General features: G+C 68.4%; 108 protein-coding genes, 1 tRNA gene and 1 pseudogene (2 of these 110 only partly in view). 45 read left to right on the top strand and 65 right to left on the bottom strand.

The features are described 5' to 3' along the window. Window positions 1-635 carry the 5' portion of a nucleotide exchange factor GrpE gene (gene grpE, locus OG817_RS39555; RefSeq protein WP_406050082.1) on the bottom strand. Its footprint begins 73 nt before the window's first position, so only the first 635 of its 708 coding nucleotides appear in the window; it begins with the start codon at window positions 633-635; its stop codon lies off the left edge, out of view. Then, window positions 632-2500: a molecular chaperone DnaK gene (gene dnaK, locus OG817_RS39550; RefSeq protein ID WP_406050081.1), complete on the bottom strand. Its 1869-nt coding sequence runs from the start codon at window positions 2498-2500 to the stop codon at window positions 632-634. Before dnaK ends, grpE begins: the two co-directional genes overlap by 4 nt. Before the next feature lie 282 nt (window positions 2501-2782). Between dnaK and OG817_RS39545 the strand changes: the two genes are divergently transcribed. Beyond that, complete coding sequence (locus OG817_RS39545; protein ID WP_131363682.1) at window positions 2783-3247, top strand: GNAT family N-acetyltransferase; 465 nt, start codon at window positions 2783-2785, stop codon at window positions 3245-3247. On the opposite strand, the gene OG817_RS39540 is transcribed toward OG817_RS39545, so the two are convergent. Continuing rightward, entirely contained in the window at window positions 3248-3640 is a 393-nt protein-coding gene (locus OG817_RS39540; RefSeq protein WP_406050079.1) for a phosphoribosyltransferase family protein, read from the bottom strand. It abuts the gene before it with no gap. Window positions 3641-3985: 345 nt separating this feature from the next. Between OG817_RS39540 and OG817_RS39535 the strand changes: the two genes are divergently transcribed. Further along, window positions 3986-4861, top strand: a complete 876-nt coding sequence (locus OG817_RS39535) for a DUF559 domain-containing protein (RefSeq protein WP_406050078.1) — start codon at window positions 3986-3988, stop codon at window positions 4859-4861. A gap of 61 nt (window positions 4862-4922) precedes the next feature. Here OG817_RS39535 and hutI read toward each other — a convergent pair whose 3' ends face one another. From hutI to hutH, 9 genes are all read right to left on the bottom strand, one after another. Continuing rightward, entirely contained in the window at window positions 4923-6086 is a 1164-nt protein-coding gene (hutI, locus tag OG817_RS39530; protein WP_406050077.1) for an imidazolonepropionase, read from the bottom strand. Next, entirely contained in the window at window positions 6083-7393 is a 1311-nt protein-coding gene (locus OG817_RS39525; RefSeq protein WP_406050075.1) for a formimidoylglutamate deiminase, read from the bottom strand. The genes hutI and OG817_RS39525 overlap by 4 nt, the downstream gene beginning before the upstream one ends. Beyond that, a complete protein-coding gene (locus tag OG817_RS39520) occupies window positions 7390-8583 on the bottom strand; it encodes an allantoate amidohydrolase (RefSeq protein WP_406057615.1) in 1194 nt (397 codons plus the stop codon). The genes OG817_RS39525 and OG817_RS39520 overlap by 4 nt, the downstream gene beginning before the upstream one ends. After that, the gene (locus OG817_RS39515; protein WP_406050074.1) at window positions 8580-9509 is read right to left on the bottom strand and encodes an ABC transporter substrate-binding protein; all 930 of its coding nucleotides are present in this window, start codon (window positions 9507-9509) and stop codon (window positions 8580-8582) included. Before OG817_RS39515 ends, OG817_RS39520 begins: the two co-directional genes overlap by 4 nt. Window positions 9510-9608: 99 nt before the next feature. After that, window positions 9609-10259 carry an ABC transporter permease gene (locus OG817_RS39510; RefSeq protein WP_396392941.1) on the bottom strand — a complete coding sequence of 217 codons (651 nt, stop codon included), beginning with the start codon at window positions 10257-10259 and terminating at the stop codon, window positions 9609-9611. A gap of 1 nt (window position 10260) precedes the next feature. After that, window positions 10261-10917 carry an ABC transporter permease gene (locus tag OG817_RS39505; protein WP_396392942.1) on the bottom strand — a complete coding sequence of 219 codons (657 nt, stop codon included), beginning with the start codon at window positions 10915-10917 and terminating at the stop codon, window positions 10261-10263. Beyond that, window positions 10914-11918 (bottom strand): ABC transporter ATP-binding protein, encoded by a 1005-nt coding sequence (locus tag OG817_RS39500; protein ID WP_406050073.1) that lies wholly within the window; start codon window positions 11916-11918, stop codon window positions 10914-10916. The genes OG817_RS39505 and OG817_RS39500 overlap by 4 nt, the downstream gene beginning before the upstream one ends. Window positions 11919-12067: 149 nt before the next feature. After that, window positions 12068-13723, bottom strand: a complete 1656-nt coding sequence (hutU, locus tag OG817_RS39495; protein WP_396392944.1) for a urocanate hydratase — start codon at window positions 13721-13723, stop codon at window positions 12068-12070. 16 nt (window positions 13724-13739) lie between these two features. Then, the gene (gene hutH, locus OG817_RS39490) at window positions 13740-15287 is read right to left on the bottom strand and encodes a histidine ammonia-lyase (RefSeq protein WP_406050072.1); all 1548 of its coding nucleotides are present in this window, start codon (window positions 15285-15287) and stop codon (window positions 13740-13742) included. 113 nt (window positions 15288-15400) lie between these two features. On the opposite strand from hutH, the gene OG817_RS39485 reads away from it, so the two are divergent. The 5 genes from OG817_RS39485 (at window position 15401) to OG817_RS39465 (ending at window position 18413) form a co-directional block, all read left to right on the top strand. Then, complete coding sequence (locus OG817_RS39485) at window positions 15401-16297, top strand: GNAT family N-acetyltransferase (protein WP_406050070.1); 897 nt, start codon at window positions 15401-15403, stop codon at window positions 16295-16297. Then, window positions 16294-16488: a hypothetical protein gene (locus tag OG817_RS39480; RefSeq protein WP_396392947.1), complete on the top strand. Its 195-nt coding sequence runs from the start codon at window positions 16294-16296 to the stop codon at window positions 16486-16488. Before OG817_RS39485 ends, OG817_RS39480 begins: the two co-directional genes overlap by 4 nt. 24 nt (window positions 16489-16512) lie before the next feature. Then, complete coding sequence (locus OG817_RS39475; RefSeq protein ID WP_406050068.1) at window positions 16513-17271, top strand: IclR family transcriptional regulator; 759 nt, start codon at window positions 16513-16515, stop codon at window positions 17269-17271. A gap of 117 nt (window positions 17272-17388) precedes the next feature. After that, window positions 17389-18156 (top strand): hypothetical protein, encoded by a 768-nt coding sequence (locus tag OG817_RS39470; RefSeq protein WP_406050067.1) that lies wholly within the window; start codon window positions 17389-17391, stop codon window positions 18154-18156. Then, a complete protein-coding gene (locus OG817_RS39465) occupies window positions 18153-18413 on the top strand; it encodes an SGNH/GDSL hydrolase family protein (RefSeq protein WP_406057613.1) in 261 nt (86 codons plus the stop codon). Before OG817_RS39470 ends, OG817_RS39465 begins: the two co-directional genes overlap by 4 nt. Here OG817_RS39465 and OG817_RS39460 read toward each other — a convergent pair. From OG817_RS39460 to OG817_RS39450, 3 genes are all read right to left on the bottom strand, one after another. Then, window positions 18410-19831 (bottom strand): aromatic amino acid lyase, encoded by a 1422-nt coding sequence (locus OG817_RS39460; RefSeq protein ID WP_406050066.1) that lies wholly within the window; start codon window positions 19829-19831, stop codon window positions 18410-18412. The two genes, OG817_RS39465 and OG817_RS39460, sit on opposite strands and share 4 nt — an antisense overlap. A gap of 117 nt (window positions 19832-19948) precedes the next feature. Beyond that, entirely contained in the window at window positions 19949-20197 is a 249-nt protein-coding gene (locus tag OG817_RS39455; protein WP_360449994.1) for a type B 50S ribosomal protein L31, read from the bottom strand. Continuing rightward, window positions 20194-21297, bottom strand: coding sequence for a CobW family GTP-binding protein (locus tag OG817_RS39450; RefSeq protein WP_406050065.1), 1104 nt, complete (start codon window positions 21295-21297; stop codon window positions 20194-20196). The genes OG817_RS39455 and OG817_RS39450 overlap by 4 nt, the downstream gene beginning before the upstream one ends. A gap of 74 nt (window positions 21298-21371) precedes the next feature. Here OG817_RS39450 and rpmG point away from each other — a divergent pair, with 74 nt between their 5' ends. After that, a complete protein-coding gene (gene rpmG / locus OG817_RS39445; RefSeq protein WP_131363661.1) occupies window positions 21372-21539 on the top strand; it encodes a 50S ribosomal protein L33 in 168 nt (55 codons plus the stop codon). A gap of 63 nt (window positions 21540-21602) precedes the next feature. On the opposite strand, the gene OG817_RS39440 is transcribed toward rpmG, so the two are convergent. The 7 genes from OG817_RS39440 to kdpF all read right to left on the bottom strand — a co-directional run bounded on the left by OG817_RS39440 (window position 21603) and on the right by kdpF (window position 30281). Continuing rightward, the gene (locus tag OG817_RS39440) at window positions 21603-22445 is read right to left on the bottom strand and encodes a hypothetical protein (RefSeq protein ID WP_406050063.1); all 843 of its coding nucleotides are present in this window, start codon (window positions 22443-22445) and stop codon (window positions 21603-21605) included. A gap of 84 nt (window positions 22446-22529) precedes the next feature. Next, window positions 22530-23207: a response regulator gene (locus tag OG817_RS39435; RefSeq protein WP_396392952.1), complete on the bottom strand. Its 678-nt coding sequence runs from the start codon at window positions 23205-23207 to the stop codon at window positions 22530-22532. Then, window positions 23204-25777 carry a DUF4118 domain-containing protein gene (locus OG817_RS39430; RefSeq protein WP_406050062.1) on the bottom strand — a complete coding sequence of 858 codons (2574 nt, stop codon included), beginning with the start codon at window positions 25775-25777 and terminating at the stop codon, window positions 23204-23206. Before OG817_RS39430 ends, OG817_RS39435 begins: the two co-directional genes overlap by 4 nt. 17 nt (window positions 25778-25794) lie before the next feature. Then, on the bottom strand, window positions 25795-26442 hold the full coding sequence (gene kdpC, locus OG817_RS39425) for a K(+)-transporting ATPase subunit C (protein WP_396392954.1): 648 nt from the start codon (window positions 26440-26442) through the stop codon (window positions 25795-25797). Window positions 26443-26455: 13 nt separating this feature from the next. After that, on the bottom strand, window positions 26456-28453 hold the full coding sequence (gene kdpB / locus OG817_RS39420; RefSeq protein ID WP_396393013.1) for a potassium-transporting ATPase subunit KdpB: 1998 nt from the start codon (window positions 28451-28453) through the stop codon (window positions 26456-26458). Window positions 28454-28530: 77 nt separating this feature from the next. Continuing rightward, window positions 28531-30192 carry a potassium-transporting ATPase subunit KdpA gene (gene kdpA, locus OG817_RS39415; RefSeq protein WP_396392955.1) on the bottom strand — a complete coding sequence of 554 codons (1662 nt, stop codon included), beginning with the start codon at window positions 30190-30192 and terminating at the stop codon, window positions 28531-28533. Further along, entirely contained in the window at window positions 30192-30281 is a 90-nt protein-coding gene (gene kdpF / locus OG817_RS39410) for a K(+)-transporting ATPase subunit F (protein WP_130442715.1), read from the bottom strand. The genes kdpA and kdpF overlap by 1 nt, the downstream gene beginning before the upstream one ends. A 310-nt stretch (window positions 30282-30591) precedes the next feature. On the opposite strand from kdpF, the gene OG817_RS39405 reads away from it, so the two are divergent. Continuing rightward, window positions 30592-31215 (top strand): hypothetical protein, encoded by a 624-nt coding sequence (locus OG817_RS39405; RefSeq protein ID WP_406050059.1) that lies wholly within the window; start codon window positions 30592-30594, stop codon window positions 31213-31215. 45 nt (window positions 31216-31260) lie between these two features. Here OG817_RS39405 and OG817_RS39400 read toward each other — a convergent pair whose 3' ends face one another. Next, window positions 31261-31656 carry a RidA family protein gene (locus OG817_RS39400; protein WP_238164468.1) on the bottom strand — a complete coding sequence of 132 codons (396 nt, stop codon included), beginning with the start codon at window positions 31654-31656 and terminating at the stop codon, window positions 31261-31263. A gap of 118 nt (window positions 31657-31774) precedes the next feature. Here OG817_RS39400 and OG817_RS39395 point away from each other — a divergent pair, with 118 nt between their 5' ends. Further along, on the top strand, window positions 31775-32887 hold the full coding sequence (locus tag OG817_RS39395) for a TIGR03118 family protein (RefSeq protein ID WP_406050058.1): 1113 nt from the start codon (window positions 31775-31777) through the stop codon (window positions 32885-32887). A 41-nt stretch (window positions 32888-32928) separates the two neighbouring features. On the opposite strand, the gene OG817_RS39390 is transcribed toward OG817_RS39395, so the two are convergent. The 3 genes from OG817_RS39390 to OG817_RS39380 are packed head-to-tail and all read right to left on the bottom strand — an operon-like array spanning window position 32929 to window position 35313. Next, the gene (locus OG817_RS39390) at window positions 32929-33807 is read right to left on the bottom strand and encodes a GNAT family N-acetyltransferase (protein ID WP_406050057.1); all 879 of its coding nucleotides are present in this window, start codon (window positions 33805-33807) and stop codon (window positions 32929-32931) included. 28 nt (window positions 33808-33835) lie between these two features. Continuing rightward, entirely contained in the window at window positions 33836-34399 is a 564-nt protein-coding gene (locus OG817_RS39385) for a cysteine dioxygenase (protein ID WP_393385213.1), read from the bottom strand. Further along, window positions 34396-35313, bottom strand: coding sequence for an amidohydrolase family protein (locus tag OG817_RS39380; protein ID WP_406050056.1), 918 nt, complete (start codon window positions 35311-35313; stop codon window positions 34396-34398). Before OG817_RS39380 ends, OG817_RS39385 begins: the two co-directional genes overlap by 4 nt. A 116-nt stretch (window positions 35314-35429) precedes the next feature. Here OG817_RS39380 and OG817_RS39375 point away from each other — a divergent pair, with 116 nt between their 5' ends. Beyond that, window positions 35430-36437, top strand: a complete 1008-nt coding sequence (locus OG817_RS39375) for a LacI family DNA-binding transcriptional regulator (protein WP_406050054.1) — start codon at window positions 35430-35432, stop codon at window positions 36435-36437. A 69-nt stretch (window positions 36438-36506) separates the two neighbouring features. Here OG817_RS39375 and OG817_RS39370 read toward each other — a convergent pair whose 3' ends face one another. Then, the gene (locus tag OG817_RS39370) at window positions 36507-37337 is read right to left on the bottom strand and encodes an SDR family NAD(P)-dependent oxidoreductase (RefSeq protein WP_406050053.1); all 831 of its coding nucleotides are present in this window, start codon (window positions 37335-37337) and stop codon (window positions 36507-36509) included. Beyond that, on the bottom strand, window positions 37334-38164 hold the full coding sequence (locus tag OG817_RS39365; protein ID WP_406050052.1) for an SDR family NAD(P)-dependent oxidoreductase: 831 nt from the start codon (window positions 38162-38164) through the stop codon (window positions 37334-37336). The genes OG817_RS39370 and OG817_RS39365 overlap by 4 nt, the downstream gene beginning before the upstream one ends. Window positions 38165-38280: 116 nt before the next feature. On the opposite strand from OG817_RS39365, the gene OG817_RS39360 reads away from it, so the two are divergent. After that, window positions 38281-38823, top strand: a complete 543-nt coding sequence (locus OG817_RS39360) for a helix-turn-helix transcriptional regulator (protein ID WP_406050051.1) — start codon at window positions 38281-38283, stop codon at window positions 38821-38823. Window positions 38824-38880: 57 nt separating this feature from the next. Here the strand turns inward: OG817_RS39360 and OG817_RS39355 are convergent, their stop codons facing one another. The 3 genes from OG817_RS39355 to OG817_RS39345 form a co-directional block, all read right to left on the bottom strand. Further along, complete coding sequence (locus OG817_RS39355) at window positions 38881-41742, bottom strand: M36 family metallopeptidase (RefSeq protein ID WP_406050050.1); 2862 nt, start codon at window positions 41740-41742, stop codon at window positions 38881-38883. A 162-nt stretch (window positions 41743-41904) separates the two neighbouring features. Continuing rightward, window positions 41905-42627: a hypothetical protein gene (locus OG817_RS39350; RefSeq protein ID WP_406050048.1), complete on the bottom strand. Its 723-nt coding sequence runs from the start codon at window positions 42625-42627 to the stop codon at window positions 41905-41907. 37 nt (window positions 42628-42664) lie between these two features. Next, window positions 42665-43864 (bottom strand): hypothetical protein, encoded by a 1200-nt coding sequence (locus OG817_RS39345; RefSeq protein WP_406050046.1) that lies wholly within the window; start codon window positions 43862-43864, stop codon window positions 42665-42667. 302 nt (window positions 43865-44166) lie between these two features. Between OG817_RS39345 and OG817_RS39340 the strand changes: the two genes are divergently transcribed. After that, complete coding sequence (locus tag OG817_RS39340) at window positions 44167-45462, top strand: ABC transporter substrate-binding protein (RefSeq protein WP_406050045.1); 1296 nt, start codon at window positions 44167-44169, stop codon at window positions 45460-45462. A gap of 28 nt (window positions 45463-45490) precedes the next feature. Here OG817_RS39340 and OG817_RS39335 read toward each other — a convergent pair whose 3' ends face one another. Next, window positions 45491-45712, bottom strand: coding sequence for a hypothetical protein (locus OG817_RS39335; RefSeq protein WP_406050044.1), 222 nt, complete (start codon window positions 45710-45712; stop codon window positions 45491-45493). Between the two features lie 41 nt (window positions 45713-45753). Here OG817_RS39335 and OG817_RS39330 point away from each other — a divergent pair, with 41 nt between their 5' ends. The 7 genes from OG817_RS39330 (at window position 45754) to OG817_RS39300 (ending at window position 55506) form a co-directional block, all read left to right on the top strand. After that, window positions 45754-46257: a carbohydrate ABC transporter permease gene (locus OG817_RS39330; RefSeq protein WP_406050043.1), complete on the top strand. Its 504-nt coding sequence runs from the start codon at window positions 45754-45756 to the stop codon at window positions 46255-46257. Then, a complete protein-coding gene (locus OG817_RS39325) occupies window positions 46242-47066 on the top strand; it encodes a carbohydrate ABC transporter permease (protein WP_406050042.1) in 825 nt (274 codons plus the stop codon). Before OG817_RS39330 ends, OG817_RS39325 begins: the two co-directional genes overlap by 16 nt. After that, the gene (locus OG817_RS39320; RefSeq protein ID WP_406050041.1) at window positions 47063-47695 is read left to right on the top strand and encodes a hypothetical protein; all 633 of its coding nucleotides are present in this window, start codon (window positions 47063-47065) and stop codon (window positions 47693-47695) included. Before OG817_RS39325 ends, OG817_RS39320 begins: the two co-directional genes overlap by 4 nt. After that, a complete protein-coding gene (locus OG817_RS39315) occupies window positions 47679-50162 on the top strand; it encodes a GH116 family glycosyl-hydrolase (protein ID WP_406050039.1) in 2484 nt (827 codons plus the stop codon). Before OG817_RS39320 ends, OG817_RS39315 begins: the two co-directional genes overlap by 17 nt. A gap of 201 nt (window positions 50163-50363) precedes the next feature. Next, the gene (locus tag OG817_RS39310) at window positions 50364-50849 is read left to right on the top strand and encodes a hypothetical protein (RefSeq protein WP_406050037.1); all 486 of its coding nucleotides are present in this window, start codon (window positions 50364-50366) and stop codon (window positions 50847-50849) included. A gap of 275 nt (window positions 50850-51124) precedes the next feature. Beyond that, a complete protein-coding gene (locus OG817_RS39305; RefSeq protein WP_406050036.1) occupies window positions 51125-54274 on the top strand; it encodes an AAA family ATPase in 3150 nt (1049 codons plus the stop codon). Then, window positions 54274-55506, top strand: coding sequence for an McrC family protein (locus OG817_RS39300; RefSeq protein WP_406050034.1), 1233 nt, complete (start codon window positions 54274-54276; stop codon window positions 55504-55506). The genes OG817_RS39305 and OG817_RS39300 overlap by 1 nt, the downstream gene beginning before the upstream one ends. A gap of 45 nt (window positions 55507-55551) precedes the next feature. Here the strand turns inward: OG817_RS39300 and OG817_RS39295 are convergent, their stop codons facing one another. Next, window positions 55552-55647 carry a DUF779 domain-containing protein gene (locus OG817_RS39295; protein WP_406050033.1) on the bottom strand — a complete coding sequence of 32 codons (96 nt, stop codon included), beginning with the start codon at window positions 55645-55647 and terminating at the stop codon, window positions 55552-55554. Between the two features lie 18 nt (window positions 55648-55665). Between OG817_RS39295 and OG817_RS39290 the strand changes: the two genes are divergently transcribed. From OG817_RS39290 to OG817_RS39270, 5 genes are all read left to right on the top strand, one after another. After that, on the top strand, window positions 55666-55815 hold the full coding sequence (locus OG817_RS39290; RefSeq protein WP_406050032.1) for a hypothetical protein: 150 nt from the start codon (window positions 55666-55668) through the stop codon (window positions 55813-55815). A gap of 103 nt (window positions 55816-55918) precedes the next feature. Then, window positions 55919-58066, top strand: coding sequence for a (Fe-S)-binding protein (locus OG817_RS39285; RefSeq protein ID WP_406050030.1), 2148 nt, complete (start codon window positions 55919-55921; stop codon window positions 58064-58066). 86 nt (window positions 58067-58152) lie between these two features. Beyond that, window positions 58153-58953 carry an LppX_LprAFG lipoprotein gene (locus OG817_RS39280; RefSeq protein WP_406050028.1) on the top strand — a complete coding sequence of 267 codons (801 nt, stop codon included), beginning with the start codon at window positions 58153-58155 and terminating at the stop codon, window positions 58951-58953. 120 nt (window positions 58954-59073) lie between these two features. Continuing rightward, window positions 59074-60657 carry an alkaline phosphatase D family protein gene (locus OG817_RS39275; RefSeq protein ID WP_406050026.1) on the top strand — a complete coding sequence of 528 codons (1584 nt, stop codon included), beginning with the start codon at window positions 59074-59076 and terminating at the stop codon, window positions 60655-60657. Further along, the gene (locus tag OG817_RS39270; protein ID WP_406050025.1) at window positions 60654-61508 is read left to right on the top strand and encodes a discoidin domain-containing protein; all 855 of its coding nucleotides are present in this window, start codon (window positions 60654-60656) and stop codon (window positions 61506-61508) included. The genes OG817_RS39275 and OG817_RS39270 overlap by 4 nt, the downstream gene beginning before the upstream one ends. Here the strand turns inward: OG817_RS39270 and OG817_RS39265 are convergent. Further along, window positions 61505-62299, bottom strand: coding sequence for an SDR family NAD(P)-dependent oxidoreductase (locus OG817_RS39265; protein ID WP_406050024.1), 795 nt, complete (start codon window positions 62297-62299; stop codon window positions 61505-61507). The genes OG817_RS39270 and OG817_RS39265 overlap by 4 nt on opposite strands. A gap of 111 nt (window positions 62300-62410) precedes the next feature. Here OG817_RS39265 and OG817_RS39260 point away from each other — a divergent pair, with 111 nt between their 5' ends. From OG817_RS39260 to OG817_RS39245, 4 genes are all read left to right on the top strand, one after another. Next, entirely contained in the window at window positions 62411-63157 is a 747-nt protein-coding gene (locus OG817_RS39260) for a hypothetical protein (RefSeq protein ID WP_396392978.1), read from the top strand. Beyond that, the gene (locus OG817_RS39255; protein WP_406050023.1) at window positions 63154-63984 is read left to right on the top strand and encodes a DUF4097 family beta strand repeat-containing protein; all 831 of its coding nucleotides are present in this window, start codon (window positions 63154-63156) and stop codon (window positions 63982-63984) included. Before OG817_RS39260 ends, OG817_RS39255 begins: the two co-directional genes overlap by 4 nt. Before the next feature lie 88 nt (window positions 63985-64072). Beyond that, a complete protein-coding gene (locus OG817_RS39250) occupies window positions 64073-64315 on the top strand; it encodes a hypothetical protein (RefSeq protein WP_406050021.1) in 243 nt (80 codons plus the stop codon). 138 nt (window positions 64316-64453) lie between these two features. Then, window positions 64454-65959, top strand: coding sequence for a hypothetical protein (locus tag OG817_RS39245; RefSeq protein ID WP_406050020.1), 1506 nt, complete (start codon window positions 64454-64456; stop codon window positions 65957-65959). A 49-nt stretch (window positions 65960-66008) separates the two neighbouring features. Here the strand turns inward: OG817_RS39245 and dcd are convergent, their stop codons facing one another. Beyond that, entirely contained in the window at window positions 66009-66584 is a 576-nt protein-coding gene (gene dcd, locus OG817_RS39240) for a dCTP deaminase (protein ID WP_406050019.1), read from the bottom strand. A gap of 173 nt (window positions 66585-66757) precedes the next feature. Beyond that, window positions 66758-67201 carry a MarR family winged helix-turn-helix transcriptional regulator gene (locus OG817_RS39235; protein WP_238164462.1) on the bottom strand — a complete coding sequence of 148 codons (444 nt, stop codon included), beginning with the start codon at window positions 67199-67201 and terminating at the stop codon, window positions 66758-66760. A 331-nt stretch (window positions 67202-67532) separates the two neighbouring features. Between OG817_RS39235 and OG817_RS39230 the strand changes: the two genes are divergently transcribed. Continuing rightward, window positions 67533-67606, top strand: a tRNA-Gly gene (locus tag OG817_RS39230). Between the two features lie 79 nt (window positions 67607-67685). Here OG817_RS39230 and OG817_RS39225 read toward each other — a convergent pair. Further along, window positions 67686-67982, bottom strand: coding sequence for a tyrosine-type recombinase/integrase (locus OG817_RS39225; protein ID WP_406050018.1), 297 nt, complete (start codon window positions 67980-67982; stop codon window positions 67686-67688). Further along, window positions 67925-68617, bottom strand: coding sequence for a tyrosine-type recombinase/integrase (locus tag OG817_RS39220; RefSeq protein ID WP_406050017.1), 693 nt, complete (start codon window positions 68615-68617; stop codon window positions 67925-67927). Before OG817_RS39220 ends, OG817_RS39225 begins: the two co-directional genes overlap by 58 nt. A gap of 357 nt (window positions 68618-68974) precedes the next feature. Between OG817_RS39220 and OG817_RS39215 the strand changes: the two are divergent. Both OG817_RS39215 and OG817_RS39210 read left to right on the top strand, forming a co-directional pair. Next, window positions 68975-69247: pseudogene (locus OG817_RS39215) on the top strand (isochorismatase family protein); the annotation flags it as partial. A 67-nt stretch (window positions 69248-69314) separates the two neighbouring features. Continuing rightward, the gene (locus OG817_RS39210; protein ID WP_406050015.1) at window positions 69315-69998 is read left to right on the top strand and encodes a hypothetical protein; all 684 of its coding nucleotides are present in this window, start codon (window positions 69315-69317) and stop codon (window positions 69996-69998) included. A gap of 480 nt (window positions 69999-70478) precedes the next feature. Here the strand turns inward: OG817_RS39210 and OG817_RS39205 are convergent, their stop codons facing one another. From OG817_RS39205 to OG817_RS39195, 3 genes are all read right to left on the bottom strand, one after another. Then, a complete protein-coding gene (locus tag OG817_RS39205) occupies window positions 70479-71078 on the bottom strand; it encodes a TMEM175 family protein (protein ID WP_406050014.1) in 600 nt (199 codons plus the stop codon). Window positions 71079-71600: 522 nt separating this feature from the next. Further along, complete coding sequence (locus tag OG817_RS39200) at window positions 71601-72353, bottom strand: CPBP family intramembrane glutamic endopeptidase (protein ID WP_406050012.1); 753 nt, start codon at window positions 72351-72353, stop codon at window positions 71601-71603. A gap of 2 nt (window positions 72354-72355) precedes the next feature. Next, window positions 72356-72946 (bottom strand): TetR/AcrR family transcriptional regulator, encoded by a 591-nt coding sequence (locus tag OG817_RS39195; RefSeq protein ID WP_396396978.1) that lies wholly within the window; start codon window positions 72944-72946, stop codon window positions 72356-72358. A 182-nt stretch (window positions 72947-73128) separates the two neighbouring features. On the opposite strand from OG817_RS39195, the gene OG817_RS39190 reads away from it, so the two are divergent. Further along, complete coding sequence (locus OG817_RS39190) at window positions 73129-75210, top strand: hypothetical protein (RefSeq protein ID WP_406050011.1); 2082 nt, start codon at window positions 73129-73131, stop codon at window positions 75208-75210. A 98-nt stretch (window positions 75211-75308) separates the two neighbouring features. Then, window positions 75309-77828 carry a polysaccharide lyase family 8 super-sandwich domain-containing protein gene (locus OG817_RS39185; RefSeq protein WP_406050010.1) on the top strand — a complete coding sequence of 840 codons (2520 nt, stop codon included), beginning with the start codon at window positions 75309-75311 and terminating at the stop codon, window positions 77826-77828. On the opposite strand, the gene OG817_RS39180 is transcribed toward OG817_RS39185, so the two are convergent. The 8 genes from OG817_RS39180 to OG817_RS39145 all read right to left on the bottom strand — a co-directional run bounded on the left by OG817_RS39180 (window position 77806) and on the right by OG817_RS39145 (window position 83928). Further along, window positions 77806-78282 carry a MarR family transcriptional regulator gene (locus tag OG817_RS39180; RefSeq protein ID WP_360455319.1) on the bottom strand — a complete coding sequence of 159 codons (477 nt, stop codon included), beginning with the start codon at window positions 78280-78282 and terminating at the stop codon, window positions 77806-77808. The genes OG817_RS39185 and OG817_RS39180 overlap by 23 nt on opposite strands. After that, window positions 78279-78878, bottom strand: a complete 600-nt coding sequence (locus OG817_RS39175) for a DJ-1/PfpI family protein (RefSeq protein WP_406050009.1) — start codon at window positions 78876-78878, stop codon at window positions 78279-78281. Before OG817_RS39175 ends, OG817_RS39180 begins: the two co-directional genes overlap by 4 nt. Before the next feature lie 117 nt (window positions 78879-78995). Further along, window positions 78996-79523, bottom strand: a complete 528-nt coding sequence (locus OG817_RS39170) for an AAA family ATPase (protein ID WP_406050008.1) — start codon at window positions 79521-79523, stop codon at window positions 78996-78998. Beyond that, window positions 79520-80695: an MFS transporter gene (locus OG817_RS39165; RefSeq protein ID WP_406050007.1), complete on the bottom strand. Its 1176-nt coding sequence runs from the start codon at window positions 80693-80695 to the stop codon at window positions 79520-79522. The genes OG817_RS39170 and OG817_RS39165 overlap by 4 nt, the downstream gene beginning before the upstream one ends. Beyond that, the gene (locus tag OG817_RS39160; RefSeq protein ID WP_406050005.1) at window positions 80692-81747 is read right to left on the bottom strand and encodes a MerR family transcriptional regulator; all 1056 of its coding nucleotides are present in this window, start codon (window positions 81745-81747) and stop codon (window positions 80692-80694) included. The genes OG817_RS39165 and OG817_RS39160 overlap by 4 nt, the downstream gene beginning before the upstream one ends. A gap of 33 nt (window positions 81748-81780) precedes the next feature. Next, window positions 81781-82299, bottom strand: a complete 519-nt coding sequence (locus tag OG817_RS39155) for an AAA family ATPase (RefSeq protein ID WP_360455336.1) — start codon at window positions 82297-82299, stop codon at window positions 81781-81783. 15 nt (window positions 82300-82314) lie between these two features. Then, the gene (locus OG817_RS39150; protein ID WP_406050004.1) at window positions 82315-83475 is read right to left on the bottom strand and encodes an anhydro-N-acetylmuramic acid kinase; all 1161 of its coding nucleotides are present in this window, start codon (window positions 83473-83475) and stop codon (window positions 82315-82317) included. Window positions 83476-83610: 135 nt separating this feature from the next. Further along, complete coding sequence (locus OG817_RS39145) at window positions 83611-83928, bottom strand: MFS transporter (RefSeq protein ID WP_406050003.1); 318 nt, start codon at window positions 83926-83928, stop codon at window positions 83611-83613. Between the two features lie 303 nt (window positions 83929-84231). Here OG817_RS39145 and OG817_RS39140 point away from each other — a divergent pair, with 303 nt between their 5' ends. After that, entirely contained in the window at window positions 84232-85146 is a 915-nt protein-coding gene (locus OG817_RS39140; RefSeq protein ID WP_406050002.1) for an endo-beta-N-acetylglucosaminidase H, read from the top strand. Between the two features lies 1 nt (window position 85147). Here OG817_RS39140 and OG817_RS39135 read toward each other — a convergent pair whose 3' ends face one another. Then, a complete protein-coding gene (locus tag OG817_RS39135) occupies window positions 85148-85669 on the bottom strand; it encodes a histidine phosphatase family protein (protein WP_406050001.1) in 522 nt (173 codons plus the stop codon). A gap of 93 nt (window positions 85670-85762) precedes the next feature. Here OG817_RS39135 and OG817_RS39130 point away from each other — a divergent pair, with 93 nt between their 5' ends. From OG817_RS39130 to OG817_RS39120, 3 genes are all read left to right on the top strand, one after another. After that, the gene (locus OG817_RS39130; RefSeq protein WP_406049999.1) at window positions 85763-87622 is read left to right on the top strand and encodes an acyl-CoA dehydrogenase; all 1860 of its coding nucleotides are present in this window, start codon (window positions 85763-85765) and stop codon (window positions 87620-87622) included. Window positions 87623-87940: 318 nt separating this feature from the next. Further along, entirely contained in the window at window positions 87941-88711 is a 771-nt protein-coding gene (locus tag OG817_RS39125) for a DUF4097 family beta strand repeat-containing protein (RefSeq protein ID WP_406049998.1), read from the top strand. A gap of 203 nt (window positions 88712-88914) precedes the next feature. Beyond that, complete coding sequence (locus OG817_RS39120) at window positions 88915-89163, top strand: DUF6458 family protein (RefSeq protein ID WP_360455356.1); 249 nt, start codon at window positions 88915-88917, stop codon at window positions 89161-89163. A gap of 3 nt (window positions 89164-89166) precedes the next feature. Here OG817_RS39120 and OG817_RS39115 read toward each other — a convergent pair whose 3' ends face one another. The 9 genes from OG817_RS39115 to paaN form a co-directional block, all read right to left on the bottom strand. Further along, window positions 89167-90948, bottom strand: coding sequence for an NHL domain-containing thioredoxin family protein (locus tag OG817_RS39115; RefSeq protein ID WP_406049996.1), 1782 nt, complete (start codon window positions 90946-90948; stop codon window positions 89167-89169). A 385-nt stretch (window positions 90949-91333) separates the two neighbouring features. Beyond that, a complete protein-coding gene (locus tag OG817_RS39110; RefSeq protein WP_406049995.1) occupies window positions 91334-92968 on the bottom strand; it encodes a hypothetical protein in 1635 nt (544 codons plus the stop codon). Between the two features lie 142 nt (window positions 92969-93110). Then, window positions 93111-93944, bottom strand: coding sequence for a carbohydrate ABC transporter permease (locus OG817_RS39105; protein WP_396397175.1), 834 nt, complete (start codon window positions 93942-93944; stop codon window positions 93111-93113). A 65-nt stretch (window positions 93945-94009) separates the two neighbouring features. Beyond that, window positions 94010-94909: a carbohydrate ABC transporter permease gene (locus tag OG817_RS39100; protein WP_396397004.1), complete on the bottom strand. Its 900-nt coding sequence runs from the start codon at window positions 94907-94909 to the stop codon at window positions 94010-94012. Window positions 94910-94952: 43 nt separating this feature from the next. Then, complete coding sequence (locus tag OG817_RS39095; protein WP_406049994.1) at window positions 94953-96230, bottom strand: ABC transporter substrate-binding protein; 1278 nt, start codon at window positions 96228-96230, stop codon at window positions 94953-94955. A 205-nt stretch (window positions 96231-96435) separates the two neighbouring features. After that, complete coding sequence (locus OG817_RS39090) at window positions 96436-97467, bottom strand: zinc-dependent alcohol dehydrogenase family protein (RefSeq protein ID WP_360455374.1); 1032 nt, start codon at window positions 97465-97467, stop codon at window positions 96436-96438. A gap of 5 nt (window positions 97468-97472) precedes the next feature. Beyond that, window positions 97473-98000, bottom strand: coding sequence for a flavin reductase family protein (locus OG817_RS39085; RefSeq protein ID WP_396397008.1), 528 nt, complete (start codon window positions 97998-98000; stop codon window positions 97473-97475). Window positions 98001-98013: 13 nt separating this feature from the next. After that, window positions 98014-99399, bottom strand: a complete 1386-nt coding sequence (locus OG817_RS39080; protein ID WP_406049991.1) for a serine hydrolase — start codon at window positions 99397-99399, stop codon at window positions 98014-98016. Further along, window positions 99392-101071: a phenylacetic acid degradation protein PaaN gene (gene paaN / locus OG817_RS39075; protein WP_406049990.1), complete on the bottom strand. Its 1680-nt coding sequence runs from the start codon at window positions 101069-101071 to the stop codon at window positions 99392-99394. Before paaN ends, OG817_RS39080 begins: the two co-directional genes overlap by 8 nt. Window positions 101072-101144: 73 nt before the next feature. Here paaN and paaI point away from each other — a divergent pair, with 73 nt between their 5' ends. From paaI to paaK, 3 genes are read left to right on the top strand one after another with little or no spacing between them, the layout of a single operon-like run. Continuing rightward, window positions 101145-101576: a hydroxyphenylacetyl-CoA thioesterase PaaI gene (paaI, locus tag OG817_RS39070; RefSeq protein ID WP_406049989.1), complete on the top strand. Its 432-nt coding sequence runs from the start codon at window positions 101145-101147 to the stop codon at window positions 101574-101576. Continuing rightward, the gene (gene pcaF / locus OG817_RS39065) at window positions 101573-102778 is read left to right on the top strand and encodes a 3-oxoadipyl-CoA thiolase (protein ID WP_406049988.1); all 1206 of its coding nucleotides are present in this window, start codon (window positions 101573-101575) and stop codon (window positions 102776-102778) included. The genes paaI and pcaF overlap by 4 nt, the downstream gene beginning before the upstream one ends. Before the next feature lie 15 nt (window positions 102779-102793). Further along, entirely contained in the window at window positions 102794-104089 is a 1296-nt protein-coding gene (paaK, locus tag OG817_RS39060; protein ID WP_406049987.1) for a phenylacetate--CoA ligase PaaK, read from the top strand. 16 nt (window positions 104090-104105) lie between these two features. Here the strand turns inward: paaK and OG817_RS39055 are convergent, their stop codons facing one another. Then, on the bottom strand, window positions 104106-104795 hold the full coding sequence (locus OG817_RS39055; RefSeq protein WP_406049986.1) for a DUF433 domain-containing protein: 690 nt from the start codon (window positions 104793-104795) through the stop codon (window positions 104106-104108). 223 nt (window positions 104796-105018) lie between these two features. Here OG817_RS39055 and OG817_RS39050 point away from each other — a divergent pair, with 223 nt between their 5' ends. The 3 genes from OG817_RS39050 (at window position 105019) to OG817_RS39040 (ending at window position 106817) form a co-directional block, all read left to right on the top strand. Next, on the top strand, window positions 105019-105558 hold the full coding sequence (locus tag OG817_RS39050) for a DinB family protein (protein ID WP_406049984.1): 540 nt from the start codon (window positions 105019-105021) through the stop codon (window positions 105556-105558). Then, entirely contained in the window at window positions 105555-106067 is a 513-nt protein-coding gene (locus tag OG817_RS39045) for a DinB family protein (protein ID WP_406049983.1), read from the top strand. Before OG817_RS39050 ends, OG817_RS39045 begins: the two co-directional genes overlap by 4 nt. 123 nt (window positions 106068-106190) lie before the next feature. Beyond that, on the top strand, window positions 106191-106817 hold the full coding sequence (locus tag OG817_RS39040) for a TetR/AcrR family transcriptional regulator (RefSeq protein WP_406049982.1): 627 nt from the start codon (window positions 106191-106193) through the stop codon (window positions 106815-106817). On the opposite strand, the gene OG817_RS39035 is transcribed toward OG817_RS39040, so the two are convergent. After that, window positions 106804-110043 (bottom strand): BTAD domain-containing putative transcriptional regulator, encoded by a 3240-nt coding sequence (locus OG817_RS39035; protein WP_406049981.1) that lies wholly within the window; start codon window positions 110041-110043, stop codon window positions 106804-106806. The genes OG817_RS39040 and OG817_RS39035 overlap by 14 nt on opposite strands. An 86-nt stretch (window positions 110044-110129) precedes the next feature. Here OG817_RS39035 and OG817_RS39030 point away from each other — a divergent pair, with 86 nt between their 5' ends. After that, window positions 110130-111482 (top strand): serine hydrolase domain-containing protein, encoded by a 1353-nt coding sequence (locus tag OG817_RS39030; protein WP_406049980.1) that lies wholly within the window; start codon window positions 110130-110132, stop codon window positions 111480-111482. Window positions 111483-111591: 109 nt separating this feature from the next. Here the strand turns inward: OG817_RS39030 and OG817_RS39025 are convergent, their stop codons facing one another. The 4 genes from OG817_RS39025 to OG817_RS39010 form a co-directional block, all read right to left on the bottom strand. Beyond that, window positions 111592-112407 (bottom strand): ABC transporter permease, encoded by an 816-nt coding sequence (locus OG817_RS39025; RefSeq protein WP_396397023.1) that lies wholly within the window; start codon window positions 112405-112407, stop codon window positions 111592-111594. Continuing rightward, the gene (locus OG817_RS39020; protein ID WP_406049979.1) at window positions 112404-113393 is read right to left on the bottom strand and encodes an ATP-binding cassette domain-containing protein; all 990 of its coding nucleotides are present in this window, start codon (window positions 113391-113393) and stop codon (window positions 112404-112406) included. The genes OG817_RS39025 and OG817_RS39020 overlap by 4 nt, the downstream gene beginning before the upstream one ends. A 139-nt stretch (window positions 113394-113532) precedes the next feature. After that, entirely contained in the window at window positions 113533-114849 is a 1317-nt protein-coding gene (locus OG817_RS39015) for a nitrate/nitrite transporter (protein ID WP_406049978.1), read from the bottom strand. Then, on the bottom strand, window positions 114846-115343 hold the 3' portion of the coding sequence (locus tag OG817_RS39010) for a GntR family transcriptional regulator (protein ID WP_406049977.1). It continues 219 nt past the right edge of the window; only the last 498 of its 717 coding nucleotides appear in the window; the start codon falls outside the window, past its right edge; it ends in the stop codon at window positions 114846-114848. The genes OG817_RS39015 and OG817_RS39010 overlap by 4 nt, the downstream gene beginning before the upstream one ends.

Genomic DNA, 115343 nt, shown 5'->3' with positions numbered 1-115343 from the left:
CCAGGTAGTTGCTCGGTCGGTTCCGAGACGGCCACCCGGGCCGCCCGCAGGACCCGCTCCCCGAGGCGGTAACCCGGCTGCATGACCATCGTCGCGGTCGGGCCGTCCACCTCGTCGGAGTAGTTGTGCAGCAGGGCCTCGTGGATGCGCGGGTCGAAGGTGTCACCCTTCTCGCCGAACCGCACCAGGCCGAGCTTCTCGGTGACCCGCTCCAGCGACTCCGAGACCGCTTTGAACGCGCCCTCGAGTTCGCCGGCCTCGCGGGCCCGGCCGATGTCGTCCAGGATCCCGAGCAGCTCGGTCAGCACCGTGCCGATGACGAGCTCGCGGCTCGCCTCCCGGTCCCGGTCCACCCGGCGTTTGTAGTTCACGTACTCGGCCTGCAGTCGCTGCAGGTCCGCCGTACGCTCGGCGAGCGCCTCGGTCAACAGAGCCTCCTGGGCAGACGGGCCGATCAAGTCCGAGGGATCCCGCGGCGGCTGTGCGCCCGGGGTGCCCGGCATACCCGGCTGGGGGCCCGGTGCGGGAGCCTCGGAAGGCTCCCGCAGCGCGCCGGTGTCCGGGTCGATCCGGCGCTTGTCCCGGACGACGGGCTCGCCGTCGCCGAACTCGCTGCCAGTCGGTCGATCCGTCACTTGTCCTCCGTCTTGTCCTGCGGCCGGTCCTCGTCCACGATCTCGGCGTCGACGACGTCGTCGTCGTTGCTGCTGCTGTTCGCCGAGTCGTCCGCCGTCGCGCTCTCCTCGGAGCTGCCGCCGGCAGCCTGGGCGTTCGCGTACATCGCGGCACCCATCTTCTGGCTGGACTGGGCGAGCTTCTCCGACGCGGCCTTGATCGCGTCGGCGTCCTCACCCTCGAGGGCCTTCTTCAGCTCGGCGACGCCGTCCTTGACCTCGGTCTTGACGTCGTCGGGGACCTTGTCCTCGTTCTCGGACAGGAACTTCTCGGTCTGGTAGACCAGACCCTCGGCCTGGTTACGGCTCTCCACCGCCTCGCGGCGCTGGCGGTCCTCCTCGGCGTACTGCTCGGCGTCGCGGACCATCTTGTCGATGTCGTCCTTCGGCAGCGCGGAACCGCCGGTGACGGTCATCCGCTGCTCCTTGCCGGTGGCCAGGTCCTTGGCGTTGACGTGCACGATGCCGTTCGCGTCGATGTCGAAGGTGACCTCGATCTGCGGCACGTTGCGCGGCGCCGGCGGCAGGCCGGTCAGCTCGAAGTTGCCGAGCGACTTGTTGTCGCGCGCCATCTCCCGCTCGCCCTGGTAGACCTGGATCATCACCGACGGCTGGTTGTCCTCGGCCGTGGTGAAGATCTCCGAGCCCTTGGTCGGGATCGTGGTGTTGCGCTCGATGATCTTGGTGAACACGCCACCCTTGGTCTCGATACCCAGGCTCAGCGGGGTCACGTCGAGCAGCAGGACGTCCTTGACCTCACCCTTCAGCACACCGGCCTGCAGGGAGGCGCCGACGGCCACGACCTCGTCCGGGTTCACACCCTTGTTCGGGTCCTTGCCACCGGTCAGCTCCTTGACCAGGTCGGCCACCGCGGGCATCCGGGTCGAACCGCCGACCAGGATCACGTGGTCGATCTTCGACACGTCGATGCCGGCGTCCTTGATGACGGCCTTGAACGGGGCGCGGGCGCGCTCCAGCAGGTCGTTGCTCATCTTCTGGAACTCGGCCCGGGAGAGCTTCTCCTCCAGGTGCAGCGGGCCCGACTCGGTCAGGCTCAGGTACGGCAGGTGGATGGTGGTCTCGGCCGCGGCGGACAGCTCGATCTTGGCCTTCTCGGCGGCCTCGGTGAGGCGCTGCATGGCCATCTTGTCGCCGGACAGGTCGGTGCCGTTCTTGTTCTTGAACTGGGTCACCAGCCACTGGACGATGCGGGCGTCCCAGTCGTCACCACCGAGGTGGTTGTCACCGCTGGTCGCCTTCACCTCGAAGACGCCGTCGCCGATCTCCAGCAGCGACACGTCGAACGTGCCACCACCGAGGTCGAAGACCAGGATGGTCTGCTCGGTGCCCTTGTCGAGGCCGTAGGCCAGCGCGGCCGCGGTCGGCTCGTTGACGATCCGGTGCACCTTCAGACCGGCGATCTCGCCGGCCTCCTTGGTCGCCTGGCGCTGCGCGTCGGAGAAGTACGCCGGCACGGTGATGACCGCGTCGGTGACCTGCTCCCCGAGGTACGCCTCGGCGTCCCGCTTCAGCTTCTGCAGCACGAACGCGCTGATCTGCTGCGGGGTGAACTTCTTGCCGTCGATGTTCACGCTCCAGTCCTCGCCCATGTGGCGCTTGACGGAGCGGATGGTGCGGTCGACGTTCGTGGTGGCCTGGCGCTTCGCCACCTCGCCGACCAGGACCTCGCCGTTCTTGGCGAAAGCCACCACCGAGGGCGTCGTGCGCGCTCCCTCGGCGTTGGGGATGACGGTGGGCTCGCCACCTTCCAGTACGGCGATGACGGAGTTCGTCGTACCGAGATCGATACCGACCGCGCGGGCCATGTGCTTACCTCCACACTGAGTGAGTCCGGGGGACGACCCCCGCAACCCCCGGAAACTTGAGTGATGCAGACTCAATGTTGCCGTTCGACCGCCTCGGATTCAAATCCGTGACTGAACAAACTTGAGTACACCTGGCTCAACATTGCACAACCCGTGGGTCATTCCCAAGATGGGCCCCGATTTTCCGGGTCACGGCCAGGGACGGGCCAGGGTGGACCCGAACTGACCCCTGCCGTGGACAAGGCTTTCCGTGGGAGGGTGTTCACCGTGAAGCTCCGCCCGATGACAACCGCTGACGACGCCGCGGTGCTTGCTTTGAATGCCACCGCGGAAGGGTTGGTCGAGCCGCTCGGACCTGCCCGGCTGGACTGGCTCCGCCTGATCGCCGCTCATGCTGTCGTGGTCGAGGAGGACAGCCGCCCGGTCGGCTTCGTCCTCACCTTCACGCCGGGGTCCGCGTACGACGGTCTCGAGTTCGAGTGGTTCGCCGCGACGTACGCGGACCGGTTCCTGCTGGTCGAGCGGATCGTGGTCGCCGAGGAGCGCCGCCGCCGCGGGATCGGTACGGCGGTCTACCGCGCGATCGAGCGGGCAGCGAAGCCGTTCGACCGGGTTGTCGCCCGCGTCCGCTCCGACCCACCCGACCCGGCCGGCCTCGGCTTCCACGCCTCGCGTGGGTACACCGAGGTGGGCAAGCAGCGCCTGCCCACCGGTGCCACCATGGCGCTCATGGCCAAAGACCTCTGATCACAGCGCCCGGACGTTGAGCAGCGCCCGCAGTGGAAGGTCGTGGCGCAACCTGGCATCGGTGAGGCCATCGACGATGCAGGCCGCACCGATCCACTGCGCGCCGCTGTCCTCCACCAACTGGCGGGCAGTGACCGCGGTTGCCCCCGTATCCGCCCAGTCGTCGACCAGAAGCACTCGGTCACCAGCCCGGACCAAGTCCCGCCGGAAGCCGAACACGACGTGGCGGTCGCGGTAGTCCGGTGCCGTCGTCCGCTGCACCCATCGATCGCTGTCGGTCGCCGGCGCAGCGTTCTTCCGCATCTCCACGAACCCGACCCCAAGAGCCGCCGCCGTCAACGCGCCAACCAATGCACCACGCGAAACCGGCCCCACCACGACCGTTGGCGTCACGTCGTACAGGCTCCCCAACGCAGGCCCAAGCTCCCGCAACAACCCGGCATCCCGCCACCACCCAGTGACGTCTGCGTAGCTACTTCACACGCCCCGATCCGTCTGCCACCGGAACGCCGACCGCAACCGCAACCCCAGCTCCCTGTCCATCCCCCCAGGGTGACGGCTGCCGCTTTGGCGCGCATCTGATTTGCGGACCGCCACCACTCAGTAAGTCGGCCGACGCGTCCAGTTGTACGCTCAGCGCTGGCGGGATCAGGCAATATAGGGCGCCTTGGTGAGTGTGGGCGGTCCGCCTGTGGACAACCCAGGCCTCCGCGCGCCGCAGCCCACCATCATGGAGTCGTGGCAGATGTGGCCGAGGTGCTCGGCAGACGCGGTGGGAGTTCGACCTTCGCCGATCTACGCGCCCTCGTGTCCGCACGGGCCATCCGGGATGCGTTGGCTGCAGGACAGATCCGCCGCGTCGCGAAAGCTGTCTACGCTCTGCCGGAGGCGCCACCCGCCTTGACGGCCGCACGCAGCCACGGAGGCGTCGTGTCTCATCTGAGTGCGGCGGAGTACTGGGGCTTCGGGGTGATCAACTTGCCACCACTGCCGCATGTCACCCTGCCTCCGGGCCGGGTCCGACGTCGGACAGGACTCCCGTGCATCTTGCATTGGGCAGACGTAGCTGCCTTGGACGACACGACGACTCCCGTCCGGACCGTTCTCGACTGCATCCGCGCCTTGCCGCTGGCCGAGGCACTCGCGGTAGCAGACTCTGCCCTACGTGCCGGCGGCGTCGACCAGGACGAGATCCTGGATGCGGCGGCGAAGCTCCGCGGACCACATCGGTGCCGGGTCCAGCAGGTCGTCGCTCTCGCCGACGGGCGTGCGGAGTCTGTGCTGGAGTCAGCGCTACGCGCCTTGCTGATCCAAGCTGGGATTGACGGCTTCGTCCCCCAACTGGTGGTTCAGGACGATGAGTTCTCGGCGCGGCTCGACCTCGCGCATCCCGGTCTGCGGATCGGCCTGGAGGCCGACGGGTTCGAACATCACGGCACTCGCCGGGCGCTGGTCAGGGATTGCCGCAGGCACGTGAACCTGGCCGTCCGAGGTTGGCGGATCCTTCGCTTCAGCTGGGAGGACGTGATGTACGACGGCGAATGGGTGGTGGGCGCCGTCGAGCGGGCGAGCGGACACCCGCCACTCACCAAGCGCGGACTCCGCGCAGCTTGAACGCGGATCCGAGCGTGCCGCCTCTGTCGCCGGAGCAGTTGGTGAGTGGGGGCGGTCCGGCTCAGACCGGCCGGCCAGCCGCGAAGGTGCGTGATACGAGGGGGACGGCGGGGCGGTAGGAGAGGTGTAGGTGGGTGGGGGCGTCGAGGACGGTGAGGTCGGCTTGGGCGCCTGGGGTGAGGTGGCCTATGTCGGTGCGGCGGAGGGACGCGGCGCCGCCGGCGGTGGCGGACCAGAGGGCTTCTTCGGGAGTCATCTGCATCTCGCGGACCGCGAGGGCGATGCAGAAGGGCATCGAAGAGGAGTAGCCCGAGCCTGGGTTGCAGTCGGTCGCGAGGGCGACGGTGACTCCGGCGTCGATGAGGCGGCGGGCATTCGGGTACGGCGACCGCGTGGAGAACTCGATCGCGGGGAGGAGCCCGGCGACGACACCACTGGACGCGAGGGCGTCGACGTCCGCGTCGGTGAGGTAGGTGCAGTGGTCAGCCGCGGCAGCGCCGACCGAGCAGGCCAGCTGGACACCGGGGCCCTCGCCGAGCTGATTCGCATGCACTCGGGCTCCCAGACCGCGAGCCAGGCCGGCCTCGAGGATCGCCCGGCCCTGGTCCTCGTCGAACGCGCCGCGCTCCACGAACACATCGATCCATCTGGCATGTCCGGCGGCCGCCTCGAGCATCGGCCCGGTCACCAGCGAGACATAGCCCGCCGGGTCGTCGGCGTACTCGGCCGGTACGACGTGCGCGCCCAGGTACGTCGTCTCGTCCGTGAACTGGCCCGCGATCTCCAGCGCCCGCGCCTCGTCCGCGACGGTCAGCCCGTACCCGGACTTGATCTCGACCGTCGTGGTCCCCTGCCGCCGCATCTCGGCGACCAGCCGGGCGACGTTCGCCGTCAGCTGCTCATCGGTCGCCTGCCGGGTCGCCGCGACCGTCGTCCGGATCCCGCCGGCGGAGTACGGCGTACCTGTCATGCGGGCGGCGAACTCCTCGGCCCGGTCACCGGCGAACACCAGATGCGCATGCGAGTCGACGAACCCCGGGATCACCGCGCGCCCGCCAACGTCGATCGCGCCGTCCGCGGCCGGCGCCTCCCGCCGCGACCCGACCCACGCGATCGTGCTGCCCTCGATCACCAGCGCGGCATCCCGGACCTCGCCGAGCAAGCCACCCCGGGCAGGATCGTTGGTCACCAACGAACCGATGCCCGTCAGCAGCAGCGAGGTCATTCCGTCACCGCCGCGATCGAGGTGGTCAGCTCGGCCGCCACGTCGATCGTCATGTGCTTGCCTCCAACAACTACACGCCGGCCGCCGGTGATCACGTCGGTCACGTCCGCGGCCGAGGCCGCGAAGACCGCCGTCTCCACGGTCCCTCCGGTGCCCGCCGTACGGGCGCTGTCCAGCCGTACGGCGACCAGGTCGGCGCGCGCACCCACCTCGATCACGCCGGCGTCGGCGAACCCGAGTGACCGGTGACCATCGGTCGTCGCGGCCTTCAGCAGCTCCGACGCGGACCAATGGCCGCGCTCCCGGGAGGCGAGCCGTTCGTCGAGCTCCACCGCGCGCATCTCCTCGAACAGATCGATCACCGCATGGCTGTCCGACCCGAGCGTCAACGGCGACCCGGCATCGCGCAGTGCCACAGACGGGCCGATGCCGTCGGCCAGGTCCCGCTCGGTGGTCGGGCAGAAGCAGGAGTACGTCGCCGAGCTGCCGAGCAGGCCGACGTCGACATCAGTCAGGTGCGTCGCATGGACAGCACTCGTCCGCCCACTGAGGAACCCGGCTTCGTCGAGCACCTGCGCCGGCGTCCGGCCGTACGCGTCCAGGCAGGCGGCGTTCTCCCCCACCTGCTCGGACAGATGAATATGGAGTGGTACGTCGGGGAACGCCGAGGCGACCGCGCCGAGTTGCTCCTGCGGCACACCACGGACGGAGTGGGCGGCCGCGCCGATCACGACGTCGTCGGATCCGGCGAGTAACGAGACGCGGGCAGCCCAGCTCGCGGCGTCGCCGTCGCTGAAGCGCTCCTGGACCGAGTTCAGCGGCTGGTCGATCCCACCGGCGATGTAGCACGTGTCCAGCAGGGTGATGCGCATGCCGACGTCGCGGGCCGCCGCGATCAGCGCCGTACCCATAGCGTTCAGATCGTCGTACCGGCGGCCGCCAGGGGCGTGGTGCAGGTAATGGAACTCGCCGACGGCGGTGATGCCGGCGAGCAGCATCTCGCCGTACACGGCGCGGGCGAGGGCGTAGTACGACTCCGGGGTCAGCATCGACGCGACGGCGTACATCTGCTCGCGCCACGTCCAGAACGTCCCGCGCTCGGTTTGCGTCCGGCCGCGCAGCGCACGGTGGAAGGCGTGGCTGTGGCAGTTCGCGAGGCCTGGTAGGACGAGGCCGTCGAGCCTGGTCGCGTCGCCCGGGTCCGCGCCGGCCTCGACCGACGAGAAGCGTCCGTCGGCGATGGTCACCAGCACCTTGTCGGCGATGCCGCCCGGGAGCAACGCGCGTGCGCACCAGTACGACGTCACTTCGCGAGGTCCCTCAGTACGGCGGCCAGGGCCTCGACGCCGGCCAGACAGTCGTCCTCTTCCGCGTACTCGGCCGGGGAGTGCGAGATGCCGGTCGGGTTCCGCACGAACAGCATCGCGGTCGGGATCCCGGCGGCCGAGAACACGCCGGCGTCGTGGCCGGCGCCGGTTGGGAGCACGGGCGCTCCGTTCAGTACGTCGACCAGGCGGTCGCGGAGGCCGGCTGGGAAGTCCACGATGGGTGAGACGGACTCGGGTGTGACGGTGAGCGTCGTACCATCCCGCTCCGCGCGTTCGGTAGCCTGCTTGGTGATTGCTGCGAGCAACGAGTTCAGGGTTGCGTCGTCTGCTGCGCGGGCGTCGAGCCAGGCGGTCACCTGGGACGGTACGGCGTTCGTGCCGTTGGGCTCGACGGAGACCCGGCCGAAGGTGGCGCGGGCACCGGCGAGGCGGGCCTGCTTGTTCGCGGCGAGCGCGGTCATGGCGTAGGTGAGCATCGGGTCGTGCCGGTCCTGCATCAGCGTCGTACCGGCATGGTTGGCCTCGCCGCTGAACGTGAACCGGTAGCGGCCGTGCGGCCAGATCGAGCTGGCTACACCGACCGGCGCGGTCAGTCCGCGGCCCTGCTCGACGTGCAGCTCGATGAACGTGCCCATCCGGTCGAGGAACGCCGATGGTCCGACCCCAGCCGGATCCGTCCCCGCCGCCTCCAATGCCTGCGCGAGAGTCACGCCGCTGCGGTCCTTCAGTCCCAGCGCCTTCTCGGCAGGCAACACCCCAGCCGCTACCCGAGACCCCAGACAAGGCATCCCGAACCGCGACCCCTCCTCCTCGACGAACGCCCCCACCCCGATCGGCACCGACGGCGTGAACCCGTCCTTCCTCAACAGATCCACAGCCGCCAGCGCCGACACCACCCCCAAAGGCCCATCGAAGGCCCCACCATCAATCACCGAATCCAAGTGGCTCCCGGTCACGATGCCTGGCTGGCCGGAAGGACCCCACCAGGCGATGAGGTTGCCTACGCCGTCGGATTCGAGGGTGAGGTTGCGGGCGGCGCACTGGTCCCGGAACCAGTGCGTCGCCGTGCGTTCGGTGGGGGTCCAGCCGCCTCGGTGGTACCCGCCCGTGGACGGGTCCTTGCCGATGGCGGCCAGCGCCGCCCACATCTGTTCGAAGCTCAAGGTCAGGTCAGCGGGTTCTGCGCCAGCCAGTCCTTCGCGACCGCGTCCGCGCTCTCCTTGCCGACGTCGATCCGCTTGACCAGTTCGGTCAGGGAGTCGGTGGTGAGCTTGGCCGAGACCGCGTTCAGCGTGGCCGCGACGTCGTCGGACTTGTGGTCGGTCCGGATCAGCGGAACGACGTTGTTCGGCGGCAGGATGTTCTCCGGGTCCTCGAGCTGGACCAGTCCCTTCTCCTTGATCACCGACTGCGTGGTGAACAGGTTGGTCAGCTGGATCTTGTTGTCCAGCAGCGCCTTCTGGCTCAGCGGGCCACCGGCGTCCAGCGGCAGGTACTGCTTGAACTCGACGCCGTACTTCTCCTTCAGGCCCTTCAGACCCGCGTCACGGACCTTGAACTCCGAGCTACCGCCCGCGACCATCTCCTTGCCGACCGGCTTCAGGTCGGCCAGCGACTTCAGGGAGTACTTGTCCGCGGTCGCCTTGGTGACCACGATGGTGTCCTCGTCGGTGGCCGGGGACTTGTCCAGCACCTCCAGACCCGGGGTGACCGCCTTCTTGAGCGCGTCGTACGCCCCGTCCTCGGTGGTCTCGGTGGAGTTCTTGTCGAAGTACGCCAGCGCGGCGCCGGTGTACTCCGGCACCAGGTCGACGGAACCGTCCTTGATCGCGGCCATGTAGGTCTCGCGGTTGCCGATGTTCGGCTTCTTCTTGACCTCGATGCCCTTGGCGGCCAGCGCCTGGCCGTAGATCTCGGCCAGCAGCTGGCTCTCGGAGAAGTCGGCGGAGCCGACGGTGATGCTGCTCACCTTGGACGGCGCGGGCGAGGACCCCGCGTCGTTGTCGCCGAGCTGGTCGCCCCCACCCCCACAACCGGCCAGGCCAAGCACCGCCACCCCGGCGATCGCAGTACGGATGAGTGTGGATCTCAACACGAGAGCCTCCAGTGTCTCGTCAGCCACCGGCAGGTGCCGGTGGATGTTTCGATGGGGCGGTTCATCAGATTCGTCCAGTTCATCAGATACGTCGGACAGTCAGTCGGCCTTGAGGCCGTCGGACACGGCGACCCGGCCGATCAGTGCGAAGAGCGCGTCGATGGCGATGGCGAGCAGGGCCACCAGCAGCGCACCGGTGAACATCTGCGGGAAGTCGCGGAGCTTCAGCCCGTCGACCACGTAGCGGCCGAGACCGCCGAGCGCCACCAGCGCGGCGATCGTGGCCGTGGACACGATCTGCAGGGCGGCGCCGCGCAGACCGGAGATGATCAGCGGCATCGCGATCGGGATCTCCACCTTGGTCAGGATCTCGCGACCGGTCATACCCATCCCCCGGGCGGCGTCGATCGTGGCCGGATCGACACCGGACAGACCGGCGTACGTCGAGGCCAGGATCGGCGGTACGCCGAGCGCCACCAGGGCGATCAGCACCGGCACGAAGCCGATCTGGTCGGTGATCAGGACCGCGAGCATCAGCAGGCCGAGGCTCGGCAGCGCGCGGGCGGCGTTGCCGAGGTTGATCGCGAGGAACGCGCCCCTGCGAGTGTGCCCGATCCGCAGCCCGATCGGTAACGCGATCACCGCGGAGATCCCGAGCGCAGCAAAGGTGTACCAGAGGTGCTCCAGAATCCGCGCCCATATACCTTCGTTCCCGGACCAGTTGTAGGCGTCGGTCAGGTAGTCCCACATGTCAGCCCACCTCCACCGGAGTGGCGGTGATGTGTGCCCACGGCGTCAGCAGCCGTTGCGAGGTGACCAGAACCACATCGGCCACCAGGGCCAGCAGCAGCGAGAGGACCACGCCGACGACGACCGGGGTCAGGAAGTCCTTCTGGAACCCCAGGGTGAACAGCTCACCCAGGCCACCGATGCCGATCACCGCACCGATGCTGACCATCGAGATGTTCGCGACGGTGACGACGCGCAGCCCGGCGAAGATCACCGGTACGGCGATCGGCAGGTCGATCGCCATCAGCCGGTGCAGCGGGCTGTACCCGACCGCGACCGCCGACTGTCTGACCTCGACCGGCACGGAGCGGAGTCCGTCGATCACGTTCCGGATCAGCAGTGAGACCGTGTAGATGGTCAGCGCGATGATGATGTTGACCGTGGACAGCACCTTGGTCCCGAGGATCGCCGGGATCACGATGAACAGCGCGATCGACGGCAGTGAGTACAACACGCCGCCGAAGGCGATGAGCGGGTTCGCCAGCCAGTTGAACCGGACCGCGATGTAGCCCAGCGGCACCGAGATCAGCAGCCCGAGGATCACCGGGACGATCGACAGGTAGATGTGCTCGCGCAACTGTTCCCAGATCAGCCCGAGGTTGTCGCCGATCCAGGTCATGGGCGTAGGGCCTCTGCGACGATCGCCTGGTCGACGACACCGATCGCGCGGCCGGCGTCGTCCACGCAGACGCCGTAGCCCGACGGCGAGGTGAGGACGGCGTCGAGGGCCGCGCGCAGCGAGTCACCGCGGGTGAACACGGCACCGAGCGGCTGCATCTCGTCCGCGGTCTCGATCCGCCAGCCGACCGGCACGTCGTCGTCGTCCAGGATCAGGTCGGACGGCACCGGCTTCAGCGGCAGGTCGTCAGGGTGCACGAAGGTCAGGGCGCGGTAACCACGGTCCTGCCCGACGAATCCCCGGACGAAGTCGTCGACCGGGTTGGCCAGCAACTCGGCCGGCGGCGCGAACTGGGCGAGCTTGCCGCCGGTGCGCAGTACCGCGACGTTGTCGCCGAGCTTGATCGCCTCGTCGATGTCGTGGGTGACGAACACGATGGTCTTACCGATGTCGCGTTGCAGCCGGAGCAGTTCCTCCTGCAGCTGGTTGCGCACGATCGGGTCGACGGCGCTGAACGGCTCGTCCATCAGCATGATCGCCGGGTCGGCCGCGAGTGCGCGGGCAACGCCGACTCGTTGCTGCTGGCCACCGGACAGCTGGCTCGGATACCGCTCGGCCAGCTTGAGGTCGAGGCCGACGCGCTCCAGCAACTCCATCGCGGTGGCGCGGGTCTTGCGTTTGTCCCAGCCGAGCAGCTTCGGCACGGTGGCGACGTTGTCCACCACCGTCTTGTGCGGGAACAGTCCGGCGTGCTGGATCACGTAACCGATGCCGCGCCGCAGTGTTACGGCGTCCTTGCTGTTGATGTCCTCACCGTCGATCGAGATGCGCCCACCGGTGCGCTCGATCGTGCGGTTGATCATCCGCAACGACGTGGTCTTGCCGCAGCCCGAAGGCCCGACGAACACGGTGATCTGACCGCTCGGGATCCGCAGGGACAGGTTGTCGACGGCCACGGTGCCGTCCGGATACCGCTTGGTGACGTCCTCGAACTCGATCATGGCGCCCCTTCGCGCTCGTCGTCGGTCGCCCGAAAGACCCTAGCGGAACCGGAGACCGAAACCACGCGGCCGACCGGTTTCCGGTTCCCCGGGAAAGTGCACCATAACGGTAGAGAATGCCATGGTCGCACGCTGTCACATGATCCGGCTCAGGACTCCTGCATCGGAACCCTGACGCCTTGCTCGGCCGCGACCTCCGCGGCCTTGTCGTAGCCCGCGTCCACGTGCCGGATGACACCCATCGCGGGGTCGTTGGAGAGGACCCGTTCCAGCTTCTGCCGGGCCAGGTCGGTGCCGTCGGCAACCGATACCTGGCCGGCGTGGATGGACCGGCCGATGCCGACGCCGCCGCCGTGGTGGATCGACACCCAGGACGCGCCGCTGGCCACGTTCACCATTGCGTTCAGCAACGGCCAGTCCGCGATCGCGTCCGAGCCGTCGAGCATTCCTTCGGTCTCGCGGTACGGCGAGGCCACACTGCCGGTGTCCAGGTGGTCCCGGCCGATGACGATCGGGGCCTCGAGTTCACCCGAGGCGACCATGTCGTTGAACCGGACGCCGGCCTTGTCCCGCTCGCCCTGGCCGAGCCAGCAGATCCGGGCCGGCAGACCCTGGAACGCGACCCGCTCGCCGGCCATCTTGATCCAGCGGGTCAGGTGCTCGTTGTCTCCGAACAGATCGAGGATGGCTGCGTCGGTCTTCGCGATGTCGGCCGGGTTGCCCGACAGCGCCGCCCACCGGAACGGGCCCTTCCCCTCGCAGAACAACGGCCGGATGTACGCCGGCACGAAGCCGGGGAACTCGAACGCCCGGGAGAACCCGGCCTTGCGGGCCTCGTCGCGGATCGAGTTGCCGTAGTCGAAGACTTCGGCCCCCGCGTCCTGGAAGCCCACCATCGCGGCGACGTGCCGCGCCATCGAGGCCTGCGCGCGCTCGGTGAAGCCGGCCGGGTCCTTCTCCCGGGCGGCGGACCAGTCGTCGAAGTCGATCCCCACCGGCAGGTACATCAACGGGTCGTGCGCCGAGGTCTGGTCGGTGACGATGTCGATCGGCGCGCCCAGCTCGAGCAACTCCGGCACGATCACCGCGGCGTTGCCCAGGACACCGATCGACAGCGGCCGGCGGGCCTTCTTGGCTTCCTCGGCGAGCCGCAGCGCGTCCTCGAGCGAGTCGGCGCGAACGTCGAGGTACCGGTGCTCGATCCGGCGGTCGATCCGGGAGGAGTCGACGTCGATGCAGATCGCCACACCGTCGTTCATCGTCACGGCCAGCGGCTGCGCGCCGCCCATGCCACCGAGGCCGGCGGTCAGCGTGATGGTGCCGGCCAGCGTGCCGCCGAACTTCTTCGCCGCGACCGCGGCGAACGTCTCGTACGTGCCCTGCAGGATCCCCTGGGTGCCGATGTAGATCCACGACCCGGCCGTCATCTGGCCGTACATGGTCAGCCCCAGTGCCTCGAGCCGGCGGAACTCCTCCCAGGTCGCCCAGTCGCCGACCAGGTTCGAGTTCGCGATCAGTACCCGCGGCGCCCACTCGTGCGTCTGCAGTACGCCGACCGGCCGGCCGGACTGCACCAGCATCGTCTCGTCGTCCTTCAGCGTGGTCAGCGTCCGGACCATCGCGTCGAACGAGTTCCAGTCCCGGGCCGCCTTGCCGGAACCGCCGTACACGACCAGCTCGTCGGGGTGCTCGGCGACCTCGGGATCGAGGTTGTTCTGCAGCATCCGCAGCGCGGCCTCCTGCTGCCAGCCGCGGGCGGTCAGGGTGGTGCCGCGGGGCGCGCGCACAGGACGGGGTCCGGACATGGGTGATCCAGCCTTTCTATGACAGGGGGCCGGTGACGGCCTCGACTGCGGACAAATAGGTGCCGTCGGCAACAAGACGGACGGAGTGCTCGAGTTCGGGAGCCAGATGGCGGTCGGTGCCCGGCCCCTCGACGTACTCACGCAGGGCGTCCCGGACGGCGGCGGTGGCCGGAGCCGGGGTCAGCGGTGCGCGCAGGTCGAGCGCCCGCGCGCCGGTCAGGATCTCGATCGCAAGGACCCGCTGCAGCCCGTCGATCGCCTTGCGCAGCTTGCGCGCGGCCGACCATCCCATCGAGACGTGGTCCTCCTGCATCGCACTGCTCGGGATCGAGTCCACGCTGGCCGGTACGGCGAGCCGCTTCAGCTCGGACACGATCGCGGCCTGCGTGTACTGCGCGATCATGTGGCCGCTGTCGACACCGGGATCGTCGGCCAGGAAGGCGTTCAGGCCATGGTTGCGCGCAACATCGAGGAAGCGATCGGTACGGCGCTCGCTGATGCCGGCCACGTCCGCCACGGCGATCGCGAGGAAGTCGAGCACGTACCCCACCGGGGCGCCGTGGAAGTTGCCGTTCGACTCGACCCGGCCGTCGGGCAGGACGACCGGGTTGTCGATCGCGGCGGCGAGCTCGCGGCCGGCGACCGTGGCCGCGTGGTCGGCGGTGTCCCGGGCCGCGCCGTGCACCTGCGGCGAACACCGCAGTGAGTAGGCATCCTGAACCCGGTTGCAGTCCGGGCCGCGATGGCTGGCCACGATGGCGCTGCCGGCGAGGATCACTCGCAGGTTGGCGGCGGCGAAGGCCTGGCCGGGGTGCGGTCGCAGCGCCTGCAGGTCCTCGGCGAACACCCGGTCGGTGCCGAGTTGCCCCTCGACGCTCATCGCGGCGGCGATGTCCGCGGTCTTGAACAGGCGGTCGAGGTCGGCCAGCGCGAGCACCAGCATGCCGAGCATGCCGTCGGTGCCGTTGATCAGCGCGAGGCCTTCCTTCTCTGCCAGCACAACCGGTGTGAGTCCGTGCGCCGCCAGCGCCTCGCCCGCTGGAAGAAGGTTGCCCTCGGCATCACGAACCGGGCCTTCGCCCATCACCGCGAGCGCGACGTGGGACAGCGGCGCGAGATCACCGGAGCAGCCAAGACTGCCGTACTCGTAGACCACCGGAGTCAGGTGTGCGTTGAGGAGGCCGGCGTACGCCTGGGCGGTCTCGACCTTCACGCCGGTGCGGCCGGTGGCGAGGGTGGACAGGCGCAGCAGAGCGAGCGCCCGGACGACCTCGGTCTCGACCTCGGGTCCGGAGCCGGCCGCGTGCGACCGGACCAGGCTGCGCTGCAACTGTGCCCGCAACTCGGGCGCGATGTGCCGGGTCGCGAGCGCCCCGAAGCCGGTCGAGACTCCGTAGTGCGGAGTGTCCGCGTGGGCCAGAGCCTCGATCGCCGCACGCGACTTCGCGATCTCTTCCAGCGCCTGCTCGTCGATCCGTACCCGCGCGCCGTACCGCGCCACCGCGACCACGTCGGCGGGAGCCAGCGGTCCGATGCCGACGATCACCTCGGCTGTGTTCTTCACCTCGTTCACCTGCTCATTGCACCGCGCGGCACCCGGAACCGACAGCAGCGCCGTGCACTTTCTGTCTCGAATCTCAGACATCCATGGACCCCGCGTCCCACTAGAGTCAAGGAATGGTGTTCGAGATCCGGACGGCGGGGCCGGAGGATGCGGTAGGAATCGCCCGGGTCTGGGCCGTTGTGATGCCGCAACTGGTGATGACGCCCCGCGGTGTCGAGGCCGGGCTACGCAACAGCTCGACCAGGGTCGTGCTCATCGCCGTCGACGGACCGGACGTGGTCGGCTACGGGAATGTGTACCTCCCCGGTCCTGAGCAGGAGAAACCGCGAGTCCGGATCACGGTGCACGTGCCGCCGGAGCATCGCCGGCAGGGCATCGGTTCCGCGATGGCCGACGCGATCGGCGCCGAGGCGGCGCGCGTCGGTGCCGGGTCCCTGCTGATCGTGGTCAGCGACGACGACGCGTCGAAGGCGTTCGCGACCAAGCGCGGTTTCGTCATCGGTCGCCGGATGAGCGGTTCCAGCGCCGAACTGAGCGCCGTACCCGAGCCGTTGCCTGCGCCCGACGGTTTGCGGGTCGTCGACTACGACCAGGTGGACCCGCGGCAGATCTGGCTCGCCTCGACCGCCGTCGCCGATGGTGACCCCAGCGGCTTGTCGGACTCACCGGCGTACGACGAATGGCTGGCGGCGCAATGGGATCACCCGGACCTGCGACGCGACCTGAGTGTCGCGGTGCTGGACGGCGACACCGTCCTGTCCTTCGTGACCACCACCGCGGACCCCGGGCGGCGGGTGATCTGGTCGAACCTGACCGGCACGATCCCGGCCGCGCGTGGACGTGGGCTGGCGAAGGTGGTGAAGTCGACGGCGCTGGTGCGAGCCCGGGATGCGGGGTTCGTCACCGCGCACACCGGGAACGACGCGGGCAACGCGCCGATGCTCGCCGTGAACGAGTGGCTCGGCTACCGGGTGACGGGTGCCTCGTGGACCGCGGAGAAGGCGCTGTGAACCGGCCGATCATCTCGCTGTCGTTCTTCGCCGTACTGTCGGTCGGCGTCGGGATCATGCTGTCCGGGGCCGACGAGGACATCGACTGGGCGATCACCGGCGGACTGTTCGCGCTCGCGGTCGCCGGCGAGGCAGTGCGGTTCTGGCTGAAGCGGAGCCGCGCCAAGAAGCACCAATCGTCCGGAATCTGAGACCAGGGCGGCTACGCTGCCGTTGTGAGCGGCAACGTTCCCGCCTCGACCCGCACTCTGCGGGTGCTGACGTTCCTGGCCACCCAGCCCGGTCCGGTGCCGATGGAGCGCATCGCCTCCGCGGTCGGCCTGCCGCGCTCGTCGACGTACCACTTGCTGCGGGCAATGATCGACGAAGGCTTCGTGACGCACCTCCCGGAGGAGAAGCGGTACGGGCTCGGCGTCGCGGCGTTCGAGATCGGATCGGCGTACCTCCGCCACGATCCGCTCGAGCGGCTGGCGCGTCCGCTCCTGATCCAGCTCGTCGCCGAGGTCGGCCAGACCGCGCACCTCGGCGTGCTGCACGGGCGCGAGCTCGTCTACCTGCTGAAAGAACAGCCGCCTCGTCCGGTCACCCTTGTCACGGACGTCGGCGTACGCCTCCCAGCCACCCTCACCGCCTCCGGCCGCGCTCTGCTCGCCGAGCTCCCGCCGGCCCAGGTCCGCGCACTCTTCCCCAACCCCGAGAGCTTCGTCCGCCGGACCGACCACGGCCCGCAGACGCTGACCCAGCTGCGCCGGCTCCTCGCGGATGAGAAACGCCAGGGCTACGCGGTCGAGGACTCCTTCATCACCCCCGGCGTCGCCTCCGTGGCCAGCGCCGCCGTCGACCACGCCGGCCACCCAGCCGCCGCCATCAGCGTCACCTTCCGCACCGACGCCGTACCCCCCTCCGAACGCCACCTCCTGGCCCACCGAGTCCGCCAGGCAGCCACAGCCCTGACCCGCCGCCTCCACGGCTGATTTCCCCGTCCAGCGCAGCGGTTCGACCGTTCGCCGATGACCGGTTGCTCCCCGACGGTGACTGCGGGTGAGATCGAAGGGAACACCTCACGTATCCGCCCAGACGAAGGTGGTCTCATGCGTCGCGTCAAGCAGTTGGTTGTTGCGGTGGCTCTGATTGTTGTTGCGGTTAGTCCTACGGCTTCGGCCGGGGCGCCCGCGGACTGGGTTGGGAGTTGGTCGGTCGCTGTGACTCCGCCCGGTACGTCGGGGATGTCGGCGACCGGGGTCACGGACACGACGCTGCGGCAGGTGGCGCATGTGTCGGTCGGGGGCTCGGATCTGCGGCTGCGGTTGTCGAACGTCTACGGAACGTCTCCACTCGTTGTCGGCAAGGCGACCGTCACGCCGCGGGCCGACGACCTCGCCGGTACGCCGACGGTCGAGCCGAGCACGCTGGTCCCGGTGCTGTTCGGCGGCCGCGCGTCGGTCACGATCCCGGTCGGCGCGGAGTGGGTGTCCGATCCGGTGCACGTCGTCGTACCGGAGGACAGGGATCTGGTGATCAGCACCTACTTCCCGGGCCCGACTGGCCCGCTCACGCAGCATCCGGCCGGGTTCGCGACCGGCTTCTCCGCGACCGGTGACCAGACCGCCGGCGACGGATCGCAGTACCAGGCGATTCCAGGCGCGGCGCGCTACATCATCGAGGGCGTCGACGTGAAGAGCCAGGTGCGTGGCTCGGTGGTGCTGTTCGGCGACTCGATCACCGACGGCGTGGTGTCGCCTGTCGACCAGAACCTGCGGTACCCGGACCAGCTGGCCGACCGGCTGCTGGCCCAGCCGGTGTCCCGCGAACTCGGCGTCCTGAATGCCGGTATCAGCGGGCGCATCAGGCCGGTCTGAAGGCGATCGGCGCGACGCTGACGCCGTACGAAGGTGCGGGGTACTACTCGCCCGAAGGTGAGGCGGATCGGCAGGCGCTGAACACCTGGATCCGGACGTCAGGTGAGTACGACGGCGTGGTCGACTTCGACAAGGCGGTGCGCGACCCCGCGGCGCCGACAAAGATGCTGCCGGCGTACGACGTCGGCGACCACCTGCACCCGAACGCCGACGGCTTCAAGGCGATGGCCGCCGCGTTCAACCTGATGCAGCTCTAGCCGGACTCGGCGGGATGCTCGACCTGGCGATCGCCCCACTGCGTCATCAGACCGCGGGCGATCTCCAGGTCCTCCCGCAGCGACCGGTCGGTCAGATCGGGCGGCAGCGCGGCGAACGCGTCCGCCAGCCACGGCCCGACCGCCGCCGGGGCGAGGTCGTCAGGTGTCAGCCCGGCCAGCCGGATCGCCCGCACCGCGGTGACGAGTTCGCAGGCCAGCACTTCCCGGAGCGCGTCGAGAAGCTGAGCACTCAGTACGGCGGCCTGTGGCGCGAAGCTCGCGTGATGCTCGGCTCCACGGGACAAGGTCGCCGTACCGAGAGTCGCCGGCTGCGCCGCGGACCGGACCCCGGCCAGCGCGTCGTGGGCGACGTACTCGATCATCATCACGCCTGAGCTCGCCTCCGCACCGCTGGCGAGGAACCGGCTCAGGCCGGTGTACTCCGGGTCGACGAGGTTCGCGACGCGCGACGTGGACAGGGTGGCGACGCTGTGCAGGCTGAGCCGGAGCGAGTCGAGGGCAAGGGCGATCGGCATCGCGTGCCAGTTGCCGTTGTGCAGCACGGTGTCCTCGGCCACCAGCGGGTTCTCGGCGGACGCGTTGATGTCGATCCGCAAGCTATTGCCTAGGGCATCTACATGGTCGACGGCCGGGCCGAGCACCTGCGCGAAGGCGCGCAGGCCGAAGGGGTCCTGGATCCGGGCCGACGGGATCGGCAGGCCGTCCAGCAGCCCGCGCATCCGCCGGGCCACGCGCACCTGACCGGGTTGCGGGCGGGCCTCGTGCACGCGGACGTCGTACACCTCGGCGTTGCCCCGGAGCGCGACATGCGACAGCGCTCCGACCAGGGGTACGACGTTGATCAGCGTGCAGGCCTCGACGTACGCGAGACAGCACTCGGCCAAAGTGATCGCGTTGCTGGACAGCAGGGGCAGCGCGCTGGTGCCGTCGATGACCTCGCCGAGTGCGAGCCCGAGTTCGGCCAGCGGCCCGAGATCCCCGGTGCCGATCGCACCGCCGCGATGCAGATCCGGCAACTCACCATCGTTGAGCAGGGCAACGATCGCGTCGGCGACGTCCGGATCGAGCCCGGACCCACCGGCCGCCAACTGGTTGATCCGGATCAGCAGTCCGAGCCGGACCACGTCCTGGGGGTACGACGTCGTACCGGTGGTGGAATGGGATCCGAGCAACCGGGCGCCGTGCTCGGGGTCCGTGGTCAGCACGTCCCGGTTGGCGCCGACCCCGGTGGTCCGCCCATACACCGGCCGCCACCGGGCGACCTCGACAACGGCCGCCGCGGACTCACTCATCCGCTTCCGGGCGTCGTCGCTCAACCGCACGGCCGTCCGGCGCTGCGCGAGCGCGACGGCCTCCAGCGGCGTCAGCCCAGCACCCGAGAGCTCCACCGGTTCCACAGCCCCAGTCTGGGACCTGACCGCTGGATTCAGCGTGCCGCTGACGGCGCTTTCTGTCTCGTATTCGAGACAAAAGCCCGCCGCCTCAACGAGGCGACGGGCTGGAAAAGACCAGAGTTACTTCTTCTGGCCGTAGCGCTGCCTGAACTTCTCCACCCGGCCCTGGGTGTCCATCACGCGCTGCTGGCCCGTGTAGAACGGGTGCGTCGCGGACGAGATCTCGACGTCGACCACCGGGTAGGTGTTGCCGTCGTGCCACTCGACCGTCTCGTTGCTCTCGCGCGTCGACCCGGTGAGGAAGCTGAAGTTGCCGGACTTGTCCCGGAAGACGACCCGGCGGTAGTCGGGGTGGATGTCTTTCTTCATGCTGCCGCACTTCCTTCCAGATAAGGGGCGAACGGATCGGTCAAGGGGTGGACCGGTTCATCCGCACGAAGGAGACAACCATCCAGGCGCTCCCGTAATTCCCGGACGTCCAGACCGATGCCGGTGAAGGACAGGTACGACGCCCGGTCGCCGTGCTCGGGGTGCCACTCGAGGGCCGAGCGGGCTTGATGGTGCTGCCCGACCGTGGACCACCGGTCGGCCGGCAGATCGGCCAGCCACGGACCCAGTACCCCGATCGCGATGTTCGTGCCGAAACTGTCCCAGCTGAGCCGGTGGCGGTGCTGGGTCGCGATCCACACCGTCCCCCGGCCGCGCGCCGTACCGGCGACCAGATCCTCCAGGGCGTCGTACAGCCGCTCGGGGTGGAACGGCCGGTCCGACTGCCAGACGAGGGTCTGCACCGGCCCACCCTCCAGCGGCGCACTGATCGCACCGGGCTCCGTCGATGTCGCCGCGTCCGGATCATGCAGGCGTAGGCCGAGCAGCCCGGCCGGTGTGGTCCGGATGAGTAGCCGAGGGTTGACAGCCTGTACGAGCGCTCGAGCCGTCTCGTCATCGCCACTCAGTACGGCGGCGTCCGCGTGCTCCAACTGACGCACGATCACCTCGGCGATCGCCCGGCCGTCCTCGGCGGCGGTCGGGATGCCGCGCTCCTGGATCAACTGCTCCCCGGTCAGGTCGCCGACCGCACCGGCCGCGTCGATCGTCGTGATGATCGACACCGTGAGCAGCTCCCCGGCCGCGTCCCGAGCGATCTCAGCGGCCAGCGCCTTGGTGTCCCCGGCGCCCGGGACGGACACGATCGCGACGTCGTACCGCTCGACCGCGGCGATGCTGACCAGCAGCGGGACGAGCGAGTCGCGCATCGCGCAGGACACGCACGGGTGATCCATCCTGATCACCTCGCGGTCGATGACTCCGTCCGCGGTCCGCGCGATCCGGACGACCGACCCACCGGCCAGGCCGCTGACGTCGTACTCGACCAGCACACCGGGCCGGCCCGCGGCGGCCAGCAGATTGCCGGCCACGGCGGCCCGGAACGGCTCGTCGATGCCCGTCAGCAGCGTCACCGGAATCATTCAGCGTCCCGTCTTGTTGAAAACGACAACCAGCCCAAATTATCCTGAGCTGCGCCGGTAGGAAAGGAACCAGTATGGCCAAGCGCAACGACCTCCGCCCGATCGTCAAGCTCCGCAGTACGGCGGGGACCGGGTTCACGTACGTCACCCGGAAGAACCGGCGGAACAACCCCGACCGCCTGGTGATGCGCAAGTACGACCCGGCGGTTCGCCTGCACGTCGACTTCCGCGAAGAGCGGTAACGATACAAACGTCAACGGCCCTCCACGAATTTCGTGGAGGGCCGTCGTGCGTTCAAGGGCCGGTCAGAGCCGGCCGTAGGCCTTCAGTGTGCTGAGTGCGCCGACGGTGAGGATGCCGCGGTACGCGAGGGTGGCGGCCTGGCTCGGCGGCTCCCAGGTGATCGACCAGCCGCCGTCCGGCTGCTGGTCGGCGATCAGGCGGTCGAGGTGGGCCTCGATCTGTGCGTCGTCGAAGAGCGGCCGCCAGACGCTGTCGGGCGTCGGCGCCAGGTGCAGCGGAGTCACGCCGTACGACGGGTCCGCCGCGTCGGCGCGGAAGTGCTGAAGCTTCGGCAGCCACTCGCGGACGCGGTCGAGGTCGACGTCGTCGGTGTGTTCCAGGAACTCCAGCGCCTCGTGCAGCCCGTGGGCGTCCTCGGGGAGGGCCTCGGCCAGCTGGGCCGCGCACCACGCACCTGCGTGTTCGCGCCACGGGTGCTCGAAGCCGAGCTTGTACAACCGCCCGACCAGGCCCGCGGTCGGGTTGATGCTGGGCTGGTAGGTCCATTCGGACACGTGCTCGGCGCGCGGATACCCCTCGATGGCCGGCGAGCAGAGCGAGACCGCGCCATCGGCGGTCGCGGTCGCGGCCAGCCAGTCGACCGCCCGGCGAACCATCTCGTCGTCCCGGGCGCCGGAGGCGAGCAAGATGTTGAACGCCACCTCCACGTCCAGCGACAGGCTGTCCGGGACCAGCTTGTCCGGCTCCAGTCCATGGCCGAAGCCGCCGTCGGCGTTCTGATAGCCACGCAGTGCCTCGACCACCCCTTGCGGATCGGCGTCCTCGAAGACAGCGGCGAACAGCCGATTCTCGACCAGCCGGGCCTCCCGGCGTACGAAATCACGACCAGCGGTGAAGGTGTCCATGGCTCTACCTTCCCGCAGAACCACCCTTCGGTCTTGAACGAAACGGACATCCGCTGCACCATCAGCCGCACCAGTTGATCCCCGTCACGGCTCGAAGCGGTAGCCCATGCCTGGTTCGGTCAGGAGGTGTTTCGGGCGGGCCGGGTCGGCCTCGAGTTTGCGGCGGAGCTGGCCCATATAGAAGCGCAGGTTGCCGCTCGCGTTCTCGTACCCGGGGCCCCAGACCTCGGTCAGGAGCTGGCGTTGCGACATCAGCTTGCCGGGGTGCCGGACCAGGACCTCGAGCAGGTGCCACTCGGTCGGGGTGAGCCGGATGTCCTCACCGGTCTCCAGGGTGACGCGCTTCGCGGACAGGTCGACCCGGATCCCGCCGACGGTCACCACCGGCTGGTCCTGGGCGATGTTGCTGCGCCGCAGTACGGCGCGCATCCGGGCGAGCAACTCGTCGATCCCGAACGGCTTGGTCACGTAGTCGTCCGCGCCGGCGTCCAGCGCCTCGACCTTGTCCGTGCTGTCGGTCCGGCCGGACAGCACCAGGATCGGTGCCTCGGTCCAGCCACGCAGGCCGCGAATCACGTCGACGCCGTCGAAGTCCGGCAACCCCAGGTCAAGGATGACCAGTTCCGGCGGGTGCTGCGCCGCCACCTTCAAAGCCGCCGTACCGCTGCCGGCCAGATGCACCTCGTAGCCGCGGGCCTTCAGGTTGATCTGCAACGCCCGCACGATCTGCGGCTCGTCGTCGACAACAAGCACCCTGGTCATAAGGCCTCCGGCTCGGAGCGTTCGCGCGATCCGGGGACCGGCGCGTCGGCCGTCCGCAGGCTCGCGGCCGGGATCGAGACCACCATCGTCAGCCCACCACCCGGAGTGTCCTCGGGCTGCAGGGTGCCGTGCATCGCCTCGGCGAGGCCACGCGCCAGCGCCAGCCCGAGACCGACGCCGACCGTGTTGTCAGTGTCGCCCAGTCGCTGGAACGGCGCGAACACCCGGTCCCGCTCCTCGCGCGGGATGCCCGGTCCACGGTCGATCACCCGGACCTCGACCGTGTCGCCCAGGGCACTGCCGGTGATCAACGGCGCGCGGCCGGGCGGCGAGTACCGGATCGCGTTGGCGAGCAGGTTCGCGACGACCCGCTCCAGCAGCGCGGGGTCGGCCTCTACCAGAGGCAACGTGTGCGGAATGTCGACGGTGACCTTCTCGCTCTGGTCACCGAGCTCGGCCAGTACGCCGGGCACAATCTCGTCCAGCGCCATCGGCCGGGTGAAGACCGGCAGTACGCCGGCCTGCAAGCGGCTGAGGTCGAGCAAGTTGTCCACCAGACGCGACAGGCGGTCCAGCGACTCGTCCGCCGTCTCCAGCAGTTCGGCCCGCTCCGACTCGCTCCATTCGACATCGTCACTGCGCAGGCTCGTCACGGACGCCTTCGCCGAGGCCAGCGGGGAGCGAAGATCATGGCCGACCGCGCGCAGCAGCGCCGTACGGAGCTTGTCCGCCTCGGCCAGCGGCTTGGCCTCGGCGGCCGCCGCGCTCAGCCTGGCCCGGTCGACCAGGGCGGCCGCGTGAGCGGCGAACGCACCGACCAGCCGGCGTTCGTCCGCCGCGAGCTGTCGGCCCTGCAGCACCAGGACGAGGTCGTCCCGCCCCGGGATCTCGGCGTCGCCGTCCTCGGGCCGGCGACACGTCGGCGTACCGGCCGAGGCGATCGGCCGCCAGACCTCGGTCAGCTCGTCGTTGTCGACCCGCTCCATCAGGCAGGCGCTCGTCATCCCGAAGGCCTCCCGGACCCGCTCCAGCAGCGCCGGCAGCGCGGTCTCGCCGCGCAGCACGGACCCGGCCAAGGTCGCCAGGGTCTCCGACTCGGCTGCCGCCCGGGCTGCTTGTCTGGTCCGGCGGGCGGCCCGGTCGACGACCGAGCTCACCATCGCCGCGACCAGCACGAAGATCGCCAGCGCGAGCACATTGTTCAGCTCGGCGATCGTGAATGTGCGCGTCGGCGGCGTGAAGAAGTAGTTCAGTACGACGGTCCCACCGACAGCGGTCACCATGGCCGGCCACAATCCGCCGACCAGGGCGACAATGACCACAGCCAGCAGGAACGCGAGCACGTTGCTGGTCAGGTTGAGGCTGTCACCGCCGATCCCGAGCAGCAGGGCCAGCAGCGGCGGCAGTACGACGGCCAGCACGAACCCCTCGACCTTGCGCCGGGTGGACAGGCTGCCGCGCAACCGAGGCAGCCGGCCACGGCCCATTTGCGAGTGGGTGACGATGTGAACGTCGATGTCGCCGGAGTCACGGATCGTCGACGTACCGATCCCTGGACCGGTCAGCGCGCCGAACCGGGACCGGCGGCTGCCGCCGAGCACCAGCTGGGTCGCGTTCTCGGCCCGGGCGAAGGTCAGCAGCGCGGCCGGTACGTCGTCGCCGACGACCTGGTGGTACGTACCACCGAGGCTCTCGACGAGAATGCGTTGCTCGGCGAGGCGTTTCGGGTCGGCGCCGGTCAGCCCGTCGGAGCGGGCGACGTGAACGGCGAGCAGGTCTCCACCGGAGGACCGGGCGGCGATGCGGGCGGCACGCCGGATCAGGGTCCCACCCTCGGGGCCGCCGGTGAGGGCGACCACGACACGTTCCCGGGCTTCCCAGGTCGAGTCGATGTCATGTTGGGCACGGTACTGCTGCAGGCCCACGTCCACCCGGTCGGCGAGCCACAACAGCGCCAGTTCGCGCAGGGCGGACAGGTTGCCGACCCGGAAGTAGTTGCCCAGGGCGGCATCGATCTTGTCCGCCGAATAGACGTTGCCGTGGGCCATCCGGCGGCGGAGCGCCTCCGGGGTCATGTCGACGAGCTCGATCTGGTCGGCGGCCCGGACCACCCGGTCCGGGACCGTTTCCTGCTGCGGTACGCCGGTGATCTTCTCGACCACGTCGTTGATCGACTCGAGGTGCTGGATGTTGACGGCCGAGATCACGTCGATCCCGGCGGCCAGGATCTCGTCGATGTCCTGCCAGCGCTTCTCGTTGCGGCTGCCTGGCACGTTGGTGTGCGCCAGTTCGTCGACCAGCGCCACCTCCGGCCGCCGGGCCAGCACCGCGTCGAGGTCCATCTCGGTGAAACTGGCGCCGCGGTAGTCGATGATCCGCCGCGGCACGATCTCGAGTCCTTCGAGCATCTCCGCGGTGTGCTCGCGGCCGTGGGTCTCAACGAATCCGACCACGACATCCGTGCCCCGGGCCAGCCTGCGCTGACCCTCGCCCAGCATCTTGTAGGACTTCCCGACGCCAGGCGCGGCACCCAGGTAGATCCGCAGATGCCCACGGCCGCTCTTGCTCATACCTCCATGCTCTCAGCTCAGCCCAGCTTGGCGAGTGCGTTGTTGAGCGTGACAACCTTGACGGCCGGCTCACCCAGGAATCCGAGCGTGCGGCCCTTGGTGTTCTCCTTGACCAGTTGCTGCACCTTCGCGACGTCCAACCCGCGCTCCCGCGCGACCCGGTTCACCTGCAGAGCGGCGTACGCCGGACTGATCGACGGGTCGAGGCCGCTGGCGCTGGCCGTGACGGCGTCCGGCGGGACCTGGGACGGGTCTACGCCCTCGAGGTCCGCGACGGCCTTCTTCCGCTCCTGGACGGCGGCGAGCAGGTCGGCGTTGTTCGGTCCCAGGTTCGACCCGGAGCTGCCCATGCCGTCGTAGTCCACCGCGGACGGGCGGGTCTGGAACCACATCGGGTCGGCCTCCATCACCGGGTTGCCGTCAGCGTCGACCTCGGGCTTGCCGTCCTTGATCACCTGCTTGGTGTAGGCCTGACCGATCAGATCGGAGGCCACGTCTTTGCCGTTCACCTGGACGATCGAGCCGTTCGCGTTGCTGTGGAAGAGCGCTTGGGCCACACCGGTCATCGCCAGCGGGTACGCGATGCCGAGGATGACGGTGAAGACCAGCAGGGCCCTGATCGCGACCCCGAACTGCCGGACGGAGCCGGGGAGATTGCTTGCCATGAACAACAGCCTTTCAGCGGATTCCGGGGATCAAGGAGATCACCAGGTCGAGGAGTTTGATGCCGATGAACGGGGTGACCAGACCACCGACGCCGTACACCAGCAGGTTGCGCCGCAGCATCGCGGACGCCGAGGACGGCTTGTACTGCACGCCGCGCAGGGCGAGCGGTACGAGTGCCACGATCACCAGGGCGTTGAACACGATCGCGGAGACGATCGCGGACTGCGGCGAGTGCAGCCCCATGATGTTCAGCTTGTCCAGCCCCGGGTACGCCGCCGCGAACAGCGCGGGCAGGATGGCGAAGTACTTCGCCACGTCGTTGGCGATCGAGAACGTGGTCAGCGAACCGCGGGTGATCAGCAACTGCTTGCCGATCTCGACGATCTCGATCAGCTTGGTCGGGTTGGAGTCGAGGTCGACCATGTTGCCGGCCTCCTTGGCCGCCGACGTCCCGCTGTTCATCGCCACGCCGACGTCGGCCTGGGCGAGCGCGGGGGCGTCGTTGGTCCCGTCACCGGTCATCGCGACCAGCCGGCCACCCTCCTGCTCCTTCTTGATCAGCGCCATCTTGTCCTCGGGCGTCGCCTCGGCCAGGAAGTCGTCGACCCCGGCCTCCTCGGCGATCGCCTTCGCGGTCAACTGGTTGTCACCGGTGATCATCACGGTCCGGATGCCCATCGCGCGCATCTGGTCGAACCGCTCCCGCATGCCTTCCTTGACCACGTCCTTGAGGTGGATGACCCCGAGAGCCCGGGCCTTCCCGTTCACGCTCTCGGCGACCACGAGCGGCGTACCGCCGGAGGCCGAGATGCCGTCGACCATCTCACCGAGCTTCGGGTCGGCGGCGCCGCCGTGGCTGTGGATCCAGGCGTTCACCGCACCGGCCGCGCCCTTGCGAACCTGCCGGCCGTCCACGTCCACGCCGCTCATCCGCGTCTGTGCGGTGAACTCGACGAAGGTTGCGTGCGGCAACTCTCCGGTGTGCCGCTCGCGCAGCCCGTAGCCGGTCTTCGCCAGTACGACGATCGACCGTCCCTCCGGTGTCTCGTCGGCCAGGCTGGACAGCTGGGCCGCATCGGCCAGCTCGGTGTCGGTCACGCCCTGGACCGGGATGAACTCCGACGCCTGCCGGTTGCCCAGCGTGATGGTGCCGGTCTTGTCCAGCAGCAGCGTGTTCACGTCACCCGCGGCCTCGACCGCGCGGCCCGACATCGCCAGCACGTTGCGCTGCACCAGCCGGTCCATGCCGGCGATACCGATCGCCGACAACAGCGCTCCGATGGTGGTCGGGATCAGGGCGACCAGGAGGGCCACCAGGATCACGATGCTCAGGTTCGTGTTGGCGTAGGCGGCGAACGTCGGCAGCGTCGCCACCGCGATCAGGAAGACGATCGTCAGGCTCGCGAGCAGGATGTTCAGCGCGATCTCGTTCGGCGTCTTCTGCCGTGACGCGCCCTCGACCAGCGCGATCATCCGGTCGATGAAGCTCTCACCAGGCTTGGTGGTGATCTGCACGACGATCCGGTCCGACAGCACCTTTGTGCCGCCGGTGACCGCACTGCGGTCGCCGCCGGACTCACGGATGACCGGGGCCGACTCGCCAGTGATGGCCGACTCGTCAACGCTGGCCACGCCTTCGATCACGTCACCGTCGCCAGGGATGATTTGCCCTGCCTCGACGACCACCCGGTCGCCCAGTTGCAGCGCGGTGGCCGGGATCTCTTCTTCACCGGCGTCGGTGAGGCGTCGTGCGGTGGTCTCGGTCTTCGCCCGCCGCAGGGTCTCCGCCTGGGCCTTGCCGCGGCCTTCGGCCACCGCCTCGGCCAGGTTCGCGAACACGACGGTCAGCCAGAGCCAGACCACGATCCACCAGACGAAGATGCTGGGATCGGTGAAGGCCTTGATCGTCGAGGCGGCCGCGCCGACCTCGACCACGAACATCACCGGGTTCTTCACCATCACCCGCGGATCGAGCTTGCGCAGCGCGTCCGGTAGCGAGGTCAGGAGCATCTTGGGGTCGAACGCACCTGAGGGTGCCTTCTTCGCCACCTTCTCCGGGGTCGGAGGAGGAGTCGTCACTAGCGTGGTCACAGTCCCTCCGCGAGGGGTCCGAGGGTGAGAGCGGGGAAGTAGGTCAGGCCGGTGACGATCAGGACGACTCCGACCAGCATCGTCACGAACAGCGCCTTGTGAGTCGGCAGCGTGCCCTGGGTCACCGGGACGGGCTGCTGCTGGGCGAAGGAGCCGGCCAAGGCCAGCACGATCACGATCGGCACGAAGCGGCCGAGCAGCATCACGAGCCCGAGGGCGGTGTTGTAGAAGGGGATGTTGGCGCTGATGCCCGCGAACGCGCTGCCGTTGTTGTTACCGGCCGAAGTGAAGGCGTACAGCACTTCGGAGAAGCCGTGTGGGCTGTCGGCGTTGAGGATCGACGCGCGCGCTGTCGCCAGGCCCATCGCGATCGACGCACCGACCAGGACACACGTCGGTGTGGCCAGGATGTACAGCGAGACCAGCTTCATCTCGCGGCCGGTGATCTTCTTCTTCAGGTACTCCGGGGTCCGGCCGACCATCAGACCGGCGACGAAGACCGTGAGGACGGCGAGCACGAGAATGCCGTACAGACCGGTGCCCGTGCCGCCGGGCGTCACTTCTCCCAGCATCATGTGGAACAGCGGTACGCCGCCGCCGAGTGGGGTGAACGAGTCGTGCATCGAGTTCACCGCGCCAGTCGACGTACCGGTGGTGGAGACGGCGAACAGTGACGACGCCCACTCGCCGAACCGGGTCTCCTTGCCCTCCATCGCCGCTCCGGCCGCCTGGGTCGCAACACCCGCGCCCTGGTTCTCGAAGAACGTCGCGAGGAAGACGAAGGCCGCCCAGATGGTGGTCATCACGCCGAGGATCGCGTAGCCCTGCCGCTTGTCCTTCACCATCAGGCCGAACGTCCGGGTCAGGGCGACCGGGATCACCAGCAGCAGGAAGATCTCGAACAGGTCCGACAACCCGTTCGGGTTCTCGAACGGGTGGGAGGAGTTGGCGTTGTAGTAGCCACCGCCGTTGGTGCCGAGCTCCTTGATCACTTCCTGGCTCGCCACCGGGCCGCCGGGGATGGTCTGTGTCTGGCCGACGACCGAGGTGACCTCGTGGCCGCCGGAGAAGTTCTGCACGACGCCCATCGCAACGAGCAGCAGGCCACCGAGGACGGCGATCGGCAGCAGCACCCGGATCACGGTCCGGGTCAGGTCGACCCAGAAGTTGCCGAGCCGGTCGGTCTTGGACCGGGCGAAGCCACGGATCACGGCGATCGCGACGGTGATACCGACCGCCGCGGACAGGAAGTTCTGGACCGCGAGGCCGGCGAACTGGACCAGGTGGCCCATCGTGACCTCGGGAACGTAGGACTGCCAGTTGGTGTTCGAGACGAAGGACGCGGCGGTGTTGAACGCCAGTCCTGACTCGACGCCGGGCAGCCCGTTGGACAGCGGCAGGTGGGACTGCAGCCGCTGGATCAGGTAGAGCAGGATCACGCTGACGGCGGAGAACGCGACCACCGACCGCGCATAGACCGCCCAGGTCTGCTCAGCCTTGGCGTCGACGCCGAACAGTTTGTACGCGCCACGCTCGAACCTGGAGTCCTTGTCGCTCGTGTAGACGCGAGCCATGTAGCCACCCAGTGGCCGGTAGACAGCCGCCAGGCACAGGATGAGGAAGCCGACCTGCAACAGGCCGGCCGCAGTGTCGGACATCAGAACCTCTCGGGGAAGATCAGGGCGGCGACCAGGTAGAGGACCAGGGCCGCGGCGACCACCAGGCCGGCGATGTTCTCGGCGCTCACAGCTTCTCCACTCCACGCAGCGCGTACCAGATGGCCGCGAAGACGACGACGGTGACGGCGAGATAGATGACGTCAGACATGACGGCGCCACCTCACAGCTAAAGTGCTCATGAAGCCACTGCACACCGCTCGCTGCCTGCTCAGGAGTGTTCTCGCAGGCCTCTCACACCCGCTCTGACAGCTCTCACAGGCTTCTCACAGCAACGTATTCCGGACCGGACTTCGCCCGTGGCCGTTCTGTCCGCATACTTACGCCTGGCAATCCCAGATCCAGGCACAGCCCCACGCACAGACAAGGGAAGAACAGCACGTGACTGAAGTCGACATCACCGCCCCCGCAGAGCAGTTCTTCTCCGCGCAGACCCGGGAGGCGCTGGCCGAGGCGAGCCGCCGGCTGGCCGAGCGCCTCCAGGCCCACACCGACGCCCTGCTCGCGATGACCGGCGCCGAGGAGCAGTCCGCGCTCTACGAGCAGAACGCCGCCCTTGAGGAACTCGTCGAGGGCTGGAACGACGCGGTCTTCGAGCACACCGGTACGGCGCCACTGCTGCTGGAGGACTCGGTCGACGACGAGGACGACGAAGAGGCCGAGCAGGATCAGGTGATCAGCGTGGTGTCGCGGTTCGACCTGCGCGTGGTCGACCTGGACGCGCTGCTCGACGCCGGCCGGGCGGCCCAGGAACGGCACCCCGCCGAGGTGGACGACGGCGGCGAGGACGAGCCGGTGGACTCGGCCGAGCAGGCGATCTACGAGATCAGCCGCGAGGTCGGCGAGGCCTGGTTCGAGCTCCCCGGCATCGAGATGGTCGCCGGCGCCCGCGCGTACGTCGTACCCGAGCTCCCGTTCGAGCCGCTGGACGCCGACGCCGAGGACGTCGTCACCGAACTCATCGCCCCCAACGGCGTAGCGACCCACGCCGAGACCTGGGCCTAGCCGAGCAGTTCCTGTCTGACGGTCCGCGCGACCGTCAGACAGGAACTAGGCCATCGCGATCGCGTCGATCTCGAGGAGCCAGTTCTCGGAGTAGATGTCGCAGATGATCACGGTCAGCGCGGGTGCGTGCTGACCGAGGACCTCTTCGCGGATCTTCGAGTTGAGCGCCCGGAACTGCCGGTCGGACAGGTAGGTCGTCACCTTCACCAGGTTCAGCACCCCCATGCCCGCCTCGGCCAGGACCGAGAGCACGTTGCGCCAGACCATCCGGCACTGCGCCTCGAAACTCTCCGGCACTCGGCCGTGCTCGTTGCCCCACGGCACCTGACCGCTGACGAACACCGTCCGCTCGGCCCCACCGACGACCACGCCGTGCGTGTAGTTCCCCGTCGCCGGCGGCAGGATCGCCGGGTTCAACTGCTGGATCGCAAGCTCCGCCACAGTTTCCTTCCCCCTCCCACGTTGCTGCTTACCCATGTCTACCCTGCGCCGGATTGAACCGCCTAGCCCATCGGGCCGTATCGATGGTGCTCCGCACCTCAACCGACAGGAAAGTGACATGTCGCTTCGCCCGAAGGGCCGTCCACTCGCTCTTGCGACCGCGTTCATCGGTGGTCTCGCGCTGGTCACCCCAGCGACCGCCAGTGCGCACCAAGACCACCACGAATCCTCGAGGCATCTCGCCGTACAGCAGGTGAACCTCGCCTCCGACCTCCCCGGCAAGGCCGTGTTGACCGACCCGGACCTGGTCAACCCATGGGGCCTCTCACTCGGCGCGACGACGCCGCTGTGGGTGTCCAACCAGGGGACGTCGAGCTCGACGCTCTACTCGTCCGCGCCGGGCTCGACCACGATCACCAAGGTGCCCACCGTCCGGGTGACGGTGCCGCTGCCGACCGGCCAGGTCTCGAACCCGGGCACCGGCTTCGTCCTCAGCAACGGGACCGTCAGCGCTCCGGCCCGGTTCATGTTCGCGACCCTCACCGGCCAGATCGCCGCCTGGGGCCCGCCGGTCAGCCCGACGATCGGTGCGGCGCAGATCGTCGCCACCACCCCGGGCGCCGCCTACACCGGGCTGGCCGTCGCGACGGCAAGCACCGGTGACCAGCTGTACGCCGCCAACTTCGCGCAGGGCCGGATCGACGTGTTCGACAGCGCCTTCAACCCGGTCAAGTTGCCGTGGTGGGCGTTCCGTGACCGCTCGCTGCCGAAGGGTTACGCGCCCTTCAACGTGCAGACGCTGAACGGGAAGATCTTCGTCGCCTACGCCAAGCCCGACCCGACGACCGGCCGCAGCGTCGCCGGCCGCGGGCTCGGCTTCGTCGACCAGTACACGGTGGACGGCAAGTTCGTCAGTCGCGTCGCCTCCCGCGACTCGCTGAACGCGCCGTGGGGCCTCGCGCTGGCTCCGGCCGCCTGGGGTCAGCCGGCCGGCACGCTTCTGGTCGGCAACTTCGGCGACGGGCGCATCAACATGCTGCAGCCGACGTCGCACGGTCGCTACGAGTCCGACGGCCAGGTCCGCACCCCCGGCGGCAAGACGCTCGCGATCGACGGCCTCTGGGCTCTGCTCCAGGGCACCGCGACCACCGGCGGCACCGACGCCCTCTGGTTCTCCGCGGGTCTCGACCAGGAGACCCACGGCCTGATCGGCGTACTCCGCAAGCCGTAGTCCACCTGGTGTCCGGGGAGATCGGGGCCCTCCCCGGACACTCAGGCCTTGAGCGACTTCTCGAACCAGTGATGGGCGTACGGCTCCGCGTTGAACGCGGACACCCCCTGATAGCCCGACGCGCGATACAGACCGATCGCCTCGGTCAGTGACCGATTGGTCTCCAGCCGTACGACGTTCGCACCGCGGGCGACTGCCTCACGTTCGAGCTCGGTGAGCAGCCGGCGTCCGAGCCCCAGACCGCGGGCATCGCGGGAAACCCACATCCGCTTGATCTCCGCGGGCTCCTCACCGTGCAGCTTCAACGCGCCGCAGCCGACTGGCTCCGCATGCAGCGTGGCAACCAGCAGCAGGCCGGCGGGCAATGTCAGCTCGGCGTCCTCCGCCGAAATGCTGTGCGCGTGGTCGAACCCGTTGTCGAACCGCTCGCCTAACTCGTCGAAGTACGAGCGCAGGCACAGCTGTGCCTCCGGCCGCCGCGGATCGACGATGCCGACGTCGACCATCGACGCGGTCAGCAGCCGTGACACATCGTCCATCGCGGCGACGAGCCGATCCCGCTGGCGCTCACTCAACGGCGCCAGGATCGACCCGGCCAACTCGTCGGACCGCCGGTCCAGCAGCCGCCGCTCCTTCGCACCCGTCCTGGTCAGCCGTGCGATCCGCACGCGCGCGTCCGCACCGCTCTGCTCGACCCGGACCAGCCCGTCCTCCTCGAGCGACCGCAGCAACCGGCTGAGGTACCCGGAGTCGAGGCCGAGCCGCGTCCGCAGCGCCCGTACGTCGCACCCGTCCGCGCCGATCTCCCACAACACCCGGGCCTGCCCGAGCGGACGGTCCCGGGACAGGTAGGCGTCGTTGAGCGCGCCGACGCGCTCGGTGACGATCCGGTTGAACCTTCTGACCGCGGCGATCTCCATTCTCTGACTTTAGTCAGAGAATGTGACCTCAGTCGAGCGGCCGGAGTTCGTCGGCGTAGGAGACGGAGATGCGGCGGAGTACGCCGTCCTTGACCGAGTACTGCCCCATGCGCCACAGCGGCGGGCTGTAGGCATGGACGGTGATGCTGCCCTTGTCCAGGCCGGTGAGGCGGTGGATGTGGTCCGGGCCGAAGCCGTAGACGTCGCCGGCCGTCACCTCGGTCTCGACCGAGTCGGTGCCGATCGCGAGGTTGTGCTCGACCAGCGTGCCCTTCGCGACCGCGACCGCGCCGGACGAGACATCGTGGTCGTGCCAGCCGGTGTCGTTGACCGGCGTCCAGCAGATCAGCCAGACGTCGACGTTCGCGTCCCGATGCAGGGAGGCGAACACGCGCTCCTCGTCGCTGTAGGCGACCTTGTCCTCCCACAGGTGCGGCTGCGCGGCAACCGACGCGGCCAGCTCGGACAACTCTGCGGCATCCAGGTCGCGGCCCGGAAGGTTGTCCAGCGACAGACAGTTGTTGAGATCCACTAGCCGGCTGGGCTGGCGCGCCGGGACGTTCGGAACGTCGGTGATCGGCTGAGCAGTCACTGCACTCCCCTCTCAGGAGATGGTTGCCCGGCCCCGGGGTTGACGCCGTACAGGAGCCGGTGTGGGTTGGCGTGGCGGATCACCGCGGTCGCGGCATCGCCTTGGCGGAGGTCGGTGATCCCGGCGTACGGCCGGTCGGTGCCGTGCACGACCTGGTCGATGCCGAGGACCCGCGCGACCGCGTCGATCCCCTGCGGGCCGTAGCTCGAGGTGTCGACGTACAGGTTGGGGTCGATGGTGCCGAGCCGGCCGCCGCGGGCAGCCAGCCGTTCGTGGTGCACGGGGGCGAGTCCGGCCGCCGCCACGAAGCACAACCGCAGTCGCGGGTGCTGGTGGCGGCCGCCGTACGCGTGCCAGGCCCACCATGCGGCCTGGAGTTGACCGGCGTAGTCGACGACGGGCGCCCACCACCCGGGCACCTCGCAGTCGGTCCGGGCCGTGCCCGGGTGGACCAGGATCGGCTTGTCCGACCGCTCGGCGACAGCGAGCAACTCGCCGACCTCGGCCCACCCGGCCGGTGTCGCGAGTACATGCGCCGGCAACTGCAGTCCGAGGAAACCGTCGGCCAGCAGCACGCCGAGGCCGTCGACGTCAGGCTTGATCAAACTCACCGAAGCCCAAGCCCTGAAGGGCTCCGGCAGCGCGGCCGCACCCGCATGCCAGGCGTCGAGCAGCGCGTTGTCGCGGAGCTGCTCGATACCGAGCGGACTCGACAGCGACACCGCCGCAAGCGTCGTACCCGTGTCCTGCTCGAGGGCGACCCGCTTGTCCACCGCGTGCGCGGCCGGATCGACCTCGTACGGCGCTTCGGACGCGGTGTGCAGCGTCCAGCCGTCGAGGTACGGCGGCTCGGAGCGGGCCCGGAGGCGGTCGACGAACTCGGCCGGCCAGAGGTGCTGATGAACGTCGATCATCGGCTTCCCCTCCCGGCGGTTTGATCAGATTGAAGCGCTTCAGGACTCTTAGAGTGAAGCGCTTCAATACGGGACTTGTCAAGTTTCTGTCCGCCGGGCGGTCTAGGGTGCTGATCATGTCCGGAACCGGCCGCAGGCCAACCCTCAAGGACATCGCCGCGGAGACCGGCCTGTCGATGGCGGCGGTGTCCTATGCGCTGCGCGGCCTGCACGGCACTCCCGAGACCAGACAGCGGGTTCAGGACGCCGCCGACCGACTCGGCTACCAGGCCGACCCGGTGGCGCGGGCGCTCGCGTCCGGCCGGAGCGGTTCGATCGGCGTACTGTGCGCGTCGCTCGAGGACCTGTGGCAGCAGCGGCTCGCTGCCGCGCTCGGCCGGGAGCTGCTCGCCCCGGACCGGAACGCCTGGATCATCGACTCCGCCGGCGACGCGGATCGCCAGCTCGAGCTCGCCCAGCACCTGGTCGACCACCGCGCCGACGCGATCGTGGTAATCCCGATCAACCCGGCCGCCAAGGGCTGGGCAGCGATCGCGCAGCAGGCGCCCGTGATCGCGATCGGCGACGCACTGCCCGGCGCGAAGGCGAAGTCCGAGGTGGTGTTCGACAACGAAACCGGCGTCAGTATCGCGCTCAGCCGGCTGGCGGAGGCCGGCCACCGACGCGTCGCGGTCCTCAGCCCGACCCGCCGGTTCGAGGTCGAGCGCCCGGCCGAGGAGATCGCTCAGCGCATCGGCGTGAACCTCAAACTGAAGGTCCGCATCCTGCAGTGCCCACACGACTTGGCCGGCGCGACCGAGGTCGCCCGCGAGCTGCTCACCAGCAGCAACCGACCGACGGGCATCCTCGCGCTGGCGGACTCGATGGCCTTCGGCGTGTACGCCGCCAGCCGCGAGCTCGGCCTCCGTGTCCCGGAGGACCTGTCCCTGCTCGGGTACGACGACCAGCCGATGTCGCAGCTGCTCACGCCGCCACTGTCCACGTTCCAGTGGCCGCTCGCCGAGTTGGTCGCGGACGTCGTCGCCCGCGTCACTTCCGCGGTCGACACCAACCGCCGTGTCCGCCGGACGACTGTGGCCCCGACCCTGATCGAGCGCGGCTCGGTCGCCGCGCCGCCCACCTGAGCGACGCGACGACCTGCCGGCTGCGATCTCCACGCGCTCGAAACTAGACTAATTCACTGCACTTACTGTTCATCGTTCACGATGTGGGAAGGCAGCGGCGTGCGGCCGTAGTTCCTCAGTTGCGGCCCAGACGCGCCGCGCCAGGTCTTCGTCGTACGAGAACGCTGACGACCGCACCGACCGGAACCGGTCGTAGTACCCGGTCGGCGCCTCGGGACCGACGGCCAGCCGCACGACCGGCTCGGCACCGCGCCGCGCGGACAGGGCGAAGGCCTGCACGGCCGCGACCTGCAGCCGCGGGAACTGCCGCCCGAGATCCGTCCGAACCACACCCGGATGTACGGCGACCACACTCAAGTCCGGTCGGCGGCGCTGCAACTCGTACGTGAACAGGAGATTGGCCAACTTCGTCCTGCTGTAGGTGAGGAACGGATCGAACTCCGCCGGGCCGTCCGCCAGCCGCCTCGGATCGACCCGGACCGCGCCACCGCGCATCGGCGACCGATGCCCCTCGGAGTTCACGTTCACGATCCGGCCACCCGACGGAAGCAGCGGCAGCAGCAGCGCGGTCGTCGACCACGGCGCCAGGTGATGGACGGCGAGGTTCAGTTCGATGCCCTCGGCATTGACCTGACGGCCGGGCGTCATCACCCCGGCGTTGTTCACCAGTACGTCGATCCGCTCGGTCTCGGCCGTGATCGCCGCAGTCGCCTGTTCGACGCCGGCCCGCACCGACATGTCCGCCGTGATGACGGTTGCCTGCGGCAATCGCTTGGCCAGACCGGTGGCGCGAGCCGGGTCGCGCCCGACCAGGAACAGCCGATGACCACCGGCCGCCAACTGCTCGGCTGCTCGCCGCCCCAGCCCCGAGGTGGCACCGACCAGGACGACGACGCTCATGCCTTGATTCCCTTCAGTCCAAGGGCATTGCTCAGCACTCGCTCCCTCAGTCCGACCGGCAACCTGGTGAGGATCGCCGCCAGCGTGCGTGCGTCACCGACCGTGTAGCGACGCTTGGGCCGCGGCGCCTCGACGGCGTGAACGATGACCTCGGCAACCTTCTCGGCCGGGCCGGGCTTGAAGCGTGCGCTCGCCTTCTCATAGGCGGCCAGATGGGCGCCGTACAGCGCCACCCGGTCGCCGTCCGTCCGCTCCAGCGCCTCCTGCGCGGCGGCCCTCGCCTTGGTGAAGATCGCGGAATCGGTCGATCCCGGCTCGATTACCACGACCGGGATGTTCCACGCGGCAAGCTCGAGTCGGAGTGCGTTCGAGAGTGCCTCCAGTCCCGCCTTGCTGGCCGACAGTGCACCGAGCAGCGGCATCGCGACCCGGCCGGTCGGCGCACTCACGTTGATGATCCGGCCCGCTCCGGCGCGGACCAACGGCAGGAACTCGCGAACGACGGACGCCGGGCCGAGCGTGTTCACCTCGAACTGCCGTCGCCATTCGTCGGCCGGCACCAGCTCGATCGGTCCCTGCACGATCACTCCGGCGTTGTTGATGACCGCCCGCAGGCCGCCGGTCTCCCCGGCCACCTGCTTGGCCGCGGCCGCGACACTCTCCGGATCCGCCACATCCAGCATGACCTCCCGGACCCCCTCACCGAAGCCGGCCCGCCCGCGCACCCCGGCGTACACGGTGAAGCCGCGGCGACGGAGCAACCCGACCGTCGCCGCTCCGATGCCGCCGGTCGAGCCGGTGATGAGCACTGCACGACTGTCAGACATTCCGACTCCCTCACGATCAGTTGGCCCCCAGGACATGTCCCTAGGGACATATGAGAGCATGCACATGTCCCCGGGGACATGTCAAGATGTTCCGACGAGATCGAAGGAGGCGCGCCATGTCGCTGCGGCACGGGCTGCTCGGGCTGCTCGCCGAGGGGCCGGCCAGCGGGTACGACCTGGCCCGGCGGTTCACCGAGGTCCTGGGCTCGATCTGGCCGGCACAGCACCCGAAGATCTACGCCGAGCTCGGCAAGCTCGCGGGCGAAGGCCTGGTCGAGGTCGAGAGCGAGGGACCGCGCCGGCGGAAGGCGTACCGGATCACCGAGGCCGGGCTGGCGGAGGTCAAGCGCTGGCTGACCGAGGTCGAGGTCGACCACACCATGCGGTTGCAGCCGTTGCTCAGGTCACTGTTCTTCTGGCTGATGGACGCCGACGACCTGCGACGTCACCTCGAGTCCGAGGCACGGTTCTACTCCGAACTGGCCGAGCAGTACCGCCAGTACGCGGCGGCCAAGGACCGCGGCGACTTCGGCTACAGCCCGCAGACCCAGTCGATGCGCGTCACCGTCGAAGCCGGCATCCGCCTGTACTCCGCTCTGGCCGAGTGGGCCGAATGGGCCCAGACGGTCCCGCCCGCGAAGCCGTCGAAGAACCACTGAGAACGCCGGAAGGCCGGCCGAGCGGGATGCTCGACCGGCCTTCGCGGGTGGTGCGGGTTACTTCGTACCGAAGACCTGGAGCTCGGTCATATCGGTGAACTGGCAACCGCTGAAGGCGCCGTCCGGGCAGTTCGTGGCGAAGTCCGGGACCTGCGGGCTGAGCATCCAGAACCGCACGTACTGAACTCCGGTCGCGTTGCCGCTCGGGGCGAGCAGGTTGTACTTCGCCCGGTTGGCCGCCGTGAAGGTCCCCTCCTGGGCGGTCGCCCAGGTGGTGCCGTCGACCGAGGTCTCGATCCGGTACTGACCGGTCGACGCGCTGCCCGCGTCACCACAGGTGTTCGACGGGTCGACGTTGAAGCCGCTGATGTTCACCGCGGCCGGCAGCTTGATGTCGATGTGCTTCGGCACCATCACGTTCGTGGGCGTGCCGTTGTCGTCACCGGTGGTGCTGCCCCAGCCGGTGCCCTGCGCGTTGTCGATCGCGAACGCAGGACCACACTGCGGGGTGAAGTCCGGACCGTTGAAGTCGACCACCGAACCGCCGCCCGAGGACGCGGCCCAGTTGCGGCGCGGAGCGAAGTTCGACTTCGAGCCGCTCTTGGAGACCGTTGCCGACTGCACCAGCAGTTCGTAGCCCGGAGCCGACATGACGACCTTCGGGTAGGTCCCCGGCGCGACACCGGTGATCTGGTACTCGCCCTTCGAGTTGGTCGAGGCGGCGTAGTCGCCGGCGTAGCCGGAGGAGTGACCGCCGACGTAGACCAGCGCGCCGACCACCGGAGCACCGGTGTCCTTGTCCAGAACGGTGCCGCTGAGCGTCGTGGTCGCGCCCGTCGGCGGCTTGTGGAAGTCCTCCGCCGGGAACGAGTCGCCGCCGTCGATGACACCGGCGTACCAGCCCATGCCGCGGTTGGCGAAGACGGTCCAGATCGTGTCGGCGTTCTTGCCGCCGCTGGCGACCAGGTCGGCCTGCACGATCGCGTTGCGCATGTCGAGCATCGTCGGGTCCGCCGGCGACAGCTCCATCGCACGGGTGATCAGGCTGACCGCGTAGCTACGGCCGAAGCGCTCGCGCAGGTCCCACAGCGTCTGCGCCCAGACCTCGCCGGAGGCGTGCACCTCGGGCGTACCGCCGATGGTCGGGAAGTCGCCGTAGGTATAGCCACCCTTCGAGCCGTCCGGCTGGATGCAGTTCGGGCTGACGGCCTTCACGCGGCAGTCGATCGCCTGGGTGCGGAACAGTTGACCGGCCGCGACGTACTTGCCCTCGAGGACCTCACCGGGAGCGGTGGTGTCCTTCTCCAGACCGTGCGAGACCAGGTAGTCCATCGCGTAGAAGTCGCTCCACGCCTCGCCCATCGAGCCGGCCTGGATGCTGTTCAGCGTCGAGTTGCCGGTGGCGTCGACGACCAGGCGGTTGGACAGACCGTGGGTGTACTCGTGGTACAGCACGCTCGCGTCGTTCGCACCGCTGGCCGGCACGAACGGGTCCTGCGCGTCCGTCGTCCCCGGGAAGTGCCACAGGTACATCTGCATGGTCGGCGAGATGCCGTCCGGCGGGGTCGACATGTTCGCGTTGTCGATGTGGTTCGCGTCGGGTCCGCCGTTGGCAGCGGTCGCGGCGCCGTCCAGCGCGTTCAGGTGAACCGGGTCGCCGCCCGCGGTGTCGAACGAACCGGCCGCCGGGGTGAAGCTGATCGGCGGCTTGGCCAGCCAGTCGTGGAAGTTGCTGGCCAGGTAGAACGCGTTGGTGACGTCCTGGTTCATGTTCGTCTTCCAGGAGTCCGGCTTGGCCGGGTCCCAGGTGCAGACGAACGACGCCGAGCACAACGAGGAGGCGCTGGTCTGGAACGGCACCAGCTTGTACTCGGCGCCGGTCTTGGTGCCCGGCACCTTGACCGTCTCACCGGCGTTCGGCTGGTTGTCGTCGTTCACGTCCGCGAAGGCGGCCACCGACGTACCGTCGAGCAGGGTCTTCGCGTTCTTCGGCAGCCACTTGTTGAAGATCAGGTTCTCGACCCGCTGCGTGCCGCCCTTCGCGGCGCCCGGGTAGTTGTCCTGCACCAGCGCGTCGCCGTTGCCCTCGCTGACCAGGTCCTTGCGGTAGAGCAGGGCGCCGGTCTGGGCGTCGATGACGTGGCTGTAGATCTTCATGCCGCCGGCGTTGACGTAGGTCAGCCAGCCCTTGCGCAGCCCGTCGGCGGTGTGGAACCACACCTGCTTGGCGGTGTCGCCGTTGCTCCAGGTGGTCGCCGTACCGGCGGACTTCGCGGTCGCGGACTTCGCCGTACCACCCATGTCCTCGGCGGCGGCGGTGCGGGCCGCGGCGGCGGACACCTTCGGCGCGGCCGCGGCAGACCGGGCCTGAGCCTGGCTGGCCAGTCCGGCGACCGGCGCACCCATCAGCGAGATCAGCTCGCCGTGCTTGGTGACGTTGGCCTTCAGGCCGTTGCCGAACACCTCGATGCCGTCGACCGTCTGGATCCACGAGATGTGGTGGGTACCGAGGTCGTCGACGTAGTCCTTGCGGAGCTTGAACGTGCCGAGGTCCGCGGCGGAGAGCTTGAAGACCGCGGAGTGCGCCTTCACGTAGCCCAGCGCGACGTCGGTCGCCTTCTTCGCGCTCTTGCCAGTCAGGAAGCCGTTGAGCTTGGAGACCTGGGCCGGGGTCCCGGTGTTCGGGTCGAACTCGACGACACCCTGGGTGCCGAGCGAGTCGCGGAACTTCTCCGACGCGGCAGACTCCTGACCCGCGACCTTGGCGGAGCGGGTGGCGGTGGTCTTGGCGTTCGGCGTCCGGGCGTCGTAGTTGCCCTTCCGTTCCTTGCCCTTGGTGTTCTCGGACTGGGCCGCTTTGCCCTTGCCCTCATTGGGGCCGGCCGTCTGCGCGGCCGTGGCGCCGCCGGCGGCGGTCACGGCCAACACAGTGGCGGCGGAGACCGCGGTGACTGCCAAGAGCCCCCGCCGTCTGCGTGATGTGGTCACAACAACGCTCCATCAAAAGTGTCTGCGCGGGTCGCCCTCCACGATCCGTCCGCGCCTGACCTTAAGCCTGGCGAACAGTCCGGGGAAGAGATTTCACCGGATTCGCGTGGAGACGAGGGTTGTCCTTCGTGCACGGAACAGTACTAGGAGCGACAGTGAAATCGTCGCACCCAGCCAGCAAGCGGTTGCGATGAGTGTCGTGCCACCGGGACGGGCGATCGATTCGCCGCGTTCGGCCTGCCAGGTGACCAGCCAGATCAGGCCGGCGTACGACGCCGCGGCGACCGCGACGAGGGCGGTACGGGCACCCTCGGGACGCAGCGCCGGGAAGCGGCGGGCGAGCAGAACGAGGCCCAGGGCAACCAACGGGATCGCCTGCAGTGCGTGCACACCGAGGAAGTGACCGATCCTCAGATCGCCACCCTGCGTGCTCCATCCGGTGATCGGCAACCCAGGGCCGCCGTCTTCGACGCCGACGCCGTGCGAACCGAGGTGCAACTGCTGACCGGCCGCGGCCGCTTCGCGTTCCTGTGACGGGGTGACGCGGAACATCAGATTGCCGAGCATCATGCCGGCCAGCGTCGTACCGAGGGCGAGCCGGATGCTCCAGCGCAACGCCCTGTCGCCGGGCTTGTCGAACAGCAGCTGGATCGCGATCACCAGGACGGCGGCCCAGACCAGATAGATCGTGCTCGCCATGATGTTGTGGATCAACTGGTCGGCCGGTGTCGACACGTTGAAGTGCAGTTGCCGGCCGCGGACCACGACCTGTCCGATGATGAGGACCATCTCGGCCGCGACGCCCGTCAGCCCCACTGCGGGGGTGGGCCTGAGCCCACCCCCGCCCGGGCGATCAGAAGGCTGCGGCGCCGTTCGGCGTACCGAGACCGGTCGGGCCGTCCCAGCCGGTGCGAGCGTTGCACCACTGGGTCGTCGGGCAGCTGCCGTTGCTGCCGCTGGTCACGTCGAACAGCGAGCCCGGGTGGGCGTACGGCAGCGCGTTCGCGTAACCGCTCGTGGTGCCGGACAACGCGTAGACCGCGGCGATGATCGGGGCGGCCTCACTCGTGCCACCGAACTGCGCCCACGTCGACGCCGTCTTGCTGGTCGGGTAGTAGATCGCCATCCCGCCCTTGCCCGGGTCTGCGGCCGCGGACACGTCCGCCATCGCCCGCTTCGAGCAGCCGGTGCCGAACGACGCAGCGGCACTCAGCGCGGTGTTGTACGACGAGCAGCCCGAACCGGCGCCTGCCCACACGGTCTCGCTCCAGCCCCGCGAGTTGCTTGCGGCAACAAGCGACGTACCGCCGACGGCCGTCGTGTACGACGACGAGGCCGGGTAGCTGCCGCCCTGGTACCCGTCGTCACCGGTGGACGCGGTGACCGCGATGCCCGGGTGGTTGTAGTACTGACCGTAGCTGGCGTCGGAGGCGTCGCCACCGCCGTAGCTGTTGGAGATGGCAACGACTCCGGCCTGCTTGGAGGCGGTGACGACCGCGGCGCCGAGATCGGCGAAGCTCGCGGACTTGGCCTGGACGACGACGATCTTGGCGTCCGGAGCGGCGGCCGAGACCGCGTCGACGTCGAGCGCCTGCTCACCGGCCCAGCCCGCGTTGAACCTGGGCAGCGAGGTGCCGCCGTTCTGGTCGATGATCCGCAGGCACCCGTTCGCCGTCGTACAGGCGGACAGGCCGAACTGGGACCGGTAGACGCCGAGGTCGCGCTCCAGGTTCGGGTAGCCGTAGGCGTCCACGATCGCGACCGTGCGGCCGCCGGCGCTCAGGCCGTTGAGCTTGTACGCGTCACGCAGGCCGGACGGCGTGAGTCCGGTCGCCGGGGGCGCCGTGGAGGTCGGTGCGACACCTGCGGCGTCGACCAGCTTGAGCGCGTGGCAGCTCGCGGTGTGCCTGGCCTTGGCGGCCGAGCAGACCTTGACGGCATGCTTTCCGACGGTGGACGGCGTGGTAGGGGCCGCGACGGCCCCTTGTGCTGTCAGCCCTGCGACGGCCAATGCGCCGGCCCCCAGGGCGGATACGAGAATCCGTTGCCTCAACAGAACTCCTCGAGCTGGGCAGGCCTCCGCCCGTGATCCCGTTCGGCGGGGGCGGAGGCCGGCGTGAGTGGGTTCCGGAATCGTCTGCCCGGGCAACGATCGCGGGCCAGCGATCGGACCCACGACAAATGTCATGGGTTCAACCGCGGAGAGCGGGGTTTTCCTTGTCCTGACGGGAAGTTCCGCGGTGGGGTGGCGGCGAAGGATTCCCCCTGACTTTTCCGCGGCCCGCCCTTGACACGGTTTCCGCGGCCGGGCCTATGCTGTCGAGAAATCGATTTCCCGCCCCAGGAGGCGTTCCGATGGACCAGTCCCTGCTCAGCCGGCGACGTTTCCTCCAGGCGACCGGCGGTACGGCGCTCGCCGCCGCGCTGGCCGGCTGCGGAGGAAGTGACGGCGGCGGTGGATCGAGCACCAAGGAGCTGTCGTTCGTCTACATGGGGACGGCCGAACAGCAGGCCACCTGGAACAAGCTGTTCGCGAAGTTCAGCGAGAAGCACCCCGAGATCAAGCTCAAGGCCGAGGGCATCCCGCTCTCGAACTGGGGCGACTTCTTCAACAAGCTCTCCACCCGGCTGGCCGGCGGCCAGGTGCCGGACGTGATCCAGGTGGCCACCGAGGGCCAGCGGCTGTTCGCGTCCAAGGGTCTACTCGCTCCGCTCGACGACTACATCACCAAGGACAAGTCGACGATCGACGAGTACTACGCCGACATGGACCCGAACCTGATCGAGTGGAACAAGAAGTACAGCTCCACCGACGGCAAGACCTACTACCTGCCGGGCGAGTTCAACACCATGTGCATGTGGTACTCCAAGGACCTGTTCGCGAAGGCCGGCGTACCTGAGCCGACGGCGAAATGGACCTGGGACGACTTCCGGCACGCGTGTGAGCTGATCAAGGCGAAGACTGGGGCGTTCGGGTACGCCGCAGGTCCGGAGTACTTCGCGGCGATCATGCCGTGGCTGCTCACCAACGGGACGAGCAGCTTCAGTGACGACTGGTCCAAGCCGACGTACAACGACGCGAAAGCGATCGAAGCGGCCGAGTTCAACCGGGCCCTGGTCGCCGACAAGCTGTCACCGCCGCCCGGTGGGACGTTCGACGCGACGACAGCGGCGGCGCAGGGCAAGCTGGCGATGTTCGGCGGCGGACGCTGGCCGATCATCAGCATCCGCAACCTGAAGGCGACCGCGAAGATGGGCATCGTGCCCTGGCCGACCAAGGTCGAGCAGGGCTCACCGGTGGGCTGGAACGGCTACCCGATCATGAAGGCGTCGAAGAAGAAGGACGACGCCTGGACCTTCATCAAGTTCCTCATCTCCACCGAGGGCTCGTCGTTCTTCGCGCAACTCGGCGGCACCATCGTCCCGGCCCGCAAGTCGATCGCGAACAGCCAGTCCTTCCTCACCGACGCGCCGAAGGGGACGGAGTACCTCTACCAGGCGCTCAGCTACGCCACCCCGATCCCGTCGCCGGACAAGGGCGCCGCGGTGCAGAAGGCGGTCGAGGACGGCTGGAAGCAGGCACTGACCGGGAACGCGTCGCCCGCCGACGCACTCGGCAAGGCACAGACCGCGCTCGAAGGACTCGTTTGAAACCTCAGCGGCGAGACTGGTTGCCGGGCTATCTGTTCATCAGTCCCGCCGTACTGCTCTTTCTCGTCTTCGTCGCCGCGCCCCTGGTCGCCGCGTTCGGTCTGAGCTTGTTCCATTGGGATTTGCTGAGTACGCCGGAATTCGCCGGGCTGGACAATTTCCGCCAGCTCGTCACCGACGGTGCGACGGTCCGGGCCGTGGTCAACACGTTCGTGTTCGCGATCTCCTCGGTGATCACGCACATCGGCATCGGCATGCTGCTCGCGCTCGGCGTACACCGAACGATGCGCGTTGATCTGGAAATACGTTCTGGATCCGACCTTCGGTCTCGCGAACCACTACCTCTCGGCGACGACCAACTGGCTGGCGTCGCCGACCTGGGCGCTGCCGACGCTGATCGTGGTCGACTGGTGGCACACCATCGGCTACACGTTCATCATCCTGTTGGCCGGCCTGCAGACCGTGCCGGCCCAGCTGCACGAGGCCGCCCGCGTGGACGGCGCGAACGCGTGGTGGCGGTTCTGGAGCGTCACGCTGCCGGTGATGTCGCCGACCATCTTCTTCGCCACCGTGATCACGTTCATCGGCGCGTTCCAGATCTTCGACCCGATGGTGATCATGACGCAGGGCGGCCCGGACGGCGCGACCCGCAGCATCGTGCAGTACACCTACGAGAAGGGCTTCCAGTCCTTCGAGATCGGGTACGCCGCCGCCCTCTCACTGGTGCTGTTCGTGGTGATCATGATCGTCACCGGGCTCCAGTTCCGGCTGAGCCGGCGGTGGGTGCACCTGTGAAGGGCCGGCTGCTCGACCTCGTCCTGGTGCTCGGCGGGCTGCTGATGATCGCGCCGCTGGTCTGGCTGATCATCACCGCACTGGCCGAACCGATCAACGCGTTCCAGTTGCCGCCACAGTGGATCCCGCACCCGCCGACACTGCAGAACTTCCAGCAGGTGCCGGAGCTGATCCCGTTCGCGCAGATGGCCTGGAACAGCCTGCAGATCGCGGTGATCACGACCGCCGGTGCGCTGCTGACCAGTGCGCTGGCCGCGTACGCCTTCTCGCGGTTGCGGTTCCCGGGCCGGGACCAGATCTTCTCGGTGCTGCTGGCGGCGCTCGTCGTGCCGGTGCAGCTGACCGTCGTACCGATCTTCATCATGATGCGCTGGTTGCACCTGGTCGACACGACGGTGGCGATCTGGCTGCCGGCGTTGGTGAACGTGTTCGGGATCTTCTTCCTGCGCCAGTACATCGCGTCGATCCCCCGCGAGTTGGACGAGGCCGCGATCATGGACGGCGCGAGCCACTTCTGGATCCTGTTCCGGGTGATCCTGCCGCTGGCCCGGCCGGGCCTGACCGCGCTCGGGATCTTCGTCTTCGAGGCGTCCTGGAACAACTTCTTCTGGCCGTACATCTTCCTGTCGTCACCGGAGAAGATGACGCTGCCGGTCGGCCTCGTCTCGCTGCAGGGCGCGATGGGCGGCGGCCCGGCCGTGGTGCTGTTCGCGGCCATCACTTTGGTGGTGCTGCCGATCCTCGTGCTGTTCCTGATCTTCCAGCGCTCGTTCATCGCCTCCATCGCGACCACCGGTCTGCGCGCATGACCGACCATCTACCTGCCGCCTTTCGCGCCCTCTGGCACGAACTGCCTTTCATCACCGCCGCCGGAGTCATGGTTTGTACGGCGTCCGGGATCGTGGTGCTGCTGATGCCTGGGCTCTCACCGGCCAGCGTGCTGCTTGGCGCTGTGCTGGTCGGACCGGTCTGGGCGGCGGTCGTAGCCACTGCCGACTCAGTGGTCCGGGACGGCCGCGGCGGAGTGTTCCTCCTACTGCGCAACCTGAAGCACCACGTCGTCGCGGGTCTGGAGGTCGGACTGATCCCGGCCGCCGTCGGCGCCCTTGCGCTGCTGAACCGACAGCTCTACAACGGTCCGATCTTCGCGATCCCCTTGGCCGTCAGCGGTTGTGCGACCGTCCTCGCCGTGCTCGCCTCGTGCTACGCGTTCAGCCTCCGCGTCACCGGTCGGCTGCGAGGCAAGGCGTTGTGGTTCACCGCCCTGAGCCTGGTCGCACGTGCACCACTTGTCCCACTCGGCGTTCTCGCACTGGCTTTTGTCGCGCTGCTGCTCGGTACGTCGGTGACCGCCTCACTGCTTCTGCTGGCGCCCGGCCCGGTGGCGTTGTTCGCCTCCGCCGGTACATGGACGGAGAATCATGCGCTACAACGGTGACAAACTTCGGCACTTCGCACTGCCCCTGGGCGGTCTGGGCACCGGCACGCTCGCCCTGGCCGGCAACGGTGCGCTGCGGCAGTGGCAGCTGCACAACATCGGCAACCACGAGGGACACGTGCCGGACAGCTTCTTCGCGCTGCGGCTCTCGCGGGTCGAGCCGCCGGTGGACGAGATCCGTGTGCTGCAAGGGCCTTCGTCGAGTCCTTCCGACACCCCGTTGGTCACCGACGACGTCGTACCGGCGGGCGAAGCCCGGCTGCAGGAGTTGCTCCGGCCGTTCGGCGAGCCGACGGTCACCGCCACCTACCCCGGCGCCCGTGTCGACTTCGGCACCGACCTACCGATCTCCGTCAGCATGGATGCGTTCAATCCACTGGTGCCGTCGGACGCCGAGGCGAGCTCTCAGCCCGTGGCCGCGTTCACGTTCACGCTGCACAACCCCGGAGCCATCGCAGTGCACGGCAAGCTCGCCGGCGCCTTGCAGAACTCGGTCGGCTGGGACGGCGTCACGCCGATCGACGGTGTCGCCAACAGCCTGTACGGCGGCAACACCAACCGGGTCCGGCGGCACGACGACTGGACCTCGCTGGTCATGGAGAACACCACACTGCCCGCGGACCACCCCGGCGCGGGACAACTGGTGCTCACCACCGACGGCGCCGGCGCACTGACCTGCGCACAGTGGTCCCGGCCCGGGGAATTCATTGCCTTCCTCAACGGTCCCGCGACGCCGGTCAGCGGGGCCAGTGCGCCCGGAACGACGTGGAACGGCGGACTGGCCGTGCCGTTCCACCTCGACCCGGGTGAGACGACGCAGGTTCGGTTCCTGATCGCGTGGCACTTCCCGAACCGATATGTCGACTTCAATCAGTTCGGCCCGCGGCACGACTACGGTCACAGCCGCTTCTGGCTCGGCAACGCGTACACCCGTCGTACGCCGGACGCCGTCGCCGTGGCCGAGTCGTTCATCGCGCGCTGGCCATCGCTGCAGGCACTCAGTACTGCCTGGGCCGACGCCTTCGAGGCAAGCACTCTGCCTGGTGAGGCGGGATCACGGCTCGCCGCGCTGGCAGCCGACGTACGCAGCCCCACCGTCTTCCAGACCGCCGAAGGAACCGTGCTGGGCTTCGAGGGTGTGCTCGGCGCGTCCACGGTGATGTGGGGCGGCCGGTACGGCGGGTCCTGCCCACTCAACTGCACCCACGTCTGGAACTACGAGCAGACGCTGTCCCGGCTGTTCCCGGCGCTGGAGCGGAACATGCGGGACACGGAGTACGACGTGATGCAGGCACCCGAGGGGTACATCCCGCACCGGGTGATCGCACCGACGTACCACCGGCAACTGTGGGACGTGGTGATCGGCGGTCCGGAGGAGCCGGCCCTCGACGGCATGCTCGGCAACGTGCTGAAGACGTACCGGGAAGTGCGGCACGGGGCAGGACTCGAGTGGCTGCGGGACCGCTGGCCGAACGTCCGGCGACTGCTCGCTCACATCCGTACCAAGTGGGACGCGGACGGCACCGGCGTACTGCGTGGCATCCAGCCGAGCACGCACGACATCGACCTGTGTGGCGTCAACTCGTTCATGGGCACGCTGTGGCTGGCCGCACTGCGCGCGGCCGAGGAGATGGCGCTGCTGCTGGGTGAGGACGCGAAGGAGTACCGCACGCTCTTCGAGGCCGGCAGCACGGCGTACGACGAACTCCTCTACACCGGCGAGTACTACCGGCAGATCCTGTCGCCGGAGGAGAAGCCGGACTTCCAGTGGGGCGACGGGTGCCTTGCGGACCAGCTGATCGGGCAGTGGTGGGCGCACCAGCTCGACCTGGGCTACCTGCTGCCGAAGGACCACGTGAAGACCGCGCTGCGCAGCGTACTGCGGCACAACCTGCGCACCGGCTTCGACGACTTCGACCACCCGTACCGCGTCTTCGCCGACGAGGACGACACCGGTCTCCTCATGTGCACCTGGCCATACGGCGGCCGCCCCGACATCCCGACCCGCTACTGCGACGAGGTCTGGACCGGCTCCGAATACCAGGTAGCCGCCCACTGCCTCTACGAAGGCCTGGTCGACGAGGGCATGTCCATCCTGCAAGGCCTCTGGACCCGCTACGACGGCACCCGCCGCAACCCCTTCAACCCCATCGAATGCGGCGACCACTACATCCGCAACGCCGCCGGCTGGTCCGTCCTGGAAGCCCTCACCGGCTACCGCTACAACGCCCTCACCGCCACCCTCACCTTCGCCCCACTCGACGTCGCCCGCACCAACAGCGACTGGACCATCCCCTTCGTCACCCCCACCGGCTGGGGCGTAGCCACCAAGTCCGGCCCCACCCTCACCCTCACCTGCCACACCGGCACCATCAACGTCCAAACCCTGCGAGCCGACGGCACCACGCTCCCCCTCGAGCACCCCGTCCTCTCCGGAAAACCCCTCACGCTCCCCCTCCAGCCCTAACCCCCACTCTGGGCACGCACCAACCAAGTTCCCACCCTCTAAATGGTCGACCCGTGCATAAAGTCGCGCGCTGGAGTCGCCCTGGACCTCGGTCATAGGTTGGCCGTCGTAGCAGGGCTCAGTGGTCGAACGGCGCACAAAGTGACGCGGTGGGCGTCGGGGAGTGGGAACTGCAGGGGTACGACGTTTACCGTCGACTGTATGTCGTTGGTGGAACGGGCAGTGGCTCTGCAGGGCGAGGCTCGGCAACTGGCGGATCGGCTCGACCTGCCGACCGCATTCCCCTGGCGCGCGGTGGTCATCGGCAGTGCGCTGTCAGGGTTGATGGTCGTGCGAGACCTCGACGTCATGTTCGACGCACCCGACGCCACGGCCTCCCGAGTCCTCGAAGGTCTGGCGATCCTTGCGCGACGTGTAGAGCTGCGCAGCGTCGACTTCCGTGACGAGCGGGATGACCGCCGGCCGACCCCGGCGATCACCGATGAGCGCTTGTATGCCGTCCTGCACACGGACAGCTGGAAGATCGACCTGACCTTCTGGCTGCACGTCGTCGATCGTCCGCATGTCGGGGACGCCCAGCGACTGCGGAACTGCACGGCCGAGCAGCGCCGTACCATCCTGCGGTTGAAGCAGGAGTGTCCGGAGGCGGACAGCTCAGCCGTCTATAGCGCCGTACTCGGGGATTGAAGAGCGCCGGCCATCGATGTCTATGGCGTCCCCACCACCTTGAGACACCGACCTGGCTTCGCTCGTTGAAATGCACTCATGACCAGAGTCAAAGGTGCCGTCAGGAGCTCGATCGCCACTATGGTCGTTGTGGCTTCGTTGGGGGGCAGAAATGGCAGTGAGGGGTGGACATGACTGACGTCGAGGCGGGTAAAGCTGCAGATCGAAACGATGGGATACGCCGTGGACTGCTGACACGCACCATCTACGAAGTCCTGGCGTCGGGTGCGGGTCCGATGCGCAGTCCGGAGGTCCTGGCGCAGGTCGCCGAGCTCATGGACTTCAACGAGCGGGAAATGAGCACTAACGCAAGCGGCCAGGTCCGCTGGCGCACGGCTGCCAACGCCGCGATGTCCTGGTCCGCTTTTGGCGGATGGCTGACACGGGACGACAACCGGGCCTATTCCCTTACCGACAGCGGGGCGGATGCGCTCGGTGAACTGTCGCCCGACGAACTGTGGCTCGAGGTCACACGTCGCTACCACGCGTCCAAACGTGAAGGTGCGCTGCAAGGCGTCGGATGGGAGCCGTTTCTCCGGTGGGCCCGCGAACTCGTCGCAGACGTCGACCTAGACGCAGAAGAGCGCGATTACAAACTGAAAGCGGCGGAGAAGTGGGCCGCGGCAGGCGCCGCGTGCGCGGCAGGCAGCGCCGACTGGGCGGAGCGGCTCAGACAGGCGGCCGCAGCAGGGAATTTCGTTGATCAGTTCGCCCAGACATGGCTGCGCAACCGCATCCAGGATCACCCCGATGAGGTCCGGGCAGCGTTCGGGCAGCTGCACACGTCCGGCGTGGTCGATGCCATCGACGCCTTCGGGGAGGAGCTCGGCAGCTGGGGCGCGTACGTCAGCCCGGGCGATCGAACGGTCTTCGCGTCGTGCCTGCTGCTCGGGGTCGACCTGACCTCGTTCCCGCCGTACCGACCAGCTCTCGGAACAGGCTGGGCAGCGCGGGTTGGCGAGACTCCCGGAACGTCACCTGACGAGCGCTATTCGGCGCTGCTGTCGCTGTGCGACGGCTTGCTCGAGAGGTGGGGGGACGAGCATCCTCGGCTCCGGGATCGACTGGATGCCCAAGGCCTCGCTTGGTTGGTCCTGAAGTGGACGCCACCGGATCCCTGGCCGCCGATGAAACGTGCCGAGCTGCAGCACTGGCGCGAGGGCAGCGCTGGCGAGGTTCGCGTCGATCGCGGTGCCGGGGTCAGCCCCATCATGGAGAGTGCGGCCTGGGACGTGTTGTCCGCCGGCCTGCGAGGCGAGACCTCGGCGCTCGTCAGCGGAGTCCGGAGCTGGTCCGTTGAGGCCGCGGAGGAGCTGGCCGACCGCTTGACGAGGGGCGAGGGTGGTCTGCGCTTCTTCGAGCGGCTGGTCCAGCAACTCGAGGGCGCAACTGACGAGGTGCTGTGCCTCGCTGCCGAGTTTCTCTACATCAGGGACGCACCGCTGGACGATATGAGGGCCTCGACCAAAGCCGACCGCATCGGCGCCATCCTCGCGTCGATGTCAGGCGCACCCGGATTGCCCGAGCCACTCGTGGCCGCGCTGGACGACGGCCACGCATTCGCCGGCGGACAGGGGTATCACATCAAGGCGCCCGAGCACCTGCAATGGCTCTGCCGGTTCGTGCTCCACTGGCTCGAGCAACCCCCGGAGGTCGTCGACGAGGCGCTGCGGGACCCCTTCGCCTTCCGCGAGGTGACAACCGGCGTACCGGAAGACTCACCATCCATTCGGTACGCCGTCGAGTACCTCGCGTGGCCCGGTCTGTTCCCGTCGATCGTCAGCGCCGACCATCGCCGACGGATCCGTCGCGGCCTGATCGCCGATCTCGGGAAGCCGGGCGGCGACCACGACGACGAGGTCACCCGCGACCTGGTCGCCCTCCGGACGCTGCACGAACGGAAGAACAAGAACTTCCACTCCTGGTACGACCCGCCCTATGTCAACCGGTGGCGGCCCGGTTCGTCCGCCGGACCGCGGGCCTGGCTCATCCGCACAGACACACCGAACGACGTCACCAGGTGGCTCGAGAAGAGCTGTATCGATCTGCGGGACGAAGCCGGGCTCGCGCTGACCCCTGACATGACCGCCAGGGATGTCGCGCGCCTCGTGAGCGACGGCTACGCACACCTCGCGCCGTCCCAGCGGGAAGAGCTGGCCGTGGCCCTTCATTCGTTCCTCGAAGGCGTGCGGCCGCAGGACCTGGTGGTCGCCCTGACGGACGAGCAGCTCATGATCGGCACGGTTGACGAGGCTTCGCCGAACGACGAACCGTCGTCGCCGCTGACCCGCCCAGTTCTCTGGTCTGCGTCGCGGAGACCGCTGGAGACGCTCCCGGCCAAACTTACCGCCGCCCTGGAACAAGAGGGCCACGTCGTTGATCTCACCGCGGTGAGGGATCTGTTGACCGCGCTCCTGGACGACGAAACCGTCAGGCCGGAGCCCCGCGGGCCGCAGGTAGTCGAGCGAGTGCTGCTTCCGGCCGTGTCCCAGGACCTGGCCGACGAGTTGTACATGCCGGTCGCGCCACTCCAGGAGCTCGTCGAGCTACTCAACCGGCGTCGGCAGCTGATCGTCTACGGCCCGCCCGGCACCGGCAAGACCTACGTGGCCAAGAAACTCGCCGAACGGCTTGCAGGGGCTCAGGATCCCAGCAGGGTCCGACTCGTGCAGTTTCATCCTTCTTACGCGTACGAGGACTTCTTCGAGGGGTTCCGACCTGTCGAGGGAGCCGGCAACCAGCCCTTCGCCCTGCGGGACGGACCGCTGAAGCTGATGGCGGCCGAGGCAGCCAAGGTGGAGAACCGGGACAAGGCCTACGTGCTCATCATCGACGAGCTCAACCGCGCGAACCTGCCGAAGGTCTTCGGCGAGCTCTACTTCCTGCTGGAGTACCGCGAGGAGACCGTGCGGCTGCAATACCGGCCCGACAGACCGTTCAGCCTTCCCGACAACATGTTCATCATCGGCACCATGAATACCGCGGACCGCTCGATCGCCCTTGTCGACGCAGCGATCCGGCGCCGGTTCCCGTTCTACGAGATGCACCCGCGACGGGAGCCGGTGAGTGGGGTTCTTGCCGCATTCGCGAAGCGTCAGCAGTTGACCGACGACCGGGTCGAGCTTCTCGCGGAGCTCAATCTGGCGATGGGACAACCCGGCCATGACCTGCACATCGGTCCGTCGTACCTGATGCGGGACGGGCTGGATGCGCCCGGAGCACTGGACCTGGTCTGGCGCTACGACATCCTGCCGCTGCTCCACGAGCACTTCTACGGCAGCAAGTCCCCGGAGGTGATCGACCAGGAGTTCGGGCTCGCGGCGCTGCGGAGACGGATCGCGCAACGCGCCAGGACGGACGGAGCCCCGGACGACGCGGACGCCTGATGAGTTTCAGGTACGAATCGCTCGATGAGCTCGATGCGGACGGCATCGAGGTCCAGCTGGACGCCGCCCAGGCGGTCCTGCTCGAGCGATCAGAGCTCGTCGACGTCCGGCGCGTGGACGTCGGGACGTACCGGCTGTTGCCGAACGGCCGGGTCGGAGCCGTGCGCTTCGATGACCTCCAGATCGAGGTGACTCCGAAACAGAAACTGGGAGTGGCGCATCTGATCTTCCTCCTCGGCTACGCCAAGAATCCGGGCTTCCGGCCGGAGACGGTAACGGCCGAGACGTACGGCGACCTGTGGCCGGCGATGGCCAAGTCACTCATCGCGTCAGTCGAGCAAGCGCTGACGATGGGGATGCTGCAGGGCTACCGCACCGAGCAGGAGGCTCTGCAGACAGTTCGCGGACGCATCGCCTTCGAGGACCAGCTGCGTCGTCGGCCCGGGTATTTCTTACCGATCGAGGTGCGGTACGACGAGTTCAGCCCCGACATCGCTGAGAACCAGATCCTGCTGGCCGCGATCTACCTGATGCTCGGCGTACCCCGCTTGCAGCCGGACACTCGACGGCGGCTGCTCCACCTCGCGGCGAGATTCGCGGGGGTGACCCGGCTGTTGCCGGGTACGCCCGCTCCGTCGTGGCAGCCCTCGCGACTCAACGATCGATACCAGTCCGCCCTGGGCCTGGCAGAGATCCTGCTGCGCCACAGCTCGACTCGGGTATCGGCAGCAGGTGTCGAGATGTCGGCCTTCGTCGTCGTCATGTGGGAGGTCTTCGAAGACTTCGTCACGGTCGCCCTGAAGGAGGCCTTGGCCGGCTACCCCGGCTACCTGGAGAGTCAGCTGGCCGCCTATCTGACTGGCGATGGAGACTGGACCACAGGACGGACCGGAGGCAGCGGCGACTCCCCTGGCGATGTGTTCATGCAGATCGACGTCGTACATCGGGACGAGGCCGGCAACCCCGACGTCGTCTTCGACGCCAAGTACAAACTCGCCTCGAGCGCAGGGACGAATGCTAACCCCGACCACTACCAAATGCTCGCCTACTGCACATCCCTGCAGGTTCCAGTGGCCTGGCTGATCTATGCCGGTGGCGGAAACGACATCCGGCGCAGAATCAAGAACGCAGAGGTCGAGGTCGTCGCGGCGCCGATCAACCTGCGCCAATCGCCACATGAGATCTTGGCGCGTATCCGCCAGATCGCTCTCGCCGCCGTACGCGGGAAATAAAAGAGCGCCGGCCGTCCGGACGGCCGGGGCTCGGTTAGAGGAGGCCTAGGACTCCTGGTCGGTGAAGAGACGGGAGCGGATCAGGAAGCGGACGCCCTTCGAGGCCTCCACCGAGAAGCCGCCGCCGCGGCCCTTGACCACGTCGACGGTGAGCTGCGTGTGCTAGATCCCGAGCTGGTGTGGCGGTTCGCCCAGACGCCGACCGGCGCCGAGGACCAGGAGATCTTCGAAACCCTCGACGCCGGTCTCCCGCCGGACGATCCACGGCGCCCGGCCGTCGCCGGCCGACTGGAACGGCTGGTCGGTTAGAGCCGGTAGAAGCTCTGTGTCGGTGAGGGCACAATCACATCTCTGGCGTGACGAGCCCGACACCGACATGACTCGCGGGTAACCAACCAATAACATCGCTGGTATGCAGATCCTCGCCATCGTCGTCTCGCTCGCGGTCACCGCGGTCGGGGTCGCGTTGTTCGGCAAGACGATCGGGCACATGGTGTCCGTCATCAAGCTCGGCCAGCCGGCCGGGCGGACCGACAATCCGGGGCAGCGCACCACCACACTGGTCAAGGAGTCGCTCGGCCATACCCGGATGCTGCAGTGGAGCCACATCGGCGTACTGCACTGGTTCGTCGCGTTCGGCTTCATCGGACTGTTCCTCACCCTGGTGACGGCGTTCGGCCAGTTGTTCGACCCGCACTACGCGCTGCCGGTGATCGGCCACTGGTTCGTCTTCGAGTGGGTCAGCGAGTTCCTCACCTGGACCGGCCTGGTCTCGATCATCGGGCTGATGGCGATCCGGCTGCGCAACCTGCCGAAGGGCGAGAAGGGTCGCTACAGCCGGTTCTTCGGCTCCACCGCCTGGCAGGCGTACTACGTCGAGTACACGATCCTCGGCGTACTGATCTGCATCCTGTTGCTGCGCGGTCTGGAATACGAGCTGGGCGCGGGCAGCAAGTTCCACTTCCCGAGCACGTTCTTCGTCGGCCAGGCACTCTTCGGCGGACTGAGCGAGTCCGCGTTGGAGAACACGGTCTACCTGGTCGCGATGATCAAGATCCTGATCTCGTTCGCCTGGATGATCACGATCTCGCTCAACGCCACCATGGGTGTCGCCTGGCACCGGTTCACCGCCTGGCCGAACATCTGGTTCAAGCGCAAGGCCGACGGCGGTACGGCGCTCGGCGCCCTGCAGCCGATCATGGTCAACGGCGCGCCGATCGACTTCGAGAACATCGAGGAGCTCGACGAGGACGCGGCCCTCGGTGTCGGCAAGGTCGAGGACTTCACCTGGAAGGGTCTGCTCGACTTCACCACCTGCACGGAGTGCGGCCGGTGCCAGTCGCAGTGCCCGGCCTGGAACACCGAGAAGCCGTTGTCGCCGAAGCTGATCATGATGGGCCTGCGCGAACACGCCTACGCCAAAGCGCCGTACCTGCTGGCGTCGTCCGACGACGAGCGCAAGTCGCTGCCCGAGCTGGTGCTGGCGGAGCAGGACAAGCCGTTGGTCGGTCCCGCTGACGTCGCGGTCATCGACGAGGACGCGCTGTGGGCGTGTACGTCGTGCGGTGCGTGCGTGCAGCAGTGCCCGGTCGACATCGAGCACGTGGACGCGATCATGGACATGCGCCGGTACCAGGTGCTGATCGAGTCGTCGTTCCCGTCCGAGCTCAACGGCCTCTTCAAGGGCCTGGAGAACAAGGGCAACCCGTGGAACATGAACCCGTCCGGCCGGATGGACTGGGCCAAGGGTCTGCCGTTCGAGGTCAAGCAGGTCGGCGCCGACGTCGAGACGCTGGACGAGGTCGAGTACCTGTTCTGGGTCGGCTGCGCGGGCGCGTTCGAGGACCGTGCGAAGAAGACCACGCAGGCGGTCGCCGAGTTGCTGAACATCGCCGGCGTCAGCTTCGCCGTACTAGGCGACGGCGAGACCTGCACCGGTGACCCGGCCCGGCGGTCCGGCAACGAGTTCGTCTTCCAGCAGCTGGCGATGCAGAACGCGGAGGTGTTCAAGGAGACCGGCGCGAAGAAGGTCGTCTCCACCTGCGCGCACTGCTTCAACACGCTGAAGAACGAGTACTCCCAGCTCGGTGTCGAGCTCGACGTCATCCACCACACCCAACTGCTGAACCGCCTGGTCCGCGAGGGCAAGCTGACCCCGGTCGCGCCCGCCGACAGCACCCTCAACGGCCAGAAGATCACCTACCACGACCCGTGCTATCTCGGCCGCCACAACCAGGTGTACGACGCCCCGCGCGAGCTGCTCGACATCATCCCGGGCGCGGAGTACACCGAGATGCCGCGGAACAAGACCAAGTCGTTCTGCTGCGGCGCCGGCGGTGCCCGGATGTGGATGGAGGAGAAGATCGGCAGCCGGATCAACCTGAACCGGACCACCGAGGCGGTCGGCACCGGCGCGGACAAGATCGCCACCGGCTGCCCGTTCTGCCGGGTGATGCTGTCCGACGGCCTCACCGCCCAGCAGGCCGACGGCACCGCCCGCGAGTCCGTCGAGGTCCAGGACGTCGCCCAACTGCTCCTCGCCTCCGTAAAACGCGGCTGACTGCAGGTAGCTGCAAATAACTTCCCTCGCAGGTGGTGCGGGCCGTAGGATCCGGTGCTCGCATCACCTGGGGAGGAAGCAGAATCATGAAGTTCCGTGCCGCCGTGGCCACGGTCGCCACGTTGCCACTGGCCCTCGGCCTGGCCGACTGCGGCAACAACGACAAGCCCGAAGCCGGCCGCGACTGGGGCAAGGTGCCCGCCGCGACGCCGACGGCCGCCACCACCGCCGAGTCGCTCAAGCAGGCGCCGGTGGTGCACCTGAACACGGCCAGCTTCCTGCCGGCCATGAAGAAGGGGATGGCGGGAAAGAACTCGGTCCGGACCACCCTGCGCATGGTCGCCGGAGGCCAGACGATGACCGTCACCGGCGTCCAGACGATGAATCCGGTCGCCATGCAACTGGACATGAAGGGCGCCGCGTTCGACGGCAGGATGAAGATGATCCTGGTCAAGGACATCGCGTACCTGTCGACGAGTGACCTGCCCGCGGGCAAGTACGTCAAGGTCGACCCGGACTCGAACGACCCGATGGCGGCGACCCTCGGCTCGATGCTGGACGACCTCGACCCGACCAAGACCTTCGACGCGTTCGACGCCGGCCTCCAGCGGGCGCAGTACATCAAGACCGAGACCCTCGACGGACGCAAGGTCGACCGGTACGCCGTCACGGTGGACGTCGCCGCCGCGATGAAGGCTCAGGGTGAGAAGGTCGTAGCCGGAATGCCGAAGAGCCTCGTCTACACGATCTGGATGGGCTCGGCCGACCGCCTGATGTACAAAGTCGTCTTCGAGATGCAGGGCGTCAGCGCGACGATGACGGCCTCGGACTGGGGCAAACCCGTCACCATCAAGGCACCGGCGGCAAAGGACATCGTTCGTCGCTGAGGCCGGATCCGGTCAGATCACATTCGTCGGTGAGAACTTCTCGTAACCTCATGTTACCCAGGTAGAAACTTACCTGTTCCAGAAGTGATCACCGACGGATGATCGGGTGGGCTGGTGCCGATGAGCTTGCGTGTGGGTAGTACTCGACGAACCTTTCTGACCTTGACCGGAGCGGCGGCCGGACTGGCGCTGACCGGCAGTCTTCCCGAGATCGGGAGCGCCATGGCCGGCGCCGCCGGCCGCACCGACCGGCGAGACCCGTTCACCCTCGGGATCGCCTCGGGTGATCCGCTGCCGGACGGGGTGGTGATCTGGACCCGGCTCGCACCGGATCCGCTCGCGCCGTTCGGCGGGATGGATCGCCGCCCGGTCGAGGTCCAGTGGCAGGTCGCGGAGGACGAGCATTTCCGCCGGATCGTCCGTCATGGCACGACCCAGGCGCGACCTGAGGCGAGTCACTCGGTGCACGTCGACGTACGAGGGCTGCGTCCCTGGCGGCACTACTGGTACCGCTTTCGCGTGAACGGACAGTTCAGCCCGGTCGGCCGGACCAAGACCGCACCGCCGGCGGACGCGAACCTGTCCAGTCTGTCGCTGGCCTTCGCGTCCTGCCAGGCGATCTGGGAAGGCTGGTACACCGCGTACGCCGACATGGCGAAGCGGGACCACGACGTGGTGTTCTTCCTCGGCGACTACATCTACGAGTTCGGCATCGACCGGGGCATCCGGCCGGACTCGAACGAGCCCTACATCACGCAGCAGTGCGTGACGCTGGACGAGTACCGCCAGCGGTACGCGGCGTACAAGCTGGACCCGGACCTGCAGCAGGCCCACGCCGTCGCGCCGTGGATCGTCACGCTGGACGACCACGAGGTGGTCGACAACTGGGCCGACGAGGCGCACCCGAGTGCACCGCCCGCGCAGTTCCTGGTACGTCGCGCCAACGCCTTCCGTGCGTACTGGGAACACATGCCGCTCCGGCTCGCGCAGCTGCCGAAGGGCCCGGACATGCAGCTCTACCGGCGGTTCCAGTTCGGCCGGCTCGCGGAGTTCAGCGTGCTCGACACGCGGCAGTACCGCTCGGACCAGGCGTACGGCGACGGCACCAAGGCGCCTGGTCCGGAGACCAAGGATCCGGCCCGCACGATCACCGGTGCCGCGCAGGAGAAGTGGCTGCTCGACGGCTGGACCGCCTCGCGCTCGCGCTGGAACGTGATGGCGCACCAGACCGCGATCGCCCGCCTCGACACCAAGGACGGCCCGGACGTCCTGGTCCCGATGGACACCTGGGACGGCTACGAAGCCTCCCGCGACCGGGTCCTCGGTGGCGCCGCACAACGCAAGGTCCGCAACCTGGTCTCGATCGCCGGCGACCTGCACCGCAGCGTCGCGTCGGACCTCAAGCTCGACTTCACCGATCCGGCGTCCGCAACAGTCGGCGCCGAGTTCGTCGGTACGTCGATCACGTCCGGGATCGACGGCATGGACCTCGACCCGGGCGGCGCGACCCTGCTCAAGGAGAACCCGCACATGAAATACGGGAACTTCCAGCGCGGGTACGTGACCTGCAGCATCACCCCACAGCGCTGGATCTCCGACTACCGCGTCGTCGACAAGGTCAGCGTCCAGAACGGCGCCGTCAGTACCCGCGCCAAACTCTTCGTCGAGGACGGCCGCCCAGGCATCTCGGAGGTGCAGGCATGAGCATTCGCTGGCAGCCGGCCATCGCCTTCGGAGCCGTGGCGGCGGCAACCCTGATCACGTCCAGCTCGATGCCCCAGGCAACAACCGGCGTACAGGTCAGCACCGATCCGCAGCGGTTGAGCGTGGTCGGCCTGCCCTGCTTTCCCGGCAACCTGACACTGACCATGACCAATACCGGCCGCGAGGATCGGTACGCCGACCTCACCCTGGACCCGTCTGGGCCATTGCAACTGTCCCGGGAGCTGTTCTCGTCCTGGCTCCCGGCCGTCGACCCCGACCAGCCGGTGTCCGCACCCGTCGAGGTCCGCGTGCCGCGTGACACCAAGCCCGGCAGCTACACGATCGACCTCGAGGTCGACAAGTCGCAGCTGACCGTCCCGGTCACGGTGAATCCCCTGCCCTCGAAGGACCCCGGCAGCAACGTCGCGCTGGGCGAGCAGGCCGCCGCGTCGTCGACGCACGGCAACTTCACGCTCTGCGGCGCGGTCGACGGCGACAAGGACTCCGAGCACTGGGACACCCTGACCGGCTGGAACGACGGCACTCGCGCGGCGTTCCCCGACAACTACGACGTCGCGCTGGCCGCGCCGACCACGATCAACCGGGTCGAGCTCTACACGCTCGACTCGGCCAAGTATCCGGCGCTGACCAACGGGTTGCGGGACTGGGACGTCCAGGTCCGCAGCGGCAGCGGTGACTGGCAGACCGTCGCCCAGGTCCGGGGCAACACCGCCGGGCACGTGACGTCGACGTTCGATCCGGTCCAGGCGGACGCCGTACGCATCCTCTGCCTGGACAGCAACGACCACGCCTACTCCCGCATCGTCGAACTAGAGACCTACGGGAGCTAGTGCAGATACGACGCTCCGTTGAAATCCAGGACGGAGCCGCTGGACCAAGTCGCCTGCGGGGATGCGAGCCAGTAGACCGCGTCGGCCACCTCCTCGGCGGTGGCGACGCGGTCGAACGGGCTCTGCGCCCGGATCGCGTCGCCGCCGGGACCGGCCAGGAACGACTCGGTCATGTCTGTGGCGATGAATCCGGGCGCAATTGACGTCACGGTGATGTCATGTGGCGCCAGCGATACCGCCAGCGACTGCCCGAGAGCGTGCAGTCCGGCCTTCGCAGCGCCGTACGCGGGCACGTCAGGCTCGCCTCGGTAGGCGCCGCGTGACCCGACGTTGACAATCGCGCCCCGCCGGCCGCCCTCCATGGGCTCCTTGTCCAGCATCTGCCGGGCCACGCACCAGGTCACGTGCGCCGCCCCTTCCAGATTCACCGCGAGAGTACGGCGCCAGGCCGCGACCCACTCGTCGTACGGCGTCTCCGCGAGCGGATGCCCGATCCGGCGCGACCCCGCGACCGGCTCGTCGACGAACAACGCCGCGTTGTTCACCAGTACGTCGATCCGGCCGAGCACAGCGGCCGATTCGTCAACCAGGGAAGGGATTGCGGCCGAGTCACCGAGATCCGCGGTGACTACCGCATGGCCGCTGCCGGGGAGCCCGGCACGCACCTCCTCGGCCCGGTCGACCGCACCTCGGCAGTGCAGGACGACCCGGTCGCCGGCCCGTGCGAACGCCCGCGCGGCCGCGGCGCCGACACCCCTGGACGCGCCTGTGACGAGTACTCCTCTGGACACTGTTCCTCCCTGTCTCCGACTGGCCCATATTCTGCCCTGGCGCCACAATGACGACGCCATGACATCAGAAGGGGTTGACAGTGACGTCACGATGACGCCATAGTTCATCGCATGGAACTTGACCACTATCTCGAATCGGTCCGGCGGAGCGTGGAGAACGCCACCGCCCTGGCCGACGACCAAACTCGCTCCGTGGCACAGCGCCTCGGGGCCACGCTGGATGACGCGGGCCGCCTGGCCCTCATCTCAGCCCTGTCCGACGCCGCCGGGGAGATCAGCCGCGAGCTGTCCCCCGGTTCGGTCGAGCTCCGGATGGCCGGTGGCCGTCCCGAGTTCGTGGTCACGCCGGCTCCGAGCCAGCTGACCGGCCCCGACGAGGCGGACGACGACACCGACGACGACACCGAGACCGAGGCCACCGACCAGGTGACCCTGGACGCCGACGAGCCGACCGCGCGGATCACGCTGCGACTGCCGATGTCGGTGAAGAACAAGGTGGACGAGGCCGCCGCGGCCGAGGGCATCTCCTCGAACGCGTGGCTGATGCGCACCGTGATGACCGAGCTGGGCGACCGGAATCGCCGTGGCAACCGCCCGCCCCGCCCCCCGCGCCCGCCGCGTGGTGTGTTCGGCCCGGAGGGCCCTCTCGGTCCGAACGGGCCGCTCGGACCCGACGGAGTCTTCGGACCGGACGGTGTGTTCGGCCCCGGTGGCCCCTTCGGCGAGGAGGGCGTCTTCGGACCCGAGCGCAGCCGGCGCGGCCGCGACCGCAACCGTGACGACCGGGACCGGGACAAGGAGCGCCGTCGCCGTGGCGGCCACGGCCCGGGCCAGCGGATGACGGGGTGGGCCCAGTGAGCGGCTTCAGCCAGCAACTCGTCGAGGACGCGACCAAGATCGAGAAGCTCCGGATCGAGATCGGCTCCGGCCTGGTCGAGATCGTGCCGGCCGACGGCACCGAGACGATGGTCTCACTCGAGGTCGACAGCGGCACCGAGGACGACGTGGTCGTCGCGGTCCGCGACGGCGAACTGATCGTCGAGGGCCCGCGCAACGTCCGCCGCGGACCGGAGATCCAGGTCCGGATCGCCACCCCGGCGACCATGGAAGCCCGGATCAAGACCGGCTCCGGTGACATCAGCTCGCGGGCGCCGCTGGCCACCGCGCGACTGTCGACCGGTTCCGGCGACGTCCGGCTCGACCGGGTCGAGGGTGACCTCGCGGTGAACACCGGCAGCGGCGACGTCCGGGCCGAGTACGTCGCGGGCTCCGTCCGGGGCAGCACCGGCTCCGGCGCGATCACCATCGGCGAGGCCGGCGACGCGGTCGGGCTGAGCACCGGCTCCGGCGACGTCCGCGTCGGCGACGTGGCCGGGCCCGCCAGCGTCAAGGTCGGCTCGGGTGACATCACCATCGAGCGGATCCGCGACCACTCGGTCGCCACCTCCGGCTCCGGCGACGTCACGGTCGAGATCGCCGACGCGCCGAGCATCCGGGCCGAGACGGCCCGCGGAGACGTCCACATCGGAGTACTCGACGGCGTCCCGACGTACCTGGACCTGAAGACGGTCACCGGACGGATCCGGTGCGATCTGGAGCCGAGCGACAAGCCGGCCGAGGGCGACCGCGCGCTGATGCTGCGGGCCCGCACCGTCTCCGGCGACATCACCGTCACCAAGGTCTGACACCCATCACCCAGGAGGTCCCGCCGGCAACGGCCCGGCGGGACCTGGGCGAAGCATTGCCGAAAACCATCCAGAGGGGAGCAGAACGATGATCACCGAACACCAAGAGGTAGCCCGCTACCGCGTCAACGAGCAGTTGCGCGCCGCCGAGGTCCGTGCCGAGCGGCACGGACGCAAGGCCACCCGGACCAGCGGACCCCGCTACGAACTGGCCGGCGTACTGCGCCGGATCGCCGACCGCCTGGACCCGCAGCGCCGCCTCGACTCGCAGCGCCGCCTGGCCGAGCCGCAGCCCGGCCGCCGCGGTACCGGCCTGTCGGTCGTCCGATGACCGGCTCGCCGATCAGCGGAGCGGCGGCCGCACTTTGCAACTTGCTGCAACGTCTGGGTTTGGTGACGGTTCGGACCTGCGGACGCTGCTAGCGTTCACGCCGTCACTCTTGGTTCACAACTGGGGAGAGAAACAACGATGTTGCGTCCGTTGATCACCGCAACCGCTGCGGTCGTACTGCTGGCCGGCTGCAGCGGCGGTGACGACAAGGCATCCGATTCCACCGCGGGCGACGGCGGTCAGTCGGCATCGAGTCCGGCAACACCCGAGGTCCCTTCGTTCGACCCACCCAAGGCTTTCTCCCCGGTCGCCGGGCTCGCCGAGCCGCAGGTGCCGGGGGACAACGACTACACGGTCCAGGCCGGCATCGTCGGCCAGACCTCGCTCTACGCGGGAGCCAACGGCATCACCGGCGTCAACGTGACCGGTGCCCACTCCTGGCAGGTCCTGTCCAAGGAAGACACGACCACCACGACCTCCGACTCCAGCAGCCCGATGGCTCTGCAGCTCGACGGCAAGGAAGTCATCGGGGTCGTCTACGTCCAGCGGGTCCAGGGCAGTGGCACGGAGAAGGCCCACGGCCAGGTCCTGTTCCAGTGGATCGATCCGACCGAGGGCAAGGTCATCACCTCGATCCCCGTCGACCTCACGCCGCTCCTCGGCCCCGACAACGGCGGCAAGGACATCGTCAGCCAGACGTACGACGCCGCGACCGGACAGATCGCCGTCGCCGTCTCGGCCGGCTCCGCGGAGAACGCGAAGAAGGCCGGCACCTTCACTGTTTTCGCCGACCCGAAGGCGAAGAAGTCGACGGTGACGCCGTTCTTCGCCGTCGCCGGTCTGCTCGACGGGAAGATGGCCGGCGCCGTCGGCGACGGGCAGGAGGGCGCGACCGACCTGACCATCGCGACCGCCGACGCCACCACCGGCAAGGTCACCAAGAAGACGCCCGTGAAGGCGAACTACCTCCGGCCGGCCGGCTTCGGCGCCAAGCGTGCGTACCTGTCCGGCTCGGTGTACGTCCCGGCCCCGCCCGGCAAGCTGGACGGCTACTACTCGTCGAGCGTGTACTCCGTCGACATCGCCGGCGGCGCCTTCACCACGCTGACGTCGACGCTGAAGGACGACATGAACTCGGTCTCCTACGAGTGCCGGGGTGACCAGAAGAACTCGGTCGTCTGCAGCGGCTCGCGCCAACTGGAGTCGGTCGAGATCATCGGCTTCGACGACAGCACCGGCAAGAAGGTGTGGGGCTACACGAACGAGTCGGCCAGTCGCGTCGTACCGAGTGTCACCGCCGTCTTCCACGGTGTGGTGTACGCCCAGGCCGAGAAGGACGCCGTACTGATGGACGCCGCCACCGGTCAGGACATCGCCTCGCCGACCCCGACGCCCGGCGACGGCGGGACGCCCTCCGACGGTGCAACGCCGTCGGCCAACGGGACGCCGTCGGAGTCGACACCCACGGAGAGCTCGTCGTCCTCGGACAACATCGGCGGCTTCGGCGACACCACCTTGCTGTACGGCGAGCCGAAGTCGCCCAGCATGGTCTCGACGTACGGAAGCGTCTACCTGCTCGAGCCGGGCGACAAGGCCCCGATGTCGACCGAGACGGTGCTGGTCGTCCAGAAGGCGATCGGCTGACGCCAGCGGACCGGGAGGCCCCGACCAGCTGGTCGGGGCCTTCGTCTGTCTAGACGTCGGTGCGGTGGAAGTTCTGGTACGACCGCGACGGCGTCGGGCCGCGCTGGCCCTGATAGCGGGAGCCGTACTTCGCCGAGCCGTACGGGTGCTCGGCCGGGGACGACAGCCGGAAGAAGCACAACTGGCCGATCTTCATCCCGGGCCAGAGCTTGATCGGCAGTGTCGCCACGTTCGACAGCTCCAGCGTCACGTGCCCGGAGAAGCCCGGGTCGATGAACCCGGCGGTGGAGTGGGTGAGCAGCCCGAGCCGGCCCAGCGAGGACTTGCCCTCCAGCCGCGCCGCCACGTCGTCGGGCAGCGTCACCAGCTCGTACGTCGATCCCAGCACGAACTCACCGGGATGCAGGATGAACGGCTCCTCGCCGTCGGGTTCGACCAGCCGGGTCAGGTCGGGCTGTTCCTCGGCGGGGTCGATGTGCGGGTATTTGTGGTTCTCGAACACCCGGAAGAACCGATCCAGCCGCACGTCGACACTCGACGGCTGCACCATCGCAGCATCGAACGGATCCAGCTGGACCCGTTTCGCGTCGAGCTCGGCCAAGATGTCACGGTCGGAGAGCAGCACGACAGGAACTTAGCAGCGTGCTGCGTCTCCGCCCAGTTCTGCCGGCCCGTTCGGGTGCCTGGCGGCGGATCGTCCGGAGCCCTCAGCTCCCCGGCGTGACCTCACCACCAGACCGTCCCGGCGATGGTTCCGGCACCGTTGCGGCGCACCGAAACCCGGGCCTCAGGCAACGATCAGTCGGCCAGCTTGTTGAACTTCGACACCTGGGTGGCGAAGGTCTTCACCTGCGCCGGCGACCAGTCCTTCAGCAGATCCTCGATCACCTTGTGCCGCTTCTTCCGGGCCGCCGTCAGCTTCCGCTTACCGGCCGCGGTCAGGGTCAGCAGAGTCGCCCGCGCGTCCGACTTGTCGGCGGCCCGCTTCAGCAGGCCCTCCTCCTCCAGTCGTGCGCAGGCCCGGCTGACCGGGCCCTTGTCCACCTCGAGCGCCGCTACCAGGTCGGCCATCCGCACCGGCGCCAACTCCTCGACGTGGTTCAGCAACGCGTACTGCGCCGGCTCCAGGTCCGGGTGCGCCTCGTCGGACAGCGTCCGCTGCAGGCTGCGCAGCCGCCGCGCCAACGTGACGAGCTCCTTCTCCAGGTTCTCCAGCGCGTCACTCGTGTCTGTTGCCACCATTCACCCCTTCATCCAGTTGCCCCGCAACCATCTTGTCCGGTCCCGAGGACCGTGTCCTCACGTTGCGTCAAATGTTGCCCCCGGCAACGCGTTCTAATCTGCCAGAAGATGACCGACCTGCCCAGTCCTGAGCGTGCCCTTTGTGAAAACTCCCCAAGAACCCCTGGCGCAAACCGCCCGCACGCGCCTTTTCGATGCACCGGGCATCGTCTTCGTCCCGTTCGGTTGACCCGGCAGCAACCAGCGGGTCCGCCGCGCCGGACCCGGCGTGCCCGCGGCCCGCCCGATCGGCTATGCTCTTCTCCGCCTGCTGGTCCCACCACCAGACAGTGCGGGTGTAGTTCAATGGCAGAACATCAGCTTCCCAAGCTGACAGTGCGGGTTCGATTCCCGTCACCCGCTCCACAGCGAAACCCCAGGTCAGTGGCAGGATTCTGACCTGGGGTTTCGTCATCTCTGTGACCCGATACCGGCGCCGTGCCCGTTACGTGCCCGATGCCGCCGCGAGACCGTCGTCCGGGTCATCGCGCAAACCTTCCGCGACAAGTTCTGACATTGCCTGGGCGACCCCCTGGTGTCGCCGGTCGTTGGTGTGGAGGTAGATCAGCGCTGCCCGACTGCTGGCGTGACCCATGCGCTCCATCAGCTCTCGCAAGGTCGCGCCGGACTCCGCTGCCCACGTGTTGCCGGTGTGCCGTAGGTCGTGGAAGTGCACGCGGCCGGTCAGACCAGCTCCCTTGAGTCCCTTCCGCCAGTTCCGCTGGAACGTTGACCTGCGCAACTGTGCGCCCTTGGCTCCCGTGAAACGAACGCTTCAGGCGCTCGTTTGACGTAGATGTCGAAGTGCAGCCGCAGATCCTGCATGACAATCTCCGGAAGGTACACCGTCCGGCGCCCGGCCGCCGTCTTCGGTGGACTGATCTGCAGTTCGCCGGTCGGCAACTCGACGGCGGCCTGTCGAATCCTCAGCACTCCATTGACCAGGTCGACGTGCCGCCTTTGCAGCGCTGCCAGCTCACCCCAGCGCAGGCTGCCGAGAGCAGCAACCAGAATCAGGGAGCGGAACCTCGGGTGCATTGCATGTGCCAGCTTGTAGACCTCGGCAACGGTCAGCACCGGCCGTTCCGGACTGCGCTCCACAGCAGCTCCCTTGATGTAGCACGGGTTGGTTTTGATGAGTCGGTCTTCGACTGCGGTCGAGAGAATCGACCGCAGCAGCCGGTACGCCTTGGCGGCTGTAACTGGTCCAAGGCCACCGTCCAGGAGTGATTGCCTCCAGCCCCGCAGCATCGGCGCGGAGAGTTCACGAAGCGGCTTGGTGCCCAGTGCCGGCGCAATGTGGTTCCGCAGCAGACCGCCGTACAGAACGAGCGCCTTCGACCGGAGGCCGGGCCGCTCACGGATCCACTTCTGCAAGTGGACTCCACACCCACCTAAACGACACGATCGAAATCTTGAAGGACTCCGCAGAAAGGCAACAACGTGATCCCCGCTGACGACAGCGTCCTCGTCCTGGTCGACGTCCAGAACGGCTTCGTATCACCACCGTCGGCACACGTTGTGCAGCCGATCGCAGACTTCACCCGCCGATGGGCAGCATCCGGACGCCCGTACGTCATGTCCCGCTTCATCAACTACCCAGACTCCCTCTTCGAACAGCTGATCCGCTGGACCGCGATGATGCCCGGCACCCCCGGAAACCGAGCTCGTCCCTGAACTCGCCGAACTGGTCCCCGGCGCGGCCGCAGTCATCGACAACCGACGTACTCCTTCTTCAACGACGAAGGCACCGAGCTGATCGCCCAGCACGGCTGGAAGCACATCGTCATCGTCGGCCTCGACACCGAGTCCTGCGTCCTCAAGACAGCCGTAGACGCATTCGAGCTAGGGCTAGTCCCATGGGTCATTGAGGACCTGGTCTACAGCCACGCCGGCCAGGTCGAGCACGACGCCGGACTGCTCGTGACCGGCAGGTTCATAGGCCGGGGGCAGCTAGTTCAAGCCCGAGCAAGCCTCGCTTCACAGGCCAAGGCTGCGACTGCCTGAGCGTCGGGCGGCGCAGCCGGGCGTCCAGCCGTACGTTGAGTCGGCGCGCTTGCAAACAGGAGGACAGATGGATCTGTGGGCAGTCCTGGTCACCGGGGGAGTGGGACTGGCGGCTGGGCAGGTCGGCGCGTGGCTGCAGGCGCGGCGAGATGCGGCGGCCGACAAGCGGCGACAGTCCGGGGAGATTGAAAGGCTGAACCTACAGTTAGCGGACAGCCGAGAGCAGCAAGCAACTGAGCGCGCGCAAAGAGACCTGCTCGAGTGGCGCGAACGACGGCTGGCGGTATTTCAGGTGGCATCGACCGCTTATCAGGCAATCTCCAAGAATACTCTTCGACTCACGCGCACGAGCGACCCGGTGCAGGTAGTCACAGCTATAACTCGGATACGTGACGGCAGCGGCGTGCTTGAGGATCATCTAGATAAATCGATGCTGATCTCGACGAGCGAGACGCGTGATCGTGCATGGGAGCTGATGACGGTCCTTGGTTCTCTTATGCGCGCTACTGAGAAATATGAGCGTTGGGTTGTCGAAATTGTAAATGATCCAAACATGGGGCAGGCGATGCTGACTGAAATCGTGGCAGATCGCCTGCGGCGTCTCGGCAGGATCGATGAGCCCTCATCGACCGTCGAAGATGCTGAGGCGGCCGAGCTTGCCAAGCGCTTTGAGCGCGAGAGTTATGCGTTCATTGAAATCGCGGAGGCCTGGCGAGATGCCGATCGGATCGAACTGGGAGTACCTAGCTAGCCGCGTCGCAGAATCGTCATGGCGAATGACCTCGAAGAAGAGCGGCCCGCGCAGGTCGGTTCGGGCGGAGCAGGCGGATGACCGAACGCCTGGCCGGCGTCTGAACGGTCGGCTAAACACAAACAATCCTGAGCGACTACGAACCCGTTTGCTTGGGTTCGGTCGCAGGGAGGTGCCGGCACCCGTGAATCACCGCCGCGTCGCGCAATGCGCCCGCAATTCTCTTGATTTGCTTAGCTGAGGCGACGGGCCGGAAGTCGACGTAACTATGGCCTCTCGGGCACGGGTCGGGCCGGGATGCACCGGTCAACAGTGGTCCATTCAGATCGGCCGGCCAGTTCCCAGACCCTGAGGCCGAACTGGCTGCGGCGGACAATTCTGTTCCCCAAGCTGACAGTACGGGTTCGACCCGTCATCTGCTCTAGATCAAACGCGGTCAAAGGTCTGGCCCGATACCAGCCGCACCTGCTGGAGCGGCGTTCATTGGCGGGGGCTGTGCCGCCGGATCAGCACCCGCGCGGCCTCTCGGAACGGCACCACCAGGTACACCGCAATGCAGAAGTAGAGCGCTATCGCCAGTATCGGCAAGGCGAGCCCGATGAGAATCGTGATCACATACGCGATGACGATGGGCAGGAATTTCCGCTGGTTTGTGTGCAGCTCCTCGCCCTCTTTCGGCGGGGAGTAGAGGTGCTCGTGCCGCGCGTACGCGTCTAGTGCGGCCCCCAGGAGGCGGATGGCCAGGAGCGTGAGCCCGTACATGGTGGCATACACCCGTTCGCCGCTGGCGCTACGCAGGGCGTCGGCGACGAGCTGCGTCGGGAAGGGCAGGAAGACGACCACGAGCAGGACGAGCAGGTTGAGGCGCAGGAACAGCGGATCAGTCTGTGCGAGCTGATCGGTCAAGGCGGTGTGCTGGAGCCACGCACCGCCGATGGTCAGGAAGCTGATGACGTAGGCCAGGTAGGCGGGCCAGGCGTGAAGCACCTGCTGAAGGGGTGTGCCCGGTGGGCGGAGGGCAATATCCAGGACGAGCAGCGTGATGGCGAATCCGAAGACGCCGTCGCTGAATCCTTCCATCCGGTCCTTACCGAGGACCCGGCGTCCGCGCGGAGTGTCTGGGTCAGCTGGCACGGCACCGCCTCCTTCGCGTCGGCCGGCAGCCGGTGGCGTCGACGACCGCGGGCCCGGCTGCCTGCTGCCGCAGCACAGATCCAGATTGCCTGACCGGGAGTGATCATGCCACCGCCAGCGCCCGGTAGAGAGCCCCTGGGCAGGTGTCCCGTTTCAGGCGATCGGCTCACCGAACTCGTTCGCTTTGGACGCACGCTTGGCCTGATCGGTGCACACGCTCTGGTCGTGCACGGACACGCGGTGCCCGCGGTGCAGTCCTCCTGCCCCGCGCCGAACGCCGACGAACTCCGCGCGTCGAGGAAGCACTTGGCGAGCGCTAGGCGGAGCGGTTCACAGTAGACAAGTCTGTTCCCAAGCTGACAGTGCGGGTTCGATTCCCGTCACCCGCTCCGCTTGTCAGAACAAAGTCCAGGTCTCTTCGTGACCTGGACTTTTCCTTTGCCTTGCGCTCCTATTCAAGCGGTTGACCTACGAGACCGTTGCTCCGGTCAACGGACTGTGGATGTGCTTGCGGGTGGTGGATCGGTGGGTGAGGAGCGCGGCGATCGTCCACACGACGGCCAGGACGGTCATCGGGAAGAGGTCGCCGTCCTCCTCGGTGAAGACGAGGATCAGACCGAGATTCACCGCGGCGTGGGCGGCGGTCGCGACGGCGAGGTTGGTACCGCGGGCGGATTGCAGGACTGCGCCCATCACCACCGAGAGCGAGGTCGCCATCAGCACGAACAAGCCCATGTAGACGACGCCGTACGCGAACCCGCCGACATGCCAGAAGCCCCAGAGCACGCCGACGATGAGCGACGAACGCAGTACCGGGAGGCGAGTCTGTAGGTAGGGCTGGAGATAGGCGCGCCAACCGAGCTCCTCACCGGCCGCGCCGACGACCATCGTGATCACCAGCACTCCCAAGGGAAACGGCAGACTTTCGGCTCGCCAGCTGTGGCCGGCGATCACGTGGACGAGCACCGACGCGAGCAGCGCCGCCATCACGATGCCGACGACCAACGCACTCCGGCCGGCCGCCACCGCGACCGGCGTGAAGCGGGCCCGCACGCGCGTCGTACGACGGAACAGCAGGAACATCACGCCGACCCCGAGCGCCGGCGCGAACTGCACCAGCTGGATCAGGTCCGGGTCGGGACCGGTCGCGGCCTGGATCGCGTTCAGCACTCCGCTGAACACCATCGTGGCCAGATAGAACACCAGCACGCGGAAGAACATCGTCACTCCTGGGCGAGGTAGGGCGCGAGCATCAGGTCCAGCTGCTCGGAGAGGAACTCGCTGAGCGAGCCCCAGCCGTTCACCGCCCAGACCTGCAGCGCGCCGTTGAAACAGACAAGGGTGTGGCGAGCGAGAGCCGGTACGTCGGCATCCGGGCGCAGCTCACCGGCGTCCTGGGCCGCGCGGTACAGCCGGGCGCAGCTGTCGACGATCGCGGCCGAGTGCGCCAGCGCGTGCTTCCGGAACTCCGGATCGGCGACGTCGAGCTGGACGAACCCGAGCCCGTTGCCGAGCTCCTCGCGGTGCTTGATGTGGGCAACGGCCGTCAGCGCGAAGGCCCGCAGGGTCGCCAGCGGCGAGGTGTTGCGCGCCTCGGCTTCCTCCGCCGCCCGCAGCACCATCACCGGCGACCGCGCGGCCGAGGCGAGCAGCAGACCACGCTTGGAGCCGAACCTCTGCACCAGTGTCGGCGCCGCCAGACCGACCCTGGCGCCGACCGCCGCGAGCGTCAGTTTCACCGGTCCGAGCTCGGCCAGGACCTGACGAGTGGCGTCCAGGATCACGTCGTCGCTGACCAGCCGCGGCCGAGCCATCCTGACCCCTCCCGAGTTTGTGAACCATCATTCGTTAATGACGGGACAGTAACAGATCCTTGTTGGATCAGTTAGTCAATGGCAACGGGTGAACAGCGGGACCCGGAGAGGGCCCGCGTGGGTGCTCGTTGCCCGGTCCACCCGCCGCGGGCTGGGTTCGTCGTACCAACGGGAGCCTCTTCATGCGTTTCGCCCGCACCGCCTTGGGTCTGTTGCTGACACTGATAGGCCTGGTCGTCACCTTCGCCGGAGCCGCGGCCGCCTTCTGGCTGGTCGGCCCGGACAACACGATCTCCACCGGCAGTCAGTCGTTGACCAGCAAGGGCCTGGCCGTCATCACCGCGCCCGACCTGCTGGACCGGCACGGCCCGACCCTGCACGTGACCGCGACCGGGACCAAGCCCGTGTTCGTCGGCGTCGGGCAGGACCTGGACGTCTCCAACTACCTGGCCGGCGCGGCTCACACCCGCGTGATCCGGTACGACGTTCCGTCCACCTTCAGCACCCAGCAGATGCACGGCGGCATCCCGCGGCTGACACCGCCAGGCGAGCTCGACTGGTGGGTCGCGAAGTCCGGCGGCAACGGCCCGCGGTCGATCGCCTGGCCGATCCAGGACGGCACGTTCGACGTCGTCGTGATGAACGCGGACGGCAGCCCGGCGGTCGGCGCCGACGTCCGCTTCGGCGTCGAGGTGCACCGCGGGTTCGGCATCTGCCTGCTGGTCCTCGGCGCGGGTGTCGTCCTCCTCGCCCTCGGCCTGGCCCTCGCATCCCGCCGCCGCCCGGCCGCACCGGTCCCGGCTTTCACACCCGCGCGCATCGCCTCGGTCCCGGCCCCGGCTCGGTCCGTGCCGGCCTCGCCCACTGCCGCGCCATCCAACCCCACGCCGGCCAACTCCACGCCGGTCGCCTCCGCACCGGTCGCCGAGCCGGTGTCGCCCTTCGCGCCCGAGCGGGTCAGCCCGTTCGCGCCGGTCGCGACCGACCCCCCGGCGTACCGGGCGCCCGCCGACGAACCGATCACCGAGGAGGTCCCCGTCTGCCTCCCGGCGCTCACCTACCCGCGGCCCGTGTCGAAGCCGGCCAAGCAGCCCATCCCGGCCGCGCCGATGCTGATGTCCCCCGCCGCCGTCGCGCGCGCCAAGTCACCCGCGCTCCTCACCCCGGTCGGTGCAGGCGGCCCGGCGTACGACGAATCGCCCTACCAGGAGCCGGTGGTCGAGCCGGAGACGGTGTCTCTGGTGGAGTCGCCGGAGTTCGAGAAGAGTGACGAAGCGGTCCGGAGGACGGCCGCACTCCTGGCCAGCGGCGCTTTGTTGCTCACGACAACGAGTTGCGGCCTGCTCCCGGCCAAGAACAGCATCGTCGCCTCCGACACCCGCCCGGCCGTCACGCTCGCCGACGCACAGGCCGTCGTCGCGAAGTACAACCAGCTCAACAACCGCGCCAACGCGAACCGCGACGCGAAGCTGTCCGAGACGATCGAGGCGGATCCGACCCTGGCGCAGACCCGGGCCGGCTTCGTCATCGGCCGCAAGCTCGACGCGGCCGGCAAGGACTCCACCAAGCCGTTCACCTACACCGATCCGCAGATCGGCGCGCCGGAGTTCGGGTCGTACCCGATGCGGTTCGTGGTCAGCTCCTGCGTTTCCGGTGAGCCGGACAGCCGCCAGCTCGGCGTCTGGCAGCGGCAGAGCGCGGGGACGCCGTGGCTGCTGACGAACTCGGTCTACCCGTCGGCCTCGATGAAGCTGCCGCCGATGGAGGGTCTGCGGACGCCGCACAAGACCGATCTGGACAAGCTCCACAGCCTGCCGACTTCCGCTGCCACCAACCTCGCGGCGTACCTGTCCGGCGGCGCGAAGTCCGCGCAGGCGAAGTACTTCGTCCTTTCGCCGGGGTCGGCGAAGCTCCTCGAGCAGCGGGCCGAGGCCAAGGTCGCGGACACCAAGGAGTCGTACATCGCGAGCGTCTCGGACACGTTCACCCCGTCCGGCGACCCGCTGACCTTCATCACGTCGTCGGGTGAGGCGCTGGTTTTCCTGGCCCTGACCGAGCAATACCTGCAGCGCGTCGAGCCGGGGTCGAACGCGTACTGGACCAGCGGTGGGGCGACCGCGTTCAGCAGCATGGTCAAGTACACGCAGACCCTGCACCAGGACTATCTGCACCAGGTAGCGCTGGTCATCCCCACCAAGGCGAGCGGCGGCACGATCCGCATCCTCTCCATGGACGGGCAGCTGGTCGGCGCCGGAGGGTCCTGAGCCGCGTTCCGATTAGTTGGCGGCAAGCGGTTGCTGAAGGATAGTTCCGGCTGGTTGACTCCGGGCGTGAGGTTTTTCCCATCCGCCCGGGAGTATCAGTGGACATCACCCGCCGTCGCCTGCTGTCGTTCGTACCCGCCACCGCTCTGCTGACCGCGGTCAACCCCGCACCCGCCGCCCGCGCGGCCGAGACGATGACTGCGATGGACGCCGACCCCGCCCAGTTGCTCACCAACGCGATCGGCATCTACGCCGGTACGCCGGAGTCCAACGCGCGTCCCGAGGTCGCGGCCAAGCTCACCAGCCTCGACACCACCGCTCGAACCTGGCTGGCGGCGCTGGACACCGCCGGGGCGGGCGAGCTATTCGCCGGTCTCCCGCTCGGCACGAGCGACCCGAACCTCAGCGCGTCGTACCAGCACCTCTACGAGATCGCGATCGCCTTCCGCCGTCCCGGCCCGCCGTCCGATCTGCAGGGCAACGAGCAGGTCCGCGCCCGCGTCGCCGAGAAGCTCGGCTGGCTGCACGACAACTACTACGGCGACCAGTCGAAGGGGTACTACGGCAACTGGTTCACCTGGGAGATCGGCATCTCGACGTTCGTGTCGAAGACGCTGGCCCTGATCGACGCACCAGCCGAACTCGTCACGCCGTACGTCGCCTCGATGGACGCGTATCTGCGCAACGGCAAGGACGGCGACGTCGACCTGGATTCGCGTTTCCACACCGGCGCCAACCTCGTCGACATCACCGCGAACCGGGTGCTGCAGGGCGCGCTCACGGGTGACGACGCGCGGATCCGGCAGGCGCTGCAGGACCAGTTCACGGTCTTCGCCACGGTCGATCCGTACAACCTCCAGCACGGCGTCACCGATGGGTACTACGCCGACGGCTCGTTCATCCAGCACGCGTCCGTCGCCTACACCGGCTCGTACGGGAAGGGTCTGCTCAGCCGGGTCGTGCAGACGATCAAGGTGCTCGACGGGACGGAGTACGCGCAGGGCGGCGACCTGGTCGGCGTGGTCCAGGGCTGGGTCGAGGACGGGTTCGCGCCGCTGATCTTCGAGGGCTGGATGATGGAGATCGTCAAGGGCCGCGCGGTCTCGCGGACCACCACCGGGTACGCGGACGTGGCCGTCGTGGTGGAGGCGATCGTTGATCTGGCCGACTACGCCGCGGGGGACGACGCCGCCCGGCTGAAGTCGTTCGCGAAGTTCACGTCGCGGCCGACGATCAACCCGACCACCTTCGTCTCTCCGGTCAGCGTCGCCCGGTACGCCGACATTCAGGCGGACCCGGCGATCGTCCCGGCCGATCTCAACCCGGCAGCGAGCAGTACGGCGTTCAACGCGATGGACCGGACCGTGCACCGGCGGCCCGGCTTCGCGTTCGCACTGGCGCGGAACTCGGAGCGGATCAGCAAGTACGAGTACATGAGCGGCGAGAACCTGATGCCATGGTTCCAGGGCGACGGCGCGCACTACCTGTACCTGACCGGTCAGGTACAGACCCAGGCGTTCGGCGTCGACTACTTCACCGCCGTCTCGCCGTACGCGCTCGGCGGTGTGACCGCGCCGGTGGAGACCCGCAAGACGATCCCGGAGCTCTACGGAACGCCGTACTACGACAACCCCTCGCATCCGCTGAACTTCACCTCGTCGTCGGAGTCGCAGAACACCTACGTGTACTTCCCGGTCGGGACCAACGCGTACTCCGGCGGCGCAACGCTCGGCGCGTACGGCGCGACCGGGTGGGTGCAGTCGGACGACTTCGCCTACGCGTCGCGCGACATCCTGCCGGACGACTTCGTGGTCTATCGGAACGCATCGGCGACCAAGTCGTGGTTCATGCTGGACGACGAGATCGTCGTTCTGGCGGCCGGGGTAGGCGACAAGGATCGGCCGGTGACGACGACTCTCGACACTCGCATCGCGGCGCAGGGCGCGCCGGTTACGATCACCGGCGTACGACGGGACGGCCGGGAATGGACTGGGACGGGTACGACGGATCCACGGTGGCTGCGGTACACGGATGGTGGAGTTGCGCTCGGGTACTACTTCCTGCAGCCGAGTCAGGTGTCGGTCGGACTCGAGGAGGTCACGCGGAGCCGGCGGGTGGTGCGGACCTCGAACCCGGACACGGCCGTGACCAAGCAGGTGTTCGGGCTGACCGTCGCGCAGCCCGCCCGGGCGACGCGGGCACTCGCGTACGCATTGGTGCCTAACGCAATGGAATCCACATTGCGCGGCTACCAGCACGGGCGGATCGCCGTACTGTCGAACACCTCACGACTGCAGGCGATCCAGCATCTCGGGCTGCGGCTGACCGGCGCGAACACCTTCACGCCCGGTCATCACAACCTGCCCGGGCTGACGATCGATGGGCCCGCGTCTGTGTTGTTGCAACGGCATGCCGATCGGACGACGACGGCCGCCGTGTCGGACCCGACCACGCAGCGCGACACGATCACGGTGAACCTGTGGGCGCAGTACCTCCGGGCCGAGTCCGCGGATCCCGGCGTACAGGTCGTGCGAACGGTGACTGGGACGCGGCTGACGTTCACGACGCGGCACACGTATGGGCGCAGTCTGACGGTCAAGCTTCTTCCAGCCTGGTGATGAGCGTCCGCATGGTGGCCAGCGTCGTTCGCAGGTCGTCGAGGGCGACGTCATTGCTGAGCTTGGCGGCGAACGGGTGCTGGGCGACGGCGATCTGCCGGATCGCCCAGTAGCCGGCCTCGGTACAGGCCAGCAGTTTGGCGCGGCGGTGCGCCGGATTCGGCTGGTACTCGGCGAGGCCGCGTTCGACCAGCAGGTCGGCGATGCGCTGGACCCCCTGGCGGCTGACGCCCATGATGCGGCCGACCTCGGCGACCGACCGCGGCTCATCCAGCACGCCGCCGAGGACCTGCCACCACGCGGCGGTCAGCCCGCCGTGCGCGGCCAGGTCCTGGGCGGCCTCCATCAGCCGGGCGTTCAGCCGGAATGTGGCGAGGATGACGTCGGTCAACAGCACACCACCTTCCGTCGCCGGTCCCGGCTGCGGCCAATCCTTGCGGGGTGGAACCGTCATCCGACCAGGATCGGGTACGCCGATGGGTCGGCGCGGTGGAACACGCCTTCGTACGCATCCAGCTTGCGGTCGTCCGCGAGGCCGAGCCGCTGCAGCGTCGCCCGCGCGAACTGCACCGGCGAGTCCGGTCCGGCCGTGATCAGATCACCGTCGACCACCGCTCGCTCGTCGACGTAGTTGTCACTGCCTTGGTAGCCCGTGGCCTGCAGGTACTCCTTCATCGCGCTCGTGTGCTTGCGCTCGTCCAGCAACCCAGCCCGCGCCAGCCCAGCCGTCGCGCCGCAGATCGCCGCCACCGGAATCCCGGCATCGAGGAACCGCTGCGCCAACTTCGCGAACTCATCCCCTCGCCCGTCGTCCCACTGCCCCGAGCCCGCCAGCACCAGGAGATCCCCTTCATCCGGCTCAACGTCGGCCAGCGCCACGTCCGGCACGATCCGCATTCCGCCCATCGTCACGACCGGCTCAACGGTCTCCCCCACAGTCACCACCGTCCACGGCACCCCGGTGAACCGCCCAGTCCGCAACTCGACCAGCAGATGCCCGATCTCCCAGTCCGCCCACGTCTCATACACCGCCACATAAACTGTCCTCATAGACAATATACTGTCATAACGACAACATGCTGTCAATGATCGGCACGTCTCGAACGAGTCGATGGCGGGTTGTTTGACCACTGACAGGTTTCACGGCGCCAGTGGTCAAACAACCCGCTATCCGGCTTCCACAGCTTCCTTGATTTGGGTGGCGGTGGAGATGGCGGTGTGTTTGGTGGTGTCGATGACCAGGTCGGCGGTGGGGAGGAGCCAGGTTCGGGCGGCTTGGTATTCGTCGACGTGGTCGTGGCGCCAGGGGCGGATGTCTTTGCCTTCGGGGTCGGCGTCGATGCGGGCGTGGAGGGTTTCGGCGTCGGCGTCGAGGAGGACGTGGATGACGGTGTGACCGAGGGCGTGCAGACCAGTGGTGATCTCGCGCCAGTAGTCCTCGACCAGGACTGTTTGTACGGCGACCAGGTGCTGGCCGGTGAAGCGGGCGACCTCGTCCATGACGACGGGGACGAGGGTGCGCCACGGCGGCAGTTGCTGGAAGTCGGTGAACTGCTGGTCCTTCAGGTTCGCCGACAACATGTAGCCGACGTACTCGGGATCGAACAGCCGGGTCCCCTCGGTGAGCTCGACCAGCTTCCCCGCCGTCGTCGTCTTCCCCGCCCCGAACGTCCCGTTGACCCAGATGATCGTCATGGTGCGGTACGACGCTCCGCCGCGGCGATCGGTTCGAGGCGGAGGAGTGCGATCCCGGCGACCGCAGTCGCAGCCGCGGACAGGACCAACGCGCCGCGAATATCGAGTACCGCCAGCAGATTGGTGGAGCCGAGCAGCGGGATCGTCTGCGCCAACGACAGCAGCGATTGCAGCCGGGTGAGGTGCGACCGCGGCGTACTGCGGACGAACACCGGCGCGATGTGCGACGTGAAGATCCCGACGCCAACACCCTGGACGAACGTGACACCGACCGCGACCGCAACGGACGCCGCCGCACCCAGGCCCGCGATCCCGACCGCCGCAAGCAAGCACCCCAGTCCGCCGGCCAATCCCGGTCGTGCGAACGTTCCGAACCGCGCCACGAGCAGCGTCACGATCAACCCGCCGGCCACGCCCACACCGACAACCAGACCGGTCTCCGACGCGGTCCAACCGTGTGCGCGGGCCAGCAACGGTACGCACAACAACCGCACCGGCAGCACGAACGCCGCGACCAACGCGACCACCAGCAGGACACTCCGCAGTACCGGGTCCCGCCATGCCACCCGGATCCCGTCCCCCGCCTCCCGCAGCACCGACCGCGGTGCATCCGCAGGTCTCACGTCGTACGGCGGTCTGATCGCGAGCAGCACCAGGAACTGGACGGCGAACGTCAGCCCATCCACCACCAACGCCCCCACCAGACCGACAAAGGCAACGATCACCCCGCTGATCGGACCGGCTCCGAGCGTGACGATCTGCGTGACCGACGTACGCAAAGCCATCGCCCTCGGCAGCTCGTCCTCTGTGACGAACAACCGAGGCAGAACGCCCGCCGCGGGCAGTGCGAACGCGTCGACCGTCCCGACTACGGCTGCGGTCACCAGCAGCAGCGCAGCGGTGACGTTGGAGGCCACGGCGGCCAGGGCGAAACAGCAACTGCCGACGAAGGCCGAGCAGACGAGCAGCATGCGGCGTGGGCCCCAGCGGTCGCCCAGGACGCCACCGAGAAGGAGAAGTACGGCGCGCGGCAGGGAGAAGGCGGTCAGCACGAGCCCGGCGATGTGCGGCGCGATTCCGGTCGCCGCCCAGCCGAGGGCGAAGAAGAGCGCGCTGTCGCCGAACGCCGAGAGTGTGGAGCCCGCCAGCCAGCCGTAGTAGCTCCGGTTCACCCGTCCAGCCGGACGGGCATGACGAGCGTGGTGAACGTGCCCTGGTCGGCCGACCGTACGACGACCGGCCGGTCCTGAGCGCAGATCTCGAGCAGTACGTCGGGACCGACGCTCACGTCGAGCGCCGCCGCCAGCAACGACGCGGTGAACCCGATCCGCGCCGCGCCCGACCCGATCACCTCGAGCAGCTCGCCACCATCGATCCGCAACTCCCCCGAACCGATGTCAAAGGCAACAACCTCACGACCCTCCAGTGCCGCCCGCAACGCCGTCCGATCCACCACTACCCGGCACACCGGTGGCGCCAGCCCGTCGAGGATTCCTTGGTACGCCGGGTACTCCGCATCCACCACCGCGATCTCGCGCGATTCCCCGTCCCGCACGATCACCGCATCCTCGCCCCGGATCTCGAGCTCCACCACCTCACCTGCCGCCGCCCATCGGCTCAGCCCAGCCAGCTCGTCCGCCCGCACCAACACTCGTCCTGCCGCCCCACCAAACTCCACCGGCCGCACAGTGCGGACCGCCAACCGATACCGATCCGTCGCCACGAACACCACCTCATCCGCCCCCACCTCAACCAACACACAGTCCAGCGCAGCCAAGGCCGCCGCCGACGCCTCGGGACTCGGGGTGGTGGAGGCGGTGTCGCTGGCGGCGGGAGCGACCTGGCGGACGGCGCTGGCGAATTCGGGGCCGCCTAGGACGACCCGGGTGTGGTCTGCGGTGAGGTGGGTCAGGAGGTGGTCGGCGGCGGCGCGCGCGGCGGCTGTCTTGGCCTCGACGGTGCGCAGGTGCGCCCGCACGAGATCCGCCAACTCCGCCGGATCGGCATCCAGGGCCAGGCGGACCTCGGCCAACGGCAGGTCGATCTCCCGCAGGTCGCGCAGGAGCCGGGCCCGGGGTTGCTGGGACGGGGCGTAGTAGCGGTAGCCGTTGGAGCCGTCCACCGACGCGGGCGGGAGCAGGCCGCAATCGTCGTAGAACCGCAGGGCGCTCGGCGCCAACCCCACCAGCCGGGCGAACTCACTGATCGTCAACCTCGAAGTCATGCCGCGACCCTCAGCCCTGAACCAACTCGAAGGTCAACTCCGCAGCCGCCCCCACAGGCTCAGCGTCTTGCCGAACCGCTCGCCGCGGATCCAGTCGAGGATGCTCTTCGCGGACCGCTCCGGCGACACGTCGCCACGCACCGATCGCGGCACGTGCTTGCGAATCTCGGCCGCGTCCGCCAGCGCCTCCTCGATCTGCGCCTCGGACCAACCGCGCCCGGCCAGTCGCTTCCGCCGTACTGCCTCCGAGCAGTCGAGATGCAGCCATCTGCCCTCCGGCAGCTCCGCCGGCAACAACGGCGACAGCAGCAGGACCGGGATCCCGGACCGCCTGATCAGCTCGGTGATGCGCAGCCACAGCGCGTTGTATGCAGGCCAGATCGGCGCCGCGGTCGGACTGGCGATGTTGATCCCGAGCAACCGGCCGTGATCGTCCAGTAACTCGTCCATGTCCATCACGACCATGTTTCCCGGGCTCAGCCGGACCAGCTCCGGCACGACCGTCGTCTTCCCGGCCCCGGGCGCACCTGTCACCACGAACAACCTCGTCACAGTCCTAGTGTGGGGTCACTCGATCAAGAGACGCACGGGAGGCCGTACGTCGGGCTCCAGGGTCGGCAGACCGGCTATGCCGGGAGTGATCGACCCCAGCACGCTCGAGTGCAGCGCCCCCGTGCAGCTCGGCACCGTCCCACCGAGTCCGTGAGCCGTCAGGAACCCGAGTACGGCGAACGCGTACGCCTCCTTCGTCGCCGAAGGCAAGCCCAGCTCGTCGGTACTGCGCAACGGCACCGCCCCGAGCTCCCCTGCCAGCAGATGCATCAGCACCGGATTGCGGATCCCACCACCGGACGCGATCACCTCGGTCCCGCCATACCGTCGTACGGCGTCCGCGACGGTTCGGGCCGTCAACGTGGTCACCGTCGCGACCAGGTCGTCGGCCGGGACATCCGGCAGCCCTTCCAAGGCCCGGGTGAGATAGGAGAGGTTGAACAACTCCTTCCCGGTGCTCTTCGGCGCCCCCCGCTCGTAGTACGGCTCGGCCATCAACCGCCCGAACAGCTCCGGATGCACCCGCCCACGCCCAGCCATCGCCCCATCCGCATCGAACCCGAGCCGCCCGCCCGTCAGCTCGGCAACCACCGCGTCGATCAACGCGTTCGCCGGACCGGTGTCGAAGGCAACAGGTTCGCCATGGACAACGGTGATGTTCGCGATCCCGCCAAGATTCAGGGCAATCGGTACGCCGGACCGCCCGCGCAGCCACAGCACGTCGATGATGCTGACCAGCGGCGCGCCCTGACCGCCCGCCGCAACGTCACGCGCCCGTAGATCCGAGACAACCGGAATGCCTGTCGCCTCCGCGATCCAGGCGGGCTGCCCCAACTGCAGCGTCCCGCGGACCGACCCGCCGTCGACCCAGTGGAACACCGTCTGCCCGTGCGACACGATCAGATCGGCGTCTCCGCCGCACAGCTGCTCGACCGCCTGCCGAGCGACATCGGCGAACGCCTGCCCGATCCCCGTGTCCAGCCGGCAGACATGCTCCATCGATGTATTTGCCGGTGGCAACGACCTGGCCACGGCAGCGCGCAGGTCGTCCGAGTAGGGCTGGCTGAGCATCCCGAGCGGAGTCAGCACCAACTCGTCCCCGTCCAGCCGCAGGTCCGCAGCAGCAGCGTCGATGGCGTCGTACGACGTCCCGGACATCAGGCCGATGACTCGCATGTCAGTCTCGCAACTCCCGTCGGTAGTCGTCCCCGCGCAAGGTGAGCAGCGCGCCCACGCTCACCGCACACGTCACCATCACATACCAGGCCGGGATGTGGATGTCGTCCGTCCGCTTGATGAGCTCGGTGATGATCAGCCCATCAACCGACCGATGCCCAGGGCAATCGCCTTCGCCACCTCGCCCGCCGCGGCCGGCTCAGGCTCGCGCTCCTGCACCCGCCCGAAGTTCGGCGTCTCCTCGAGCTTGAGCCGCAGCCACAGTGCCACCAGACCGAGCGGCAGCGCGACCAGGAACGGCACCCGCCAGCCCCAGTCGTTCAGCGCCTCCTCGCTCAACGTCGTCGCCAGGATCGCCGCCAGACCCGCTCCCGCGAGGAGACCGAGCGCGACGGTGAACGACTGCCAAGCGCCGTACAGCCCACGCTTCGTCTTCGGCGCGAACTCGGTCATGATCGACACCGCGGGTCCTCTCCTGCTTGACCCCCGTAGGTTTCTCCCACCCCTGGATCCATCTTGGTCTATTAGTCACCAGTTCCGCGACCCCAGGATGCGACCTTCCCCACATTCCCCGTACGCGATCGTCGCGCCACGCCCTCCCGGCGGCCCGCCGACCCCTTGACACCGGGTGAGCGCCGATCGATGATCGGTGACGCTATACCGGTTTACCTCCGCTCGCCGCCTCCGCTTGCCGCCAGGCGGCGAACTGGACTTAACCGTTATAGCGCACCGCCCACTTTGACGAGGAGTCGATCGATGAGTCCACAGCTCATGCGGAGAAGGACCCTGTTGTCAGCCCTGGCCGCGGGCACCGCGACGGCCACCACCGGGGTCGCGCTGCCGGCCCAGGCGCAGCCGAAACGATGCCGGGCCCGGAAGAACGGCCCGATCTCGGTGGTCTACGTCGAGGTCAACAACGAACCCATGACGAACGTCGCGAAGTACACGCTGGCCGGCGGCGGCGCGCAGGTGTTCGACGTCGCGGTGATCTTCGCGGCCAACATCAACTACGACGGCTCGAAGGCCTACCTGTCCTTCAACGAGAACGTTCAGAACGTGCTCGACAACGTGGCCACCCAGGTCCGGCCGCTGCAGCGGAAGGGTATCAAGGTCCTGCTGTCGATCCTCGGCAACCACCAGGGCGCCGGCTTCGCGAACTTCCCGTCCCAGCAGACCGCCGACGCGTTCGCCCAGGAACTCGCCGAGGCGGTCAACCAGTACGGCCTGGACGGTATCGACTTCGACGACGAGTACGTCGAGTACGGCAACAACGGCACCGGCCAGCCGAACGACTTCTCCTTCGTCTACCTGGTCCAGGCCCTCCGCCAGAAGCTGCCGAACAAGCTGATCACGCTCTACGACATCGGCCCGGCCTCGGACCGGCTGACCTACAACGGCCAGAGCATCGCCAACACCTTCGACTACGCCTGGAACCCGTACTACGGCACCTGGGGCGTCCCGAGCGGCCCGACGTCGAAGGCCCGCCTCTCCCCGGCCGCCGTGTCGTACACCGCGACCAGTTCGTCCACCGCGGCGAGCCTCGCGCAGCGCACGGTCGACGAGGGGTACGGCGTCTTCCTCACCTACAACCTGACGTCGGCGGACACCCACACCTACATCTCGGCGTTCACCCAGAAGCTCTACGGCAGCGCCGCCGTGTACACCCCGTGAACTAGAACTCGTACTCCCAGCCCGGCTTCCAGTCGAACGGGGCGGCGATCAGCTCCTCGATCGGCGCGCGACTGCCCAGAAGGTGCTCGAAGGACCACCGGTTCGCCGAGTGCGCGACCACGAGCACCTTCCGGCCGTCGTACCAGCGCTTGACGTCGGACAGGAACGACCGGGTCAGCTCGACGATCTCGGCGTAGCTCTGCCCGCCGGGGAACGGCGTGTCGACGCGCTCGACCCGCGGCTCGAGCGCGCCCGACCGCGCTCCGTTCAGCTCGCCGTAGTTGCACTCGCGGAGCCGCCAGTCCTGGAAGTGCGGCGCACTCAGGCCGGCCAGCTCGACCGTGTGGACGGCCCTCCGCAGGTCGGAACTGAAGATGACATCGACGTCGCGCCGGCGCGGGCCGATCGCAATCGCCGCCCGGATCCCGGCCTGCGACAGCTGCCCCGGCAGCCATCCGGTCGAGATGCCGCGCTCGTTGTCGAGGGTGATCGAGTGGGTCTCGTAGATCAGTCGCGTGGTCACACCTCACACCTAATCGCACTTTGCCTTCATTACCGGCCGGTATATACTCAAGTTACTCGTGAGTATTGCGCTGCGAAGAGGTAGGGGAACCCTGTGAACCACTACAAGTCGAATCTGCGGGACATCGAGTTCAACCTGCTCGAGGTCCTGGGCCGTGACGCGGTGCTCGGGCAGGGCCCGTACGCCGACATGGACGTCGACACCGCGCGTGAGGTGCTGGCGGAGATCGACCGGCTGGCCAGGCACGAGCTCGCCGAATCCTTCACCGAGGCCGACCGCAACCCGCCGGTCTTCGACCCGGAGACCCACGAGGTCCGGATGCCCGAGGCGTTCAAGAAGAGCTACCACGCCTACATGGACGCCGAGTGGTTCAAGCTCGAGCTGCCGGCCGAGCTCGGCGGACAGCCGACCCCGCCGTCGCTGCGCTGGGCCGCCGCCGAGCTCGTGCTCGGCGCCAACCCGCCGGTGCACATGTACGCCGCCGGCCCGAACTTCGCGCACGTGCTCTGGCGCAACGGCACCGAGCGGGACCAGAAGATCGCGCACCACATCATCGAGCGCGGCTGGGGCGCCACCATGGTGCTGACCGAGCCGGACGCCGGTTCCGACGTGGGTGCCGGGCGCACCAAGGCCACGCTGCAGGAGGACGGCAGCTGGCACATCGAGGGCGTCAAGCGGTTCATCACCTCGGGCGAGCACGACCTGACCGAGAACATCATCCACCTGGTGCTGGCGCGGCCGCAGGGCATCGACGGCGTCGGTGGTCCGGGCACCAAGGGCCTGAGCCTGTTCGTGGTCCCGAAGTACGACTTCGATCTGGAGACCGGCGAGCTGACCGGTGAGCGCAACGGCGCCTTCGTCACGAACGTCGAGAAGAAGATGGGCATCAAGGTGTCCACCACCTGCGAGATCACCTTCGGCGACGGCGTACCGGCCAAGGGCTGGCTGCTCGGCGAGGTGCACGACGGCATCGCGCAGATGTTCCAGGTGATCGAGTACGCGCGGATGATGGTCGGCACCAAGGCGATCGCCACCCTGTCCACCGGCTACCTGAACGCACTGGAGTACGCGAAGGAGCGAGTGCAGGGCGCCGACCTGACCCAGCCGGCCAAGGACGCGCCGCGGGTCACCATCACCCACCACCCGGACGTCCGCCGGTCCCTGATGACCCAGAAGGCGTACGCCGAGGCGCTGCGGGCGCTGGTGCTTTTCACGGCGACGTACCAGGACCGCGCCGAGCAGGCCCGGTACGCCGGTGAGCATGACGTGGTCGCCGAGGGCGTGAACGATCTGCTGCTGCCGCTGGTGAAGGGCTACGGCTCGGAGAAGTCGTGGACGCTGCTCGGCACCGAGTCGCTGCAGACGTTCGGTGGCTCCGGCTTCCTGCAGGACTACCCGATCGAGCAGTACGTCCGGGACGCCAAGATCGACACCCTGTACGAGGGCACCACGGCGATCCAGGGCCAGGACCTGTTCTTCCGCAAGATCATCAAGGACCAGGGCAAGGCGCTCGGTCACCTGGCCGAGCAGATCCAGGGCTTTGTCGCCTCCGAGGCCGGCAACGGCCGGCTGAAGGAGGAGCGCGGGCTGCTGGCGAAGGGCCTGGAGGACACCCAGAAGATCCTGGGCGTGATGGGCCAGGCGCTGATGGCGAGCAACCCGCAGGCGGAGAACGGCGACCCGCGCAACATCTACAAGGTCGGCCTGAACACGTCGCGGCTGCTGTACGTGCTCGGTGACGTGGTCTGCTCCTGGCTGATGCTGCGGCAGGCCGAGGTAGCGCTGGACAAGCTGGGTGGCGAGCTCTCCGCCGCCGACCAGGACTTCTACACCGGCAAGGTGGCCGCGGCCCAGTGGTTCGTCCGCTCCACCATGCCGACGGTCCGGGCCGAGCGGATCAAGGCCGAGCTCACCGATCTCGACATCATGGATCTGCCCGAATCCGCCTTCTGACCCGAACCCCTCCGGCTCGACCACTTGCGCGGGTCGAGCCGGAGGCCCGGGCAGATGATCTGCCCCGGGTTGCCCCCACGATCTGCCCTGGTGAGGAACCGCTGTTTGTAGGAGCGTTTCTGCCCGTGGCAACACAGCGGCCCTGGCTTGGCTTCCCCTGTCCGAGCCAGGGCCGTCGCCTGTCCCCCGCCGTACGCCGGGGGTGACCTCAGGAAGCCCTCAGGGACGCCTCGGGGGATCTGCCGGATCCTGCGGCACCGCCGGTCGGCCTACTGTCGAGCAGACAACGAGGCGGGGCAGCAGAAGAAGAGGCGGACGATGGCGGAGAGCAAGCAACTGGGGGCTGTGCTTCTGGTGGTCGCGGCGGGACTGGCGTTCTGGACCTTCGGGGACCGGGACTCCGACGACACCCACACGATCGACGATCGGATCACCACCGTCGAGCTGTCCGCCGAGAACGCCGACGTCACGATCAGGGTGTCCGGCGACGACCAGACCACCGTGCAGGAGAAGCGCAAGTACTGGCTCTGGAAGCACGGCGACGCGTACTCCGTCGACAATGGCACGCTGAAGCTCGATGGTGACTGCGGCTGGCAGTGCAGCGCCGACTTCGAGGTGACGGTCCCGCGCGGTACCAAGGTGATCGGCCACAACGGCAGCGGTGACGTGTCCATCGCCGGAGTCAGCGGCGTCGACACGCAGTCCACATCCGGCAAGGTCGAACTCAGCGACATCAGCGGTGACGTGAAGCTCGACCTGACCTCCGGCGACGTCGAGGTGTCGGACCTGACCGGCAAGCTGGACGTGACGGCGAACTCCGGTGACATCGAGGCGCGCGGCCTGAAGGGCGGCCCGGTGAACGTCGAGACCACCTCCGGCGACATCCAGCTCGACCTGGCCGAGGCGAACGACGTACGGGCGAAGGGCACCAGCAGCGACATCGACATCTCCGCGCCGTCGGGTGGTTACAAGGTCAGCACCGAGACCCGCAGCGGCGAGGTCGAGAACCAGCTCGGCAACGACGCCGACGGGTCCCACACCCTCGAGGCGACCACCACCTCCGGCGACATCGACCTTCAGTCGCGCTGACCGTCCGTGTTTACCCTCCGGGTACAGATCGGGTGGCGCAGGCGACAGCGGGCGTTGATGGATAACGCCGCCAACGCGGAGTAGCGTCAGAGTTGTACGGGCGACTTCACTAGGAGGCTCGACATGGGCGAGCGAAGCGAGCACATCATTCGGCACCGCGCACCTCGTGTCTCATGCGCGCCCGGAGCGAAGCGAGGACGCGCATGAGCATCGGTGTGGGGATCTTTCTGATGGTGGTGGGCGCCATTCTGGCGTTCGCGGTCCGGGACTCGTGGGAGGCCGTCGACCTGACCGTCGTGGGCTACATCCTGATGCTCGCCGGCCTGGCCGGCATCGTGCTCTCCTTCTACATCACCAACCGGCGCCGTCGCGTCGAGACCGACGCGATCGACCCCGCGGTCGAGGAGGAGTACCGCGTCGTCGAGGAACACCACCGCGACATCCAGGAGTAGCTCTCAGGCGGTTCCGCCGGATAGCACCAGTTCGAGTCGGGGTGCGCCGTCCGGAGTGACGCGGATCGGGACGCCCCAGTCCTGGCGGTGCATGTGGCAGGCCGGGAACTCGACCTCGGCCGAGTCGTCGCACGACGCCGCCTGGACGGCGACGTGCAGTACGCCGTCCCCGACCCGCTCGTCGATGACGAGCCGGCGGCTCAGATCGGTGGAGTCGCCGGCGCCTTCACGCAGCAGGTTCTCCGGCGTGGACGACACCAGTAGCCGGGTCGACGGTCCGTACCGATCGTCCAGCTTCTGCCCCGGCGGCGGCGTGAAGACGACCTCCAGCGTCACCTCCCCACCTGTGACGTCCATCGGCGGCCGCTGGGTCCTGGTGCTGAACTCGTCCGCCTTCGCCGACGCACCCAGCGGGATCCGGGTCAGCCGATGGGCCGCCGACTCGACCACCAGCAGTTCGTTGCCCACGACAACAGCACCGCTGGGCTCGGCCAGTCCGGTGGCCATCGTGTCGACCACATCGGTGCGCGGGTCATAGCGTCGTACGGCGCCGTTGTACGTGTCGGCAATCACGATCGAGCCGTCCGGGAGAACGGTCACACCGAGCGGGTGCTGGAGTAGGGCCTCGCTCGCCTTGCCGTCGCGCAGGCCGAAGTCGAACAGGCCGCTGCCGACGGCGGTATGCACCTCGGCGTCGATCCAGCGCAGCGCGGAGATCTCGGAGTCGGCCAGCCAGAGCCGGTCCCCGTCCACCGCCAGGCCGCTGGTCTGCGCGAACCACGCCTCGGCCGGGGCGCCGTCCTTCAGCCCCTCGTTGGTGGTGCCGGCGGCAACTTCCGTGACCTTGGTGAACGGGTCGTACGTCCACAACTGGTGGACTCCGGCCATCGCGATCCAGACCTTGTCCTGCCACCAGGCGACATCCCAGGGAGAGCTCAGTACGTCGGTCCCGTCGCCGTCCATCCACTGCCTGCCCGTGCCGACGAGGGTGGTGACCTCGCCGGACTGCAAGGCGATCCCCCGGAGCGCGTGGTTCACCGTGTCCGCGACGACGACGTCGTACCCGAGTCTCGCGGCCTGCTCGTCCGGCAGCAGGGTCAACCCGTTCGGTTCGGCGAACCGTGCCTCCGACGCGCCACCGTCGACGAAACCACGCTCGCCGGTGCCGATCCGCCGTACGACGGTTGTCGCGTCCGCGGCCAGCTCGACGATGCTGTGGTTACCGGCGTCCGCGACCAGGAATCCGTTGTCCAGAGCAACGACCTTCGCGGGGAATCGCAGGTCGGTGGGCTCAGCCGGCGGAGCGACGTACGGGGACTTCCCACGGGTCAACGTGCCCGCCTGCTCGTACTCGGCGATCAGCTCGGCCAGCTGGGCGTCGAGGGCGTGCGCGTGTCCTTCACCGGAGTACTGCGCGACGATGTACCCGTTCGGGTCGACCAGGACCAGCGTCGGCCAGGCCCGTGCGGTGTAGTTCTGCCACGTCACCAGCTCAGGGTCGTCGAGCACCGGGTGGCCGACCTCGTACCGCTCCACCGCCGAGCGGACGGCCGCTTCCTCGCCCTCGTGCGCGAACTTCGGCGAATGCACTCCCACGATCACGAGCGCGTCGCCGTACTTCTCCTCCAGCGGCCGCAACTCGTCCAGCACGTGCAGGCAGTTGATGCAGCAGAACGTCCAGAAATCCAGCAACAGGAACCGCCCCCGGAAGTCCGCGAGCGACAGCTCCCGCCCTCCCGTGTTCAACCACCCACGACCCTTGAGCTCCGGCGCACGCACATGCATCCCACCATTGTCCGCCGCGGCTCAAGAACAGCCGATCCCACCCCACCATCCGGACCGTCCCCCCGCCTCCCCGCCGGTGGTGTACGGATCGACGGGTAGTGCACCGGCGAGACACCGTACACAGAAACGCACGCGCGCTTAGCTGCACTACCTGCCGGCCCGACACTACCTGTCCATCTGCACGCTGCCACCCCAGCCGAGACCGACGACCCACATCAGACAGCAGAACCGGGTATCCCCTGAAATGCAGGGAGGTGCCGGGCGGGGGCGAGGGGTGTGCGGGGCGGCGGGTGTCCGGGGCGGGCGGTTGCGGCGCGCGGGCGGAGGCTGCGGGCGGTTGCGGGCTGTTGCAGGCCGGGTTGCCGAGGTGGTGGGGTGGGGTGGGTCAGCGGGGGAGGACCAGGGTGTCCGTGAGGAGTTTGGCGGTTTTGCGGAGGGTGGCGGGGGACGAGGAGAGGTCGGCGGCGAGGGCGTAGGGGGTGAGGGGTTCGCCGGGGCCGACGAGGCGGTGGCGGTGGGCCAGGAGCCAGACGATGGCGCGCGGCCAGGTGGAGAGGCGGGCCTTGGCGAGCAGATCGGGTGCCTCACGGACCAGGCGCTCGGCGATGTCGAAGGCGTCGGGGGCGTACGCGTTGCCCAGCGTCTCGCCGGCCATCAGCCAGGCGTGCGGGGCGAGGACGGACAGGGTGGCGGCCTGGGACTTGTCGAGACCGTGCAGATCCGGCTGTGGCGGTGATCCGAGACCCGACAAGGCCCGGTACGCGTCCTCCAGGTCGTTGGTGGTGTCGTCGAGGAAGACCCGCTCGCCCGGTTTCGAACCGACCGGGTCGACCATCGCCGCGGCCTCCAGCGCAGGCGTCCACACGTCCACCGCGTCGACCGCCTCGTCGATGGCGTCCAGCGCCAACTGGGTCCGGTCCCCCGCGAACGCCAGCCAGGCCTTGACCACCACCGGCACGGCCTCGAAGTAGGTGCTGTCGGCAAGCACCTTGCGCGGCAGCCAGTGCGCCAGGAAGAGCTCGACTAGTACGGCGCTCACCCGCAGCGGACCGCCGACGGTGTGGTCCACCGCATGGTCGATCCACAGCCGCACGATGTCCGCCGCGTCCCCGGGCAGGCCGGCGCCGTACGGCGACTCGAGGAAGTCGTCGACCAACTGATCCCGCTGCCTCGGTGACAGCAGTGGGCGGACCGGCGGCCGGATCGGGCGGTCCGGCAACTGGGTCAGCCGGTTCACCAGCAGGGCCGAGAAGAACTCGAAGTCCTCGCTGACCGGCGGATCGTCGTAGTCGTTGGTCTCGCCCAGCGCCTGCAGGATGATCCCGGCCGCGGTCGGCGGGCGGACCGACCGGATCGTCACCCGGCCGCCGCGCTGGTACGCCTCCAGCACCCGGTCCACGGGCGGCCCGACGAACACGTCCTTCACGATCGCGCCGATGTTGTTGTCGATGAACACCACCACGGTGTGCGGATGGTGGTCGTCGTCGTAGTCCAGTACGACGCTCAGCCCGTCGCCGCTGATGTCCTCGGACACGATCGCGCTGGTCAGCCGGAACCCGGCGATCCGGGTGACCCACTCCGGCACCTCGGCCTCGGTGCGCAGCCGAGACAGGTGTGCCCGCTGCAGCGGCAACCGGCCGGCCGGGCCGACGGTGCGGGCCAGACTCGTCAGCAGGACAAAGGATTCGAGGTCGCGGCGCTCACCGAGCACCCGCGCGGCATCGGCCCAGAAGAACCGCTCCACCTCGCCGATCTCGTCCGGCCTGCCGGCCGGCCAGAGCTGGTCGGCGAGCATCGCCGCGGACCGCGCGACGGAGGCCTCGGCGATCACCGGGTGCAGGGCTGGCGGCGCGGCGGCCAGGTCGAGGGAGAGCGTTTCCAGCAGGGTTTCCAGCACGGCGACACTCGGCGTGGTGTCGACGTCGACACCAGCCGTGGGTCCGTGGGTCGGGCCCGGCGCCGAATCGACCAGCCGCAGGTGGCTGCGCCTTCCGTCCCGGCCTCGCGGTGACTTGGTCACGTCCGCGACATTACCGTCCGGTCCCAGTCCGCCGCAGGCCACTGCGCGCGTCCTGTGGACAACACGCTCGACACGCCGTCACGGAAACGACTGCGGCCCGTGCTTGGAGTAGCACGGGCCGCGTCGTACGTCGTACCGCCGGTCAGCCCTTCAGGGCACCCGCCATCAGGCCGCCGATGAACCAGCGGCCCAGCAGGATGTAGACCAGCAGGGTCGGGAGCGAGGTGATCAGCGCGCCGGCCATGCTGGCGGCGTAGTCGACCTTCTGCCCGCCGGCGAGAGCCGCCAGGCCCAGAGTCACCGGTCCGTTGTTCTGCTGGGTCAGGAACAGGGCGAACAGGAAGTCGTTCCAGACCGAGGTGAACTGCCAGATCAGCGTCACCACGAACCCGGAGATCGAGATCGGCAGGATGATCCGGAGGTAGGTCTGGATCAGCCCGGCACCGTCCACCCGGGCCGACTCGATGATCTCGTTCGGCACGATCGTGGCGTAGTAGTTCCGGAAGATCAGCGTGCAGATCGGGATGCCGTAGATGCAGTGCGCGATGATCAGCGTCGGCACGCCCCGGGTGACGTCCAGTTCGGTGAACGTCGTCCGCAGCGGCAGCATGATCGCCTGGTAGGGGATGAACATCCCGAACAGGATGAACGCGAACACGATGTTCGCCCCCGGGAACCGCCAGCGCGCCAGCACGAACCCGTTCACGGACCCGATCATCGAGGAGATGATCGCGGCCGGGATCGCCAGTGACAGCGATCGGATCATGTACGGCTGCAGCACGTCCCAGGCCTTGCGCCACGGCTCCAGCGTCCAGGTCGTCGGCAACGACCACTGCGCGGCGGCGGTGGTGTCGGCGGACGTCTTGAAGCTGCCGATCACCACGACGTACACCGGGGTCAGCACGAACAGCAGGAAGAGCAGCAGCAGGAGGTACCGAACGGTCCGGCTGCGCCGGGTCGATCCGTCCGAGATCATCCCGTGCTTCTGCGGCTTCCGGCTGATCGCCGCGGCGGCCTGGCCGGTCGCGGCCTCTACGGCGGTCATTCCTCACTCTCCTGCCGGACGGTGTACGCGACGTACGGGATGACGAGTACGGCGACGACCGCGAGCATCACGATCGCGATCGCGGCCGCCTTGGCCTGGTCACTGCGCAACAAGGTGTTCCACATGTAGATCGAGGGCACCTCGGTGCGGAACTGGTTCGGCCCGGTGATCGCGTAGATCAGGTCGAACAGCTTCAGCGACATGTGGCCGAGGATGATCAGCGCCGACAGGGCGATCGGCGACAGCTGCGGGAACAGCACGTGCCGGTACAGCTTGAACTCCGACGCGCCGTCGACCCGGGCCGCCTCGCGCAGCTCCGGCGGGATCCCCCGGAAGCCGGCCAGGAACAGGGCCATGATGTACCCGGACAGCTGCCACACCGCGGGCAGGGCGATGGCCATCATCGTGGTCCACCGGCTACCCGCGGTCCACCACGGATTCTCCAGGAAGTTCAGATGGAGAATCGAGAACAGCCGGTTCAGCCCGCGTGCGTCGTCACCCTGGGACGGGTTCAGCAACCAGCCCCAGACGACGCCCGAGGCGATCATCGAGATCGCCATCGGGAACAGGTAGATCGACCGGAAGACCGACTCGCCGGGGACGCCCTTCTCCAGCAGGAGCGCCCAGAGCACGCCGAAGATCAGCGTGCCCACGATGAACGCCACCGTGAGCACGCCGAGGTTCTTCAGTGAGTTGAGGAACCGGTCCTCGCTGAACAGGTTCGTGTAGTTCTCGAACCCGACATAGTTGACCGGGCCCTTGCGGGCCGTGTGCCGGTCGGTCAGCGAGGTGTTGAACGTCCAGGCGATCAGCCCGTAGACGAAGTACCCGAGCAGCAGCACGGTCGGCAAGAGCACCAGGGCGCCAGGACCCCAGGTGCGGATTCTTCCGTGCATGCTCAGTCCTCCGGCCCGCGACCGGTCCGCAACTCGATCCGCATCAGTTCGTCTTCATCGCGGCGCCGATGGCGGACTGCAGCTTGGCGACGTCCGGGCTGCCGCTGAACTGGCTCAGTGCGGACAGGATGTCGTTGTTCTGACCCAGCGTGCAGGCTGCACCGTGGGCGCAGGACGGGACGATCGTGTCCTTCTTCCAGTCGGCCATCGCCCCCTGCTGGTACTTCGGGTAGTCCGCCGGCGTTGCGTCCGAGCGGGCCGGAATCGAGCCCTTCTTGGTGTTGAACGCCTTCTGGCCCTCGGCCGAGCCGACGGTCTTCAGCCAGCACTTCGCGCCGTCGGGGTCCGCACCGTTGGTCGGCAGCGTGAACGAGTCCGCCAGGAACTGGAAGGTGCCCGCGGTCCCCGGAGCCGGCCAGTAGGTGTACGCCGAGTCCGGAACCTTGTCGGCCAGCTGCTGCGCGGCGACCCAGTCACCCATCAGCGTGTAGCCGGCCTGGCCCTTGTTCACGTACCCCAGCGCGTCCGGCCAGTCGATCGCCTCGCGGTCCGCGTTGGTGTAGGTCAGCAGCTTCTTGTACTTGTCCAGTGCCGCGGTCACGTCCGCACCGGCCCAGTCGGTCTTGCCGTCCCACAGACCCTTGAACTTGTCCGCTCCGAGGTCCGCCAGCAGCACGGCCTCGACCAGCATCTCCTGCGCGAAGCCCTTGGAGATCGCCAGCGGCGCCTTGACACCCGCGGCCTTCAGCTTGTCCATGTCCGCGATCCACGCGTCCACGCTGGCCGGCGCGGTGGCACCGTCGATGCTGGCCTTCTTCAGCACCGCCGGGTTGGCCCAGACCACGTTGGCGCGGTGGACGTTGGCCGGGATCGAGTAGATCTTGCCGTCGACGGTCAGGTTGTCGATCAGGTTCTGCGGGAAGGCCTTGTCCAGCCCGTAGTCCTTGTACAACTGGCTGACGTCGTCGACCTGCCCGGCGTTGATGTAGTCCTTCAACTCCGCACCGGCGTGCGCCTGGAACGTCGACGGCGGCTTGCCCGCCTGCAGGTCGTTGGCCAGCACCTGCTTGGCGTTCGACCCGGCGCCACCCGCGACCGCGGAGTTGACGAACTTGAAATCCTTGCAGTCGGTGTTGAACACCGAGACCATGCCGTCCAGGCCGGCCTTCTCTCCGCCATCTGCCCACCAGGTGAAGACGGTCACGTCCTTGCTGGCCGCCGAGTCTCCCCCGCCGCCACCGTCGTCGCTGTTCCCGCAGGCGCTGACCGCGAGAAGACCCGCCGCACTCAGCACCGCGAGGGTCTTGCTCAGACCACGCATGTTCACTCTCCGATCACTTGGGTGGAGCCGCCTGTGACAACGATGCCCCCTTGACGGCCCAACTCTGGGCACGCGGCCTGCCGAGTGTCAACGCTCCGCGCAGGCGCGTTGCGCAGCCGTGACCCCGCGCGCCGCACGAGTGTGAGAGCGCGCACATGCGGTGCCCGATCAGGCACCATGAACAGTCGCGTTGCGCGAAACTTTCCTACGGACGCAGCAGAACCTTGATCGCCCGCCGCTCGTGCATGGCTTTGTAGCCCTCGGCCACTTCCGCCAGCGGCAGCTCGAGGTCGAAGACCTTGCCCGGGTCGATCTCGCCCGCCAGTACGTCGGCCAGCAGATCCGGCAGGTACGCCCGCACCGGCGAGGCTCCGCCGGCCAGGCCGATGTTGCGCCGGAACATCAGGCCGATCGGCGCCTCCATACCGTGCGGCACCCCGACGAACCCGACCATCGCCCCGGCCCGCGCGACGTCGAACGCGGTCGTCATCGCCTGCCCGGTCCCGACACACTCCAGCACCGCGTCCGCACCCACCCCGTTGGTCAGTTCGAGTACGGCGTCCCGCGCCGCGTCCCCGCGTTCGGAAATGATGTCCGTGGCACCGAATTCCACGGCAAGCTTCTGACGCGGCTCGTGCCGTGACAACGCCACCACACGCTCGGCTCCCATCCGCTTGGCCGCGAGTACGCCGCACAGTCCGACGGCGCCGTCACCGACCACGACGACCGTGTCGCCGGCCTTCACGCGCGCAGCGCGGGCGGCGTGCCAGCCCGTGCCCATCACGTCGGACAGCGCGAGCAGCGACGGGACCATTGAGTCGTCCGGCGGCTCGGGGGTTGCCACCAGCGTGCCGTCGGCGTACGGAAGCTTGACGTACTCACCCTGGCCGCCGTCGGCCTGGTCGGTGCCGTAGCCGACCCGGTTCTGGCAGGCGGTCTGGTACCCGGCCTGGCAGTTCGGGCAGGTGCCGTCGCTCACCACGAACGGCGTGATCACGAAGTCGCCGGGCTTGACCGTGCGCACCTCGGCGCCGACCTCCTCGACGATCCCGACGAACTCGTGCCCGATCCGCCGCGGCGCCGGCACCGGGCTCTCCCCGCGGTACGGCCAGAGGTCGGACCCACAGATGCACGAGGCAACAATTTTCACCAGAGCATCGCCCGGCCCGTCGATCTTCGGATCCGGGACGTCTTCCAGCCTGATGTCGAACGGGGCATGAAGCATCGTGGCACGCATACCGCTCAGCCTAAACCTGGTGTGCTGTACCGGCCGCGGCGGTGGACCAAGGGTGGGATCTCGTCGGCGGCCAGTTCCACGTGGGCGATCTCCAGCTGGACCTGGAGCGCCCAGCCGACCTCGGGCGGGTCGGGCGTGACCAGGGTGCAGCCGGCCCAGGTGGAGACACCGACCGGAGCCGGGCCCCAGGCGGTGTCCGTCCAGTCGATCATCCGGAACGGACCGCCGGGGGCCGGCGCGACATAGCCGAACGCGTCGGCGAGCTGCTGGTGCGGTGCGCCGAGAAGAGCGACCACCGCGGTCCTTGCCTGACGCAACGTTTCCCAGAGATCCGACTCGGCGTCGATCAACCCGATCACGTAGCCCGGATCACCGTCGGCGACCAGCATGGACGACACCGTGAGCCCCGCGCGTTTCCCGTCGTACGCGCTGGTCCACAGCCCGACCGGCGACGGCAGCCGCCCGCGCAGCCGGCGGACCGGACTGCGCTCGGACTCAGGCGGCAAGAACGGGTGATCGCCGTGGATCGTCATACCCGCACGGTACTTACGGCGCGGTCACGCGGGACGGCAGGGTGAAGCGGTCGATGGGCTGGATGAGCAGGCCGTGGGCGCCGCGGATCGTGTCGGGCCGTCCGTCCGCGTCGAAGGTGAACCTGTACCGCTGCCGGTAGGTGCCGGCGCCGGAGTCGTCGGTCACGAGCAGCGTGTCGCCGTCGGCTTCCAGCACGATCGGCCTGTCCGCCGGATTGCCCTGCGCCGGATCGAGGGCATAGAGCCGGCCACCGAGCAGGACGATGTCGCTGACGCCCCACACGTTGGCGTACCGACCGGTGAAGCGGGCCAGATCGGCCGGGTCGGCCGGACGATCCTTCGACTCGGCCAGATCGAGCAGGCGGAAGAATCCCTCGGCCAACTGCCCGGCGGGACCGTCGATCGAGTTCGTCAGTACGGAGACCGCGATCCCGGCGGACCCGTCGACCATGGACCGGGTGATGTGCCCCGGGTAGCCGCCACCGTGCCCGAACAGCTGCCGGTCGCCGGTCTTCGCGATGTCCAGACCCAGCCCGTAGCGCGGCCAGTCGTCCCGCGTCGTCTGCCACAGCGGGTGCTGCATCTCGCGCTTCGACTTGTCCGTCAGCAGCCGGTCGTCACCGGGCAGGTGCGCGGAGAAGTAGGTCACGAGATCGCGGGCGTTGCCGAAGAAACCGGCCGCCGCGGCCAGCGCGCGGGTGTCGACGTGCTCGATCGGGACCCGCTCCGGCGCGTACGACAGTGCGCTGTAGCCCGCGGCGTACTCCGTCAGCCTGGCCGGATCCAGCTCCGGACCGAGCGCGGACAGGCCGAGCTTGTCCACGATCGCGGTCTGGACATACGAGGCGTACGACGTACCCGCCGCGGCCTCGACGACCAGACCGAGCAGGCCGTAGCCGAGGTTGGTGTACATGAAGCGCTCGTTCTCCCGCATCACGGCCGTGGACTCCTGCCGCAGGACCGCCAGCAGCTGGTCGCGGTCCGGAAAGGTCGTGTCCAGCTGCCACCAATCGGCTTCGTCGCTGTCTCGGGTGATCCCGCCGGCGTGCGCGAGCATCTCGCGGACGGTCCGCTCACCCAGCGGCGCGCCGACGAGCTCGGTGACGTACTGGGACACCTTGTCGTCGAGCCGCAGCTGCCCCTGCTCGACCAGCTGGAACACGGCCGTCGCGGTGAACGTCTTCGAGTGCGACGCGATCCGGAACAGGTGCTGTTCGGTCAGCGGTACGTCGTCCTCCACGTCCGCCATCCCGTACGCCGCCGAGAAGGCGATGCCGTTCCCGGCGTACACCGCGGCCTGGACCCCGGGCACCCGGAGGAAGCGTTGGTTGAACGCGAGCCAGGTGTCGTAGTAGGCGAGTACTTCGCGCAGGTTCTCGGAATCCGAAGCGTCAGACATGACGCCTAGATTGAATCACGCGGAAGCGACTCGCAACGTAGGCGCCGTCGGTGTACGTCGCGTTGGCGGCCGGATTCGCGCCGGTGCCGTGGAAATCGCTGAAAGCAGCCGATTGATTGACGAACACCTGGCCGGTCAGGTTCTCCGACAGCGCGACCCCGGCGTCGAGCGCGGCGTCGCGGGCCTGCTCGAGCACGCCGGCGTCGGTCGAGTAGATCCCGGCGGTCATCGCGCCGCCCTCGGTGACGGTCGACCGGAACAGGTCGATCGACTCCGCGGTGTCCGCGGTTCGCACCAGGAACGACACCGGCCCGAAGCACTCGTGCCCGTACACCTCGTCGTCCTTGGCGTCGATCGCGACCAGCAGCGGCGTACGCACCACCGCGTCCGGGAAGGACGGGTGCTGGATCGCGCGGGACTCCAGCACGACCTCGCCGTACTCCGGGGCGAGCTCGAGCCGGCTGATCACGGCCTGGTTCACGATCCCGCCGAGGATCTCCACCGCGCGGGCGTCGTCGCCGAGCAGCTTGCCCATCGCGCCGGCGATGCCCGCACCGACCTCGTCGAAGGACTTGTGCCCCTCGTCGGTCTCGATCCCACCGGCCGGGACGAAGATGTTCTGGGTGGTGGTGCACATCTGGCCCGAGTACAGCGACAGGGTGAAAGCGAGGTTCCCGCAGAGCGCCTTGAACGCGTCGGTGGAGTCGATGATGACCGCGTTGACGCCGGCCTTCTCGGTGAAGACGGTCGCCTGGGTCGCGTTCTGCTCCAGCCACTCACCGAACTCCGTGCCGCCGGTGAAGTCGATCAGCTTGACCTCGGGCCGCTGGGCCAGCGGCTTGGCCAGGCCGTCACCGGCGCGCTCCACGGCCAGGGTGACCAGGTTCGGGTCGAAGCCGGCCTCGGCGAGCACCTCGCGGCAGACCTCGACGGTGATCGCGAGCGGCAGGACCGCGAGCGGGTGCGGCTTCACCACGACGGCGTTGCCGGTGACCAGCGACGCGAACAGGCCGGGCCACGAGTTCCAGGTCGGGAACGTGTTGCAGCCGATCACCAGCGCGACACCGCGGCCGGTGACGGTGAACGTCTTCTCCATCCGGATCGGATTGCCCTTGGCCGGCTTCTCCCAGGTGGCCTCGGCCGGGTATCGGTTCATCTCGTCGTAGGCGTACGCGACCGCCTCCAGCGCCCGGTCCAGCGCATGCGCGCCGCCGGCCTGGAACGCCATCACGAACGCCTGCCCGCTGGTGTGCTGGACCGCGTTGGCCAGCTCGAACACCCGCTGGTGCAGCCGGGCGAGGATCTCCAGCGTGACCCCGGTCCGGGCGTCGATCCCGGCCTTGCGCCAGTCGGAGATGCCCTGCTGAGCCGCCGCCATCAGCTCGTCCAGCCCATCCTCGACCGTCCGCGGGTAGGCGACGTCCAGGGTGATCCCGAACGGCGACTGCTCGGTGATGACCGTGCCCCGCGACCCTGGGGTGTCCAGGGCGTACGTCGTACTCAGATGGGCCTCGAAGGCGGCCTTGCCGTCGGCGGCCGCCGTCTCGCCGTACACCCGGGGACTGGGAGACTCCGGGAACGCGGAGTGGTAGCCGCGGCCGCGGATGGCCGCGACGGCGGCGTCCAAGCGTTCGCGGTGGGTGGCGAGCCGATCGGTACCGATGGTGGTCATGGCTGCGATGTTACAGTCAACGGCACAATCAGAGATAGGTTGTCACAACAGTAGTTCTCGATGGGGCGAATCCATGGGTGACGAGCTGGCGGCCCGAGTGGCCGCGGCGATGTGGGCGGAGGACACCGCCAGCGCCGGCCTCGGCATGCGGCTGGTCGACGTCGGCGAGGGCACGGCCCGGCTCGAGATGCCGGTGCGGGAGGACATGGTCAACGGGCACGGGATCGCGCATGGTGGATTCGTGTTCAGCCTGGCCGACTCCGCGTTCGCGTTCGCCTGCAACTCGCGCAACCAGGTGACCGTGGCGCAGGCCTGCGACATCGTCTTCGTCGCCCCGGCCCGGCGCGGGGACCTGCTGGTCGCCGAGGCCCGCGAGCGAACCGCCTTCGGCCGGAACGCGATCTACGACGTGACGGTCCGGCGCGGCGACGAGGTGATCGCCGAGTTCCGCGGCCGCAGCCGGCAGTTGTCCGGCACGATACTGGCCCCGGAGGAGGAGTCATGACCCGTGCGGCGTTCCTGGTCGACGGCGTGCGTACGCCGATCGGACGGTACGGCGGTGCGCTCGCGACTGTCCGGCCGGACGATCTGGCCGCGCGTGCGGTGTCCGCGTTGCTGGCCCGGCACAGCTCGCTCGATCCTTCGCTGATCGACGACGTGATCCTCGGCTGCGCGAACCAGGCCGGCGAGGACAACCGCAACGTGGCCCGGATGGCGGTGCTGCTGTCCGGTCTGCCGGTCGAGGTCCCGGGGTCGACGATCAACCGGCTGTGCGGCTCCGGTCTGGACGCGGTCGCCTCGGCCGCGCGTTCGATCGTTGCTGGCGACAACGAGATCGTGATCGCCGGCGGGGTCGAGTCGATGTCGCGGGCGCCGTTCGTGATGCCGAAGGCGGCGACCGCGTTCTCCCGGCAGGCGGAGATCTTCGACACCACGATCGGCTGGCGGTTCGTGAACCCGGTACTGCAGGCGCAGTACGGGATCGACGCGATGCCCGAGACCGCGGAGAACGTGGCCGCGGAGTTCGACGTCTCTCGCGAGGACCAGGATCTGTTCGCGCTACGCAGCCAGCAGCGGGCCGCGAAGGCACAGGCGAACGGGCGGCTGGCCGAGGAGATCGTCCCGGTCGAGGTCCACGGCAAGCGGGGTGCGGTGACGGTCGTCGATACCGACGAGCACCCGCGCGAGACCTCCCTGGAGGCCTTGGCCGGTCTGAAGACGCCGTTCCGCACCCCGGGGACGGTCACCGCCGGCAACGCGTCCGGAGTGAACGACGGCGCGGCTGCTCTGCTGGTGATGAGCGGCGACGCGGTCGATCGCCTCGGCGTCACGCCTCTGGCCCGGATCGCCGGTACGGCGGCCGCCGGGGTGCCGCCGCGGATCATGGGCATCGGCCCGGCGCCCGCCACCCGCAAACTGCTCGCCCGCACCGGCGTCGCGCTGTCCGACATCGGCGCGATCGAACTGAACGAGGCGTTCGCCTCCCAGTCGTTGGCCGTACTGCGTGAGCTCGGCCTCCCCGACGACGCGGAACACGTCAACCCGAACGGCGGCGCTATCGCCCTCGGTCACCCGCTGGGGATGTCCGGCGCCCGCCTCGCTCTCACCGCCGCCTTGGAGCTTCGCCACCGCGAGGCCGGGTACGCGCTCGCAACCATGTGCATCGGAGTGGGTCAGGGCATCGCGACCCTGCTCGCCCGTCCCTGATCGGTAGGTGGTGTGATGCTCGGCGATCCCTGTCCCGATGACCTGCGTGACGACGGCGAACGGCTGTCCGTCGACGAACTCCGGGCCCGTCAGCTGTCGTTGCTGCAGACAACGATCAGGGCGACGTACGAGAACGTCCCGCATTATCGGGCCGCGCTGGACTCGGTCGGCTTCGCGCCGGGCGAGCTGAAGTCGCTGGAGGACCTGAGCCGGTTGCCGTTCACGGCCAAGGCGGATCTGCGCGAGAACTATCCGTTCGGGATGTTCGCCGTACCGCGGTCCGAGGTGGTGCGGGTGCATGCCTCGTCGGGTACGACGGGACGGCCGACGGTGGTCGGGTACACGCGGCGGGATGTGGATACGTGGGCGGACCTGATGGCGCGGTCGATCCGGGCGGCCGGTGGGCGTGCGGGCGATGTGTGCCATGTTGCCTACGGCTACGGTCTGTTCACCGGCGGTCTCGGGGCCCACTACGGTGCCGAGCGGTTGGGGTGCACCGTCGTACCGGTGTCCGGCGGAATGACCGAACGGCAGGTCGACCTGATCCGTGACTTCGGTGCCCGGATCATCATGGTCACCCCGTCGTACTTCCTCGCCATCGTGGACGAACTCGAGGCGCGCGGCCTGGATCCGCGCGACACCTCGCTGCGGATCGGCATCTTCGGCGCCGAACCGTGGACCGAACAGATGCGCACCGAGGTCGAGCAGCGGACCGGGATGCACGCGGTCGACATCTACGGCCTGTCCGAGGTGATGGGTCCGGGGGTCGCGCAGGAATGTGTCGAGACCAAGGACGGCCTGCACATCTGGGAGGACCACTTCTACCCGGAGATCATCGACCCGGTGACCGGCGAGGTCCTGCCGGACGGCGAGATCGGCGAACTGGTCTTCACCACGCTGACCAAGGAAGCCTTTCCGGTACTGCGTTATCGCACGCGGGACCTGACCCGGCTGCTCCCGGGGACGGCACGGCCGGGGATGCGGCGGATGGAGAAGATCACCGGCCGCACCGACGACATGATGATCGTCCGCGGCGTCAACGTGTTCCCCACCCAGATCGAGGAACAGATCCTGCTGGTCGAGGGCCTGACCCCGCACTACCTCTGCGTCCTCACCCGCCCCGGCCGCCTCGACGAACTCACCGTCCAGGTCGAAGCAGCCCCCGGCCTCACCGACCCCACCACCGCCGGCGCTCAACTCGCCCGCCGCATCAAAGACCGGGTAGGCGTCACCGCCACCGTCGAGGTCCTCGCCCCTCACGCCCTGGAACGCTCCCTCGGCAAGGCCAAGCGGATCAAAGACAACCGCTAGGAGTACCTGAGGAGCGTCAGAGGAGTACGTCGGCCTGGGATCGCGGGTGGCCGGCCTTGCGGAAGGCGGGTGGGCGGATGTGGGGGCGGACGAGGGCCTCGACCTCGACGTCCTCGAGGTTGAACTTGGCGGCGATCTCGCGGTACGTCGCCCCGGTGCGGACCCGATCGATGACGTCCTCGACGCGGACCCCGGAGCCTTCGACGAAGGGCTGGCCGCCGGCTCGTTCAGGATCCACGACGACATCCACATCGTGATAGGTGACGAGGCGCAGCGTTCCGGCGTACCCGTCGTCGGCCCAGCCGATCGCGGCCGATCCCCGGCGTAGGACGCCGGGCAGACCGCCCTGGCTGTCGCGGATGCGTTCCCAGCCCTGTTCGCGGCCCCCGGCGGCGATCTCGACGAGCAGATCCCGGCCGTCGTGCGCCAGCCCGGACCACGCCAGCGGGTAGTGCCGCCCGGCGCGCGACCGCAGCGCGATCGCCGCTTCACCGATCGCCTGCAGCGACAACCCGGCGTACCTGAGCTGTCGCAGCATGTGTGTCTCGACCAGCCCGGCGAAGGTGATCGTCGGCTCCCCGCGTCCACCGCTGCCCGCCTCCAGCGCCCCCGACCGCAACCAGTCCCCGAGCGTCGTCGCGGGCAACCCGAGTTGGAGCGCCACCTCGGCACGTGTGTACAGCGGCAGGTCGAACCGTGGATCCACGTCTCACCTCTTCGCGCGGTGCGGGCGCCGTCAAGCACCAGAGTGCCAGAAACCGGGTTTCCGGCCGGGATCCCGGCTGTGTATCGTGCTGCCTGCCGGAGGGATCGGCATCCCCCGGCGGCGGAGAGGAGGTGAGCGCGATGTCGAGTTCGACCGTCGTGCTGCCCGTCCGCCGTACCCGCGGCTGAGACCGGGCGGCTCCATTTCAGTACAGGAGCTTTCAATGACCGAAGTACAGCGTCCGCCGCTGACCGCCGACGAGCGCGTCCAGCTGACCGGATGGCTCGACCTGCAACGTTCCTTCGTCCGGATGAAGTGCCAGGGACTCAGCGAAGAAGATGCCCACCGCAAACTTCTGCCGACGTCGCCGCTGATGACGATGGCCGGCCTGGTCGCGCATCTGCGCTGGAACGAGTACTCGTGGTTCCAGCTCGCCCTGGCCGGCGTCGCCGACACCGGCCAGACCCCGTGGACGGAAGGCGGTCACCCCGACGCCGAGATGTTCGTCGACGACGTACCCATCGCCCAACAGCTGGACGAGTACGACGCCGAGTGCGCGCGATCCAACGAGACCATCGCCGCCCACTCACTCGATGCGCTCGAGCAAGGCCCGTACGCCGCGAAGGGGGACGCGGCGTCCTTGCGCTACATCCTCTGCCACATGATCGAGGAGACCGCGCGCCATGTCGGCCACCTCGACATCATCCGGGAACTCCTCGACGGCACCACCGGCTACACCCGTCCGAACGAGGACCCGGCATGAGGCCGCCACTGACAGCGGACGAACGGACCCAGCTGACCGGCTGGCTCGATCATCTGCGCTCGCTGGTGCGAGTGAAGTGCGAGGGTCTGAGCGAGGCCGACGCACATCGCAGCCTGCTGCCCACCTCGCCGCTCACGACCGTCGCCGGGCTGGTCTCGCACCTGCGCTGGGTCGAGTACTCCTGGTTCACCGAGAACCTCCTCGGTACGCCGGACGAGGGGCAGACCCCCTTTACCGAGGGCGGACATCCCGACGCCGAGATGTTCGTCGACGACGTACCGCTGGCCCAACTGCTCGACGAGTACGACGCCGAATGCGCCCGATCGAACGAGATCGTCGCAGGCTTCGACCTGGGTGACGTCGAACGAGCCGTGGTCCGCGACACCGGGCACGCATCGGTGCGGTACATCGTCTGCCACATGATCGAGGAGACCGCCCGTCACCTCGGGCACCTGGACATCATCCGGGAACTGCTGGACGGCACCACCGGCTACGAGAAGCTGAACTGATCCGAAGACCCGGGGTGGGTGGTCTTCACGCGATGACCACCCACCTCGGTAACCCGGTTACAGCGGCACCGAGTGGTGGATAGGATGTCCGGCATCTGGCACGGGGTAGCGACAAGAGGTGTGATGAGGGAACCCTCCGTACGCCGTTATTCCGGGCGGTCCGTCGAGGAGTGGAAGGCTGCGCGCCGGGAGCGACTGCTCGCCGCCGCGCTGGAGCTGTTCGGGACCGAAGGCTATCCCGCGACATCGGTGGAACGCCTGTGTACACAGGCGAAAGTCTCCACCCGCCACTTCTACCACGAGTTCCAGAACAAGGAAGCCGTGTTGCTCGCCGTGCACGCGCAGGTGATCGAAACGGCGGTGCGGACCACCGGCGACGCGTTGCGCCGGACCGCCGACCGGCCGGTCGCCGAGCGGATCACCGCGGCCGTCGACAGTTACCTGCACACGATCATGGCCGACCTGCGTCAGGCGCGGATCTCGTTCGTCGAAGTGGTCGGTACCAGTCCGGCCGTCGAGGAGCAGCGGATCGCCTTCCGGGAGCTGCTGATCGGCAGCGTGAACGACCTCGGCGAGACCGCCGTCGGCCGCGGCGAGATCAAGCCCAAGGACTTCCGGTTCCTCGGGCTGGCCTTCTTCGGCGCGGTCAACACAGTGGTCTACGACTGGATGCTGACCGACCCGCGACCGCCCGAACAGACGGTGCAGCAGTCCCTGCGTGACCTGGCCGTTCAGCTCATGACGAGCTGACCCGCTTCCGCAGTTCGAGCACCACCTGGTCCCGGGGCAGCGACGCGCCGGCGTCGTACGCGGCGTCGAACGCATCGTTGCCCAGGGCCTCTTGCAACCGGTCGAAGGCGGCCCGGACGTCGGCGTCGGCGACCGTCCGCAGACCGCGCATCGCCGCCGCCATGCCCAGCGTCCGCGCCGCGAGCTCGGGCTCGCCGGCCAGCTCCTCCACGTCTGCGAGGACCTCGACGATGATCGACGCCACCGGCATGTCGTCGGCGGACAGACCGAGCTCGATCGCCTGCTTGCCGTAGCGGCGCGCCTCGTCGAGCTCCTTGCGCGCGACATGCACCCGGCTGAGGTTCGCCAGCATCATCGCCTGGCCTTGCGGCGCCATCCGCTCCACCTCGAGGTCGAGCATCGAGTACGCACGTTCGCCCAGCTCCTTGGCCTCGTCCAGCCGGCCGGTCCGGTAGGCGACACGCGACAGCCCTAGGTACGCCATCCCCTGACCGCCACGTGAGCCCGTTTCCTCGGCCAGCTGCATCGCTCTGGCCAGGTCCGCACGAGCGCCATCGATGTCGCCGAGCTCGAGCCGCTCCGCCGCACTCTGGCCGAGCAGCTGGGACACTCCCTCGGTCGTGCCGAGCTCACCGATCAGGCTGAGGGCCTCGTCCAGCGACTCGAGCGCGCTCTCGTGATCGCCGCGGCTGCCCTGGAAACTCGACAGTCCGCGCAGGGCCATCGAGGTACCCCAGCGATCGCCGATCTGACGGAAGCCGTCCAGCGCCACGCTCAGGTCGGCCGCCATCTGGTCGACCTCGCCGTCGTTCTCGCGGAACATCGCCGTCATCATCACGGCCAGGTTCCGGGTCCAGGGGTCGTCGTGCTCGCGGGCCGCCTCGAGCTCCCGGAACGACGCGACCTTGTCCCGGCGAATCATCGCCCACACGGCGTTCGTGAACATCCCGACGCCGGACTGTGCGACGTACGCGTGACGCCGGCTCAGCCACCGCACCTCGGCCAGCCCGCGGATCGCCTGGTGGAAGTTCGCGCCGGGATCCTCGCTGATGGACAGCGTGCCGATCGAGTACAGCATCAGGGCCATCGCCCGGTCGTGCGGCGAGGTCGGTCCCGGTACGGCGAGCGCCGCCTGCATCCAGCCGACCGCCTCGGACGGACGGCCGCTCATGTTCCAGTACTCGCCCAGCACCGAGACGAGCTGGACCGCGACGCGCGCCGAGCCGGTGTCGATCGCATGGCGGAGCGCGTCGATCAGGTTCTCGTTCTCCGCGGTCAGGCGGGCGATCCACTGGATCTGCTCGCCGGTCCGCAGCTTCGGCTTGGCTTGCCGCAGCAACCGGCTGAAGTACATCGTGTGTGCGTGCCGGAAGCGCTCGCGCTCACCGGCCAGCTCGAGCTGCTCGGCGCCGTACGCCCGGACGGTCTCGAGCATCCGGTACCGCACCGAGCGCTCGCCGGCCGCCGCTTCCACGAGCGATTTGTCGACAAGAGACGCCAGTACGCCGAGGATCGCGTGCGGCGGCAGATTGCGGTCGCTGCACACCTGCTCGGCGGCCTCCAGGGTCGCGCCGCCGGAGAACAGGGACAGCCGTCGGGCCACCGCCTGCTCGTCGGGATCGAGCAGCTCCCAGCTCCACTCCACGACCGCGCGCAACGTCTGATGCCTGGGCAGCGCGGTCCGCGATCCGCTGGTCAGCAGGCGGAAGCGGTCGGCGAGCCGCTCCACGATCAGCTCCGGCGTGAGCGCCCGCAGCCGTGCCGCCGCGAGCTCGATCGCCAGTGGCATGCCGTCCAGCCGGCGGCAGATCTCCGCGACCGCTCCCCGGTTCGCGTCGATCAGGGCGAAGTCCGGTCGTACGGCGCGGGCCCGGTCGACGAACAGCTGGATCGCCGGGTACTCGTCGTCGACCGCGTCCTCGGGCGGCAGCCCCAGCGGGCCGACCGGATGCAGGAGCTCGCCGGGGATGCTCAGCGGCTCACGGCTGGTCGTCAGCACCCGGAGTCGCGGGCAGGCCGCGAGCAACGAGTCGACCAGGGCGGCGACCTCCTGCACGAGGTGCTCGCAGTTGTCCAGCACGAGCAGGACCCGGCGGTCCGCGATGACGTCCACCAGCCGCTCGGTCGCGGCCCTCGACGCCGGGAGCCGCCTCGGTGTCCCCAGTGCGCTCTGCGGAGTGTCGATGTACTCGGTCGCGCCGAGCGCGGACAGGACTGCGGGCGCGACCTCCGCGGCGTCACCGAGTGGCGCGAGCTCGACGAACCAGATGCCGTCGCCGCTCTGCGCAACCAGGGACCGTCCGGTCTCTGTCGCCAGTCTGGTCTTTCCAGCGCCACCAGGACCGACCATGGTCACCAGACGCGTCCCGTTGTTCAGCAGTCGCTCCAGCTCGGCCACGTCCTCGCGGCGGCCGACGAAGCTGGTCATCGGTGCACGCAGGTTGCTGTGTGGCGCCGCAGCGGTCGTCGCCGGCACGACACCGTCGGTCGCCACCGGGTCCACCGAGTCCCCACGCAGTACGGCGACGTGTAGCTCGCGCAGACGGGTCCCGGGGTCCGCACCGAGCTCGTCCGCGAGGGTCGCCCGGACCCGCTCGTACGCCGCCAACGCCTCGGCTTGCCGGCCATCGGCGTACAGGGCTCTGATCAGCAGTTCGTGGACGCGCTCGCGGAGTGGGTGGGCGACGGCGAGGCGTTCGAGCTCGGTGATGCGGTCGCGCGCGTGGCCGCAGCGGACGGCGGCCTCGGCGAGATCCTCGGCCGCGGCGAGCCGGAGCTCACTCAGGCGGTCGGCCTCGACCGATGCGAACGGCAGGTCGCGGAGGTCGGCGAGCGCGTCCCCGCGCCACAGCTTCTCCGCCTGGGTGAGCAGCGCGTGGGCCTTCTCCGGATCGGAGCCGATCAGCCCGCGGCCCCGGCGTACCAGGTCCTCGAACTGGAGGGCGTCGACGCAGTCGGCTCCCATCGTCAGCGTGTAGCCGGCCGGGCCGGACTGGACCGAGACGCTCGACTCGGTGGCCGGCAGGCCGGCGCGCAGGCGGGAGACGAGCGACTGCAGGGCGTTCGCGCTGGGAGCCTCACTGCCCCACAGGCCGTCGACCAGCGTCTCGACGCTCACCGGGCGGCCGGCGCTGAGCGCGAGCCGGGCGAGCAATCCGCGCAGCCGGACCCCGCGGACGTCCAGCGGAGTCCCGTCGGCCGCCCACATCGCGAGAGGCCCAAGCACCGCTATGCGCACACCTCCAGCCTCGCACATGAGGCCGTCCAAATCCCCCTGCCTTTTGTCATCTCCTTCGCATAGTCTCGGCAGTCGTGACTGACATCGCCGCGGGTACACAGACCGCTCTCACTCGAATCGTTTCCGAACGGCAGACGAAGGGGCGGGTGCCCGGCGTCGTCGGGGCCGTGGCCCGGGCCGGATCACTGGCCTGGTCGCAGGGGACCGGATCGGCCGATCTGGGTTCGCCCGGGGTGCCGCCGACGGCGGACTCGCAGTTCCTGATCGCGTCGCAGAGCAAGACGCTGACCGCGGTCGCGATCATGGCGCTGCGCGACGAAGGCAAGCTCAGCCTGGACGACACGGTCGAGAAGCTGATCCCGGAGAGCAAGCACGAGGGCATCACCGTGCGGCAGATGCTCAGCCACGCCAGCGGCATGCAGCGCGAGCCGGTCGGCGACGTCTGGGACCTGATGAAGTTCCCGGACCGCGAGGAGCTGGTGTCGGGCTGGAACGAGGCCGAGCGGGTCGGCAAGCCGCACCACCGGGTTCACTACTCGAACCTGGTCTTCTCGATGCTCGGCGAGATCGTCGCCCGGATCGACGGCCGGCCCTGGTACGACGCGATCAAGACCCGGATCCTGGACCCGCTGGAGATGCGCCGTACGACGGTCGGCATGGACGGCGGACCGGCAGCCACCGGGTACTACGTACCGCCGTACACCGACGTACCGGTGCAGGAGAAGCTCCTCGATCTCGGTGCGCTGAACGCCTGCGGCGGTCTGGCGAGTACGGCGGAGGACCTGGCGAAGTGGGCCATGTTCGTGGCCGATCCTGTCGACGACGTGCTGTCGAAGGACACCGTGGACGAGATGTGCCAGGTGCAGCTCATGGCGGACATGGAGCGGTGGCAGCTCGCGTTCGGGCTCGGCTTCATGCTGCTGCGTCTCGGCGACCGCGTGTTCGTCGGGCACGACGGCGGCATGCCCGGTCACATCACGTCGACGTTCGTCCACCGCCCGTCCGGCACGGCCGGGATCGCGCTGTTCAACTCGACGTCGTCGCCGGCCCCGAGCGCGCTGGCCACCGATCTGGCGATCAAGGTCCTCGAGGACGACCCGCTGCCCGCCGGCCCGTGGATGCCGGGCGACGCCGTACCGGCCGAGCTCGAAGGTGTCCTCGGCACGTGGTTCTCCGAGGGGCGCCCGTTCATCTTCTCGGTCAAGTCCGGCACCCTCGAGGCGGCCGGCCTCGGCGCCCCCGAACACATCAAGCCGGCCGTCTTCGCCCGCATCGCCGAAGACACCTACCGCACCATCTCCGGCCGCGAAACCGGCGAACTCCTCCGCATCACCCGAGACACCACCGGCACCCCCACAAAGTTGCACTGGGCAACCTACCTCTGCACCCGCCAACCCCTCGCCTTCGGCCAGCACCTCCCCGATTGAGCCTGCGGGATGTTTGCCAAAGGCATCGATGGCGGGTTGTTGGACGGCTGACCTGTTACTGGGCGCCAGCCGTCACATAACCCGCCACCGAGTTCGACCCGGGGTCGGCCTAGGTGCGGCGGCGGTAGGCGCGGATGGCTAGGGGGGCGAAGACTGCTACCAGGCCGATCATCCAGGCGAAGGTGATGAGGAGGGGCTTCTGGAGGTCGCCGCCCAGCATCAGGGCTCGCATGGTGTCGACCAGGTACTTGACCGGGTTGACGTTCACGAAGGCCTGCAGGAATCCCGGCAGGGTGTCGGTCTGGACGAACACGTTGCTGCCGAAGGTGAGCGGGAACATCACCAGGAAGGCGACGCCCTGGACACCCTGCGCGGTCTTCAGGGTCAGCCCGAGCCAGACCCAGATCCAGCACATCGACAGTGCGAACAGCAGCACGATCACCAGCGCCAGCAGGCCGTTGGCGACGCCGTTCCCGAACCGGAACCCGAGCGCGAACCCGGTCCCCATCAGGATCACGATCGACAGCGAGTACCGCACCGCGTCACCGAGGACGGCACCCACCAACGGCGCTATCCGGGCGATCGGCAGGCTCCGGAACCGGTCGAAGACGCCCTTGGCGAAGTCGTCGTTCAGCGCCACCCCGGTGCCCATCGTGGAGAACACCACGGTCTGCACCAGCAGACCGGGCAGCAGGTACGGCAGGTAGTCGTGCCACGTCCCGCCCTGGGCGATCGCGCCGCCGAAGACGAACAGGAACAGCACCAGGAAGATGATCGGCTGGAACGTCACGTCCGCCAGGGCCTCCGGGTTCTGCCGGATCCGGACGACGTTGCGCCAGGCCAGGGTCAGGCTCTGCTGGACCCAGGCGAACGGATTGGTACGGCGGCCCGCGTGGGCCGGGGCATCGACAACTGCGGTGCTCATCGGCCGGCTCCTTCCAGGACAGCGTCGTACTTCTTCTCTTCGGCGGTGTGACCGGTCAGGGCGAGGAAGACCTCGTCCAGGCTGGGCAGCCGCAGCGCCAGTTCGGTGACCGCGATGCCTTCCTCGTCGAGGCGGCGTACCACGACCGGCGTCGACGAACCGTCGGTGACGGGCGCGCTGACCCGGGCGTTCACCACGTCCACGGTCGGGCGTACGCCGACCGACTCGGCGACGATCGCCGCGACCCGCTCGAGGTGGGCCGGCTCGGCCGGACTGACGTCCAGCGACTGCTTGCCGGCCTGGGCCTTCAACTCGGCCGGCCGCCCGGAGGCGACCACCCGGCCCTTGTCGAACACCATGATCGAGTCGGCCAGTGCGTCGGCCTCCTCCAGGTACTGCGTGGTGAGGAGCACCGTGGTCCCGTCGAGCACCAGGTTGCGGATCGTCTCCCAGACGCCGTTGCGGGCGTGCGGGTCGAGACCGGTCGTGGGCTCGTCCAGGTAGAGGATGCTCGGGTCGCCGACGAGGCTGGCAGCCAGGTCGAGGCGCCGGCGCATACCGCCGGAGTATGTCTTCGCGATCCGGTCACCGGCGTCGGTCAGCTCGAATCGCTCCAGCAACTGGTCCGCCTTGGCGCGGGACCGCTCCCGCGAGTGGCCGAGCAGCCGCCCGATCATGATCAGGTTCCGGCGGCCGGACATGTCCTCGTCGACCGAGGCGTACTGTCCGGTCAGCCCGATGATCTCCCGGACCCGGCCGGCCTCGCGGACGACGTCGTACCCGCCGACGGTGGCGTGGCCGGAGTCGGGGCGGAGCAGGGTGCCGAGGATGCGGACCGCCGTGGTCTTGCCGGCCCCGTTCGGCCCGAGGACCCCGAGCACGGTGCCAGTCGGCACACTCAGGTCGACGCTGGCCAGGGCGGTGGTGCTGCCATATTTCTTGACCAAGCCAACAGCTTCGATGGCGACCTGGTTCGTTGTGGTCATCGGTTCCTCCCAGTGGAATCACTTCACTGGGACTACCGTGCCGGACCGCTCTGGCACCGCCCTGGCACTCGGCTGTCAGGCCATATCAGGGCATGCCAGTCGCTGGCACAGGTCGTGTCTGCGGGACAGCAGACACGACCTAGCCCTTCAGCGGTACGACCTGGTTGGCCCGCAGCGCCTCGTAGATCTCCGGGTTGTACCGGGCCAGCGTGGCCCGGGCCTTCCGCCGGTACCTGAGGATCTGCCGGGTGCCGATCGCCCACAGCACGTACTGGAAGGCCAGCGCCCACTTGAAGTCGGTGATGGTCTGCGGCGCCCCGCCCGACGAGGCGTCGAGCAGGATGCCGACCATGCCGATGCACAGCAGCGTGGCGATGAACCCACCAGTGTTGACCATCCCGTTCGCCGCCCCGAACCGCGTGGATGGGTTGAACGTACGGGCGTAGTCCAGTCCGAGCATCGACCCGGGCCCGCCGGCCGCCTGGACGACGATCAGCAGCAGGAGCACGGGGAGCGGTGCCTGGCCGGGCCAGAGCAGTACGACGGTCCACATCGTCACAGACCCCGCGATCACGGCCAGCACGATCCAGGAGCGGTAGAACGGGAACCGAGCGGCGTATCGACCGACCAGTGGGCCGTAGCAGAGGCCCGCCAGCACCGGCAGGACCAGCATCGCCGCCGCAGTCGTCGGCGCCAGCCCCTCACCGCTGACCAGGAACGGGAAGCCCCACAGCAGTCCGAAGGTGCTGCCGGAGAAGCTGGTGGTGAAGTGCGTCCACAGCCCCAACCGGGTGCCCGGCTCCTTCCAGGCCCGCCGCAGGTTGTGCCGCACCTCGGGGACCGACTGCTTGGCCCGGTGCAGCGGCTCGTCGTACGGCGTGTCCTTGATCAGGAAGAGAACGAGTACGCCGGTCACCAGGCTGAGCACACTGGCAGCGGCGAAGGTGGTGGTCCAACCGAAAGCGTGGAAGGCCGCGGACATCGGCACGGTCGAGACGATCGCGCCGAGACCACCGAGCATTCCGGTCGCCTGTGACATCACCGGCTGCCGTAACGCGGGGAACCACGACATGACAACCCGCAGCACGCTGATGAACACCAGTGCGTCGCCCACACCCAGTACGGCGCGGGCCGCGAGCGCAGCCGGGTAGGAGTCGACCAGACTGAACGCGGTCTGCGCCACGAACAGCAGCCCGGACGCGGTGATCAGCAGCCGCTTGGAGCCATACCGGTCGAGCAGTACGCCGACCGGCACCTGCATAGCGGCGTACACGGTCAGCTGTACGACGGTGAAGCTGGCCAGCGCGGATGCGGAGATGTGGAAGCGCTCGGCGGCCTGCAGGCCGGCCACGCTCATCGAGCCACGGTGCAGCACGGTCACGAGGTAGGTGAGGACAGCAGTGGTCCACACCGCCCAGGCGCGACGTCCGCCCAGGGGGAAGAGGAGTTCTGTCAACGCGAACTCCGCAGGTCCGCCGAGGCGGAGTCGATGTGGGCGACGACGAGCTCGCGGAACCGCTTCACGCTGTTCCCGCCGAGGGCGTCGATCATCTCCTGGTGCGCGGCGATCGACTTGTCCATCCGGGCCGGCTGCATCTGGATGCCGGGCACGCCCATCCGGACCTGGCGGTCGCGCAGGCTGTTGTAGAGCTTGGCCAGGATTTGGTTGCCGGCGGCACCGACGATGGCCTCGTGGAAGGCGCGATCAGCCTCCAGGAAGCTCTTCGCGTCGCCGCTGCGGCGGTGCTCGCGCATCTCGTCGACGCGCTGGGTCAGGGTCTCGACGAGCTGCTTGCGCCGCGGCCAGACCTTCGAGGCGGTGTGCGTCTCGATCAGCTCGCGGGCCTCCAGGACATCGTCGATCTCCTGCGGCAGCACCGGCTGAACGAGTGCGCCCTTCTTCGGGTACAGCTTCACCAGGCCGGACTCTTCCAACCGGAGCAACGCTTC

Origin of the sequence: Kribbella sp. NBC_00889 (genome assembly GCF_045207705.1) — a bacterium.
Classification (GTDB): Bacteria; Actinomycetota; Actinomycetes; order Propionibacteriales; family Kribbellaceae; genus Kribbella.
The sequence above is the reverse complement of the archived record's forward strand: the minus strand, read 5'-3'. Positions and strand labels throughout refer to the sequence as shown.

Excerpts from the sequence above, each read along its gene's own strand:
- dnaK (WP_406050081.1), bottom strand. The coding sequence starts at position 2,500 with ATGGCCCGCGCGGTCGGTATCGATCTCGGTACGACGAACTCCGTCATC.
- OG817_RS39545 (WP_131363682.1), top strand. The coding sequence starts at position 2,783 with ATGACAACCGCTGACGACGCCGCGGTGCTTGCTTTGAATGCCACCGCG.
- hutI (WP_406050077.1), bottom strand. The coding sequence starts at position 6,086 with ATGACCTCGCTGCTGCTGACGGGCATCGGTTCGTTGGTGACCAACGAT.
- OG817_RS39510 (WP_396392941.1), bottom strand. The coding sequence starts at position 10,259 with ATGTGGGACTACCTGACCGACGCCTACAACTGGTCCGGGAACGAAGGT.
- OG817_RS39505 (WP_396392942.1), bottom strand. The coding sequence starts at position 10,917 with ATGACCTGGATCGGCGACAACCTCGGGCTGATCTGGGAACAGTTGCGC.
- OG817_RS39500 (WP_406050073.1), bottom strand. The coding sequence starts at position 11,918 with ATGATCGAGTTCGAGGACGTCACCAAGCGGTATCCGGACGGCACCGTG.
- hutU (WP_396392944.1), bottom strand. The coding sequence starts at position 13,723 with ATGTCCGGACCCCGTCCTGTGCGCGCGCCCCGCGGCACCACCCTGACC.
- OG817_RS39485 (WP_406050070.1), top strand. The coding sequence starts at position 15,401 with ATGGTGTTCGAGATCCGGACGGCGGGGCCGGAGGATGCGGTAGGAATC.
- OG817_RS39470 (WP_406050067.1), top strand. The coding sequence starts at position 17,389 with ATGCGTCGCGTCAAGCAGTTGGTTGTTGCGGTGGCTCTGATTGTTGTT.
- OG817_RS39455 (WP_360449994.1), bottom strand. The coding sequence starts at position 20,197 with ATGAAGAAAGACATCCACCCCGACTACCGCCGGGTCGTCTTCCGGGAC.
- OG817_RS39450 (WP_406050065.1), bottom strand. The coding sequence starts at position 21,297 with ATGATTCCGGTGACGCTGCTGACGGGCATCGACGAGCCGTTCCGGGCC.
- rpmG (WP_131363661.1), top strand. The coding sequence starts at position 21,372 with ATGGCCAAGCGCAACGACCTCCGCCCGATCGTCAAGCTCCGCAGTACG.
- OG817_RS39440 (WP_406050063.1), bottom strand. The coding sequence starts at position 22,445 with ATGGACACCTTCACCGCTGGTCGTGATTTCGTACGCCGGGAGGCCCGG.
- OG817_RS39435 (WP_396392952.1), bottom strand. The coding sequence starts at position 23,207 with ATGACCAGGGTGCTTGTTGTCGACGACGAGCCGCAGATCGTGCGGGCG.
- OG817_RS39430 (WP_406050062.1), bottom strand. The coding sequence starts at position 25,777 with ATGAGCAAGAGCGGCCGTGGGCATCTGCGGATCTACCTGGGTGCCGCG.
- kdpC (WP_396392954.1), bottom strand. The coding sequence starts at position 26,442 with ATGGCAAGCAATCTCCCCGGCTCCGTCCGGCAGTTCGGGGTCGCGATC.
- kdpB (WP_396393013.1), bottom strand. The coding sequence starts at position 28,453 with ATGCTCCTGACCTCGCTACCGGACGCGCTGCGCAAGCTCGATCCGCGG.
- kdpA (WP_396392955.1), bottom strand. The coding sequence starts at position 30,192 with ATGTCCGACACTGCGGCCGGCCTGTTGCAGGTCGGCTTCCTCATCCTG.
- OG817_RS39395 (WP_406050058.1), top strand. The coding sequence starts at position 31,775 with ATGTCGCTTCGCCCGAAGGGCCGTCCACTCGCTCTTGCGACCGCGTTC.
- OG817_RS39390 (WP_406050057.1), bottom strand. The coding sequence starts at position 33,807 with ATGGAGATCGCCGCGGTCAGAAGGTTCAACCGGATCGTCACCGAGCGC.
- OG817_RS39380 (WP_406050056.1), bottom strand. The coding sequence starts at position 35,313 with ATGATCGACGTTCATCAGCACCTCTGGCCGGCCGAGTTCGTCGACCGC.
- OG817_RS39375 (WP_406050054.1), top strand. The coding sequence starts at position 35,430 with ATGTCCGGAACCGGCCGCAGGCCAACCCTCAAGGACATCGCCGCGGAG.
- OG817_RS39370 (WP_406050053.1), bottom strand. The coding sequence starts at position 37,337 with ATGAGCGTCGTCGTCCTGGTCGGTGCCACCTCGGGGCTGGGGCGGCGA.
- OG817_RS39365 (WP_406050052.1), bottom strand. The coding sequence starts at position 38,164 with ATGTCTGACAGTCGTGCAGTGCTCATCACCGGCTCGACCGGCGGCATC.
- OG817_RS39360 (WP_406050051.1), top strand. The coding sequence starts at position 38,281 with ATGTCGCTGCGGCACGGGCTGCTCGGGCTGCTCGCCGAGGGGCCGGCC.
- OG817_RS39340 (WP_406050045.1), top strand. The coding sequence starts at position 44,167 with ATGGACCAGTCCCTGCTCAGCCGGCGACGTTTCCTCCAGGCGACCGGC.
- OG817_RS39335 (WP_406050044.1), bottom strand. The coding sequence starts at position 45,712 with ATGCCGATGTGCGTGATCACCGAGGAGATCGCGAACACGAACGTGTTG.
- OG817_RS39320 (WP_406050041.1), top strand. The coding sequence starts at position 47,063 with ATGACCGACCATCTACCTGCCGCCTTTCGCGCCCTCTGGCACGAACTG.
- OG817_RS39315 (WP_406050039.1), top strand. The coding sequence starts at position 47,679 with ATGCGCTACAACGGTGACAAACTTCGGCACTTCGCACTGCCCCTGGGC.
- OG817_RS39310 (WP_406050037.1), top strand. The coding sequence starts at position 50,364 with ATGTCGTTGGTGGAACGGGCAGTGGCTCTGCAGGGCGAGGCTCGGCAA.
- OG817_RS39305 (WP_406050036.1), top strand. The coding sequence starts at position 51,125 with ATGCGCAGTCCGGAGGTCCTGGCGCAGGTCGCCGAGCTCATGGACTTC.
- OG817_RS39300 (WP_406050034.1), top strand. The coding sequence starts at position 54,274 with ATGAGTTTCAGGTACGAATCGCTCGATGAGCTCGATGCGGACGGCATC.
- OG817_RS39285 (WP_406050030.1), top strand. The coding sequence starts at position 55,919 with ATGCAGATCCTCGCCATCGTCGTCTCGCTCGCGGTCACCGCGGTCGGG.
- OG817_RS39280 (WP_406050028.1), top strand. The coding sequence starts at position 58,153 with ATGAAGTTCCGTGCCGCCGTGGCCACGGTCGCCACGTTGCCACTGGCC.
- OG817_RS39275 (WP_406050026.1), top strand. The coding sequence starts at position 59,074 with ATGAGCTTGCGTGTGGGTAGTACTCGACGAACCTTTCTGACCTTGACC.
- OG817_RS39270 (WP_406050025.1), top strand. The coding sequence starts at position 60,654 with ATGAGCATTCGCTGGCAGCCGGCCATCGCCTTCGGAGCCGTGGCGGCG.
- OG817_RS39260 (WP_396392978.1), top strand. The coding sequence starts at position 62,411 with ATGGAACTTGACCACTATCTCGAATCGGTCCGGCGGAGCGTGGAGAAC.
- OG817_RS39250 (WP_406050021.1), top strand. The coding sequence starts at position 64,073 with ATGATCACCGAACACCAAGAGGTAGCCCGCTACCGCGTCAACGAGCAG.
- OG817_RS39245 (WP_406050020.1), top strand. The coding sequence starts at position 64,454 with ATGTTGCGTCCGTTGATCACCGCAACCGCTGCGGTCGTACTGCTGGCC.
- OG817_RS39235 (WP_238164462.1), bottom strand. The coding sequence starts at position 67,201 with ATGGTGGCAACAGACACGAGTGACGCGCTGGAGAACCTGGAGAAGGAG.
- OG817_RS39210 (WP_406050015.1), top strand. The coding sequence starts at position 69,315 with ATGGATCTGTGGGCAGTCCTGGTCACCGGGGGAGTGGGACTGGCGGCT.
- OG817_RS39205 (WP_406050014.1), bottom strand. The coding sequence starts at position 71,078 with ATGGAAGGATTCAGCGACGGCGTCTTCGGATTCGCCATCACGCTGCTC.
- OG817_RS39200 (WP_406050012.1), bottom strand. The coding sequence starts at position 72,353 with ATGTTCTTCCGCGTGCTGGTGTTCTATCTGGCCACGATGGTGTTCAGC.
- OG817_RS39195 (WP_396396978.1), bottom strand. The coding sequence starts at position 72,946 with ATGGCTCGGCCGCGGCTGGTCAGCGACGACGTGATCCTGGACGCCACT.
- OG817_RS39190 (WP_406050011.1), top strand. The coding sequence starts at position 73,129 with ATGCGTTTCGCCCGCACCGCCTTGGGTCTGTTGCTGACACTGATAGGC.
- OG817_RS39180 (WP_360455319.1), bottom strand. The coding sequence starts at position 78,282 with ATGACGGTTCCACCCCGCAAGGATTGGCCGCAGCCGGGACCGGCGACG.
- OG817_RS39175 (WP_406050009.1), bottom strand. The coding sequence starts at position 78,878 with ATGAGGACAGTTTATGTGGCGGTGTATGAGACGTGGGCGGACTGGGAG.
- OG817_RS39170 (WP_406050008.1), bottom strand. The coding sequence starts at position 79,523 with ATGACGATCATCTGGGTCAACGGGACGTTCGGGGCGGGGAAGACGACG.
- OG817_RS39160 (WP_406050005.1), bottom strand. The coding sequence starts at position 81,747 with ATGACTTCGAGGTTGACGATCAGTGAGTTCGCCCGGCTGGTGGGGTTG.
- OG817_RS39150 (WP_406050004.1), bottom strand. The coding sequence starts at position 83,475 with ATGCGAGTCATCGGCCTGATGTCCGGGACGTCGTACGACGCCATCGAC.
- OG817_RS39145 (WP_406050003.1), bottom strand. The coding sequence starts at position 83,928 with ATGACCGAGTTCGCGCCGAAGACGAAGCGTGGGCTGTACGGCGCTTGG.
- OG817_RS39140 (WP_406050002.1), top strand. The coding sequence starts at position 84,232 with ATGAGTCCACAGCTCATGCGGAGAAGGACCCTGTTGTCAGCCCTGGCC.
- OG817_RS39125 (WP_406049998.1), top strand. The coding sequence starts at position 87,941 with ATGGCGGAGAGCAAGCAACTGGGGGCTGTGCTTCTGGTGGTCGCGGCG.
- OG817_RS39120 (WP_360455356.1), top strand. The coding sequence starts at position 88,915 with ATGAGCATCGGTGTGGGGATCTTTCTGATGGTGGTGGGCGCCATTCTG.
- OG817_RS39115 (WP_406049996.1), bottom strand. The coding sequence starts at position 90,948 with ATGCATGTGCGTGCGCCGGAGCTCAAGGGTCGTGGGTGGTTGAACACG.
- OG817_RS39105 (WP_396397175.1), bottom strand. The coding sequence starts at position 93,944 with ATGATCTCGGACGGATCGACCCGGCGCAGCCGGACCGTTCGGTACCTC.
- OG817_RS39100 (WP_396397004.1), bottom strand. The coding sequence starts at position 94,909 with ATGCACGGAAGAATCCGCACCTGGGGTCCTGGCGCCCTGGTGCTCTTG.
- OG817_RS39095 (WP_406049994.1), bottom strand. The coding sequence starts at position 96,230 with ATGCGTGGTCTGAGCAAGACCCTCGCGGTGCTGAGTGCGGCGGGTCTT.
- OG817_RS39090 (WP_360455374.1), bottom strand. The coding sequence starts at position 97,467 with ATGCGTGCCACGATGCTTCATGCCCCGTTCGACATCAGGCTGGAAGAC.
- OG817_RS39085 (WP_396397008.1), bottom strand. The coding sequence starts at position 98,000 with ATGACGATCCACGGCGATCACCCGTTCTTGCCGCCTGAGTCCGAGCGC.
- OG817_RS39080 (WP_406049991.1), bottom strand. The coding sequence starts at position 99,399 with ATGTCTGACGCTTCGGATTCCGAGAACCTGCGCGAAGTACTCGCCTAC.
- paaN (WP_406049990.1), bottom strand. The coding sequence starts at position 101,071 with ATGACCACCATCGGTACCGATCGGCTCGCCACCCACCGCGAACGCTTG.
- paaI (WP_406049989.1), top strand. The coding sequence starts at position 101,145 with ATGGGTGACGAGCTGGCGGCCCGAGTGGCCGCGGCGATGTGGGCGGAG.
- pcaF (WP_406049988.1), top strand. The coding sequence starts at position 101,573 with ATGACCCGTGCGGCGTTCCTGGTCGACGGCGTGCGTACGCCGATCGGA.
- paaK (WP_406049987.1), top strand. The coding sequence starts at position 102,794 with ATGCTCGGCGATCCCTGTCCCGATGACCTGCGTGACGACGGCGAACGG.
- OG817_RS39050 (WP_406049984.1), top strand. The coding sequence starts at position 105,019 with ATGACCGAAGTACAGCGTCCGCCGCTGACCGCCGACGAGCGCGTCCAG.
- OG817_RS39045 (WP_406049983.1), top strand. The coding sequence starts at position 105,555 with ATGAGGCCGCCACTGACAGCGGACGAACGGACCCAGCTGACCGGCTGG.
- OG817_RS39040 (WP_406049982.1), top strand. The coding sequence starts at position 106,191 with ATGAGGGAACCCTCCGTACGCCGTTATTCCGGGCGGTCCGTCGAGGAG.
- OG817_RS39025 (WP_396397023.1), bottom strand. The coding sequence starts at position 112,407 with ATGAGCACCGCAGTTGTCGATGCCCCGGCCCACGCGGGCCGCCGTACC.
- OG817_RS39020 (WP_406049979.1), bottom strand. The coding sequence starts at position 113,393 with ATGACCACAACGAACCAGGTCGCCATCGAAGCTGTTGGCTTGGTCAAG.